Source organism: Enterobacter sp. Li2LvB3 (assembly GCF_056156645.1).
Genome location: NZ_JBSICG010000016.1, coordinates 1 through 115,343, shown reverse-complemented (window position 1 = coordinate 115,343; position 115,343 = coordinate 1). Strand labels below are relative to the sequence as shown.

Below are 115,343 nucleotides of genomic sequence, written 5' to 3'. Positions count from 1 at the left end.
AATATTATTTATTGATTTTTGATCATCATTGATTGGAGAAATGAATAGCAATACCTCCCGGGGAATTTCTCCCCCAGGAAATATCGCAATTAAGATGATTTAACTTAATCTAAACTTCCACGAAAAATATATTCAAGTGTCGCTAATAATACAAGCGATAAACGTTACGCGAACGTTTTACTTGCCAGGCGATCCAGTAACTTCTGATGGATCCCACCAAAACCGCCGTTACTCATCACCAGGATATGATCACCGGGCTGGGCCACTTTCACTACCATCTCTGCCAGAGTATCCACATCGGCATGCCAGTGGGCTGGCTGAATGCAGGCATCCGCAACTTCCGCCACCTGCCATGGAATATGCTGAGGTTGCAGCAGGAACACTTCATCCGCACGTCCTAAAGACGGCGCCAGATCGTCTTTACAGACGCCCATCTTCATGGTGTTTGAACGGGGTTCCAGCACAGCCAGGATACGTGCCGTTCCGCCGACTTTACCGCGCAGGGCAGCAAGCGTCGCCAGAATGGCGGTTGGGTGGTGTGCGAAGTCGTCATATACCGTGACGCCGTGGGCTTCACCGCGCAGCTCCAGGCGACGACGGGCATTCACGAATGAACCCAGCGCATTGGCCGCGTCCACAGGCAGAACGCCCACATGACGTGCCGCAGCAATCGCCATCAGACCGTTGTGCATGTTGTGCTCGCCCACCAGGCCCCACTTCACCTCACCCACTTTTTCGCCATCGAGCAACACTTCCCACTCAGAGGCATCGGCATTGAGTTTTTTCGCCTGCCAGTGGCCTTGCTCGCCCACCAGCTCTTGCTCGCTCCAGCAGCCCATTGCCATCGTCTGTTTCAGGTTGACGTCGTTTTCCGGCAGGATGATACGACCCTGGCCCGGGACGATACGCACCAGATGGTGGAACTGTTTCTGGATAGCTTTCAGATCGTCAAAGATGTCCGCGTGATCGAACTCAAGGTTATTGAGGATCAGCGTGCGCGGGCAGTAGTGTACGAACTTGGAACGTTTATCGAAGAACGCACAGTCGTACTCATCGGCCTCAATCACAAAGAACGGGCTTTCACCCAGACGCGCAGAGACGTCGAAGTTGCCCGGCACGCCGCCGATCACAAAACCTGGCTTGTAACCACAGGCTTCGAGGATCCAGGTCGCCATCCCGGCAGTCGTGGTTTTACCGTGCGTACCGGCAACGGCCACAACCCAGCGATCGCGCAGAACGAAATCGTGCAGCCACTGCGGGCCAGACATGTATGGAATATTGCGTTCCAGCACCGCTTCAACACACGGATTGCCACGGGTCATGGCATTGCCAATGATGACCAGATCCGGCTGCGGGTCTAGCTGGCTGGCATCGTAACCCTGAATGAGGTCGATGCCCTGATTCTCCAGAAGCGTGCTCATCGGCGGATACACATTGGCGTCCGAACCTGTTACTTCATGGCCCAGCGAGCGCGCCAGCATTGCCAGCCCGCCCATGAAAGTGCCACAAATCCCCAATATATGAATGCGCATACGTCACTATCCTTCTTCAATGTGGAGCACATTTTACTCACATGTCAGCGGCTGTGAAATGCATTTCAGGAAAATCCGTATCCTGCTGGCGCGATTCACCTCTGCGCTAATATTTGAATGTTTGTTAAGATTGTTGGGCTTTAGTCGTTTTAGTGAACATACAATCGCTCTACTCACATAAGATGCAGGGAAAGTGTTATGAAAACGTTAGGTGAATTTATTGTCGAAAAGCAGCACGAGTTTTCTCATGCTACGGGTGAACTCACTGCTTTGCTGTCGGCGATAAAGCTTGGCGCTAAGATCATCCACCGTGATATCAACAAGGCCGGTCTGGTCGATATCCTGGGTGCCAGCGGTGCCGAAAACGTGCAGGGCGAGGTTCAGCAGAAACTCGACCTGTTCGCGAATGAAAAACTGAAAGCTGCACTGCGCGCGCGCGACATCGTTGCGGGTATCGCCTCTGAAGAAGAAGATGAAATTGTCGTTTTTGAAGGGTGCGAGCACGCAAAATACGTTGTACTGATGGATCCGCTGGACGGCTCATCCAACATCGACGTTAACGTTTCTGTCGGCACTATTTTCTCCATTTATCGCCGCGTCACGCCTGTTGGCACGCCGGTGACTGAAGAAGACTTCCTGCAACCGGGCAGCAACCAGGTTGCGGCGGGGTACGTTGTCTACGGTTCATCCACCATGCTGGTGTACACCACCGGCTGCGGTGTTCACGCCTTCACCTACGATCCGTCGCTGGGGGTGTTCTGCCTGAGCCAGGAGCGTATGCGCTTCCCGGAGAAAGGCAACACCTACTCCATTAACGAAGGCAACTACATCCGATTCCCGACTGGCGTGAAGAAGTACATCAAATTCTGCCAGGAAGAGGATCAGAACACCCAGCGCCCATATACCTCTCGTTATATCGGCTCACTGGTGGCGGACTTCCACCGCAACCTGCTGAAAGGCGGCATTTATCTTTACCCAAGCACCGCCAGCCACCCGGACGGGAAACTGCGTCTGCTGTACGAATGCAACCCAATGGCGTTCCTGGCCGAACAGGCCGGCGGCAAAGCGAGCGATGGTAAAGAGCGTATTCTGGATATCGTGCCAGAAAGCCTGCACCAGCGCCGTTCGTTCTTCGTCGGCAACAACCACATGGTGGAAGACGTAGAACGCTTCATCCGCGAATTCCCGGACGCGTAACACCTCTCTCCAGGGGAGCCAGTCAGGCTCCCCTCCTCATTTATATATTTTACCGTATAAATGAATATAAAAATGACGCTTTAATATTCAGCGCTGCTCCTGCATTATTTCCATAACAGTTTGACAAATATTCCCTGGAGCATAATTAAGATGAAAAACTTTTCTCGTGCCAATACCGGCATTGATTTAAATCTTATTCCTGTTTTTATTGAAATTGTTCGTTGTGGCAGCATGGCGAAAGCATCCATACGCCTTGATATGTCTCGCCCGGCGGTGAGCCTGGCATTGAAGCGTTTTAATCAACTGTTTAATGAGCCATTATTTTTCCGTAAAGGTTTATATCTGGAACCCACCGAAAAAGCATTAGCCTTAACCAGCTCACTGGAAATATTAATGGGTGATATTCACGATAATATTGCCGCGATAAATGTATCAAATAAAACCCTGGCACAGAATGCACCAGGGCAGGATATTATTATGCCGCAGGCTGAGTCGTCAGTTTGAATGATGACATCGCTTCCATCAGTTCGCGCGACTGCTCTTCCAGCGAGCGTGTCGCCGCGGATGATTGCTGTACCAGCGCCGCATTTTGCTGCGCGGTTTCGTCCATCTGATTCACCGCGATATTAACCTGCTCAATGCCATGGCTCTGCTCCAGGGAGGCATTGGCAATCTCGCGCATCAGTTTGGTCATGCGCAGCACTTCTGTTGCGATCTCATCCATGGTTTCGCCTGCCTGCTGCGCCAGTTCGCTTCCCTCGTGCACATGCGTCTGCGAATCGCTGATAAGCGTGCGGATCTCTTTCGCTGCGTCGGCGCTGCGGCTGGCGAGGTTGCGTACTTCACCAGCCACTACCGCAAAGCCACGTCCCTGTTCGCCAGCGCGTGCCGCTTCAACGGAAGCGTTCAGCGCCAGGATATTGGTCTGGAACGCAATGCCATCGATCACACTCAGAATATCCGCAATTCGGGCTGAACTGCCTGAGATATCGCGCATTTTCTCAATCACATAGCAAACCATTTCGCTGCCATGATCGGCGGTATCAGACACCGACTTCGCCATCTGATGCGCCTGTTCGGCGTTATCGGCGTTTTGTTTCACCGTGGCGGTGATCTCTTCCATACTGGCGGCCGTCTGCTCAAGCGACGTTGCAGTAGATTCGGTGCGCTGGGCAAGGTTCATGTTCCCCGCCGTTAACTCGCGGCTGCCGGTGTCAATTTGCGAGCTGGCGTCACGCACGCGCAGAACCGAGCCCATCAGCGACTGGCGCATCTCTTCAATGGCGGCGTTCAGGCGGTTAAACTCCTGGCTCGCGGATGTATTCAGGTTGTGCGTTAAATCGCCCGATGCCACGTTTTCAAGCTGGGCAATAGAGGCTGAGAGCGGCTTGAGCAACATATGGCGCAGCGCCAGCCACGCCAGCACAATAATGCCCGCCGTCAGCAGCGCCGCGACGATAATCAGGACCAGCACCCGGTTTTTGCTCGACTGCACAGTGCCGACTTCCGCCCTGCCGCGCGATTCGCTCCATACCTGGAACGCCTGCATGTCGTTATCAAACTGCTTCGCCACCGGGATGAGCTTGTTCTCCAGCAAATCATAATAGCTGTCGGCGCTTTGTTCGTTCAGGGCTTTCAGCATCGGGGTGATCCCCTGCTGGTTATAGGCGTCAAGGCTGGCTGCGACCTTATCCAGAAGCTGCTGCCCCTGTTTATCCGCCACGCCACCGTCAATCACGCCTTTCAGCGTTTTTTGCGCCTGGGCGACTTCCTGGTTAATGGTTTTCACCGATTTCGCCGCATCGTCCAGCATCCCGATCTCCATCATGCGGACGGCCTGACCGGCTTCGTTGCGCGCACGTAAAATCAGCGTATAGCCAGAATTAAGCTGCACCATCTGCTCACCCTGAAGGTGGTTGATGCGCTGGAGAGATGTCGAACTCTGTGTGAGGGCATAAATGCCAATACCGCTGACAATCAGCAGCAGAAGGGTCATAACGGCCAGTAACGAAAGCAAGCCGGTACGAATCGATAGCGTTTTAAGCATGATGTTATTTCCGGTAGCGAGATATTTCTGGGCATAAAAGAAGAGTATCGGCCTCTACCGGAAAATGTTTATACACATCATCCTTCAAGTTGTCTCTGCGTTGGCTGCGTCTGCTCACCCCAGTCACTTACTTGAGTAAGCTCCTGGGGATTCTCAGGCTTGCCACCTTGATGCAACGTGAATAATTTTGTGTATAGACTTTAAGCAAATTCAGTGTGTTATCACTTTGTTGCTGATGGACTCACTCGGGTAACAGGCGAGCTCTGGCGGTTTTCCCACAGCACCGTCAGACCGCGCTGGAGCGCAATAAAGATGAACAACAGAATACCGATGGCGATTTTCGTCCACCAGGAGCTGAGTGTGCCGTCGAAGTTAATATACGTCTGAATGAGCCCCTGAATGGCCACACCAAACAGCGTGCCGAGCACCGTTCCGACGCCCCCGCTAAGCAGTGTGCCGCCAATCACCACCGACGCGATCGCATCCAGTTCCACCCCGACACCCGCCAGCGCGTAGCCCGCCTGGGTATAAATCGAGAACACAATGCCCGCAAGTGTGGCAAGCCCGGTAGAGAGCATATAAATGCGAACTGTGGTGCTGCGGGTCGAGATCCCCATCAGGTTTGCCGAGGTCGCGCTGCCGCCAATAGCGTACACCTGATTCCCAAACCGGGTACGGTGGGCCAGGAAGATACCTATCACCACCACGCCGAGCATCAGCAAGCCCATCGCGCTCAGACGCCCCCCGCCGGGGATTTTCCACGCCAGGCTTGAGAGCGTGTCATACACCGGGTGGTGAATCGGAATTGACTCTTCCGAAACCAGATAACTCACGCCGCGCAGGAAAAACATCCCCGCGAGGGTAATGATAAACGCCGGGATTTTCAGCGCGTCGATAAGCAGCCCCATAAAGGCGCCAAACGCACAACCCATCACCAGCACCAGCGGGAAGGCCAGCAGCGGTGAAATGCCCCAGAAGCCGATTGCTTTCGCCAGGAAGACCCCGGTAAAGGCGATCACTGAGCCCACAGAGAGGTCGATCCCGCCGGAAAGGATCACAAAGGTCATCCCCACGGCGATAATGCCTAAAAAGGCGTTATCCGTCAGAATGTTGCAAATCACGCGCGTAGAGGCGAAGCCAGGGAACTGCGTCAGGCAGTAGAGGTAGCCCAGCACGAATACCCCTAGCGTGATCATTAATGGCAAATTACGTTTTATCATGACCGCGGATCCCCTTAATGAGACTGATAAAGCGCGGTGACTGAACGACGAGCACACAGAGCACCACCACCGCTTTAACCACCTGATTCAGCTCCGGCTGGAAGCCCGACAGCAAAATGCCGGTATTCATCCCCTGAATAATAAGCGCACCAATCACCGACAGCAGCAGGTTAAAGCGCCCGCCCATCAGCGAGCCGCCGCCAATCACCACGGCCAGAATGGCATCCAGCTCCAGCCACAGTCCGGCGTTGTTGGCATCTGCTCCACGGATATCCGCTGTGACAATCACCCCCGCAATGGCGGCACACACGCCGCTCAGCACATAGGTCAGCATCACCATCAGCCGGGTGTTCACCCCGGCATTTCTCGCCGCGCGAATGTTAATCCCCACTGCTTCAATAAACATACCGAGCGCTGTTTTACGGGTGAAAAGCCAGAACACGATTAATGTCACCAGCGCAATGATGACCGGCGTCGGGAAGAACAGCAGCTTGCCGCTGCCGATCCACGCCAGGCTCGGCGAATCGAAGGTCACTATCTGCCCGGAGGTGATAAGCTGCGCCACGCCACGCCCGGCGACCATTAAAATCAGGGTGGCAACAAATGGCTGGATTTTGAGTATCGCCACCAGAATGCCGTTCCACAGCCCGGCGAGGACGCCTGTGCCTAAGGCGGCAAGCAGCACCACGGGCAGGCTGTGCCCGGCGACAGTCATGGAGGCGGCCGTGGCACCGGCAATCGCCATCACCGCGCCGACGGAAAGATCTATCCCACCCGTGGCAATGACCAGCGTCATACCAATCGCCAGCAGCGCCACCGGTGCGGCGCGGTTCAAAATATCAATCGGGCTGCCAAACAGGCGGCCATCCTGAACGATAATCTGGAAGAAGTGCGGAGCGACCAGGCTATCAACCACCAGCACCAGCAACAACGCGATGATTTGCGGCGTGCCAGTTGGCCAGTTGAAGCGGCGCTTCGACTCCCCGGTTTGCGAAAGAGAACGAGGCATCACGGTTAACTCCTTATGCCGCAATGGCATTCATGATCGCCGGAACAGACAGTTTATCCAGCGGGATTTCTGCCACCTGCTTGCGATCGCGCATGATGATGACGCGATCGGCATACCCCACCAGTTCCTCCAGTTCAGATGAAATAACCAACAGCGCTAGTCCGTCTGCACAGAGGGTTTCGATAAGCCGGATAATTTCGGCGTGCGCCCCCACGTCAATACCGCGTGTCGGCTCATCGAGGATCAGGAACTGGGGTTTGGTCAGTAGCCAGCGCGAAAGCAGCACCTTCTGCTGGTTCCCCCCGGAAAGAAATTCAATGGGCTGTTCCGCGCTCGGGGTACGGATACCCAACTGGCGGATAAAACGTTCGGCAATGGCATTCTGTTCCTTACGCGGGATCGGGCGTAACCACCCACGCTGCGCCTGCAACGCCAGAATGATGTTTTCCCGCACCGATGCCGCGGCAATAATTCCGTCCGTTTTCCGGTCTTCCGGGCAGAACCCCACGCCCAGGCAGGATGCCTGATGCGGCGATCGCAACGTCTGTGGTTTACCTTTGATAAGCGCAGTACCGCTGTCGGCCGGTTTGATCCCGAAGATCACTTCGGCGGTTTCTGTACGCCCGGATCCTAACAACCCCGCCAGCCCGACAATTTCACCGGGGCGAACCTCAAGATTGAAAGGCGAAATCGTGCCTTTTTTGCCGAAATCACTGAAAGCGGCGACCGGCTTATCACTCAGCAACGTGCGCCCGGCACGCTGTAGCGCGTGCGTGTCCAGCTCGCGCCCGAGCATCATTTTGACCAGCTCAATCTGCGGGAGCTCGCGGGTTTCGCGGCAGCCAACAAAACTGCCGTTGCGCAGCACCGTAATGCGATCGCTCACCTCATACACCTGATCGAGGAAGTGGGTCACGAAGATAAGGCTCACCCCCTGATCGCGCAACTGGCGCATCAGAGTAAAGAGCATTTCAACTTCCTGGGTGTCGAGACTGGCGGTGGGCTCATCGAGGATCAACACTTTCGCCGAGAGATCGATTGCCCGACAGATAGCCACAATTTGCTGCATCGCCACGGAAAAGCGGTTCAGCGGTTCACGCACATCGAGGGAGAAGCCGTAAGACTCCATCAGCTTTGTCGCCCGCGCTTCCATCTCCTTGCGGCGCAACAGACCAAAGCGTTTTGGCTCACGACCAATAAACAGGTTGTCGGCCACCGACATATTCGGCAGCAGGTTCACTTCCTGATAGACCGTCCCGATCCCCAGTTGTTGGGCATGGGCGGTGTTTTTTGGCGAAATGGCATTGCCTTCCAGCCAGATGGTGCCGCGATCGGCATGATATACACCGGTCAGGGCTTTGATCAGCGTCGATTTTCCTGCGCCGTTTTCCCCCAGTAACGCCATTATCTCGCCGCGACGCAGGCTGAAGTCGACGTTATCCAGCGCTTTTACGCCAGGGAAGAATTTGCTTAATCCTTCTGTGCGGAGGATTTCCTGGTGTTGTTCAGTGGTCATGATTCCCCCTGCATCAAGCCGGATGACGCTACGCTTACCCGGCCTACAAAAGAGCGTATCGTAGGCCGGGCAAGCGCAGCGCCACCCGGCAATTTCACTGGATCAGTAGCCCATATTTTTCTTCTTCTCTAACTCTTCCTTCGCGGTGTCAGGCAGGTAGAGAGTGGATTTGGTGATGGTCAGCTTCTCAGGCATGGTGCCGTCTTTCTTGAATTTCTCCAGCGCGTCAAACGCCGGGCCAGCCATGTTTGGCGTCAGCTCAACACTGGCGTTGGCCTCGCCGTCCATCATCGCTTTGTAGATATCAGGTACGCCGTCGATAGAGCCGGTGAGGATATCTTTGCCCGGTTTCAGGCCCGCTTCTTTAATGGCCTGGATGGCACCGATCACCATGTCATCGTTATGGGCGTAAACCATGCAGATGTTCTTGCCGTTGTTTTCAGCCTTGATAAAGCTTTCCATAACTTCTTTCCCCTTGCTGCGGGTAAAGTCGCCGGACTGAGAACGGATAATCTTGATGTTTGGCGCTTTGGCAATGGCTTCAGCAAAACCTTTCTTACGGTCGATTGCCACGCTCGCACCCACTGTGCCCTGCAGTTCAACCACGTTACACGGCTTGCCATCTACCTGTTTAACCAGCCAGTCACCGATCAGCTGACCTTCAAGAATGTTGTTGGCGGTAACGGTAGTCATATAGAGAGATTTGTCTTTTACATCAATGGAACGGTCGAGCAGGAAGACCGGAATATTCGCGTCTTTCGCTTCTTTCAGAACCGGCTCCCAACCCGTTGCAACCACAGGGGCAATGAAGATGGCGTCAACGCCCTGCGCAATAAAAGAACGAACGGCTTTGATCTGGTTCTCTTGCTTTTGCTGACCATCGGCGATTTTCAACGTGATACCGCGTTTTTGGGCTTCGCTTTTCGCAACGTTGGTTTCTGCCGCACGCCAGCCAGATTCAGAGCCGACTTGCGAAAATCCTACGGTTAAGGGTGCAGCCATCGCCATAGACGACATGGCTGCCGAAACTGCTGTGACCAGGAGTAAGCGCTTCCACATATGAACGTCCTCGTAGGGTGAGTTATTGTTGGTTAAAAGATGTTCTGCGGAATGACTATAGCCCATGAAATATGTAACGAATTGCGTTACATCACACTTCAGAAAAGTGAATAAAACGTTAATCACAAGTTTGTAATCGCTTTCATTTCGTCATGAAAAATGCGGCTGAGTTTATGGATTTTTCTGTCATGGAAGAGGTCTGAAAATGGCAAACAACAGCGGGAGATGGCGAAAACAAGCGAAGACATTCAGCGCCAGTTGGCTATAATACTCGCCACTTGTTTACCATACATTTTAAAGGATACAGACATGAGCTTACTCAACGTCCCTGCGGGTAAAGAACTGCCAGAAGACATCTACGTTGTTATCGAAATCCCGGCTAACGCAGATCCTATCAAATACGAAGTGGACAAAGAGAGCGGCGCACTGTTCGTTGACCGTTTCATGTCTACCGCAATGTTCTACCCATGCAACTACGGTTACATCAACCACACCCTGTCTCTGGACGGTGACCCGGTTGACGTGCTGGTCCCAACGCCATACCCACTGGAGCCAGGCTCAGTCATCCGCTGCCGTCCAGTTGGCGTGCTGAAAATGACCGACGAATCTGGTGAAGATGCGAAACTGGTTGCAGTACCGCACACCAAACTGAGCAAAGAGTACGATCACATTAAAGATGTGAACGACCTGCCAGAACTGCTGAAAGCGCAGATCACTCACTTCTTCGAGCACTACAAAGACCTCGAAAAAGGCAAGTGGGTTAAAGTTGACGGCTGGGACAACGCAGAAGCGGCAAAAGCTGAAATCATCGCGTCCTTCGAGCGTGCAGCTAAGAAGTAATTCTTATCGCTGATGCTAAGCCCCGCAATGTCGGGGCTTTTTTGTGCCTGTCTCTCGGAGGTTAACTCACGACCGCCTGTAGCCGGAGCAGCGCATCCTCAACGGTTTCATCCGACGCCACGCCAATTCGCGTTGCCTGGCGTGCGCCTAAATCCATCATACGGACCTGGTTCACCAGAATAACACCCTGAATATCCCCTTCTTCGCACAACAGTGGCACGCTAAAACCGGCGTAACGGGCAAAATTCCCACCCTGTGTCACAGGTGCAACAAGCGTCATTCCCAGTTGGTTAAAGACGCTAACGGAAAGCACCAGGGCTGGTCTGCCAGCGCCCTTTTGTTCATGCCCGCTGGCAGGATCGAAACCAACCAGAACAATGTCGCCTCGTTCAAAACAAGGCCGCTTTACCATACTTCATCGCCCGCCGGTTTAGATGAACCCCAGACCTCCTGCTCGCTGATTTCAGGTGCAGACATATCGCACTGAGCCAGCAACGCTTCAAGAGAATACTGTTTACTCACAGGTGTGAGCACTAACTGATTATTCGTCACATGAGCCTCCATACTCTGACCCGGTTTCAGGCCGAGCTCTTTCATTACCACACCAGGAATGACCATACCGGCACTGTTTCCCCATTTCTTAATGGTTATACGCATCGACACCTCCAGAGTTATACATAGTATAACTCATGCAGTGTGATGTTGTTGTACACCTCGACACATGCAAATGCGAGCGGGATATGGGCACGATGAACAAATCAGGAAAAAGGCTCGAAGGAAAAAGTCATGAAGGGAGAAATTGCATACCAGACTGCGAGCAACCGCACAAAAAACAACGCCACCTTACGGTGGCGTTGTTGTTTATCAGTACTGGTCTCTGTCTAACCAGTTACCGCTTTCAATCCGCGTTAACCCTTCGACCGAACGCTGGTACACATACATCCATGCACTCCCGTATGGCGTCTGGATCAACTGGCGAGCGTACTCACCGCCCCTGGTGCGCAAGGCATCCAGTTCGGCAAGCGTGGCATTATCAATACGATAAACCTCACCCTGTACCGTTCCTTCACCAGGAACCGCGCCTGGATAGTGGCCCAGGCTGTACAGCTGGTAGTTCTCAATATTGTAATTACCCATCAACTGGGCGTTCGTCATCCAGTGACTGTTGCCCTGCTTAGTTCGTAAACTACCGTAGACAAATATTCGCATTGCTAGAACTCAAACTGATAGAGCAAATCCAGTGCCTGATCTACGCCGGACACTGCTTCCAGATATAGCTTTGGCATCAGACGATAGCGTAACGTGAGTGTAGCGAGTGAGTCAAAGATCCCGACACCATATTTTACCTGTAGACCCGGCAGTACATAGCCGCTAACCACCACCTGCGAAGAGTCACCAACGCCCTGGGTGTCCAGTGCCAGATTGCTTACGCCGAACGTCTCGCCGATTTTACCCACAACCTGCCCACTTTGTGCAACCCCCAGGCCCACTAACATTGACGTCATTGCTGCACTATCGCTTTGGCCGCTTTCCAGACCCTGCCCGCGCAGCAGATAAGAGAGCGCTTCTTGCTGCGACATTGCCGGGTCCGAGAAGATTTCCGCTTTTGGCTCATCGGCCGTACCCGTTACGCGCACGCCAGCAATCACGTCATTTTCGGTGGCTTCCGGGTTACGAATGGCTTCGATATTCAGAAGCGGCTGATCAGGTGGCCCCGAGAACAACAGCTCACCTTTACGCACAATCAGATCCTGGCCATAAGCATGGAAACGCCCGTCAGGAATGTTGATTTGCCCGTTCAGCCCAAGCCCTTGCTTATCCTGGGCCACTTTCAGGTCGCCCGTCAGCCTCGCTTTCAGACCAAACGCTTCGAGGCGCACGTTGTTCCCGACGTGAACAATAAGATTACTGTTGATCGGGATGCCAGCGCTCTTCTGTTCCACCGGTTTCAGATTTTTATCGAGCATCACTTCATCACTGGATACCCCGACCGCGCTTTCCGGCACGTCGTGAACCACGATACGCGCCCACGGCACGTCCACGCGGCCATCCAGAGTAAAGAGGCTCGGCGTGGCTTCAAACACTACATCCGGCGACACATCCAGACGTACCATCGGCGGTACGGTAATGCGCACTTTGCTGCCTTTTGCCGCAATGCGCGCACGCCAGTTATCAAGCTGGCTCCAGTCTGCATCACCGCTCAGGTTGATTTGCCCTTGTTGAGTGCGAACCACCCCGGCAAGCGTGGAGCTCATGCCGTTAAAGTTCATCGCAATCTGGCTTGGCTGCATATCAAACGGCATAAAGTTACCGTCGATATCCACACCGTTCAGCTGCATCTGCCCGAACAGCTGCGGGCTTTGCGCCGTCCCCGCCAGCCGCAGATTGGCATTCAGCATCCCAGCGGCTTTTTCACCGCGCGAGAAAATAGCGTTCGCCATTGCCAGGTTGAAGTTGCGGATATTGACGTTACCGCCCAGATTACGCCGCCCTTGCGGATCGGTTATCTGCACTTGCCCGTCGAACTGGCCGTTGTTGGTCAGGCGGATAAGCCACCCCAGCTCAGCACGGTTGTTATGCAGATCGGCGCTCAGGTTGAGGGTGTCGAATGCTACCGGCAGCGGCGCATCGTTCACTTCCTGCGTTACCTTCACGTTGCGCCCGGAGAGGGTCACACTTCCCTGCGGCAGCCCCTCTTTGGTGGTGTCCCACGCCACATCCGCTTTGCCGCTAAAGACACCGCTCGCCTGGGTGGTGTCGGGCATAAAGGGTTTCAGCATCGCCAGATCAAACCGGTTAAGGTTTATTTGCGCGCGCCCTTCCGCGCCTGCATCAATGGTCTGTGGCACACAGAGTTCAGCATTCGGGTTGATCCAGCAGTGCGGCCCAATACTGATTTTTTGTTCGGCATTGCGGTAATCCAGCGCGATGGAGCGTGACAGCGCCAGAGGGCCAACCGGCGTGTTGAAACGGGTGTTATCAAGCGTTCCCTTCCAGCGTTCTTCCTTGCGGTCGAAACTGCCCGTCAGGTGCAGTTGCCCGGAAACCGGCTCACCCTGCACGTTCAGCTGGAGGTCATGCTGTTTCTCGTTGCCTTTCGCGGCCAGCGTCACCAGATTGATGTTCACATCCGGCTGGGTAATACGCTCGACGCGCAGGCTCAGGTTCCCGCCAATCTGGTCGGTGGATTTTACATCCCCTTCCACACGTACCCGGGCAATGGTCAGCTCCTGCCAGCGCAGGGCGTTCGCGGTGATATCGGCCAGCAGCTGCGGTGCATCCACCGTACCGCGAACCTTAACGAGACCTTTCGCCGTACCGCCAAGACCCGGCAGGGCGTTATCCAGATTCGGCGCATCGATGGTGGCATCCAGATTGAGATCTTTAACGCCAAGTTCACCTTTGATGTCCGCCGTATTACGCCCCAGCGCCACATGCAACCCCGGGATCACCCATTGCAGATAGCTGTTGCCCTTCACCGAACCGTCAACGTTAACCTTGTTTTGCTTCACATTGCCGGTGAGTTTGATTTCCGGCACGTCCATCTGCCAGCTGCCGCCATAAAGGCTGCCACGCGTTTTGATTAAGCCATCCAGTTTTGACGGCCAGTCCGGCACTTCTTTGGCCGTATTGATGCCCGTCAGCTTGAGTTCACCGCGCCAGCTGATCGCCTGCTGCCAGTCGAGCAGCGCCGTCAGCTCCGTTTTCCCTTCCAGCGCCGCGACGGTCAGCTTGTCGAGATTAACCTGCCGTTCGTTACCTTTCGCATCAAGCGTAATGGCGGCTGGCGGTACACCCTGCCCCTTCACATCGGTGCGGAACGACAGCGTGTAATCAGTCATTTTGCCGCTGAGCTTGAGCTTCAGATCATCGGCCTGGAACTGTTTTTCGCCGGTAAACGGCCAGTAAAGCTGCTGGCTGACAATCTCCAGATTCAGCGGTAAACCCGCTTCTGCCAGCTGTGTTTGCCCGCGCAGAACCATATCCACCGGGCCAGACAGGTTAACGCCAAACTCCAGTTTCTCGCGTAGCGCCCCACCTATTTTCAGCTTCACCTTCTCGCCTTTGAGCGGATCAATGTTCAGCGCGCTATTAAGCGTGATATCCACCGGCCAGTTGTCGCGCAGCAGCGCATTCCCGCTTGCATTTACCGATCCCTGATTCGTGTCGATATCCATCGTATCGAGCTTCATAGTGCCGTCGATACTGCTGACTTTAAGCAACATGTTGTAGACCGTCAGGTCGGTGTCACCCGTCAGACGCAGCTGTGCGCCTTTGAACTCTTCAATATTGAGGTTCAACGGCAAGTGCACGTCGGTCATTTCCGGCAGCACCGGTTTTGCGAAGAGCGCGGTCAGCGTTTCACCAAGCGGTTTCTCTTCCGGCTGCGGGTTCTGGATCTTCGGTTCAACTATCTCTTCCTGCGCCACTTTTGCCACTTTCGGCAGGGCAATCAGCAGCCCTTGCAGTGAGGTTGGCGTCAGGGTGAGATTTTTTTCCTGCCAGCGCAGGCCAGAAGTGAAGTCCATCACCGACACGGTGGTGTCGTCGATTTTGATATTGACGTTATTCAGCGCCACCCGGTAGAGCGCAATGGGATACGGCGTGGAGAGATTAAGCGGGCCGGTATCCTGTTCTTCTACCGGCGCAGACTTCGGCATTTTTTTCGAATCTATCGCCACGTTCACATCTTTTAGCGACAGATCGTTCACGCACAGTTTGCTGTCGCGTAAACAACCGAGCTTGACCGCCAGATGGAACTCGCCCGCGTTAACCGCGACGCCGGGCTGTTGATAGCGAATATTCTTCAGACGCAGATCGCGCCAGCCGCCCGTCACCTGGCCAATCTCCAGCCCCGGGACCCAGCGGTTAGCGGCGTTAAACAGCAGATGCAGGCCGGTGGTGGTCCCCACCAGGAACGCAACCGTACCGAGCAACAGCACGATAAAAATCAGCACCCCGAGGCTTATCTTCTTCCATAAACTCATAATTCAGGCCCCAGACCGATGTAAAACTGTAAACCGTGTTCGTCTTTGTCACCCACAGGCACGGCAAAATCGAGCTTGATAGGCCCAACGGGAGACTGCCAGCGCACGCCCACGCCCGCGCCGGTTTTGAAATCGCTGCGGCGAATATCACTCACGGCTTCACCGCTATCCACAAACATGGCACCCCACCATTTTCCGCTGACGTTGTACTGGTATTCCAGCGAGCCCGTCGCCAGCTTGGACGCACCAATCAGCTTGCCGCTGTCATCTTTTGGCGCGATGGATTTGTACTTATACCCACGAATACTGCGATCGCCACCGGCGAAGAAACGCAGGTCGGGCGGGACTTTGTCGAAGTCGCCGGTTTCAATCCAGCCAAGATTGCCGCGCATCACGAAGCGGTGTTTGTCGTACAGGGTGCGGATCCAGACGTTTTGCGCCTGCACCACGGTGAAGTCGACGTCAGAGCCCCACAGCGTATTGGAGTAATCGATGGAGTAACGCTGGGAATCGCCCCAGTCAGGCATCAGGCCACCACGGGAACGGGTACGGCTTATCATCACGCCGGGATAAAGCAGCATGGTGGTGTTCGTCACATTCGCCTGGGTAAAGTGGTCGAGGCTCCAGCGCAGGTTAATGGCGCGCTGCCAGCCGCTCGAAAGATCCCAGAAGCGCGACAGCGCAAGCGTGGTGGAATCTGATTCGGTATCGTTCAGGTCGGTTCGCTTAAAACCGCCCTGCACCAGGTAGTACTGTTCAAGCGGGTTTTTCAGCAGCGGCATTTTATAGCTGAAATCCAGCTGTTGCTCTGGCGAAGAGATACTGGCGCTGGTCGTCAGGCTGTGGCCGTAGGAGTTCATCCACGGTTTTTTCCACGTGGCTTTCACGCGCGGGCCCACGTCCGTCGAATAGCCTAACCCCGTCTCAATGGTGTTCTCGGTGCGCGGCGACACAACGCCATGCAGCGGCAACACCTTGGTCTTGCGGGATTTATCAAACTCAGGGGCGACAACAACCGAGTTAAACCATCCAGTCGCCGACAAACGACGGTTTAACTCCGCCAAATCCTTCGACTGATAGTAATCACCCTTCTTAAACGGGATCAGGTTTTGCAGATACTCTTCGCGGATTTGCGAGCCTTCAAAGGTCACATCGCCGAAGCGGTAGCGTTCGCCGCTGTCAAAGTCGATATCCCAGAAAGCCTGGCGTCTTTCCAGCGAGATCCCCAACTGGCTTTTATTGAACTGGCTGTCGAAATAGCCCTTACGCAGCGAAACCGAGGTGAGTTCTTTTTTGAAATGGTCGTAATCGCTATGATCCAGCACCGTACCGATTTTCGGACGCGTGCTGAGCAGATCCAGATAATCCCTGTCGGTACGCGCACCGCCGCGCAGTACCACATCAGTGCCACCAATCAGTACCGGCTCGCCCGGCGATACGCGGGCGATCAATACCTGCCGGCCTTTGGCTGGTGGCGGACGTAAATCGAAATCGATGGTCGGCTCGTAATAGCCGAGCGCTTTTAATCCTTCGCGGATCGCGTCATCAACACGTGCGCGAAAACGCCGGTCCGGCGTCACTTCGTCTCCCTGAATCGTAGACAACTGTGCACGCACGTTCTTTTCCAGCGCCCCGGACAACCCCTCAACCTGCAAACGGACATTCGCCGCGCTGGCGACTCCGCTTGTCAGCAATACACTGACCAAACATAACTGGCGGATCTTTGGCACGTTCTCTCCTGAATATCCTTGTTTCCACCCTGGAAGCAAATGAAGTGCCGCTCCGCGGCTCCATACGGCTTTACAGCCCAAAACCCAATTCTCGGGTTGAAAAAGGGTTAAACACCCAAATATTTCTTATGATTAAATCTAGACTCATTCAGCGTATTTATTGTGTTCAATTAAACGCTTCATGACAACCTTAACCGAAACATCGCTGCCCGGGAGGCCCAACCGTGAGTTTATTCGACAAAAAGCATCTTGTTTCTCAATCAGATGCATTACCGGGACGGAACACCCCAATGCCTGTAGCGACTTTACACGCCGTAAACGATCATTCAATGACTCACGTCCCGGAAGGCATGGAAATCGCCCTGTTCGCCATGGGCTGCTTCTGGGGTGTGGAACGCTTGTTCTGGCAACTGCCTGGTGTTTACAGTACCGCAGCCGGTTATACCGGCGGTTACACACCGAACCCAACCTACCGCGAAGTGTGCTCAGGCGAAACCGGACACGCCGAAGCGGTTCGTGTGGTCTATGACCCGGCCGTTATTAGCTACGAGCAACTGCTCCAGGTGTTCTGGGAAAACCATGATCCGGCCCAGGGGATGCGTCAGGGCAATGACCACGGCACTCAGTACCGTTCAGCCATCTACCCGCTGACCCCTGAGCAGGATACCGCCGCGCACGCCAGCCTGGAACGCTTCCAGAGCGCCATGCGTGATGCCGGGGATGACCGCCAGGTCACGACGGAAATCGCTTCCGCAAAACCGTTCTACTATGCCGAAGACGATCACCAGCAGTACCTGCATAAAAATCCGTATGGCTACTGCGGCATTGGTGGCATCGGCGTGTGCCTGCCGCCACAGCTGGCCTGATCACTTGTATAGCGCCACGCGAGCCGCGTGGCGCGTTGCATTACTTACCGAGCCGTAATCCACCACCTTCCCCTGCAACAGCAGGTTATACACCGGTGCCTGCGGTCTGTTCAGCCGCGTTTGCAACAAATGTACTGCCTCAATGCCAAGATCGCGACAGGGCACGGTGATCCCTGTGACCGGTTTTTCCAGTCGATTTGCTAAATTCCAGGCAAAATCGGTGGTGATGATGGAGATATCCTCAGGAACACGCAGCCCGTGTCGTCGCAGCGCCCTGAACACCCCTTCCGTCATGCTGGTGCTGTTAGGGAAAATAACCTCGGGCCACTGCGGCCTGTCGTGGCTTAACAGCCACTCATCAAGGGCACGCTCGGCTTCATCAGCGGTAAACCACTCCGTCACCAGCAAATCCCGCTGAGGCTCAAAAGCGACATGAAAATGCCGGTACGCCTCTTTAATGCCATCCAGGCGCGCATAGAGCGTCTCCCGCCGCAGGCAGGTGAGCGTCAGCACCCGGCGATGCCCCTGCTCAAAGAGGTAACGCATCGTAGTAAATCCAATGGCGCGATGATCGGGCGAAACAGAATCGAGAACGTTATCCCTGTCGACTGAATTGATTAATACACAGGGCTTATTGAGGGTGCTGGCAAGCTTAAATATGGTGGCATCATCCGTGCCGATAATAATGATCGCATTGATGTTCTTATGGCTGGCTTTTTCGAGGAATAATTTTACATCGGCATGTTGTTCTTCTAATCCACTGTAAGTGATCCACACATTATGCGGGGCGCTGGCTTCTGCGATACCTTTGGTCACTTCCAGATAAAAAATGTCACCACGTCCCTGAAAGGTTCTTTCAGGCGCAAATACCGCAATGCCATTAATCAGCAGCCGACCACTCGCCATGGACTCAAGCACACCCAATTCCCGCGCGGTCCGTACAATGGCATCCCGGGCCTTGTCGCTGGTATAGGATTTGCCGCTTAAGACCCTGGACACCGTGCTGACGGAATAGCCTGTCAGGGATGCGATCTCCTCCATTTTTAACCTGCCCGGCATAGTGTGACCTCGCTCTCAATCAGTTTTTGCAAATATTTGCAGAAACAGCTTGTTGATTTTAAAACCAAATTTCAAAAACGTTGGGGTTTACTTAAACACCTTGCGAGTATTCTCACAAAATAACGTTGTCGCCGCGGTTCGCCTTTCCTATTTTCCGGTCATCACTCTTTTCGACTGAAATTAAGGTGCGACATGGAGAAGGTACGTTTTGGCATTATTGGTATAGGTAATATCGGTACGGTTCACGCGCGCTATTTACTGGCCGGGACCGTTAAAGACGCTTGTCTGGCGGCTGTTTGCGACAATGCGGCGGAAAAACATCCTGCCATCCGCCAGCTGGTGGGTGATGGCGTCCCACTGTTCAGTGACGCACAAGAAATGCTCCAGAGTGGCCTTATCGACGCCGTGATTGTGGCGACACCGCACTACGATCACCCTCGCCTGTCCATTCTGGCCATGCGTAACGGCATCCACACCTTGTGTGAGAAACCGGCGGGTGTGTATACCGCACAAGTGCAGGAGATGAACGACTGCGCACGTGAGTGTGATGTGGTGTTCGGCATCATGTATAACCAACGCCCCAACCCGCTCTATCAGAAAGTGAAAGATCTCATCGACAGCGGCGAGCTGGGCGAGATCCGCCGCTCCAACTGGATTATCACCAACTGGTATCGCTCTCAGAGCTATTACAACTCTGGCGGCTGGCGCGCCACCTGGAAAGGCGAAGGCGGTGGCGTCCTGCTCAATCAGGACCCGCATCAGCTCGACCTCTGGCAGTGGCTGGCGGGAATGCCGGTGCGCCTGCGCGCGTTTTGCCAGTTTGGCAAACATCGTGACATCGAGGTTGAAGATGAGGTGACCGCCTATGCGGAATACGCCAATGGCGCGACCGGCGTCTTCATCACCACCGTGGCGGAAACGCCTGGTACCAACCGCCTGGAAATTACCGGCGATCGCGGCAAAGTGGTGGTTGAGGACGGCACACTGCGCTACTGGCGACTGCGCGAATCAGAAACCGCATTTAATGCCCGCTGGCAGAACGGCTTTGGTGAGCCTGAATGCTGGGAAGTCACACTCCCGGTTGCGCCTGAGTGCAGCGAGCATCATGTCATCACCGCCAACTTCTGTGCGGCCGTCCTGCGCGGCGAGCCGCTGATTGCCCCGGGTCTTGAAGGTATTCGCGGGCTGACGCTCTCCAACGCCATGCACCTCTCCACCTGGACTGATGACTGGGTCGATCTGCCGCTGAACGAAAAACAGTATCTGCGCCTGCTTCAGCAGCGCATCACCACCTCAGTAGAAAAAGAGAACGTCAGCCGAACGCTGGACGCATCAGGAAGCTGGTAACACCGGAGAAAAAACGATGTTAAATGTCGCCATCGTGGGAACAGGGAATATCTCGCATAACCATATTCAGGGCTATTTGCAGTTTGGTCAGCGCTGCCGGATTGTCGCGCTGGTGGATATCTACCCGGAAAAAGCACAAGAGAAAAAAACACGCTACGGCCTGACGGATGCCCGCGTGTACGAAAGCCACGAGCAGATGCTGGCGTGCGAGCCCCATCTCGATATCGTCGATGTCTGTACGCCACCTTACGTTCATGCGCAAATCAGTATTGATGCGCTCAATGCCGGTTGCCACGTGCTGTGCGAAAAGCCGATGGCCGCGTCGCTTGAAGAGTGCGATGCAATGATCGCCGCCCAGCAGGCGAGCGGGAAAACCCTCTCTGTGATTGCGCAAAACCGTTTTACCGATGCCTTCTGGCGCTTAAAGGCGGCGATTGATTCTGGCCTCGCGGGTAAGATTTGCCACGCGCAGGTGGACTCCTTCTGGTGGCGTGGACACTGCTACTACGACCTGTGGTGGCGCGGTACATGGGAAAAAGAGGGCGGGGGCTGTACGCTCAACCACGCAGTACATCACATCGACGCTATTCAATGGATGCTCGGCTTCCCGTCGGACGTGGTGGCGATGATGACCAACGTGGCACATGACAACGCCGAAGTGGAAGACCTGAGTGCCGCTATCTTCAAATACCCCAACGGCGCGCTTACCCAGCTTACCGCTTCGGTAGTGCATCACGGTGAGGATCAGAAAATCATCATCCAGGGGGAAAAAGCCCGCATCTCTGCACCCTGGCAGGCCATAGCCAGCGTGAGTGCTGATAACGGCTTCCCCCAGGATACCCCTGACACGCAGCGCGAAGCACAGCTCAACGCCGTTTTTCAGGACACTCCGCCGCTCAGGTGGACGCTGCACACCGGGCAGATCCACGACCTGCTCCAGAGCATCGAAAAAGGTGCTACCCCGCTCGTCGATGGCCAGCAGGGTAAGCGCTCGCTGGAGCTGATTACCGCAATTTATAAATCCGCGATCACCCGGGCAGTGGTGTCGCTGCCCATTCACCAGGATGACCCGTTTTACCGTACTGGCGGGACAAACACCCTCGCCCCCCGTTTTTATGAAAAATCCGCAAGCGTTGCCAACTTCACCGAAGTGGGCGCGATCCCTCTGGGCAAAGATCTGGATCGAGGAGTCTGAACATGAATAAGAATGACGGAATGAATTACGCACCGGTTGGCAAACCTCAACCTGTTGTCCGGCAAGGCGAATTCGTCTTTGCCGCTGCCGCGCTCGACCATGGTCATATTTATGGGATGTGCAACGGGCTCATTGAAGCGGGCGCAACGCTGAAATGGGTTTACGACCCGGACCCGGCGAAAGTGGATAAATTTGTGCAGCAGTACCCGCAGGCCCGGGTCGCGGATTCGCTGGAGGTGATCCTTGCCGATAGCGCAGTGCATCTTGTTGCTGGTGCCGCCATCCCCTCTGAGCGCTGCGCGCTGGGGCTGAAAACGATGGCTGCGGGTAAGGACTACTTCACCGACAAAGCACCGCTCACCACGCTTGAACAACTGGCTGATGCCAAAGAAATGGTCGGGAAGACTGGCAAGAAATACGCGGTTTACTACAGCGAGCGCCTGCACGTTGAAAGCGCGGTATTTGCCGGGCAACTGGTGCAACAGGGTGCGATTGGCCGCGTTATCCACACGCTCGGCACCGGCCCGCACCGGGAAGGACAAGGCAGGCCAGACTGGTTTTACGATCGTCGTTACTTCGGCGGAATTCTGTGTGACATCAGCAGCCACCAGATTGAACAATTCCTGTTTTACACCGGAAACCACAATGCGACCGTGATCGCCAGCCAGGCACGTAACACCAGCCATCCGCAATATCCCGCGTTTGAAGATTTCGGCGACGCGATGCTCAAAGGGGAAAACGGGGCCAGTGGCTACTTCCGCTGCGACTGGTTCACGCCAGATGGGCTTTCCACCTGGGGTGATGGCCGCCTCACGCTACTGGGTACTGAGGGATACATTGAGATCCGCAAGTATGTCGATTTAACCCACGGCGAGCAGGATGTGGTGTACCTCGTCAATAAAGAGGGCGAGTTCCGCTACCCGGTGGCAGGCCTGGTCGGCTTCCCGTTCTTTGGTGAACTGATCCTCGACTGCCTGCATCGCACTGAAAACGCCATGAGCCAGGCCCACGCCTTTAAAGCGGCCGAGCTGTGCGTGAAGGCGCAAATGCTGGCTAACGCGGCGGGATAACGGGAGACGCAGATGAAAGTCCTGAACTCGGCCATTATCGGCGGCGGCGCTATCCACGGTTGCCATGTGAACGCGCTGCGCCAAATCCCCGACGTGACGCTGCGGGCGTTAGTCGACACTGACAGTGTAAAAGGACTGAAACTGGCAAAGGATTATCAGTGCCGCTTTTATCAGGATCACCGGGAAATGCTGCTGGATGAACACATCGACGTGGTGCACATCTGCACGCCCCACTTCGAACATAAGGAGATGATTCTGGCGGCGCTTGCCGCCGGAAAACATGTGTTCTGCGAAAAACCGGTCGCCATGAACGGCAGAGAAATCCGCGAGATAACGCAGGCAGTTAACCATGCGCCGGGGTTGCTCGGCGTCTGCTACCAGAACCGGCTAAACCCCACCAGCCAGTCCATTATGGAGACGCTGACAGAAGGCTCGCTCGGCAGGATGCTCAGCATTAAAGCGGTGCTCACCTGGTCGCGTTCAGGACGTTACTACACCGAAAGCCCGTGGCGCGGCCGGCTGGCAACGGAAGGGGGTAGCCTGCTGATCAATCAGGCGATCCATACGCTCGATTTGATGCAGTGGTTCGGAGGCGGAGTCACGCGGCTGAAAGGGGTAGTAGACAGAGGCGAACTGGCCGACGTCACGGAAGGTGAAGACAGCGCCATGGCGACGCTGCATTTTGCCAATGGCGCTCGCGGCTTGTTTTATGCCAGCAATTGCCATACCACTGATTCCCCGTTGCTGCTGGAGATCCACTGCGAACATGGCACGCTACAGCTTAACGACAATACGCTCTGGCGCTTAAGCCAGGGGGAACGGATAGCGCTGGCGAACGATGCCTCGCCGGATGGCTCCAGCAAAAGTTACTGGGGAGTGGGCCACCAGCAGGCTATCCGCCGCTTTTATCATGCCATTCATCACCCGGAAAATGCGGATTACATTGATATCCGCACCGCCGGAAAATCACTCAACCTTGTGGAGGCTATTTATCGTTCATCTCAGATACGGCAATGGATTGATATAAGTAATTAGAACGTAATTTGTATTCCAGCAGTAAATAAAAAACGACCCGAAAACGGGTTAATAGCTACCCTACACCTGGAAGAAAATATTATGGTCAAACCAACTGAACGTAGAGTTGGCTATGGCGTGGCGCTTGGCTACGGCATAACCGACCTGTTTGGCGGTGGCGCATTTGCGATTATCGGCACCTGGCTTTTATTTTTTTACACCACCTACTGCGGGCTAACCGTGCTGGAAGCCGGTTCTATCTTTGCGGTGGCGCGTATTATTGATGCGTTATTAAGCCCAATAATGGGGTATATCACCGACAACTTTGGCAATACCTGGCTTGGGCGTAAATTTGGTCGCCGCCGCTTCTTCTTATTAATCAGCTCACCGCTAATGTTCCTGTATGCCCTGTTGTGGCTGACCGATATGGGCTACTGGTATTACCTGGGTACTTACCTCTCTATTGAGCTGTTGTCAGCGATGGTACTGGTGCCGTGGGAAACACTGGCGGCAGAGATGACCAACCGTTATGAGGAGCGCAGCCGCCTGTCGGGCGTGCGCATGATTTGCTCCCAGCTGGGCGGATTTCTTGCGGTCTCTGTTCCTGGTGTCATTATGCAATTCACCGGAAAAGATAATCCGTTTACCTACACCCTGACCGGATTACTTTTTTCTTGTGTCTTTTGCATCGCCGTTTTTATTACCTGGCGTTGCACCTGGGAAGCCAAAGATGTTCATCAGGAATCGGATTTCAAACTGGAGAATCAACGCAGCGGCGGAATACTCAATCATCTGAAATATCTGGTGCTGGATCTGTTCTCTTCATTTCGGATCCGGGCTTTCCGCTTACACATTATTATTTATATCTTCTCGTTTACGGCGATGGATGTTTTCGGCTCGGTCTTTACCTACTACGTTGTCTATTGTCTGAGCCAGGATGCTGCGGCCGTTTCCGGCTGGCTGAGTCTTGCCGCTTTTGCTTCGGTGCCAGGCACTTACGGATTTATGCTGTTGTTAAATCGCTTAAATGTCACACCGTCTGCCGCGCTGCGTCTCTCTTACGGCTGTATTTTCTGCGTACTCGCCTTCCTGTTCAGCATCTATATCACCCGGACGCAGGTTCCCGCGGTGCTGTTCTCTGCGGTCTTCATTTTGCTTGGGGCGGCGCGCTCTGGCCTGTATTACATTCCCTGGAATATCTACAGCTTTATTCCTGATATTGATGAAATCGTCACCCGGCAGCGCCGCGAAGGCATCTTTGCCGGTGTCATGGTGTTAACCCGTAAAAGCACAGTGGCGATTGCCATCATGATTATCGGCCTCGTTCTGCAAGGATCTGGCTTTGTGAAAGGCAGTGGCGCGCAGCCTGAAAACGCCCTTCATGCCATTATCGGCCTGATGGTGTTCGCCACGGCGGCGCTGCTGGCGGTGAGTTTCTTTACCACTTACAAATTCAAACTCACCCGCGAGACACACAAACTGCTGCTGAAAGAGATAGCCCGCCGCAAGCTGGGTGGGGACTATCGCGACTGTGACGAAAGCACCCGCATCGTCATCAAGCAGCTGACAGGCTACGAGTACGACCAGGTCTGGGGCGGCAATGCAACGCCGCACTCCGGGGCTAACGTCAGCCTGTCGGGTGCTGAATAAGGAGCGCATATGTATCAACAATGGACACCCGAGCGCGCGCAAAGCTGGTGGATGCAGCAGAAATGGGGCTGCGGATTTAACTACCTGCCCCGAACGGCAGTCAACTGGCTGGAGATGTGGCAGGAAGAGACATTCGATAGCACCACCCTTCAGCAAGAGCTGAAATGGGCGCAAGAATATGGCTACAACGCCCTGCGTACCAACCTGCCGTTTACGGTCTGGGAACACGATCGAGACGGCCTGATAAGCCGTATCGACCATTTCCTGTCGATTGCCAGCAGCAATGGGCTGGCGGTGATGCTCACCCTGCTTGATGACTGCGCATTTTCGGGCGACGAGCCGTTTATCGGCCAGCAGAAGCCCCCCGTACCGGGCGTGCATAACAGCCAGGGCGCTGGAAGCCCGGGTCGGGCGAAAGTGCTCAGCCCTGAATGCTGGCCGCAAATTGCAGCTTATGTGAAAGATATCGTTGGCCATTTTCGTCACGACCCGCGGATCCAGATATGGGATTTGTACAACGAACCGGGTAACAGCGGCGTGTTTATCGGAGCCCCAAAAGGGATGGCGTACGACACCCGGCTTGAGTTTTATGCGTTGTCGTTGATGGTGAACGTATTTACATGGGCACGGGAAGTCTCACCCGAGCAGCCGCTGACAGTGGCCGCATGGCATGTTCCCGACCGCAGTGACTGCCGGGGAGCTTTCACACACCCGGTTGATGTCGCCGCATTGCATTTGTCGGATGTAACAAGTTTTCACGCCTATGTGGATGCCCAGGAACAGCGGCAAATTTTATCCCGGCTGGCGGCCTTCCAGCGCCCGCTGCTTTGTACCGAGTGGCTGGCGCGCCATATCGGGAGCAACATGGCCGATACGCTCCCTCTTTTTAAAGAACAGAATGTTTCTTGCTACCACTGGGGACTGGTGCAGGGAAAAACCCAGACCTGGCTGCCGTGGCCGGACATTCCGCATCACACGAAAAGTGCCGGGCTGTGGTTTCACGATGTGCTAATGGCTGATGGGCGGGCTTATCACCAGGAGGAGATGGCACTGGTGCAAACGCTCAGCAAAGAGTAAGCCTTTCACACCGGGTAAGCGGTCTGTTTACCCGGGCATTTCCTGCATAAAACTACTCAAAATGTGACCTCTGGCAGGTTTACACTCCTTTACGCTATACTACCCGCTGAAATAATCGGCTCAACGCTACGAGCTGGTGTTCAATAGTGTTTTCACACAAACGTGACTAACTTCCCTTCCGAGGATCTGGCGAGAAGCCGGATAAACTATGTTAAACAGTATTTTAGTGATACTTTGTCTTATTGCCGTCAGTGCGTTTTTCTCAATCTCTGAGATCTCGCTGGCTGCGTCCCGAAAAATAAAACTTAAGCTGCTTGCCGACGAAGGCAACATCAACGCAGCACGCATCCTGAAAATGCAGGAAAACCCGGGAATGTTTTTCACCGTGGTGCAAATTGGCCTGAACGCGGTCGCCATTCTGGGCGGTATCGTGGGCGATGCGGCGTTTTCTCCGGCGTTCCACAGCCTCTTTATTCAGTACATGTCCGCAGAGCTTGCCGAGCAACTGAGCTTTATTCTCTCTTTCTCGCTGGTGACAGGTCTGTTCATTCTGATCGCCGACCTGACCCCGAAACGCATCGGTATGATTGCGCCAGAAGCTGTGGCTTTGCGTATCATCAACCCGATGCGCTTCTGCCTGTTCGTGTTCCGCCCGCTGGTGTGGTTCTTCAATGGCCTGGCGAACATGATTTTCCGCGTCTTTAAGCTGCCAATGGTGCGTAAAGATGACATCACCTCCGACGATATTTATGCGGTGGTGGAAGCCGGCGCGCTGGCCGGTGTTCTGCGTAAACAAGAGCATGAGTTAATCGAGAACGTTTTTGAACTGGAATCCCGTACCGTGCCGTCGTCAATGACGGGCCGTGAAAGTGTTATCTGGTTCGATTTGCGCGAAGACGAACAGAGCCTGAAGAACAAAGTTGCGGAACATCCGCACTCTAAGTTCCTGGTCTGTAACGAAGATATCGACCACATCATCGGTTATGTGGACTCCAAAGACCTGCTGAACCGCGTGCTGGCAAATCAGAGCCTGGCGCTGAACAGCGGCGTACAGATCCGTAACACGCTGATTGTGCCAGACACCCTGACACTCTCTGAAGCGCTGGAAAGTTTCAAAACCGCCGGTGAAGACTTCGCAGTTATCATGAACGAATACGCGCTGGTGGTGGGTATTATCACACTGAATGACGTGATGACCACGCTGATGGGCGACCTGGTTGGCCAGGGCATGGAAGAGCAAATTGTTCAGCGTGATGAGAACTCATGGCTGATTGATGGCGGCACGCCGATTGAAGACGTGATGCGCGTGCTGGATATCGACGAATTCCCGCAGTCCGGCAACTATGAGACGATCGGCGGCTTTATGATGTTTATGCTGCGTAAAATCCCGAAACGTACCGACTCGGTGAAGTTCTCTGGCTATAAGTTTGAAGTGGTGGATATTGATAACTACCGCATCGATCAGCTGCTGGTGACGCGTATCGACAACAAACCAACCGTGCTGGTGCCGAAGCTGCCAGACGCGGAGGAGCAGGTTTCTGCTTAAGGTTACTTAGGGTAAAAACATCAACGGCTCCCGCGGGAGCCGTTTTTTTAATTACTGCATAGCACGTTGATTAAGCCATCTCAGTTTGCAGACGCATAACCTGACGGTTGACTTCGGACATCACAGACCAGTGCTGCTTATCCTTCACTTTCGGGATAAGGATCTTGCCCTTATCGAACTCGAAAGCGCCAACATCCTTGATATACAACCGTCCACGGAACAGGATCTTCACGTACTTCGCCACCTGAAGCGGGTTGTAGCGTTGGAAAATTTTCATTCTTGTATCTCCTGCGAATCATACGCTCTTGCGGTGCCACAATCGGCCCGACTGTCCTGAGCGCAAATTTATTGCCCAATGACTATAGACCAGAACTACCGTTGATACCCAGTGTGCATAAGTTTATTTACCGTTTGATTACAATTAATCAGAATATTCTTTGCAAACCGTGACTAAGGGCAGTATAAGCCGTCGTTTTTTCGCGGATATGTGCGTTCGCCCGCAATCTGGCATTGGGATTGCGGGAAAACCCTCTTGATCGCACTTATGCTTAAAAGCGTATGACCAAGTGGTCGGATCACCTGCTAAAAATAAGGAAACACCATGACCCTACGTAACATCCTGGCAGCAGCATTTCTGCTTCTGCCGCTGTGGGCCTACGCACACAACTTTGAAAACGGACAACGTGTGCCGCCAGTCGGTATTGCTGACCGGGGAGAATTGATTCTCGACAATGATAAGTTTAGCTACAAACCCTGGAATAGCGCGCAGCTCGCGGGCAAAGTGAGAGTTGTACAACATATTGCCGGTCGTACATCTGCAAAAGAAAAAAACGCCGCCCTGGTAGAAGCGATCAAGGCCGCAAAATTCCCTCATGACCGCTACCAGACTTCCACTATTGTTAACACCGACGATGCCATCCCGGGCTCCGGGATGTTCGTGCGTTCAAGCCTGGAGAGCAATAAAAAGCTCTACCCGTGGTCGCAGTTTATTGTCGACAGTAACGGTGTGACGCGTAAAGCCTGGCAGCTGGAAGAAGAGAGTTCTGCGATTGTGGTGCTGGATAAAGAGGGCCGCGTACAGTGGGCCAAAGACGGCGCTCTGACGCAGGAAGAGGTGCAGCAGGTGGTTGCCCTGCTGCACAAACTGCTGGCTCAGTAGATAGATACCCGGAAGCCTGGGTTTAAAAACGACTCGCGCGGGGTGTAGTCAAGCGGCTTACCCTGCCAGTCATGAACATGCGCGCCGGCTGCGACGGCCACGGCATGTCCTGCGGCCGTATCCCAGACGTTGGTTGGCCCGAAACGAGGATAAAGCTGCGCATGACCCTCTGCCACCAGGCAGAATTTTAGCGATGAGCCAATCGACGTTGTCTGGTGCTCACCCAGCTGTTGCAGGTACTCTTTCAGTTCGTTGTCGCTGTGCGAACGGCTGATCACCACCAGCGGCGGACGCGCATCGCGCACCAGAATCTGCTTACGCACACCGCACTCTTCTTTCCAGGCTTTACCTTCCGCAGCGCTGTACATCACCTTCATGACCGGCGCGTACACTACGCCAAGTATCGCTTTCCCCTTTTCAATCAACGCGATATTGACGGTGAACTCACCGTTACGCTTAATGAATTCTTTGGTGCCATCCAGTGGGTCGACCAGCCAGTAGCGCTGCCAGTGCTTGCGTTCCTCCCAGCCTTGCGGCGCTTCTTCTGAGAGTACGGGAATATCTGGCGTCAGCGCCTGTAACCCTTTCAGGATCACGTCGTGCGCCGCGATATCTGCCGCGGTGACCGGGGAATCATCCGCTTTACTCACAACGTCCATCGGTTTTGCACCATCATACACTTGCATAATGGCATCACCCGCATCCCGTGCGAGCTGACAAATCTTATCTAACATTCTCCACCTCTTCGTTAACGCAGTAGGCTTAACTCGTTGTTTTATTTATATCGTAATGTGAACAATTCCGCTATCTGTGAGGCAATACTGATTTCAAAATGCTTTTTTCTGGCAGGATTCACAATTCTGTAAGCAACAAAATATACATACATATTCTTTTGTGGCCTGGATCGAAAAAAGGACTCCTCTGATGATTAAGTTTAGCGCAACGCTCCTGGCAACGCTGATCGCAGCAAGTGTACAGGCGGCAACGGTGGATCTCCGCATTCTGGAAACCACCGATCTGCACAGCAACATGATGGACTTCGATTACTACAAAGACACGCCAACGGAAAAATTCGGGCTGGTACGCACGGCAAGTTTGATCAACGCTGCCCGCAGTGAAGTGAAAAACAGCGTGCTGGTCGATAACGGGGATCTTATTCAGGGTAGTCCACTGGGCGACTATATGGCCGCGAAGGGACTGAAAAAAGGCGAGATCCATCCGGTGTATAAGGCGTTGAACACCCTGGATTATACCGTTGGCAACCTGGGCAACCACGAGTTTAACTACGGCCTGAAGTACCTTCACGATGCGCTGGCTGGCGCAAAGTTCCCGTACGTTAACGCCAATATCATCGACGTTAAGACCCAAAAACCCTTATTTACCCCTTACCTGATTAAAGAGACTGAGGTCGTCGATAAAGACGGTAAAAAGCAGTCGCTGAAAATCGGTTATATCGGCTTTGTACCGCCACAGATAATGACGTGGGATAAAGCCAACCTCAGCGGCAAAGTCACCGTTAACGACATCACCGAAACCGCCCGCAAATATGTGCCGGAGATGCGTGAGAAAGGGGCAGACCTGGTAGTGGTGGTCGCCCATTCGGGGCTTTCAGCCGACCCATATCAGGTGATGGCGGAAAACTCGGTTTACTATCTGAGTGAAGTGCCGGGGGTGGATGCCATTCTGTTTGGCCACGCTCATGCCGTCTTCCCGGGTAAAGATTTCGCCAGCATCAAAGGTGCAGATGTTGAAAAAGGGACGCTGAACGGCGTGCCGTCAGTGATGCCTGGCATGTGGGGCGATCATCTTGGGGTGGTGGATCTGGTGCTGAATAACGACAGCGGCAGCTGGAAGGTTACCCAGTCGAAAGCCGAAGCGCGCCCGATTTATGATGCCGCCGCCAAAAAATCACTGGCCGCTGAAGATAAAAAACTGGTCGACGTGCTGAAGCACGACCATGACGCCACGCGTGAATTCGTCAGCAAACCGATCGGTAAATCCGCCGACAACATGTACAGCTACCTGGCACTTGTACAGGATGATCCAACGGTACAGGTGGTCAACATGGCGCAGAAAGCCTACGCGGAACACTTTATTCAGGGCGACCCGGACCTGGCAAAACTGCCGGTGCTTTCTGCCGCTGCACCGTTCAAAGTGGGCGGGCGTAAGAATGATCCGGCAAGCTATGTTGAAGTTGAAAAGGGCCAGCTTACCTTCCGTAATGCCGCCGATCTCTATCTCTACCCAAACACGCTGGTGGTAGTAAAAGCAACGGGTAAAGAGGTGAAAGACTGGCTTGAGTGCTCTGCCGGGCAGTTTAATCGGATCGATCCGAACAGCAGTAAACCGCAGTCGCTGATTAACTGGGACGGGTTCCGTACCTATAATTTCGACGTGATCGACGGTGTGGATTATCAGATTGATGTTACCCAACCTGCGAAATATGACGGTGAGTGTCAGACAATCAATCCGCAGGCAGAACGTATCAAACACCTGACCTTCAACGGCAAACCACTTGATCCGGGTGCGACCTTCCTGGTCGTGACCAATAACTACCGGGCCTACGGCGGTAAGTTTGCCGGAACGGGTGATAGCCACATCGCCTTTGCCTCACCAGACGAGAATCGCTCCGTGCTGGCGGCCTGGATCAGCGCAGAGTCGAAAAAGGCGGGTGAAATTCATCCGGCGGTGGATAACAACTGGCGTCTGGCACCTGTTCACAGTGACACGAAACTGGATATCCGCATTGAAACGTCACCATCTGATAAGGCGGCGACATTCATTAAGGATAAGGCGCAGTACCCGATGAATAAGGTCGGGACAGACGATATCGGGTTTGCGGTTTATCAGGTAGATTTGAGCAAGTAAAAGCCAAACGGCAACGCTGCATCTGTTCCCTCTCCCACAGGGAGAGGGCCAGGGTGAGGGCATCAGGCCGCACGATCGTCCCGGTTTGCCAGTACCTGAGGCGTATTCACTTCAATCCAGTCCGCCAGTGCGGCCACTTTCTCGCTTACCTCACCCCCTAACGGCGTCAGGCTATACTCTACATGCGGCGGCACGACCGGATACGAAACGCGATCGATAAACCCGTCCTGCTCTAGCGCCTGAAGCGACTGGGCCAGCATCTTCTCGCTCACGCCGCCCATTTTGCGGCGCAGATCGCTAAAGCGATGCGTGCCATCACGTAACGCTACCAGGATCAGTACGCCCCAGCGGCTGGTGACATGCTTTAACACTTCACGCGATGGGCACTGTTCGGCAAACAGGTTTCCGTCTCGTAATTGTTCACTGAGCGTTGGCGTCGTTTTCATACTTACCTTTTTGTGCGTACTTACTAAAAGTTAGTGTTGGTGATAGTGTGCCACAACACAAGACAAACACGAAGGAGTTCCCTCATGATTGCAATTACCGGTGCTACCGGCCAGCTTGGCCAGCTGGTTATTGAACACCTGCTGAAAACCGTTCCGGCCAACCAGATTGTAGCTATTGTGCGTAATCCGGTAAAAGCCGGGGCGCTGAGCCAGCAAGGTATCGTTGTGCGTCAGGCGGATTATACCGACCAGGCAGCGTTCACCACGGCGTTGAACGGCGTGGATAAACTCCTGCTGATCTCTTCCAGTGAAGTGGGTCAACGCGCAACACAACACCAGAACGTCATTAACGCCGCTAAAGCTGCGGGCGTGAAATTCATCGCTTATACCAGCCTGCTGCATGCCGATACATCCCCGCTGGGGCTGCACGTTGAGCATGTTGCCACCGAGAAAGCACTGGCGGAGTCTGGCGTGCCTTACGCCCTGCTGCGCAACGGTTGGTACACCGAAAACTATCTGGCGAGTGCGCCGCCTGCGCTGGAACACGGCGTATTCATTGGTGCCGCCGGTGAGGGCAAAATTGCCTCCGCGACCCGCGCAGACTATGCCGCTGCCGCCGCAACGGTTATCTCCCAGGATGGTCATGCGGGTAAGGTGTATGAACTGGCGGGCGACAACGCATGGACGCTGAGCGAACTGGCTGCGGAGCTGAGCAAACAGAGCGGTAAAAACGTGGCGTATCAGAACCTGAGCGAAGATGATTTTGCTGCCGCGCTGAAAAGCGTTGGTTTGCCCGCCGGGCTGGCCGATATGCTTGCCGACTCCGACACCGGCGCGTCTAAAGGTGGTCTGTTCGACGACAGCCATACTCTGAGCAAGCTGATTGGCCGCCCGACGACGCCACTGGCTGAAAGCGTCAAAGCCATCCTGTAATTGTTACAAACTGGTTATTTTTTGTGGTATCCCCTCGGGTCATCTCTGATAATGGAGAGATGACCCACGAGGAGGTTCACCGTGCAAGGCGTCCCAGAACAGTTCATTTATGAGAGAGACAGCGCGCGTTTTCGCCATCTGCCGCAGGTGCCGGGCATCGAACTGTATCATGCACATATTTCAGACTACGCTTTTGAGCCTCACACCCACGAAGCCTTTGGTATCGGCACAATAGAAACCGGTGCCGAGCGCTTTCGTTATCGCGGGACTCAGTATCTTGCCCCTGCGCAATCTGTTGTCACCATGAACCCGGACGAGATCCACACCGGCGAGTCCGCCACGGACGATGGCTGGCGCTACCGGATGGTCTATCTTGACCCCCAGCTTCTCGAAGAGGTAACCGGCATTCGCCACTGGTGGTTTAGCGATGTGACACGCCACGATCCCCTTCGCTCGCAGCAAATCGTGCAGCTGATATACGGCCTGTGGCACACGGACGATCCGCTGGCGCAAAAAGGGATGTTGCTGGAGCTGATTGACACATTCCAGCCGCTCGCCCGCCACGCGCCCGTAATTCAGGAAGGCGCACTCCGGTTCGAACGCGTGCGTGACTATCTGCACGACAACTATATGCACCCGCTCACATTAGATGAGCTGGCGAACGTGATATCGCTAAGCCCGTACCATTTTCAGCGCCAGTTCAAAGCCCATTTCCATGTCACCCCGCATCAGATGCTGATGGCTATCCGTCTCTGGCGCGCCAAAGCGTTTCTGACTCACGGAATGCCCGCCGCTGAAGTGGCAGCCGCTACCGGCCTGACCGATCAGTCCCATTTAACCCGCGCGTTTACCCGTCGCTACGGCATTACGCCGGTACGCTACCAGAAGCAGGTCGTTAAGCGCTAAAGCGCAATCTCATACAATACGGCGGTAATTTCCCTTTCTACACTGATGACAGAATGAATGAATGTGGATGGAAAAATGATTAGCGGCGTGTTGTATGCCCTGCTTGCAGGTTTAATGTGGGGGCTGATTTTTGTAGGCCCGGCGATCGTGCCGGAATACCCGGCAATTTTGCAGTCCACCGGACGCTATCTGGCGCTTGGGCTGATTGCCCTTCCTCTGGCCTGGTTCGGTCGCGGGCGGTTACGCCAGCTTAGCCGCAAGGACTGGGGAACCGCGCTGGCATTAACCATGATGGGGAATCTCATCTATTACGTGTGTCTCGCCAGTGCCATTCAGCGCACGGGCGCGCCGGTTTCCACCATGATTATCGGCACGCTGCCGGTGGTGATCCCGGTTTTTGCCAACCTGCTATACAGCCATCGCGATGGCAAGCTGGCGTGGTCAAAAATGGTGCCTGCACTGGTCTGCATCGCCGCCGGGTTAGTGTGTGTGAACGTTGCCGAGCTGAGCCACGGGCTGGATGACGTCGACCTGTGGCGTTACGGTTCCGGCATCATGCTGGCCTTTATTTCCGTGGTGTGTTGGGCGTGGTATGCCCTGCGCAACGCGCGCTGGCTGCGGGAGAACCCGGACAAACATCCGATGATGTGGGCCACGGCGCAGGCGCTGGTTACGCTGCCCGTCTCGCTGGTGGGCTACGTGGGAGCCTGCGCGTGGTTAGGTGTGCAACAGCCTGAATTCGCCCTGCCCTTCGGGCCACGTCCGTGGGTGTTTGTCGGGTTAATGGTCGCTATCGCAGTGCTCTGCTCCTGGGTCGGCGCGCTTTGCTGGAACATCGCCAGCCAGAAGTTACCAACGGTGATCTTAGGGCCGCTGATTGTCTTTGAAACCCTTGCCGGGCTGCTTTACACCTTCCTGATGCGCCAGAGCATGCCGCCGCTGCTGACAGCCTGTGGAATAGCACTGCTGGTGGTTGGCGTGGTGATTGCGGTGAGGGCAAAGCCGGAAAAACCCATGGTGGTTCCGGCTTCAGAGATGTGATTTTGCCGGGTGGCGCTGACGCTTACCCGGCCTACGAGGCGTGGTTTTAGAAGGTTTCCCAGTTAGCTTCCGTCGCCGCCGCTACTGGCTGCGCTTTTGGCACATAGGTTTTTACAGGAGCCGCTTTCACTGCCTGGCCGTGCGCAATTTTAAACACCGCAACCGCTTCGTTCAGACGTGCAGCCTGATCTTCCAGCGCCGCCGCCGCCGCCGCAGACTCTTCCACCAGCGAGGCGTTTTGCTGAGTCACGCGATCCATCTCTGCAACAGCCTGACCGACCTGGTCGATACCACGGCTCTGCTCGTCAGACGCAGAGGCGATCTCACCCATAATGTCCGTTACACGGGTCACGGCATTAACGATTTCCGCCATCGTGGCACCCGCTTCGTTCACCAGCTGAGAACCTGCGTTAACACGTTCGCCGGAATCATCGATCAGCGCTTTGATCTCTTTCGCTGCCTGGGCGCTGCGTTGTGCCAGGGTACGGACTTCACCCGCAACCACCGCAAATCCACGCCCCTGCTCACCTGCACGCGCCGCTTCAACCGCTGCGTTCAGCGCCAGGATGTTGGTCTGGAAAGCAATACCGTCGATAACGTTTGTGATCTGGGCAATTTTGCTGGAGCTGGTGGCGATTTCGTCCATGGTACGTACCACGCCTTCCACTACGCTGCCGCCTTTCTTCGCGGTTGAAGAGGCATCCAGCGCCAGGCGAGAAGCCTGACGTGCATTGTCGGCGTTTTGCTTAACGGTCGCCGTCAACTGTTCCATACTGGCTGCGGTTTCTTCCAGAGAAGCGGCCTGCTGTTCGGTACGGGAAGAAAGATCATTGCTGCCCGCGGAAATTTCACCCGCCCCGGTGTAGATGGTATCTGCGCCCTGGCGCACCACACCGACCGTGTTGGCCAGCGCTTTTTGCATCTGCTGGACGTTGTGCGCCAGCAGGGCCATCTCATTTTTACCACTGGCTTCGACTAGCTGAGTCAAATCACCGGCGGCAATGGCACGGATATGGCCGATGACATCCTGCAACGGCAACAGCAGAACACGACGCATTGCAATCCAGCTGGCGATAATCACACCCACAACGATCAACATAATGACCGAGAGCGCCCACATGATGCGCTTATAGTCACTTTCATTATCCTTGATCCCTTTGCTGGTGAGCTTTGCCTGGACAGTACGCCACTCGTGATAGACTTTCTGCATCGCATTCTGCTTCTGCTCGGCATTCTGCTTGAACATGTCGTCCAGATTGCCCTGCGCCAGCAGTACGTTCATTTGCGTCAACGTAGAAGAGTAAATACGGTACTGCTCTTCCAGCTGCTTGGGTAACTCTTCACCCAGCCCAGGGGTATTTGGCAGTGCGTAGTATTTATCGAAATGCGCCTGTGCATCAGCCAGCAGATTTTTTGCCGTCTCTACCAGCTCATTCAACTGACCGCCGTTAATCTGGGTCGCCACGCTGCTTTGCAGGCGCAACATCCCGCGGTTCAGGGTGACACGCGCCTGGTTAAGGCTGATCCACGCATCGGTGAACTCCGCGACGTTTTGGCTCGCCACCTGAGAGACGGTGAAGTTATCTTTGTCGTTATTTAGCGCATTAATAAAAATGCCAGCGGAGATCAGTTGCATAATGCCGAGCACAAGCAGCACCGAGACCAGGAGGGTAATCACTTTTATACGTTTAAACATTCGTCGCCTTTTTTATATGCAGGATATTGTCTGACGTGTAACTATCGGCAGGCGGGCCGCGTTGTTTAATGTTTCTTCAGTTTCAAAACCCCCTTACCTGGAGTTTTTTTAATTCATTCAGAAGCTTAAAACATAAGAAATTTTTGTGACCCTTCTCACATTTTCGCGCGTGCCACTAAAGGGTTATAGCATCACCATAAAGATGCATTTAAAATACATCTTATATTATTGATGATGAGGTAACTGCTATGGCCTTCCGCGACCAACCACTCGGCGAGCTAGCGCTCTCCATCCCTCGCGCTTCTGCGCTGTTTCGTAAATACGACATGGATTACTGCTGCGGCGGTAAGCAAACGCTGGCGCGCGCGGCTTCGCGCAAAGAGCTGGATGTAGAAACCATCGAAGCGGAGCTGGCAAAACTGGCCGAGCAGCCTGTCGAGAAAGACTGGCGCACGGTTGAGCTTGCAGAAATCATCGACCACATCATCGTGCGTTACCACGACCGTCACCGTGAACAGCTGCCTGAACTGATTTTACAGGCAACCAAAGTTGAACGTGTTCATGCCGACAAACCTTCTGTTCCACGCGGCCTGGCGAAATACCTGACCCTGCTGCATGAAGAACTTTCCAGCCACATGATGAAAGAAGAACAAATCCTCTTCCCGATGATTAAACAGGGAATGGGCAGCCAGGCGATGGGGCCAATCAGCGTGATGGAAAGCGAGCACGACGATGCAGGCGAACTGCTGGAAGTGATCAAACACACCACCAACAACGTCACACCGCCGCCAGAAGCCTGTACTACCTGGAAAGCGATGTACAACGGCATTAACGAAATGATCGACGACCTGATGGAGCACATCAGTCTTGAAAATAACGTTCTGTTCCCGCGTGCATTAGCGGGTGAATAAAAAAGGCCGCTGAGGCCTGATGCCCTCACCTCAACCCTCTCCCACAGGGAGAGGGTGCAAAAACCAAAAACGGCAACCGAAGTTGCCGTTTTGCTTTTACCTTACACCAGCCATTCGTTTCTTACCGATAAACAGCCAGCCCAGCCCCAGCGCGATGAACCACAGCGGCGTAACAATCAGTGCCTGACGGGTATCATCTTCCAGCGTCAGCAGCACGATAACGAACGCGAAGAACGCCATGCACACCCAGCACATCACCTTGCCCAGCGGCATCTTGTAGATCGATTTTTCATGCAGGTGCGGACGCTGTTTGCGGTACACCAGGTATGAACACAGGATGATGGTCCAGACAAACATGAACAGGATCGCAGACACCGTGGTGATCATGGTGAACGCGCCAATCACGCTTGGGTTAATGTAGAGCATAACCACACCACCCAGCAGACACATACAGGAGAAGGTCAGCCCTTTCGCCGGTACCGCACGCTTAGACAATTTCGCGAACGCGCTCGGCGCAACGCCTTCCTGCGCCAGGCCAAACAGCATACGGCTGGTAGAGAACACGCCGCTGTTTGCCGAAGAAGCCGCAGAAGTCAGCACCACGAAGTTAATCAGGCTTGCCGCAGCCGGCAGCCCCACCAGCACAAACAGCTCCACGAATGGGCTCTTGGTTGGCACAACAGAGCTCCACGGCGTGACCGACATGATGATGACCAGTGCAAACACGTAGAACATAATGATACGCACCGGAATGGAGTTGATGGCACGTGGCAGGGATTTCTCCGGATCTTTGGTTTCTGCGGCGGTGGTGCCCACCAGCTCAATACCCACAAACGCAAACACCGCAATCTGGAAGCCGGCAAAGAACCCGCTCAGCCCTTTCGGGAACCAGCCACCGTCATTCCACAGGTGGGTAAAGGAAGCCTGAACACCCGTTGGCGACTGGAAGTGCGTGAGAACCATGACCAGCCCGACAATAATCAGTCCCACGATGGCGACGATTTTGATCATCGCAAACCAGAACTCCATTTCACCGAACATTTTCACGGTAGCCAGGTTGAGGCTCAGCAGCAGGACAATAACCGCCAGCGATGCCACCCAGTCAGAAAGGCCGGGGAACCAGAACTGGGCGTATGCGGTAATGGCAACTACGTCGGCCATCCCTGTGACAACCCAGCAGAACCAGTACGTCCAGCCTGTAAAATAACCTGCCCACGGCCCTAACAGGTCGGATGCGAAGTCGCTAAAGGATTTGTATTCGAGATTCGAGAGCAGCAATTCACCCATTGCGCGCATCACGAAAAAGAGCATAAAACCGATGATCATATAAACGAAGATGATCGACGGCCCGGCAAGACTGATGGTTTTGCCCGACCCCATAAACAGCCCGGTACCGATGGCACCCCCGATGGCAATAAGCTGAATATGACGGTTTGTGAGATTGCGCCGTAGCGACTGTTCAGACGGCGCTTCTTCTTCAGCGACGACTTTGACCTGATCTACCATGTGATATTTTCCTGTTTATGCCTGTCTGTGTTGTTAAGGCTCTTCTGGCCTTTAAATGCGTCAAAAAAATGACGTTCCCTATGTAAGGGCTAATCGATATTAGGTAAGAATCGGCGGGATGAATACTATGAATTGGATATTATGTTAATAATATGTTGAAAGTGAGTGTCATATCACTCATACAGCGCGAAACAGCTCACAAAAATACACGCAACAGTTTCATTTGCAAGATAAAATGTTGATTCCGTCGTAACTATAGGTTTTATCACTATTTTCCTCTCCCCGGGCGGAGAGAGGAAATAAGCAAAGCCGATTACAGGATTTCCAGCAGCTCGACTTCAAACACCAGGGTGCTGAATGGTGGGATGGACGCGCCAGCGCCGCGCTCGCCGTAGGCCAGGTTTTGCGGGATAGTCAGTTCCCATTTGGAACCGACTGGCATCAGGGTCAGAGCTTCAATCCAGCCAGCGATTACGCCATTTACCGGGAACTCAGCCGGTTCACCGCGCGCAACAGAGCTGTCAAACACAGTACCGTCGATAAGCTTACCGGTGTAATGTACACGGACGTGGTCAGTGCGAGCCGGGATTACGCCATCGCCCTGGTTGATCACACGGAACTGGAGGCCAGATTCGGTGCTGTTCACGCCTTCACGCTCGCGGTTCTCTTCCAGGAATTTAACACCTTCTGCTGCCATCTCTTCGAAACGCGAGCGACGTACGGCGTCAGCACGTTCGTGGATTTCGCGCAGCGCACGGTGCACAACATCTACAGGAACAGCAGGATGTTTGCCTTCCAGCGCGTCAGCGATACCCGCCACCAGCGCTTCCGGTAACAGTCCTTCCAGGCCGGATTCGCTCAGTTGCTGTCCTACCTGCAAGCCGATACCGTAGCTTGCCTGCGCTTCGATAGTGTCAAAAGTCGGGGTGGTCATGGGTTTTCCTTCCATCACATTTAAAGTAGCGGGCAGCATAACAGTCACACCCCATCGGGTAAAACTTTGTCTTAAGTTAAGATGACAAATTGCGGGGAAACAGAAACAATAGAGCCCGTCAGGATATTTCCTAAATATGTGTCACGGAAGCCGACTTTGTTACGCCCGTCAGGCAGTTAGCAAACTACACTTCTCAGGACAGGATAAAAAAGACGCGGAGCAGGAGGAAAGCCATGCCCGGGCGATTTGAACTGAAACCTACCCTGGCGAAAATCTGGCAAGCACCAGATAATTTTCGCATCATGGACCCGCTGCCGTCTTTGCATCGCAAAGGCATCATCATTGGGGCGCTGCTGGTCATTCTGGGCTTCCTGCTACCTTCTGGTGGCGATAACAGCGATACCGCGCCAGCCGCCCGCAATGCTCAGCTGGATATCCAGTCTCAGGCGCGGCCGCAGCCCGATCCTCAGCCAATGCAGACTCAGCTGGTCACCCCCTCTAACGATCCGGGCCAGGTTGCTCCCGTTGAGCCAGAGCCAGTACAGGACGAACAACCGCAGGATCAGGCATCTGCTCCTGAGCAACCCCAAGCCCAGACTCAGCAGCCGACAGGTATTGAGCAACAATGGCGTTCGTATCGTGTAGAGCCGGGTAAAACGCTTGCACAGCTGTTCCGTGACCATAACCTGCCGCCAACAGATGTCTATGCCATGGCACAGGTTGAAGGGGCGGGTAAACCGCTCAGCAATTTGCAGAATGGCCAGATGGTGCAGATCCGCCAGAATGCCAGCGGGGTCGTGACCGGGTTAACGATTGATACCGGGAATGGTCAGCAGGTGCTGTTTACGCGCCAGCCCGATGGCAGTTTTATCAGAGCACGTTAATTCACAGGCCGGGTAAGGCGAAACCGTACCCGGCCATGTTCGTCTCAGGCACAGCGCTTATTCACCCACCAAATCCCTGAGCAAACCAGCACCAGCGCCACCGCGTATTTGATATCCAGGATATTCTCACCCAGGAAAATCGCGGAAAGCACCGTCCCTGCCACCGGCACAACAAAGTTGAACGGTGCGATCATACTGACGCGGTTCACCTTCAATAACACGCTCCACAGCGCGAAGGCCACCGAGGAAAGCAACGTCAGATAGCCGAGCACCGCCAACGCCTTCAGGCTATGCACTTCCAGCGTACCGCCCGTTGCGTAGCCGCCAGCCACCAGTACAGCGCCACCGATAGCAAGCTGCCAGCCCGTCATTACCGTAGGATCGACCGTCTGGGAGATGCGTTTCCCGTATAGCGTAGCGGCAGAGAGAATAAAGGCCGCCAGCACCACGAAGCCGTCGCCATTCCAGACAAAGCGGAATTCACTTAACCCACTGTGGAAGTTCACGAGCATGACCCCGGCAAACCCCAAAATACAGCCCAGTGTCTTGTTATAGCTGAGCTTGTCGTTGTGATAGATGAAATGCGCCAGCAACACGCTAAAGAAAGTGCCAGTGGCATTCATGATCGAGCCGTTGGCGCCAGTCGTGTAGGCCAGCCCTATATAGAAGAAGGTGTACTGAATCGATGTCTGGGTCAGCCCAAGGAGGGTGAGCTGGCCGAACTGTTTTGTTGTCAGCCGGGCGATAGGCTTGCGCTGAGCCAGTGCGAACAGCAACAGGATCAGCCCCGCGAAAAGAAAACGGTATCCGGCAAAGACGACTTTTGACGGAACATCATCAGTCGCGATACTAAAGAGTTCATAACCACTTTTTATTGCCGGGTAAGAGCTTCCCCAGAGCAAACAGCACAGGGTGGCACAGGCATAAGCGACATTTTTACGGGCGAAAATCGGTACCGATAAGGGGGTGTCCATAGCAAATCTCAAAGATAAAATTGCGTTTCATTTTATTATCTGAGAATGCGACAGGAATAGCTACCATACAAGAAGAAAAGAAGATTTCTGGAAGTCTAAAACGCAAAACGCCGGCACAAGGCCGGCGCTTCAACGTGAGCAGAGTAAAAAATTACTCAGCTACAACGCTAACAACCAGTTTAGCGAACACTTCGCTATGAACCTGGAAGTCAACTTCGTGCTCACCAGTGGTACGCAGAACGCCGTTCGGCAGACGAACTTCGCTCTTAGCCACTTTAACGCCAGCAGCAGTTACTGCATCAGCGATATCGCGGGTACCGATGGAACCGAACAGTTTACCTTCGTCGCCAGATTTGGAAGCGATGGTAACGGTGCCCAGTGCGTTGATTGACTCAGCGCGAGCGTTAGCAGCCGCCAGAACGTCAGCCAGTTTGGCTTCCAGTTCAGCGCGACGTGCTTCGAAAAACTCTACGTTTTTCTTGGTAGCTGGAACAGCTTTACCCTGTGGAACCAGGAAGTTACGAGCGTAGCCCGCTTTAACGTTTACCTGATCACCCAGGCTGCCCAGGTTTGCTACTTTATCAAGCAGAATAACTTGCATTACCTTATCCTCTTAAAGTCGTATTAATGGACCGTGCCCGATTACTGATGACGATCAGTGTACGGCAGCAGGGACAGGTAGCGAGCGCGTTTGATTGCGCGAGCCAGCTGGCGCTGGTATTTTGCACGAGTACCGGTGATACGGCTTGGGACAATCTTACCGCTTTCGGTGATGTAGTTTTTCAGCGTTGCGATATCTTTATAGTCGATCTCTTGAACGCCTTCCGCGGTGAAACGGCAGAACTTGCGACGACGGAAATAACGTGCCATATGGCTAGTCTCCAGAATCTATCAAATCAATCTGCTCGGCATGCAGAACCATTTTGCTCAGACCGTTCTTTGCCTTGTGGCAAGAAATGAACCCCTGAACGATTACTGCACTACCGACCGTTATACTGTGAGTAATGGCCTGGTTTTCGTGTCCGCTAATAATAACGGGCATTTGGCACCACGCCTGCCGGTGAAACCCGGCTTCCTCTTGCACAGAACGATGCTCAAGCACGAACTGGCAATGCGGAATTCCTGATGGACTGACCTTTCGAAGGGGGGTCCTGCACACAGTGCCTGACAACACCAGACGGTTGGTCATCAGAAATTACTCTTCAGAATCCCCAGCATCAGAATCATCTGCGGTTTCGTTTGCGAAATCATCGCGACGCTCACGGCGCTCGTCTTTCGCTTTAACCATCGGAGATGCTTCGGTAACTGCGTTTTTGGTACGCATAACCATGCTGCGGATAACGGCATCGTTGAAGCGGAAGGTAGTTTCCAGCTCATCGATCACTTCCTGCGGAGCTTCAACGTTCAGCAGAACGTAGTGTGCTTTGTGCAGTTTGTTGATCGGGTAAGCCAGCTGACGGCGGCCCCAGTCTTCCAGACGGTGGATCGTACCTTCTGCACCAGTGATGGCAGCAGAGTAACGCTCGATCATACCCGGAACCTGTTCGCTCTGGTCAGGATGGACCATAAAAACGATTTCGTAATGACGCATCGAATTGCTCCTTACGGATTATTCAGCCTCCTGTCTGGGTCAGCCGAGGCCCGGGGAGGCAAGGAACGTGTTAAAGGTCGGCTGAAAAATTGACGCGTCATAATACTTGCGAGCTCCCAAAAACTCAAGCTGATTGCGCAAAAAATTCGCACAAAGCGCAAAGTCAGACTAAGTGGATGATTTAAAATTAATCACATCTGGAAGCGTTGTTTTTTTGAACAACAGCATCAGAAATGGTCACCAATCCCCTCCAGAGAAGCGATTACACTTTAATCAGAGTTCATCCAAAGGCAGAAGGAGATGTTTAAACCGTCACACAGCACGCAGTCGTGGAGCGCATATCATGAAAAAAATCGCAATCGCCGTACTGGCTGCGCTTTTGCTTAGTGCAAACGCGATGGCAGCCATCAAGATAGACGGCCGGCAGGCCAGAAACATGGATGATGTGCAAAGCTTAGGCGTAATCTACATCAATCATAATTTCGCCACTGAAAGTGAAGCAGATCAGGCAATTAATGAAGAAACCGATGCCCAGGGCGCAAAATACTATCACGTCATTCTGATGCGTGAGCCCGGCAGCAACGGCAACATGCACGCAAGTGCAGATATTTACCGATAACGCTTTAACGCTAGCACCAGGAAAGCCAACAAAGACAACATAGCCATAGTTTGACTTGCCCCCTGCCCGGGGGCTTTTTTTTGCAGATGGCTCTGAAATACCACCGGTTACAACGATTTCGGTATTCCAGAGCACGTGTTTACTTCTGCCCGTAATAGGCATCCGGGCCATGCTTGCGCATGAAGTGCTTGTTCATCAGATAATTATCAATAGCCTGAAGCTGTGGGTTAATACCGCGGGCAATCCAGGCCATTCTGGCCACTTCTTCCATCACCACCGCGTTATGAACAGCGTCATGGGCATCTTTTCCCCATGCAAATGGGCCGTGCTGAAAGACCACTATGCCAGGCGTATGCAACGGCTCGCGCTCACCGAGTGTTTCAATGATCACCTGCCCGGTGTTGAGCTCATACTGCCCTTCCACCTCCGCCTGAGTAAGCGCTCGCGTGCAAGGAATATCGCCGAAGAAATAGTCTGCATGGGTGGTGCCCAGCGCCGGAATGGCCAACCCTGCTTGTGCCCAGGCGGTAGCATGTGTTGAGTGGGTATGCACGATACCACCCAGCGACGGATATCGCTGATAAAGCGCCAGATGGGTAGCGGTATCCGATGACGGTCGCCATCTGCCCTCGACGACATTCCCTTCGAGATCAACGACCACCATATCGTCAGCTTTCATGGTGTCATACGCCACACCGCTTGGCTTAATCACCACAAGCCCCTGCTCACGATCGATAGCGCTGACGTTACCCCAGGTGAACGTCACCAGGCCATAACGCGGGAGATCCATATTGGCGTCAAAGACCTGCTGTTTAAGCTGCTTCATGCCCGGCCTCCAGTAACCCTGCCCGCACCATACGCTCGCGCACCCAGTCTCGGGCTTTTGCCACTTCACCAGCCGGATCGTCCGATGTTTCACTCCACATCTCAATCAGATAGGGCCCGCAATAGCCAGTCTGCTTGAGGGTCTGGAAGCACCGTTCGAAATCCACCACCCCGGTGCCGAACGGAACATTTTTGAACACACCCGGACGTGTATCTTTGACATGTACCGCCACGATATGCCCCATCCCCGCCTGCAACTCCATCTGTACATCGTTATCCCACGCCGACAAGTTGCCGATATCGGGATAAAGCTGGAACCAGGGGTTATTCAGGTAGTGTGCGTAGCCCAGAGCCTTGCTGATGGAGTTCATCAGCGGATAATCCATGATTTCCATCGCCAGCGTCACCTGCGCACGGCTGGCCATTTCGACGCTCTCTTTCAACCCGTCGCGGAAACGGCGGCGGGTTTCATCGTTGGCTTGCTGATAATAAACATCGTATCCGGCGAGCTGGATGACGCGGATCCCCACATCCTGGGCAAACTGAATAGCTTTACGCATGATGTCCAGCCCCTGAGCGCGCACCACGTCGTCTTCACTTCCCAGTGGAAAACGACGGTGAGCGCTCAGGCACATAGACGGTACACGCACGCCGGTTTCAGCCACTGCATTCACCAGCGCCAGACGCTGCTCGCGGCTCCAGTCCAGCCGGGAGAGACGCACGTCTGTTTCATCTACTGACATTTCGACAAAATCGAATCCCAGCTGCTTTGCAAGCTGCAATCGTTCTGACCAGCACTCCCCCGCGGGGAGCGCCTTTTCATAAATGCCAAGCGGGACCTGTTTTGACAACATACCCACTCCTTAGCCCCACAGCTGAGCAATTGAGCGCTTGAATTGGCGTGCGGCTTCCACCGGAGAGGCCGCATCGCGAATGCTACGACCGGCAATAAAGACATGGATCGGAATACCTTTAAACAGCGGCAAATCTTCCAGCGCCAGGCCGCCGGTCACAGTGACTTTGAAGCCCATATCCGCCAGGCGTTTGATGGCACTGATATCCGCTTCGCCCCAGGCCACACCCGCCGCCTGCGCATCGCGACTACGGTGATACACCACCTGCTGAATGCCCGCATCGCGCCACTCCTGCGCCTGCTCCCAGGTCCAGAAGCCGGTCAGTTCAATCTGCACGTCGCCGTTAAACTCTTTTGCGACGTCCAGCGCACCTTTGGCGGTGTTGATATCCGCACAGCAGATAACGGTGACCCAGTCTGCGTTGGCTTCAAAACACATGCGGGAGAGGATTTTTCCCGCATCGGCGATTTTCGCGTCCGCCAGTACGATTTTATGCGGATAGAGTGCTTTCAGGTCGCGAACCGCGCGAACGCCTTCACCCACGCACAGAATAGTGCCGACTTCGATGATATCCACCTCTTCCGCAATCAGGCGGGTGGTTTCATAAGCGTGAGACAACGTCTGGTTATCCAGCGCAACCTGCAACATTGGTAATGACATTTCAAATCCCTCTTAAACAGCCGCCGCAGTGGCGTTATCAATTAAATCCAGCACTTCCTGCCCGGTACGGCAGGCGCGTAAACGGTCAAAATTGGCTTCATCATCAAACAGATTGACGATCTGCATGATGCCGACTTCCTGATGGGTGTTGGCATCAACGGCCGCCATGGTGATCAGAATATCGACCGGATCGTTATCTTCATGGTTGAACACCAGCGGCTCTTTTAATGTCACCAGCGCGAAACCTGTTTTTTTGACGCCCTCTTCTGGGCGACCGTGCGGCATCGCCAGCCCTGGCGCAATGACGAAATACGGGCCGTGCTGCGCCACGCCATCAAGAATGGCCTGGTAATACCGCGGCTCGACAACGTCGGCCTTAACCAGCAGATCCACACTCAGCTTTACCGCTTCCTGCCAGGTACTGGCCTCAGCCTGTAAAAGGATGGAGTTATTGTCTGCCAGCGAATCACGTAGTTTCATGTGGCGTCCTTACTTCACGTCTTGCGGGAAGTGCGCGTTGATCACTTCCAGCAGCTTTGGACCAAAATCTGCGGGAGACAGCATATTGCGCACACCCACCACATGTTTATTGCCTGAAACAGTAATTTCCCCGGCAATATGGGTAGAGGCGATGATGATGTCCGCGCCGTTCAGTTCACTTTTGTATTCCCCCACCGCGCAGCTGTTTACCGTGTGGTCGATGTTTGACTGGGTTAAAAATTGGTCCACTTTCATCTTCATGATCATGGAGCTACCTTGCCCATTGCCACACACAGCCAGGATACGTACGGTCATAATCGAAACTCCTTAGTGAGCAGAAACTTCTGCTGTTTGTTTTTCCGCATCTTCTTCAGCCCGCAGCGAGCGGCCAGCGAAGAACATATAAGCAAGGGCGATCAGGATGATGACGGCCATAAATACCAGCCCGACAGAGGCGAAGCCTTGCATCATCGGCGGTGCCAGAATTGACCAGTCCGCCATGCCCATCCAGGCACTCATCCCCGTGAGTTTGACCGCCCACACGCAGCCGAAGATTTCGATCATGCCCATCACCAGACAAATCTTGAGCGCCGCGCGCCAGCCGCCAAAGTGGTTAGCAAAGACGCCGATAGTGGCGTTGGAGAAGAACATCGGGATAAAGCCAGGAATGATGAGAATAGAAGAACCGCAGCCCACCAGAATGCCGACGGCAATCAGCTGACCGATGGTGCCCCACATAAAGCCCCAGACGACGGCATTTGGCGCGAAGCTATAGATAGCGGCGCAGTCAATCGCCAGTACAGCACCAGGGATCAGGCGTTGGGAGATACCGTTGAAGGCTTCTGATAGTTCAGCCACGAACATACGCACGCCCTGGGTGATGATGAAAATCGCCACCGCGAACGAGAAACCGGTTTGCAGGATGTAGACCGTCCAGTGCGTTTTGCCCGCCATCGCCTGGACGACGTCGATGCCGAAAGAGAGCAGGATCGCGCCGAAGAAAATGGTCATCACAATCGCGGTAGAGACGATGTTGTCATGGAAAATATTCAGCCAACCAGGCAGCTTAAGGTCTTCAACGCTCTCTTCTTTTTTCCCCAGGAATGGCGCGACTTTGTAGGCAATCCACGACGCGAACTGCTGCTGGTGACCAATTGAGAAACCACACCCATCGGTCACTTCTTGCGTTGGCTTGTACATCATATTGGAGGTGATCCCCCAATACAGCGAAACCAGAACCGCTGTGCAGATGATCGTTGTCCACATCGGATAACCGAAGATATAAAGGGATACGGCAATCAGCCCGGCCTGCTGGAACATGATATGGCCGGTCAGCATGATGGTGCGGATACCCGTTATACGCCGCAGCAGAACGTAGATAATGTTCAGCGCCAGCGCGAGCAGGACGGCGTACCCTACCCAGCTATACGCATCGCCCATACGATCGATCGTTGCCATCATTGACGCGTAAGTGTCAGAGATGGCGCCATTGATGCCATACACTTCCGACATTTTGGCGACCACGGGCTTAAAAGTGCTCGTTAAAATGCCAGACCCCGCCTGTAACAACATAAAACCGATAATGGTTTTAATGGTGCCTTTGATAATGACGCTCACGCTTTTGCGTAACAGGATATAGCCCAGACACGTCACGATCCCCAGCAAGAGCGGAGCATTGGTCATTACCTGGTTAAAGAAAACGGTAAAGACGCTGTAGAGGATTTCCATAACACTCTCCAGAAAGTTGGAGCACGAGGTCACCCTCATGCGGTTGGTGCCAACACTCTATTAATCACAAATAATCACCACAAGATTGAATCTGATTATTTGTGAGCCATCACGCAAATTATTTCCATAAACTTAATAGTGATTTTCATTACGATATTAAAATCATTAATTAATCATTAAAATTCATGCAATTAATCACTTTAAGACATTCTATTTACCGTAACACCTTAAAACTTACCCGCCCCTTCCAGCGGCGTAAAAGTGAAAAAATGGCATTGCAATGCTGATTTAATGGTGACAACATAAATCACAACCAATCATAATGTGATTAAATTTGATTTAAATAGGGAGCATAACGATGAGTAAAGTGAACACCATCACCCGCGAATCATGGATTCTGAGCACCTTCCCGGAGTGGGGCAGTTGGCTGAACGAAGAGATTGAGCAAGAGCAGGTTGCACCGGGTACCTTTGCGATGTGGTGGCTTGGCTGTACCGGGATCTGGCTGAAATCAGAGGGTGGTGCGAATATTTGCGTGGATTTCTGGTGCGGAACAGGCAAACAGAGTCACGGCAATCCACTGATGAAAAAAGGCCATCAGATGCAGCGTATGGCAGGGGTAGAAAAGCTTCAGCCAAACCTGCGTACCACACCTTTTGTGCTCGATCCGTTCGCTATTCGTCAGATTGATGCGGTTCTGTCTACCCACGATCACAACGATCATATCGACGTCAACGTGGCGGCAGCGGTGATGCAAAACTGTGCCGATGATGTCCCGTTCATTGGCCCGCAAACCTGCGTTGATTTATGGGTGGGCTGGGGTGTGCCGAAAGAGCGCTGCATCGTGATGAAACCAGGCGATGTGGTAAAAATCAAAGACGTTGAAATTCATGCGCTGGATGCCTTTGATCGTACCGCGTTAATTACGCTGCCAGCCGATCAAAAAGCAGCGGGTGTGCTGCCGGATGGCATGGACGAACGCGCGGTGAACTACCTGTTTAAAACCCCTGGTGGCTCCCTCTATCACAGCGGTGATTCCCACTACTCCAACTACTACGCGAAGCACGGCAACGAGCACCACATCGATGTCGCGCTGGGTTCCTACGGTGAAAACCCGCGCGGTATCACCGACAAAATGACCAGCGCCGATATGCTGCGCATGGCGGAAGCGCTGAACACCAAAGTGGTGATCCCGTTCCACCACGATATCTGGTCAAACTTCCAGGCCGATCCCCAGGAAATCCGCGTACTGTGGGAGATGAAAAAAGACCGGCTGAAATACGGCTTCAAACCGTTCATCTGGCAGGTCGGTGGCAAGTTCACCTGGCCACTGGATAAAGACAATCTTGAATACCACTATCCGCGTGGCTTTGATGATTGCTTCACCATTGAGCCAGACCTGCCGTTTAAGTCGTTCCTGTAATTGTGGCGCCCAATCGCCAGACCCCTGTGTCTGGCGATGTTATATTTTGCTTAGTAATTTCAGGCTATTTCAAATATTATCTTTTAAAATCAATTCTTATCGGAATAGCTCATGACGGAAGCGCAACGGCATCAAATTTTACTGGAACTATTAGCGCAAACAGGTTTTGTCACCGTAGAACAAGTGATTGAACGCCTGGGCATTTCTCCGGCCACCGCACGCCGCGATATCAACAAGCTCGATGAAAACGGCAAGCTGAAAAAAGTCCGCAACGGTGCGGAAGCCATTAGTCAGCAGCGCCCGCGCTGGACGCCGATGAACATCCATCAGGCGCTGAACCACGATGAAAAAGTGCGCATCGCCAGAGCGGCTTCGCAGCTGGTGAATCCCGGCGAGAGCGTGGTGATCAACTGTGGCTCGACGGCGTTTCTGCTGGGGCGGGAGATGTGTGGAAAACCGGTACAGATCATTACTAATTATCTGCCTCTGGCCAACTATCTTATCGACCAGGAGCATGAGAGCGTGGTGATCATGGGTGGTCAGTACAACAAGAGCCAGTCCATTACGCTAAGCCCGCAGGACAGCGAAAACAGCCTCTACGCCGGACACTGGATGTTTACCAGCGGCAAGGGTCTTACCGCTGAAGGCCTGTACAAAACCGATATGCTGACGGCGATGGCCGAACAAAACATGCTTAACGTGGTGGGCAAGCTTGTTGTGCTGGTCGACAGCAGCAAAGTAGGTGAGCGCGCCGGAATGCTGTTCAGCCGGGCAGAGCAGATAGACATGGTGATCACCGGGAAAAATGCCGATCCCGTGATCCTCCAGAAGCTGGAAGATCAGGGCGTCACAATCCTGCGCGTTTAAAGGTGTTTACGGAAAAACGCGACCGTGGCATCCAGCGCGGCTGGTGTGATGCGGTGCCGCACACCGGCTTCCCACTGACAGGTTAAATTCCCGTCCAGCCCTTCACTGTTGAGTGCCTGCTGTAAGCGGAAGGTTTCGACGGCAGGCACAATGTCGTCTGCTTCGCCGTGCCACAAGAATAACGGCCTGTTAGCCAGTTGTGGCAATGCATGGGTTACCTCCCATTTCGCCAGTGGCGCCATCACAACCTCAACATCATCCTGCTCTCGGGGCGGAAACAGCGTCTGCGAGAGGGAAGTGAAATATCCTGATCCCATCAGGCAGGCCACAGATTTCACCTCTGGATGACGGGTCATGATCCCAAGAGCCGTCATCCCCCCCATTGATGCCCCTGCCACCGCCAGGCGGTTATCCGCCACCAGCCCCGCCTGGTGCAATGCATCGCGCAGCGCGGCGAACTCGGTAAGGCTGCCGTGAAGGATTTGCCAGAACTGCCCAAGACGGGCCTGTTCATCACCCGTATAACGTGCGCCGTGATCGGGGGCATCCGGCATTACCACACGAAAACCCGCCTGTGCCAACGCGACTGCAAAGTAGCTGTAAACCAGCTTCGATGAAGTAAACCCATGATAAAAAACCACAACGGGCAACGGTTGCTGACCTTTTCCAGCCGGAAAAGCATGTAGAATTTCGTGGTCACCGAGTCGTTGTGTTTCAAGTTCTATCATTGTCGATCCTTTGCAATTGAATGATTCATAATGTTGAGAACTGGGTTACGCTTTCACGACATTTTCATTCGAAATTTACGCCCCAGATAACACTTCGGGAACATTCCCCCAAAACTAAATTTACAGACAACTACACTATGGCTATCAGGAAACGAGATATGGTTATGCGCAGGTTAGCTGCTTTATTGCTGGTGTCACTGCTCAGTGGCTGTAGCGCGCTGCAAGGCACGCCACAACCCGCTCCCCCGGTTGCCGATCACCCGCAGGAAATTCGTCGTAATCAGACGGAAGGATTACAACGAATGGGTACTGTTTCCGCGCTTGTTCGCGGCTCCCCGGATGATGCGCAAGCCGCAATAAAAGCACAGGCCGTCGCTGCAAAAGCAGATTATTACGTCATCATCATGGTTGATGAAACCATCATTACGGGACAGTGGTACTCACAGGCGATTTTGTACCGTAAATAATGGGCTTCATTTGAACGACATTTACACTGCTTTTCGTCCATAGACATTTTCCTGTCCACAATAAACTCCATGCCCGCAACAATGGAAGTGAGTTTATTCGCGAAGGATTGCCCGGCGGATACCGGAGACATGTGAAATGGAGCTGACGATGAAACGAACTCTTGCTTTGACCTCTCTGTTGCTCTCAGCAGGCCTTGTGAGCACGACTGCGCAGTCAGCTGAATTCGCCAGTGCTGATTGTGTTACTGGCCTCAATGAAATTGGCCAGATCTCCGTGAATAACATTTCGGGGAGCCCGCAAGACGTTGAACGTGTAGTTGCATTAAAAGCAGATGAACAGGGTGCTTCCTGGTATCGCATCATCCAGATGCAGGAAGATAACCATGTCGATCAGTGGCGGGTACAGGCCATTCTCTACGTGTAATACCTCCAGATAAAAGCCACTTATTTTTAGTGGCTTTTCGTTTTTGCAAATCTTTTATCCTTTAATAAACCATTCAAAAACAATTAAATAACATTTTGTTACATTAAGAAGATAAATGTTATCTCTACCCTGCCGTTGAAGAGCCATACCTTTTCAATAATGAGCAATTTATGATCAGTTTTTTCCGCCGTGCGGGTCTGGGCACTAAGCTATCGCTGCTTACGGGCGTGAGTGTCGCTATTCTTTTCCTGTTTTTCACTTTTCTGCTTAGCCATAAAACCAGCCAGCAGCTTGAAGCCCTTGCAGTCGAAGACCTGCACAACCAGTCCACCGGCATGGTTGATATGGTTCAGATGTTTAACACCAGCCTGAGCGAAGAGGTCGAAAACTATACCCGACTGTTCAGCACCTTTTTACCTCAGCCCCTCAATATTGATAACAGCCAGAGTCGCACAATCAATGGGATGAACGTCCCCCTGCTGAAAGGTGGCGAAACAGAGCTTCATGAAAATAATAGCCTTTCTGACGACTTCCTGAGCCGTACAGGCGCTATCTCAACCCTGTTTGTACGCAGCGGTAACGACTTTGTCCGCGTAGCCACCTCACTGCGCAAGGAGAACGGCGATCGGGCCATTGGCACCGTACTGGATACGGCAAGCCCGGCCTTTGCCGCCGTCAGCAAGGGGGAAGTGTATCGCGGCCTGGCATTGTTGTTTGGCAAACGTTACATCACCCAATATCAGCCCGTTAAAAACAGCGATGGCCAGGTGATTGCCATCATGTTCGTCGGCGTGGATATCACCCACTCCTGGAACGCGATGCGCGAGAAAATCCTCAACCGCCGTCTGGGTGAGAGCGGCCATTTCTTTGTTCTGGATCGCAGCAGCGGAAAAACGCACGGGCAATTCCTGTTCCATTCCAGCGAGGAGGGCCAGTTACCTAAGTGGAGCAACGCAATCCAGCAGCAGTTGCTGAGCGATAAATCCGGCACGCTGGAGCGCGAAAGCGATGATGGCCGCACCTTAAAAATGGCCTGGACGCCGATGCCTGGCTGGAACTGGACTATTGTAGGTGAAGTGGATAAATCGGTACTTCTCGCAAGCGTTACCACGTTACGTGACCGCTTCCTGGTGGCGGGCGTGGTGCTATCCGCGCTCTTCGCGGGTCTGTTTGTACTTATCATTCGCAGGTTGCTGACGAGGCCTCTGCGTGACGTTATCCACCTGGCGCGTCAATATGCCGCCGGTGACCTCCGCGCCAATCTGCCCGTCACCCGTCGTGATGAAGTGGGCCAGTTGATCACCGCCATTAACGGGATCGGCGCTGGATTACAAAAAATCGTCCTTCAGGTTCGTGAAGCCGCTGGCGAGATCCACGTGGGTACTAACGCACTGGCATCTGATAGCGGGGAGATCTCAGAGCAGATCAACAAACAGGCCAGCAGCGTGGAAGAGACTTCTGCCAGCATGGAGCAACTGGCCGCTACCGTGCAGCAAAATGCCGCCAACATGGAGCAAACACAGCAACTGGTGGGCGAAACCTCACAGGCCGTGCATCAGGGCGGCAAGACGGTCACCCACGCGGTAGCCACCATGGATGATATTCGCGACGCATCGAAACGTATCGAAGACATCACGCGTGTGATTGAGTCAATTGCATTTCAGACCAATATTCTGGCACTCAATGCGGCTGTTGAGGCGGCTCGCGCTGGGGAACATGGCAAAGGTTTCGCCGTGGTGGCGCAAGAAGTTCGCGCCCTGGCGGCACGTAGCGCCAATGCGGTGAAAGAGATTGAGCAGCTGATTGGCGACACGCTGAATAAAGTGAGCGAAGGCCATGCGCTGTCTGAACAGACGCGTCTGGCGATGGATGCCATCATCGTTCATATCGATAACATCAGCCAGCTGGTCACGGAGATTAACCACGCTTCCCACGAGCAATCGGCGGGGATACGTCAGGTTAACCTTGCCATGACGCACATTGGCGAGGCCTCGCATATCAACGCCGACCGCGTTTCACGCAGCGAGCAAACCGCACAAACTCTGCGTGAGAAAGGCTCACACCTCACCCAACTGGTCAGCCTGTTCCAGTTAAAAGATTAACCTACCCTGCCCGTGGCGCGCAGCAGCAGGTCATTTTGTACCTGTTCGCTCAGAAGTGACCCGCCACGGGTATCGAGCATCATGCGGCACCACGCCTGCGCGACCGGCGGCGATGCGTGCCGCAACATCTGACTTCCGGCCCCCAGCCAAAAGAGCTGTTGCGTGATCTCCCTGCCCTGCGCCTCCTGAGGTTTACGCAGTTTTTGCTGGAGCTGACGCCAGCTACGATCAAAATGCCGATCCTGCCCTTTTACCTGAGCAAAATCATCGGTGAGCAGCTCGAGTATGCCGGGCTGCTTTGTCAGTACGCGCAGAACATCCAGGCACATGATATTGCCCGAGCCTTCCCAGATGCTGTTCACCGGCATTTCCCGGTACAGGCGTGGGAGTTCACTCTCTTCGCAATAGCCAATACCGCCCAGCGCTTCCATCGCCTCTGCGACAAACGGGATACCGGCTTTGCACACGCCATATTTTGCCGCTGGGGTGAAAAGCCGTGCCCAGGCGGCCTCCTGTACGTCTTCCCGCAAATCCCAGGCACGTGCAAGGCGAAGAAGCAACGCGGTTTGCCCCTCAAGCACCAGCGCCATCCGGCTCAGTACATCGCGCATTAAAGGCTGATCGATAAGATTCTTACCAAATGTCTGTCGCTGATGGGCATGGTATAGCGCCACAGATAACGCCCGACGCATCAGGCCATGGCTACCAAGCGCACAGTCGAGGCGCGTCATACCGCCCATTCTGAGGATTTGTCGAATTCCTTCGCCCTCCTCACCCAAAAGCCAGCCAGCGGCGTCAAGAAACTCTACTTCGCAGCTGGCGTTGGAACGGTTTCCCAGCTTATCTTTCAGCCGCTCCAGACGTACGGCGTTGCGCTGCCCGTCAGGTAAAAAGCGCGGAACAAAAAAGCAGGATAGTCCCCCTTTCGCCTGAGCCAGCACCAGGTGCGCGTCACTTTGTGGCACCGAGAAAAACCATTTGTGGCCCACCAACCGGTAACTCCCGTCACTGCTTTTCTCCGCTTTGGTGGTATTGCTGAGAACATCCGATCCACCCTGTTTTTCGGTCATCCCCATACCAATCAACACCCCACGCTTTTGTCCACCTGGTGCGAGATGCGGATCATAGCGATCGCTGTGCAAAGGCGTGAGCCAGTCACGAAAAATTTTGGGCAGCGCCTGCTGAAGCAACGGCGTGGCGGCAAAGGTCATGGTGACGGGGCAAAGTGTACCCGCTTCTACCTGAGCATGGAGGATAAAGCGCGCCGCCCTGGCGACGAACGAACCTTTGCGCGCGTCCTCTTCCCACGCCAGGTTGTGAACCCGGTTGGCGCATAACCCCTGCATCAGTAAATGCCAGGCCGGGTGAAAACGCACATCATCCAGCCGTTCGCCCGTGGCGTCATAGCGCAGAAGTTCCGGCGGATTGACGTTCGCCAGCCTGCCAAGTTCCAGGGATTCCGCCGTACCCAACTGTTGGCCGATGCTGGCGAGGAGGTCTATGTCCCACTCAGCCCCTTCGCGGTTTACCGCTTCACGCAATGCGCAATCCGAGAGGAAAAGATTGCTGTTGGAAAGCGGCGCAGGCTGATTAAAAACCGTGTGCGTTTGCCAGGTCATGTTGTGTCCCTCCTTCAGTGGCAATGAAGGTAAGTATGGACACCCTGGGCTAACGCTGCATGGGAGTGGGGTCACAGGCTGGCAATCCCACTGAAATCATTCGTGAAATAGCTCACATAACATAAGAATAAACTATTTCATGACCGATTATTTGTTGAATAATTTATTCCTATCTTTCCAGTGAGGCTCCTTATGCAACCTTCACACTTTGCGCCGGATGCGCACAAGCGCGCGTTAATTGCCGGCTCTATTGGTAATTTTATCGAATGGTATGAATTTGCGGTCTACGGTTTTCTGGCGACCGTGATTGCGAAGAACTTCTTCCAGCTGGAAGGGGATGCGGGGCTGACTAGCCTGATCCTCACCTACGCCTCGTTTGCTATCGCCTTCTTCTTTCGCCCGCTGGGGGCGGTTGTGTTTGGCCGGATGGGTGACCGGATTGGCCGCAAACCCACGCTGATTATTGTCCTGGTGCTGATGACGCTCGCCACCGCCGCGATTGGCATTGTGCCGGTGTATGCAAGCATCGGGATTGCCGCACCGCTGATGATTACGTTGCTTCGCATATTGCAGGGGTTGTTCGCCGGAGGTGAATACGGTGGCGCTGTCTCTCTAATGACCGAGTTTGCGCCACGCGGCAAGCGTGGCCTGTACGGCGCATGGCAATCTTTCACCGTGGCGCTGGGGCTGCTGGCGGGCGCGGGTATTGTCGCCCTCCTCTCTGCGCTGCTTACCCCGGAAGCACTACACGACTGGGGCTGGCGCATTCCGTTCTTCCTGGCCCTGCCAATGGGCGTGGTTGCCCTCTGGCTGCGCGTCAGCATGGAAGAGACGCCAAGCTTCGTCCAGCAGCAAGAAAAGCCGGTTGTCGCTCAGGCTCACACGGCGGCGACGCTGAAAGCCATCGTGATGGGGATTGGCCGGGTAATGGTGTGGTCGGCGGCGGGATATACCTACCTGGTGATTATGCCCACCTATTTACAATCGGCGCTGCATACCGGGTTTAATCAGGCACTGTTGATTGCGGTGATTTCCAATATCGGCTTTGCGCTGACCATCATTCCATCGGGGATCCTGAGCGACCGGATCGGCCGACGTACCGTGATGCTCATTGCCACCGGGTTGCTTCTTATCCTCGCCTTGCCGCTGCTTAAAATCCTCCAGGCGGAGTCCAGCACGCTGGCAACAAAAGCAATAGTGGTGCTGGTTGCGGGCGGCCTGGTAGGAATGCTGGCAGGGCCAGGGCCTGCCATGCTCTCAGAGATGTTCCCGACCCGTGTGCGTTATACCGGGCTTGGGCTGGCCTATTCACTGTCGAACGCAATTTTCTCTGGCTGCGCGGGTTTGATTATCACCGGGCTGATTAAAGAGACAGGTAACCTGGATATTCCGGCGTATTACGTTATGGCAACGGCAGTGGTGAGTATTGTGGCACTGATGACGCTCAGGAAGGATGACCATTTGCGGTCTTTAGAGGAGTAATTGTTTTGCCCGGTGGCGCTGCGCTTACCGGGCCTACGGTACCGTGCTTTTGTAGGCCGGGTAAGGCGAAGCCGCCACCCGGCACAACAGGCTACCCGCGCTGACGCACCGCTTCAAACAGGCAAATACCTGTTGCCACAGACACGTTCAGAGACGATACGCTCCCCGCCATCGGGATGCTGATCAGTTCATCACAGTGTTCGCGCGTCAGACGACGCATCCCTTCACCTTCTGCACCCATCACCAGTGCCAGACGACCGGTCATTTTGCTCTGATACAGAGTATGGTCGGCTTCACCCGCGGTACCCACGATCCAGATGTTCTCTTCCTGAAGCAGACGCATGGTGCGTGCCAGGTTGGTAACACGGATCAGCGGAACGTTCTCTGCCGCGCCGCAGGCCACTTTCTTGGCCGTGGCGTTCAGCTGTGCTGAGCGATCTTTTGGCACGATAACCGCGTGCACACCGGCAGCATCAGCACTACGCAGACACGCGCCCAGGTTGTGCGGATCGGTAACGCCGTCCAGGATCAGGAAGAAAGGGTTATCCAGTTCGGCAATCAGATCCGGCAGATCGTTTTCCTGGTACTGACGGCCCGGCTTCACGCGCGCAATAATACCCTGGTGAACCGCGCCTTCGCTTTTCTCATCCAGGAACTGACGGTTCGCCAGCTGGATCACCACGCCCTGAGCTTCAAGCGCGTGGATAAGCGGCATCAGACGTTTATCTTCACGCCCTTTCAGAATAAAAACTTCCTGAAAACGCTCCGGCGCGCGCTCCAGCAGGGCTTGCACCGCGTGGATGCCGTAAATCATTTCACTCATTGATGGTTCTCATTATGACGATACTTTTCCCTCTCCCCGTGGGGAGAGGGTCAGGGTGAGGGGCGGAATTACTCCGCCTGCTTTTTCTTCGCCGCGCGCTTCGCTTTGGCGGCGGCGGCAATTTTCTGGGTCTTAGCGGAAGGTTTTTTCGCTGAACGAGCTTCTTTCTTCGCTGCCTTCGGCTTCTGTTTCTTCTCGCCACGGAAGGCGCTGTCCGGCTCAAAGTTTACCTTTTTACCGGCCTGACGGCGCTTGCTGTTCGGGTTACCGTTTCCGCCTTTTTTTGCTTTCTCACGCGCGGTTTTGCCAACATTACGTGGGCCACGCTCGCTGGAAATCAGGCTGAAGTCGATTTTACGCTCGTCCATGTTAACGGCTTCGACTTTCACTTCCACGCGATCGCCCAGGCGATAAGTCTGGCCACCAGACTCGCCAATCAGACGCTGGCCGACCTGGTCAAAGCGGTAGTAGTCGTTATCCAGACTGGACACATGCACCAGACCATCGATAAACAGATCGTCGAGACGAACAAAGAAACCAAAGCCTGTCACGCTGGCAATCACGCCTTTGAAGACATTACCGACCTGATCCAGCATAAAGTCGCACTTCAGCCAGTCTGAAACTTCACGCGTGGCTTCATCAGCGCGGCGTTCGGTCATGGAGCAGTGCTGACCCAGTTGCAACATCTCTTCCATCGAGTAGTGATAACCACCCGTTTCCGTGGTGTTGCCCTTATGTCCTTGCTCTTGCGCCAGCAGATACTTAATCGCACGGTGCAAGGAGAGATCCGGGTAACGACGGATAGGCGACGTGAAGTGCGCATAAGACTGCAACGCCAGACCAAAGTGACCCCGGTTTTCTGGATCGTAAATTGCCTGCTTCATGGAACGCAGCAGCATGGTTTGCAGCATTTCATGGTCCGGGCGATCGCCGATGGACTCCAGCAGTTCAGCGTAATCACGCGGCTCCGGTTTGTTGCCGCCCGGCAGTTCAAGACCTAACTCGGCCAGAACAGTACGGAATGCGGTAATCGCTTCGGTGCTTGGTTTATCGTGGATACGGAACAGTGCCGGCTCTTTGGCTTTTTCAACGAAACGCGCCGCAGAGATGTTCGCCAGAATCATGCACTCTTCAATCAGCTTGTGTGCATCGTTACGCTGCGTCTGCTCAATACGCTCGATACGGCGTTCGGCGTTGAAGATAAACTTCGCCTCTTCGCTTTCGAACGAGATCCCGCCGCGCTCTTCACGCGCCTGATCCAGTGTTTTATACAGGTTGTGCAGCTCTTCGATATGTTTAACCAGCGGCGCGTATTGTTCACGCAGATCCTGATCGCCCTGAAGCATATGCCAGACCTTGGTATAGGTCAGACGCGCATGAGAGCTCATCACCGCTTCGTAGAACTTATAACCCGTTAAGCGGCCTTTGGTGGAGATGGTCATCTCACACACCATACACAGACGATCAACCTGCGGGTTCAGGGAGCACAGACCGTTAGACAGCACTTCCGGCAGCATCGGAACAACCTGAGACGGGAAGTAAACCGATGTACCACGGCTGCGGGCTTCATTATCCAGCGGGGTATGCGGGCGAACGTAATAGCTTACGTCGGCGATAGCCACCCACAAGCGCCAGCCGCCACCGCGTTTTTTCTCGCAGTACACGGCATCATCGAAGTCACGCGCATCTTCGCCATCAATCGTGACCAGCGGCAGGGAGCGCAGGTCCACTCGGCCTGCTTTTGACTCTTCCGGCACAACTTCTTTCAGGCCGACAATCTGCTCTTCAACGGCTTTTGGCCAAACGTACGGGATTTCATGAGTGCGCAGCGCCATATCGACCGCCATGCCCGTACCCATGTTATCGCCAAGTACTTCAACAATTTTACCGACCGCTTTGGTGCGACGAGTCGGGCGCTGGGTCAGTTCGACCACCACCACAAAGCCCATCCGCGCGCCCATGACCTCTTCCGGTGGGATCAGGATATCGAAACTGAGGCGGCTATCATCCGGCACCACAAAACCCACGCCCGCATCGGTAAAATAGCGGCCAACAATCTGGCTGGTCTTCGGCACAAGAATGCGCACAACGCGCGCTTCGCGACGGCCTTTACGGTCGGCACCCAGCGGCTGAGCAAGGATTTGATCGCCATGAATACACATTTTCATCTGTTCGGATGACAGGTACAGGTCATCTTTACGTCCTTCCACGCGCAGGAAGCCGTAGCCATCACGGTGACCAATGACGATCCCTTTCAGCAGATCAAGGCGTTCCGGCAGGGCGTAGCACTGGCGGCGGGTAAAGACCAACTGCCCATCGCGCTCCATGGCGCGCAGGCGGCGGCGAAGGGCTTCAATTTGCTCTTCACCTTCAATGTTTAATTCAGCGGCAAGTTCTTCACGATTGGCGGGTTTTTCGCGTTTTGTTAAGTGTTCAATGATGAACTCGCGGCTTGGGATTGGATTCGCGTATTTTTCGGCTTCGCGTTCCTGGAAAGGATCATGTGACATATCGGTTCCTCCGTTGTCAGCTCCGGTGGACATTTTCTTCATTCCACCAGCAATAATTTATAAAGCGGTTGATTCTCTTCAACCAAATCGGCCAGCGTGTAGTCATCCAGTTCCTTGAGAAAACTTTGCACGGCCTTAGAAAGTGCCTGTTTCAGACGGCAAGCGGGCGTAATGTGGCAGAACTCGCTGCTGCAATTCACCAGAGACAATGGCTCCAGTTCACGTACCACATCCCCAACCCGGATACTCTGCGCCGGTTTCCCAAGGCGGATCCCGCCATTCTTCCCGCGGACGGCAGCAACATATCCGGCACGACTAAGTTGATTGATTATTTTGACCATATGATTACGGGACACACCGTAGACCTCTGTCACTTCAGAGATACTGGTCATTTTCCCATCGGGTAACGACGCCATGTAAATCAGCGCGCGTAAGCCGTAATCGGTGAAACTTGTTAACTGCACATCAACCTCAGGAAAAAGGGAAAACGCGGTCAAACCGCAGAGATATTCATTAATGATGATAAACCAGCCAGATAGTTGGCGGCTAATTTATTTGACAGACGGGGCGAAAAAGCGGGGATCTAAGAGCGTTAGCCGGATGGCGCTACGCTTTATCTGACCTACGGGTTTCCCCGCAGGCCAGCAGCAACAAAGATTATGCGTCGAACGGGTCGCGCAGAATCATCGTTTCAGTACGATCCGGGCCGGTAGAAATAATATCAATCGGCACTTCGGTCAGTTCTTCAATACGCTTGATGTAATCCAGCGCTGCCTGTGGCAGGCCACTACGCTCTTTCACACCGAAGGTGGTTTCAGACCAGCCCGGCATGGTTTCGTAGATTGGCTCGATGCCTTCCCAGTCGTCAGCTGCCAGCGGAGTGGTAGTCACTTCGCGGCCATCTGGCATCCGGTAGCCCACACAGATTTTCACTTCTTTCAGGCCGTCCAGAACGTCCAGCTTAGTCAGGCAGAAGCCAGACAGGGAGTTGATCTGTACTGCGCGGCGCACTGCAACCGCATCCAGCCAGCCGGTACGACGACGACGACCAGTAGTGGCGCCAAACTCGTTACCCTGCTTGCACAGGAACTCGCCGATATCATCAAACAGCTCAGTCGGGAATGGACCTGCACCCACGCGAGTGGAGTAAGCTTTGATGATGCCCAGAACGTAATCCACATAACGTGGACCCAGGCCAGAACCCGTCGCCACGCCACCCGCAGTGGTGTTAGAGGAGGTTACGTACGGATAGGTACCGTGGTCGATATCCAGCAGCGTACCCTGCGCACCTTCGAACATGACGAAATCGCCACGCTTGCGCGCCTGGTCCAGCAGATCGGACACATCAACAACCATACCGGTCAGGATGTCAGCAATCGCCATGACGTCATCCAGCACTTTCTGGTAGTCAACAGCGTCAGTTTTGTAGAAGTTCACCAGCTGGAAGTTGTGATATTCCATCACTTCTTTCAGTTTGTCAGCGAAGGTTGCTTTGTCGAAGAGGTCGCCTACGCGCAGACCGCGACGTGCAACTTTGTCTTCGTAAGCCGGCCCGATACCACGGCCAGTAGTGCCGATAGCTTTCGCGCCACGCGCTTTTTCACGCGCTACGTCCAGCGCCACATGATAATCCAGGATCAGCGGGCACGCTTCAGAGAGCAGCAGACGCTCACGAACAGGGATACCACGGTCTTCCAGACCTTTCATCTCTTTCATCAGCGCAGCTGGAGACAGCACAACGCCGTTACCGATGATGCTGGTGACGTTTTCGCGAAGAATACCTGATGGAATAAGATGGAGGACGGTTTTTTCACCGTTGATTACGAGAGTATGGCCTGCGTTGTGACCGCCCTGGTAGCGTACAACATATTTAGCCCGTTCAGTCAGAAGATCAACAATCTTCCCTTTACCTTCGTCACCCCATTGGGTGCCCAGTACGACGACGTTGTTACCCATTTTTTCAAAATCACCGTTTGCTTAAAAATGGATTCTACCATCGCTTTTTCAGATATACAGCACTTTTTGACCCCCAACCATGCCAAATCCGACCACTTTTTGATCAGCCAATCGTTTTCCTCAACATGTAGTAGATAACGATGCCAGCAACCACAAGACCACCGCCAAATCGGCGCAAAATATTATCCGGAAGCTGGCTCATTGTGGCGATCATACGACGCCAGGCACGCGGATAAAGCATTGGACCCAATCCTTCCAGGACTAAAACAAGCGCCAGCGCCAGCCAGATCGTTGAATTCATTTTGGTTCCTTATAAAAGAAAACCACCGCTCCATTAAGAGCGGTGGTTTGAAAACTCAAACGAGCCTGAGTTTATCGCGTCGCGTTAGCTGGCGTCTTCATATAACGGAAGAAATCGCTGTCCGGGCTGAGCACCATCACATCCTGGTTACTCTGGAAGCTATTCTCGTAAGCACGCAAGCTACGGATAAAGGCATAGAAGTCTGGATCCTGGCTGAATGCATCAGCGAACAGTTTCGCCGCTTCGGCATCACCTTCACCACGCAAGATACGACCCTGACGTTCAGACTCAGCAAGCGTCTTGGTCACTTCGTAGTCCGCGGCTGCACGCAGCTTCTCAGCCTCTTCCTGACCCTGTGAACGGTGACGACGGGCTACCGCTTCACGCTCGGCGCGCATACGGTTGTAGATCGCATCGGACACTTCCGCAGGCAGGTTGATCTGCTTGATTCGCACGTCAACCACTTCGATACCCAGTGCAGCCATACTGTTCGGGTTGATCACCGGCACTTTGCCATTGGTTTCAGCCTGAACGCGCTCAGCCGCTTTGGCAATCGCGTCATCCGCGGCCGGGGTAGAGACTTCGTCTTCTGTACCCGCAGAACCGGAGTTCAGCGCATCGCGTACTTCCAGCGTCAGACGACCACGGGAATCGGTCACGATGTCTTTCACATCCAGACGGCCAATTTCAGAACGCAGACGGTCAGAGAACTTACGTTTCAGCAGCACTTCTGCCTGAGAAACGTCACCACCGCCTGTTGCCAGGTAGTAGCGGCTGAAATCACTGATACGCCATTTGATGTACGAATCAACGATCAGGTCTTTCTTCTCTTTGGTCACGAAACGATCGGCCTGGTTATCCATAGTCTGGATACGGGCGTCGAGCGTTTTCACCGATTCAATCATTGGAATTTTAAAATGCAGGCCTGGTGCGTAAACCAGAGGTTTGTTCTCGCTATCACGCAGAACTTTACCAAAACGCAGGGTGATCCCACGTTCGCCCTCTTTCACAACGAAAATAGAGGTATAAAGCACGACCAGTACGATGATGATGATCGCAATAACTGACTTACGCATCCTTATTCCCCCTGACGCTGGTAGTCGTTACGCTGCGCATTAGCACGGCGTTGGTCCATGATGTCACCATCGTTCGAAGAAGGCGTTGTGGTCGCACTGGAGCTGCCTGATGAGGCTGGCGGCAGACGCAGCAGGTTGTTAGCACCGCTGTTGTCTGACGACTTCGCCGCAGGTGCAGAACCGCCTTTCAGCATCTGATCCAACGGCAGCACCATCAGGTTTCCACCTTTGCTGTCGTTAACCAGCACTTTACGCGTATGGCTCAGCACTTTTTCCATGGTCTCGATATACAGACGTTCACGGGTAATTTCCGGAGCCGCTTTATATTCAGGCAGGATCTTCGCGAAACGAGCCACTTCACCCTGAGCTTCCAGGATGGTCTGAGTCTTGTACGCACGCGCTTCTTCAAGAATACGCTGCGCCTGACCGTTAGCACGCGGCTGAACTTCGTTGGTGTAGGCTTCCGCTTCACGGATGTACTGCTGTTCGTTTTCACGTGCAGCAATTGCATCGTCAAACGCCGCTTTCACCTCTTCCGGCGGACGAGCAGCCTGGAAGTTAACGTCCAGCAGGGTGATACCCATGTTGTACGGGCGAATGGTCTCTTCCAGCTCACGCTGGGTATCGCTACGAATAACGGTACGACCTTCGGTCAGGATGCGATCCATGGTGTATTTACCGATAACACCACGCAGGGCGCTGTCAGTTGCCTGACGCAGGCTGTCATCAGCACTGGTCACGCTAAACAGATAACGTTCAGGATCGGTCACGCGGTACTGCACGTTCATCTCAACGCGCACTACGTTTTCGTCAGACGTCAGCATCACGCCAGATGCAGCCAGTTCACGCACGGACTCCACGTTTACCGCGGTCACGTCGTCAATGAACGTTGGCTTCCAGTTCAGGCCCGGTTCAACCAGATGGCTGAACTTACCGAAACGGGTGACTACGCCGCGTTCTGCTTCTTTAATGGTGTAGAATCCGCTGGCAGCCCAGATGATCACCACAGCAGCGGCAGCAATGCCCACTATGCGGCCACCCATTTGCGGGCGCGGCCCCTGTGGAGCATTTCCACCCGAGCCAGAACCTTTACCTCCGCCAAGGCCACCAAGCTTCTTGCTTAGTTTGCGGAAGATATCATCCAGATCCGGCGGCCCCTGCTCGCGACCACCTTTGTTGCCATTTCCCCCAGAGTTGCCGCCTTGATTATTGCTGCTTCCCCACGGGTCGCGGTCTTGTCCGTTATTACCGGGCTGATTCCACGCCATGTATATGCTCCATATTTGTTATGCAAGGGCGAATTATTCAGGCATCCCCTTTCTGGTCAGACGATATAGTCGACCAGCGCAGGTTCTTGTTTACAGAGGCGACGCCAGTCAACGATCGGCATACGCACCTGCATCCCCACGCTGCCGTCATCCTCCATCCACTCTTTTTCTATCGCCTGAAGCTGATAAAACCGGCTGCGCAGCCTGCCTTCCTGTGGCGGCAATCGCAGCGTGTGCTGTGCTACCTCACCGGAAAGACGTTCTGTCAAAGCCTGGAAAAGCAGTGGCACACCAATACCGGTCTGAGCGGAAAGCCAGACCCGAATCGGTTTGTTCTCTTCATCTCGATCAATACGCGGTTCAAAATCGTCCAGCATATCGATCTTGTTCATCACCAACAGCGTTGGGATTTCGTGGGCGTCAATTTCTTCCAGCACCACGTTAACTGCATCAATATTTTCCTGCACACGAACGTCTGCTGCGTCAATGACGTGCAACAGCAGAGTCGCCTGTCGCGTTTCCTGCAATGTGGCCTTAAATGCCGCCACCAGGTCATGCGGCAGATGGCGGATAAACCCAACGGTATCCGCCAGAACTGTTTCACCTACGTCTGCCACGTCAATACGGCGCAGCGTAGGGTCCAGGGTCGCAAACAGTTGGTCTGCGGCATAAACCTGGGCCTCAGTAATCTGGTTAAACAGGGTGGATTTACCGGCGTTGGTATACCCCACCAGCGACACCGTCGGGATGTCGGCTTTTGTTCGCGCCCGACGCCCCTGCTCACGCTGCTTCTCAACTCTTTCCAGCCGCGAGAGGATCTGGGTAATACGGCCACGCAACAGACGGCGGTCGGTTTCGAGCTGGGTTTCCCCCGGACCGCGCAAACCAATCCCGCCTTTTTGTCTTTCAAGGTGGGTCCAGCCACGCACAAGTCGCGTCGCCAGATGGCGCAGCTGCGCCAGCTCAACCTGCAACTTACCTTCGTGGGTACGCGCACGCTGAGCAAAAATATCTAAAATCAAACCCGTGCGATCGATAACACGGCATTCGCAAAGGGCTTCCAGGTTGCGTTCCTGGGCTGGAGACAGCGCATGATCAAACAACACGACTGAGGCGCCGGTTGCTTTTACGGCATCCGCAATTTCAACTGCTTTACCTTCACCAACAAAATACTTTGGGTGCGGCGCTTTACGGCTACCGGTAATCACCTGCATTGCTTCGACACCGGCGGAAGAGACCAGAGATTCAAACTCCTGGAGGTCTTCCATATCTTTGTCTTGCGAAAAATAGATGTGTACCAGCACCGCCTGCTCACCGGCATCATAACGGTCAAACAAGCGTATAACCCTCTAAAAAGATCAGCGGGGAACGCAGGATCGCTGGCTCCCCGTGTGGATAACAGCAGAAACCTTACTCGGTCTCTTCGCTGTCCTGCGCAGGCGTTGAAGAACCCTGCGCGTTGCTGCCATGATGGTAGTTACTGCCTGTGCCGCCGCCAGCGTTATTGCTGTGATGGGAGACCGGACGGGACGGAACAACAGTAGAGATAGCGTGCTTGTAGACCATCTGACTGACCGTGTTTTTCAACAGGATCACGAACTGATCGAAAGACTCAATCTGACCTTGCAGCTTAATACCATTCACCAAATAAATAGAAACTGGAACACGTTCCCGACGCAATGCGTTCAGGAACGGATCTTGTAAAGATTGCCCCTTAGCCATTCTATCTTTTCCTTATATGCTTGTTTTGTACTTAGAACCTTGCGATTCTGAAAAATTGCGCACGATACGTCTCAATTGTACACATTCAGTGAGCGATATCACCAACAACCTCAATCACCTTGTTTAGCGCTTGTTGTGGTTTTTCACTGTCTAACCAGTGAACACCCTCCCAACCGCGTAACCAGGTTATCTGGCGCTTCGCTAACTGTCTCGTGGCGCAAACACCTCTATAAACCATTTCATCGTATGAAATCTCACCTTCAAGATACGACCACATCTGGCGGTATCCCACACAACGAATGGAAGGCATGTCCGTATGCAAATCTCCACGGGCAAAGAGCGCCCGCACTTCTGCTTCAAAATCTGAAGCTAACATCTGATGAAAACGCTGCTCAATTCGCTGATGGAGCAGTTCACGGCTCGCCGGGGCGATGGCGAACTGATGCACCTGATACGGCAGAGCTTCTCCTGACGTTTGCGTCAGTTCCGTTAAAGTTTTACCCGAAATGAAAAAAACTTCCAGTGCCCGGGAAAGCCTTTGCGGATCATTTGGATGAATCCGTGCTGCGGCAACCGGGTCAATCTCCTCCAGTTGCTTATGCAAAACGTCCCATCCTTGCTCTGCCGCCTGCTGCTCAATCTTCGCTCTTACGTCAGGATCCGCTGATGGCAAAGGAGATAACCCTTCCAGCAGCGCCTTAAAGTAGAGCATAGTCCCGCCAACCAGCAGCGGGATTCGTCCCGCAGCGGTTATCTCGGCCATCTGCTCCAGCGCATCCCGGCGAAAATCTGCTGCAGAATACGCTTGCGACGGGTCGAGAATATCCAGTAACCGGTGCGGTGCCGCGCGCAGTTCTTCTGCGTTCGGCTTTGCCGTGCCGATATCCATCCCTCGATAGATGAGGGCAGAATCGACGCTAATCAACTCTACGGGCAAAACTTTACGTAACTCAATAGCTAATGCCGTTTTGCCGGAGGCCGTTGGCCCCATCAAAAATAGTGCCTTAGGCAGGCTCGCCTTGCTTACATCAATCATGTTTCAGGGCGGTCATCGCCGTTTTTAAATCAACAGGTTGCAATAAACCACCCGGCGGCGTTTTCACTAGCTGCGGACAAAGGCGCTCAACCTCTGCCAGCACGGTAATCGCCTGCGCCATACTCCACGGATTGTGTTCACTCGCCAGATGGCGGGCTATCCACTGCGCGGTATTGGCGGCAACAAACGTTGTTTGCTGCGCCAGGTAGCCTATCAGTTCAGGAATCAAGTTTTGTAAATTTTGTTGGCGTAAGGGTAAAGGCACTGCACGAATTGTCACATGCTGTGCTTCTAACACAAATTCAATGCCCATCTCTGCAAGTTGCTCTGTCGCACGCTGTAATACCGCCAGCTCTTGTGGGGATATCTTTAAACGCACCGGGATCAACAGTGGTTGAGCGCACGCTGCGTTCGCCCCAGGCGTCAGTTGCGCTTGCTTAAGCCAACGCTCAGCAACCGGCAGCGCCAGTAGCGCCAGCTTGCCCTCACGCTCAAGCAACGCCATATCCGGGGTGATAATCGTCAGTACCCGGCCAAAGCTCTGGCTATGCCCTTCCAGTGAAGGCGCCGGTACCTCAATGTGCTCTTTACGTTCCACGGCTGGGGTGTCGAGCAATTTACGGTACAACGCCCCCTGCTGCTTTTGGTAGCCGGGCTGGGCGTTTGGATAGTTAGCGCCGGTCGGGCGCGAAGTGTTCCCCGCTGACGAGAAACGCGGCGCCGCTGGTTCACGCGCAACCGCAGGTTCTGCAAAATGGTTGCGCCCCGCGGCCACACGGTTTTCCGGCAGAGAGCGCGGTACAGGTTCTTCATTTTGCAGCGGTAGCGCGGGTTCGGCCTGTTGCTGCAACACGCTCAGCACGCCCTGGTAGATAAAATCATGTACCAGACGCGACTGGTGGAAACGCACTTCATGCTTAGCAGGATGCACGTTCACGTCGACCTGATGCGGGTCAATCTCCAGATACAGCACAAACGCGGGCTGCTGATCGGCCCCGAGTTTGTCTTCACACGCCTGGCGAATGGCGTGGTTAATCAGGCGGTCGCGCATCATACGGCCATTCACATAGCAATACTGAATCTCCGCGAATGCCGCGCTGGATGTCTTAGGATCAGCCACCCAACCGTGCAGGGCCAGATCGCCATGCTGCCATTCGATCGCCAGCGCCTGCTCCAGAAAAGGCGTCCCGCAAATGGCACCCAGGCGGCGCTCTTTCTGTCCCCCTTCCGCCACGGCACGGTACTGGCGCATCACCTTGCCGTTATGGCTGAGGTTAATGGTGACGTCAAATCGTGCCAGCGCGATACGACGGATAATTTCGTCAATATGGCCAAATTCGGTCTTTTCGGTGCGCATGAATTTGCGCCGGGCAGGCGTGTTGTAGAACAGATCTAACACTTCCAGCGTGGTCCCGACAGGATGAGCAGCAGGCTTGACCGTCACATCCATGTCGCGCCCTTCGGCGTAGGCTTGCCAGGCTTCTTGCTGTTCGGCCGTGCGGGAGGTGAGTGTCAGACGGGAAACGGAGCTGATACTGGCCAGCGCCTCGCCGCGAAAGCCGAGGCTAATGATGGCTTCCAGATCGTCAAGCGAGGCAATTTTACTGGTGGCATGACGCGCCAGCGCCAGCGCCAGCTCGTCTTTTTTGATGCCACAGCCGTTGTCACGAATGCGGATAAGCTTTGCACCGCCGCGCTCGATATCAATATCAATGCGGGTTGCCCCCGCATCAAGGCTGTTTTCCACCAGCTCTTTCACTACCGACGCAGGTCGTTCCACCACCTCACCGGCGGCGATTTGGTTCGCAAGCTGCGGCGGTAGAACCTGAATCGGCATGAATGCTCCTTAATTTGTAGCGGTCATCTCACCTGGCAAAGCCGCACTGGCCGTCTGCCCTGCACCACCCTGTGGCGCGGACTGCAACGGATGCGCATCAAAGTACTTACGCAGACCATTATAAATCGCATCCGCGATCTGCTGCTGATAGCTATCGCTCCCCAGCAAGCGCTCTTCACCGTTATTGCTGATGAACCCCGTCTCGACGAGGATGGATGGAATATCTGGCGAACGTAACACGCCCAGGCTTGCATGTTCCGGGCGACGTTTATGCAACACACCCACACTTTGCAACTGGCTCAATACGTTAGTCGCCACATCATACCCGACGCGCTGCGAATGGCCGAATTGTAAATCCAGGACCGCCTGGCTGAGGTACGGATCAGACTGGCTGTTTGCCAGCACATCTCCCGCGCCGCCTAACAGTTCGGACTGCTTCTCATGTTGTTCCAGCCAGCCTGCCATTTCGCTGTTAGCACGACGGTTGGAAAGCACCCAGACAGACGCCCCGGTAGCATCACGATTTGGCGCGGCGTCCGCATGAATCGACACCAGGAAGTTCGCATTCTGCTTACGCGCCACATCCGAACGCCCCATCACGGAGATAAAGTAATCGCCGTCACGGGTCAGCACGCCTTTAAACATCGGGTCATCATTGAGCAACGCACGTAACTTACGGGCAATCGCGATAGTGACATTTTTTTCCTGCGTGCCGCCAGGCCCGATGGCGCCAGGGTCTTGCCCGCCATGCCCGGCGTCGATAGCGATAATCACTTTATCGCCGCTCACCGCGCGCGCGCGGGCCGCAGGGCGTGTCACCGTATTGCTGCTGGTCACGCTAGTGATACGGTCATTGTCAGTTTTAAACGGATTACGCGCCGGCGTGGATGTCCGCGGCGTATATACCGGTTCTTCCACGCGTTTTACGACCACTGGCGGTGGCGGTGGTGGCGCGTCAGCATTGATGGTAAAGACCACCGTATAGGTCGCGCCATTTTGCTGCTTCACTGCCTGCGTTTTGCCCTTTTCGGTCAAATCGACCACCAGCCGTAACGACTGATCGTCTTTTGGCGTACCAGAACGAATACGTTTTACCAGGTTATTTCCGCTAAATTGCAGCGGCAACCCCTGGACCACACCCGTTTGCTTGATATCCAGCGCCACGCTGTGACTATCGATTTGGGAAAACGCATACTCAGGATCGCCCATAAAGCTGAACGTAATCCGAGCCTGGCTTTCACCATTCGATACCTGAATATCCGAGAGACTGGCCGCCCCGGCGTGTGCGCACAGCAGCACCGCTGCAGCCAACAACCAACCTTTAACGCGATTAATCATCCCGTTATCCCTAAGCTCAACCGGCTAAACGAGCCAGTAAGGAATTACCTGATGAGGAAACAGCACTGATGCGTGCCTCACGCCCTTGTGCCTGGTAATCTAAGTGAATTTCGACATCCGGGTCAGGTAACACACCCGCACCTTGTTGCGGCCACTCCACCAGGCAGATGGCATCGTTGGCAAAGTAATCGCGGATCCCCATAAACTCCAGCTCCTCTGGGTCCGCAAGACGGTATAAGTCGAAGTGATACACCATCAGGTTTTCAAGCGTATAAGGCTCGACCAGCGTATACGTTGGGCTTTTCACATTTCCGTTATGGCCTAACGCCTGTAAAAAGCCACGGCTGAAGGTTGTTTTACCCGCGCCTAAATCACCATACAGATAAATGACGGTTGCACCCTGACAGGCCTGCGCCACACGCTTGCCGAGATCTAAAGTTGCCTGTTCGTCAGGTAAAGGAATCGCTCGATTAGTCATTTTCTACGTCAATCACATCCGGGTTAACAACACGCCTTAGCGTGCAAAAAAGATCGGTGGCCAGCATTCCGCGTGTACCATATTGCGCCGCAAGCTTGTCTGCGGCTGCACCGTGTGCCACGCAGCCCGCACAGGCTGCATCATATAGGGGAAGTTTCTGTCCGAGCAACGCACCTATGATGCCAGAGAGCACATCGCCCATACCGCCGCTCGCCATTCCCGCGTTACCGGCATCGATAATGCCCCGCGCATTGTCACAGGCGACAACGGTCCCCGCCCCTTTTAAAACGGCAACACCCCCGTAACGTTTTACCAGACGCTGTGCAGAAAGTAAGCGATCGTTTTCAATTTCTGCAACGCTGCAATTGAGTAATCGCGCGGCTTCACCGGGGTGTGGTGTCAGGATGCGATTGTGACGCTTATCAGGATTGATTGCCAGAAGGTTCAGCGCGTCGGCATCCCACAGCATCGGTTTACGAAAATTCTCGGTTTTTTGTAGCGCCTGCTTACCCCACGCCTGCTGTCCAAGCCCAGGGCCAATGACCACGACATCCGCCCATTCCAGGGTCTCTTCCAGCGTCTGAGGCGTAAGCTCATGCACCATCAGTTCCGGGCGTGCGGTTATAATGGGGGCGATATTTTCGATGCGAGTAAGTACTCGCACTAATCCCGCACCACTGCGCACTGCGGCCTCACCTGCCATGCGAATGGCACCTGCGGTTCCATAATCCCCGCCAATAATCACCAGCCTGCCATGATCGCCCTTATGGGATGTCGGGCGTCGCGGTGGCAACCACTGCGCAAGCTTTGAGGCATCAAAGCGGGCGATAGGTGTTTCCTGCCCGGCAAGCCAATTATCCAGCCCCAGCGCGTTATGGTGCAGTACACCCACCACATCACGCGCTTTGCCTGTCAGCAAACCGGGTTTGAGGGCGATAAACGTCACCGTGTGGCAAGCCTTGATAACCGCGCCGGGTGTGGCCCCGGTTTGCGCGATTAACCCGGATGGAATGTCCAGCGCAACCACTGGTGCAGAGTGGGCATTAGCTTGCTCTATCAATGCCGCGGCACCTTCGCGCGGCGCACTGCGCAACCCGGTGCCCAGCAGACCATCAATTATCACATCGATATCATCCGGCCAGACGATATCAGACGCATGAATAACACCACCCGCGTTTAGCCAGGCTTCACGCGCCGCGCTGGCTTCTTCCGGCAGCGGTTTATTGCTCTCCAGCGCCAGTAATGTCACACGAATGCCCGCTGCCACGGCCAGCCGGGCAACCACATAGCCATCCCCGCCGTTATTGCCGTGTCCGCATAAAATGAGCCAGTGTGTCGACTGAGGATAAAGGGTGCGGGAAACGGTAAATGCCGCCTCGCCTGCGCGTTGCATAAGTTCATAAAGGGTAAGGCCGAGACTGTCTGCCGCCTCTTTTTCAGCGCGGCGCAGGGCATCCGCATCCCAGATGGAATGTGGTATACTTGCGGGGTTTTTCTTCACCGTATGGTCCGTCATGTCACAGCCCCTCGATCTCAATCAGTTAGCGCAAAAAATTAAACAGTGGGGCGCTGAGCTTGGCTTCCAGAAGGTCGGTATTACGGATACAGACCTTTCCGCCAGCGAGCCTAAACTTCAGGCCTGGCTGGACAAACAATACCACGGCGAGATGGAGTGGATGGCGCGTCATGGCATGATGCGTGCGCGTCCACACGAGCTTTTGCCGGGCACGTTACGTGTCATTAGCGTGCGTATGAACTATCTGCCGGCCAACGCGGCGTTTGCCCGCACGCTAAAAAATCCCTCATTGGGTTACGTCAGCCGTTACGCCCTGGGGCGTGATTACCATAAGCTTCTGCGTAACCGCTTAAAAAAACTCGGGGAAACTATTCAGCAACACTGTGTTTCGCTGAATTTTAGACCCTTTGTCGATTCTGCGCCTATTCTTGAGCGTCCAATTGCCGAAAAAGCCGGGCTTGGCTGGACAGGTAAGCACTCACTTATCCTTAGCCGTGATGCCGGGTCATTCTTCTTTCTGGGCGAGCTACTCATCGATTTGCCGCTGCCGGTAGACGGGCCGGTGGAAGAAGGTTGCGGGCGGTGTGTGGCCTGTATGACCATCTGCCCGACGGGTGCTATCGTTGAGCCCTACACCGTTGACGCTCGCCGCTGCATATCTTATCTCACTATCGAGCTGGAAGGCGCCATCCCGGAAGAGTTCCGTCCGCTCATTGGCAACCGGATTTACGGTTGCGACGACTGCCAGCTAATTTGCCCGTGGAACCGCTATTCACAGCTTACCGATGAAGAAGACTTTAGCCCGCGCAAGGCACTGCACGCTCCGCCGCTTATTGAACTGTTCGCCTGGACCGAGGCCTGGTTCCTGAAAGTCACTGAAGGTTCAGCTATCCGCCGTATCGGGCATTTACGCTGGCTACGAAATGTGGCTGTTGCCTTGGGCAATGCTCCCTGGGATGAAGCCAACATTCAGGCACTGGAAAGTCGTAGAGGTGAGCACCCACTTCTCGACGAGCACATAGAGTGGGCGATTGCGCAGCAAATCGAGAAGCGAAATGCCTGCGTGGTCGAAGTGCAGTTACCGCAAAAACAGCGTCTGGTGAGGGTGATTGAAAAAGGGCTTACACGGGACGCCTGAACTATTCACAGCCTGTGTATAAAAATAAGAACTCAGGCGCCATCGGGCTTTGCAAACAGGTCAAGTGATCTCTTTAACATTTTGAAATCAAATTTTATTAATAAAATTCAACACGTTAAAACGATACTATTCACCCTGCGAAGTTTTTACCCCAGTGAGGTAAACGACAGGTTCTGTGGATAACTCTGTTTATAGTAGTATTTCAGATGCAATAGAAAACGTCCCCAACGAACTATTCCGCTGTGGATTTTTTAGAAAAGAAGAAGAATTTGGAGCGGGAAACGAGACTCGAACTCGCGACCCCGACCTTGGCAAGGTCGTGCTCTACCAACTGAGCTATTCCCGCTTGGGTGTTCTGGTGCTGTGCGTATCTTGCGATACTTTCAAATTTTGGAGCGGGAAACGAGACTCGAACTCGCGACCCCGACCTTGGCAAGGTCGTGCTCTACCAACTGAGCTATTCCCGCTTGGGTGTTCTGGTGCTGGCGTATCTTGCGATACTTTCAAATTTTGGAGCGGGAAACGAGACTCGAACTCGCGACCCCGACCTTGGCAAGGTCGTGCTCTACCAACTGAGCTATTCCCGCAAATCTGTACTGCTTTTGTTGCTGTCGTAACGTGTAATTCTCTGTCGTTACGGGAGGCGCATTATACGAGAAATCCTTTTAGCTGCAACCCCCCTGAACGCGATTTTTTCGAAATCTTGTTCAAATGATTAATTAATCAGCAAGCTGCACAATTTAGCGACAAAAACCCGGCAGCGCAAGGGTGCCGGGCCTCAAAAATCACAGCTTAATGAAATTCTCGCGGTAGTAAGCCAGTTCCGCTACAGACTCACGGATATCGTCCATCGCCTGATGGGTGCCCTGTTTTTTAAAGCCGTCCAGAATTTCAGGTTTCCAGCGACGCGCCAGCTCTTTCAGGGTGCTGACATCCAGATAACGGTAGTGGAAGTAAGCTTCCAGTTCCGGCATGTACTTAAACAGGAAACGGCGATCCTGGCCAATGCTGTTACCGCAGATAGGTGATTTCCCTGCCGGAACCCACTGTTTCAGAAACTCAATGGTCGCAAGCTCCGCCTCACGATCGCCCTGCGTACTGGCTTTCACACGTTCCACCAGCCCGCTGCCGGTGTGGGTACGCACGTTCCAGTCATCCATCAGCGCAAGTTGTTCATCAGACTGGTGAACGGCAATGGTTGGCCCTTCGGCCAGAATATTGAGGTTTGCATCGGTGACCAGCGTGGCAATCTCAATAATGCGATCGCGCTCGGGATCCAGCCCTGTCATTTCAAGATCAATCCAAATCAGGTTGTTTTCATCTGCGCTCATGTTATTTTCCACCCTTCTCGCATAACCGGCAGTAGCAGGTTAACTAGTATTAATTAGAGTGTATCATAGAGGTTTTGCCCATCACGGGCGACCAGGAGCCAGTGCGATTGAGTAAAAATAAACTCTCCAAAGGGCAGCAGCGCCGCGTCAACGCCAATCACCAGCGCCGTCTTAAAACCACTTCGGAGAAGCCGGATTACGACGACAACCTGTTTGGCGAAGCGACAGAAGGTGTCGTGATTAGCCGTTTTGGTATGCATGCCGATGTCGAATCCGCCGGCGGGGATATCCACCGTTGTAATATCCGTCGCACCATCCGCTCACTGGTTACCGGTGACCGCGTGGTCTGGCGTCCAGGCAAAGAAGCCGCGGAAGGCGTGACGGTGAAAGGTATCGTTGAAGCCGTGCATGAACGCACGTCGGTACTGACCCGCCCTGATTTCTATGATGGCGTAAAACCGATTGCTGCCAACATTGACCAGATCGTAATCGTTTCGGCGATTTTGCCGGAGCTTTCGCTCAATATCATCGACCGCTACCTCGTTGCTTGCGAAACGCTTCAGGTTGAACCGATCATCGTGTTGAACAAAATCGATCTGCTGGATGACGACGGCATGGCCTTTGTTAACGAGCAGATGGATATCTACCGCAAGATTGGTTATCGCGTGCTGATGGTCTCCAGCCACACCAAAGATGGGCTGAAACCGTTAGAAGATGCGCTGACCGATCGGATCAGCATCTTTGCAGGTCAATCCGGCGTGGGTAAATCCAGCCTGCTGAATAACCTGCTTGGCCTCCAGCAAGAGATCCTGACTAACGATGTGTCCAATGTCTCGGGTCTGGGCCAGCACACCACCACCGCTTCGCGGCTGTATCACTTCCCCCATGGCGGCGACGTGATCGACTCCCCGGGCGTGCGTGAATTCGGCTTGTGGCACCTCGAGCCGGAACAAATCTTCAACGGTTTTGTCGAATTCCATGATTATTTAGGCGCTTGCAAATATCGCGACTGCAAACACGATAACGATCCGGGTTGCGCTATCCGCGAAGCGGTAGAGAACGGTGAAATTGCGGAAACCCGCTTTGAAAACTATCACCGCATTCTTGAGAGCATGGAAGACGTAAAAACGCGTAAAAACTTTTCTGATTCTGATAACTGACAACTAAGCTAAGCATCGCTAAAATCGTCCCCTTTTTTCAGGTTCCGGCAGCGTAATGCCGGATCAGGAACGACAAAACAATGGCCTGGAGGCTACCTTGTTAAACTCATTTAAACTTTCGCTTCAATACATTCTGCCAAAACTGTGGCTCACTCGCCTGGCGGGCTGGGGCGCGAGCAAACGAGCTGGCTGGCTGACCAAACTGGTCATCGACCTGTTCGTGAAATACTACAAGGTCGATATGAAAGAGGCGCAGAAGCCGGACACAGCCAGCTACCGCACTTTCAACGAGTTCTTCGTCCGTCCCCTGCGCGAAGACGTTCGCCCGGTAAACACCGATCCTAACGTGCTGGTCATGCCTGCTGACGGCGTCATCAGCCAGCTCGGTAAAATCGAAGACGACAAAATTTTGCAGGCGAAAGGCCACAACTACAGCCTGGAAGCGCTGCTGGCGGGTAATTACCTGATGGCTGACCTGTTCCGCAATGGGTCATTCGCCACCACCTATCTTTCGCCGCGCGACTATCACCGCGTGCATATGCCATGCAACGGCATCCTGCGTGAAATGATCTATGTGCCAGGTGACCTGTTCTCTGTGAACCACCTGACCGCGCAGAACGTCCCGAACCTGTTCGCCCGTAACGAACGCGTCATCTGCCTGTTTGATACTGAATTTGGCCCAATGGCGCAGATTCTGGTGGGTGCTACCATTGTAGGCAGCATTGAAACCGTATGGGCGGGCACCATCACCCCGCCACGTGAAGGTGTTATCAAGCGCTGGACATGGCCTGCGGGCGAAGCAGAAGGCTCCGTGGCACTGCTGAAAGGCCAGGAAATGGGCCGCTTCAAGCTGGGCTCTACGGTTATCAACCTGTTTGCACCGGGTAAAGTTAACCTTGCAGAGCAGCTGGAAAGCCTGTCAGTAACGAAACTGGGTCAGCCGCTGGCCGTTTCTACTGAAACCTTCGCCACGCCGGACGCAGAGCCTGCTCCGCTGGCAGAAGAACAGGTAACAGCAGAGCACGACGCCAGCCCACTGGTTGACGACAAAAAAGACGAAGGCTAACAACAGAAGGACCGCTGACGTGCGCCCGATTATCGTACTACTGATGGCCTGGTGCCTCAGCATGGGGGCGTACGCAGCGACAGCCCCCGACGCCAAACAGATAACCCAGGAGCTGGAGCAGGCAAAAGCGGCAAAACCCGCACAGCCTGAAACCGTCGAAGCCCTCCAGGCCGCGCTGAACGCGCTTGAGGAACGCAAAGGTTCCCTTGAGCGCGCTCAGCAATATCAGCAGGTTATCGATAACTTTCCCAAACTTTCGCAAACGCTGCGCTCGCAGCTTAATAATCTGCGCGATGAACCACGCGTGGTGCCTGAGGGCATGACCTCCGACGCGCTTAACCAGGAGATCCTGCAAGTCAGCAGCCAGCTTCTGGAAAAGAGTCGCATGGCTCAGCAGGAGCAGGAGCGTGCACGTGAAATTGCCGACTCGCTCAACCAGCTTCCACAACAGCAAACCGATGCCCGCCGCCAGCTCAGTGAAGTCGAGCGACGTGTCGGGACACAGACCGGTAATACCCCGCTAAACCAGGCGCAGAATCTGGGGATTCAGGCTGAATCCGCCAGACTCAAAGCCCTGGTGGATGAGCTGGAGCTGGCGCAGCTTTCTGCCAACAACCGCCAGGAGCTGTCGCGGATGCGTTCTGAGCTGGCGCAAAAACAGAGCCAGCAGCTGGATGCCTGGTTACAGGCCTTGCGTAACCAGTTAAACAGCCAGCGCCAGCGCGAAGCCGAACGGGCGCTGGAAAGCACTGAATTACTTGCCGAAAACAGCGATAACCTGCCCGTCGGGATTGTCGATCAGTTTAAGGTCAACCGCGAGCTTTCGGCCGCCCTGAACCAGCAAGCACAGCGTATGGATCTGGTGGCATCGCAACAGCGTCAGGCCACTAACCAAACCTTGCAGGTACGCCAGGCGCTGAATACCCTGCGCGAGCAATCCCAGTGGCTCGGCTCCTCAAACCTGCTGGGCGAAGCGCTACGTGCGCAGGTTGCCCGCTTGCCGGAAATGCCAAAGCCACAACAGCTTGATACTGAAATGGCGCAACTGCGCGTCCAGCGCCTGCATTTTGAAGATCTCCTTAACAAACAGCCGCAAATCCGCCAGATCCGTCAGGCCGACGGGCAGCCGCTGACCAGTGAGCAAAACCGAATTCTGGACGCGCAAATGCGCACCCAGCGCGAGCTGCTGAATTCACTGCTTCAGGGTGGCGATACGCTTATCCTCGAACTCACCAAGCTGAAAGTCTCTAACAGCCAGCTTGAAGATGCGCTGAAAGAAGTGAACGAGGCAACGCACCGCTACCTGTTCTGGACCTCTGACGTCCGCCCAATGACCTTCTCCTGGCCGATTGAAATCGTGCAGGATCTGCGCCGCCTCATCTCGATGGATACCTTCAGCCAACTGGGCCAGGCCAGCGTGATGATGCTCACCAGCAAAGAGACTATCTTCCCGCTGCTGGGAGCATTGATTCTGGTGGGTTGCAGTATTTACTCGCGCAGGCACTTCACTCGCTTCCTGGAACGCTCCAGTGCGCGCGTCGGTAAGGTGACGCAGGATCACTTCTGGCTAACGCTACGCACGGTATTCTGGTCGATTCTCGTTGCCTCGCCGCTGCCTGTGCTGTGGATGACGCTCGGTTACGGCCTGCGGGAAGCCTGGCCTTATCCGCTGGCGGTGGCCATTGGTGATGGTGTGACCGCCACTGTTCCGCTGCTGTGGGTAGTGATGATTTGCGCCACGTTCGCCCGTCCGAACGGTCTGTTCATTGCCCACTTTGGCTGGCCGCGTAATCGCGTGGCGCGAGCCATGCGTTACTACCTGATGAGCATCGGGCTTATCGTGCCACTGATCATGGCGCTTATCATGTTCGATAATCTCAACGACCGCGAATTCTCCGGCTCGTTGGGCCGCCTGTGCTTCATGTTGATTTGTGGCGCGCTGGCGATGGTGACGTTAAGCCTTAAGCGCGCTGGTATTCCGCTGTATCTCGACAAAACCGGCAGCGGCGAAAACATGTTTAACCGCCTGCTGTGGAACCTGCTGCTCAGCGCCCCGCTGGCGGCGATCCTGGCGGCAGCTGTCGGGTATCTGGCCACGGCGCAGGCGCTGCTGGCGCGACTGGAAACATCGGTCGCCATCTGGTTCCTGCTCCTGGTGGTCTACCACGTCATCCGCCGATGGATGCTTATCCAGCGCCGCAGGCTGGCGTTCGATCGTGCCAAGCACCGCCGCGCGGAGATCCTCGCGCAGCGTGCGCGGGGTGAAGAGGAATCGCACCATACCAACAGCACGGAAGGAAACACCGACGCGGATGATGTTGAACTGGATCTTGATGCTATCAGTACCCAGTCCCTGCGACTGGTACGCTCGATCCTGATGCTGATTGCCCTGCTCTCGGTGATTTTCCTGTGGTCTGAGATCCACTCTGCGTTTGGTTTCCTCGAAAACATTTCGCTGTGGGATGTCACCTCGACGGTACAGGGCGTCGAAAGCCTCGAACCTATCACCCTGGGCGCGGTGCTGATTGCGATTCTGGTGTTGATCATCACCACACAGCTTATCCGTAACTTCCCTGCTCTGCTGGAGCTGGCGCTGCTGCAACACCTGGATTTAGCGCCAGGTACGGGATATGCCATTACCACCATCACCAAATATCTGATCATGCTGTTTGGTGGGCTGGTTGGCTTCTCGATGATTGGTATTGAGTGGTCGAAGCTACAGTGGCTGGTTGCCGCACTGACCGTTGGCCTGGGCTTTGGCTTGCAGGAGATTTTTGCCAACTTTGTTTCCGGCCTGATCATCCTGTTTGAAAAACCGATCCGCATTGGCGATACGGTGACGATCCGCGATTTAACCGGCAGCGTCACCAGGATCAACACCCGTGCGACAACGATCAGCGACTGGGACCGTAAAGAGATCATCGTGCCAAATAAGGCGTTTATCACCGAGCAGTTTATCAACTGGTCGCTGTCAGACTCCGTTACGCGTGTGGTGCTGACTGTGCCTGCGCCATCCGATGCGAACAGCGAAGAGGTGACGCAGATCCTGTACACCGCTGCAGAGCGCTGCTCGCTGGTGATAGACAACCCGGCACCGGAAGTTTTCCTGGTCGATTTACAGCAGGGGATCCAGATTTTCGAGCTGCGAATTTATGCGGCTGAAATGGGCCACCGAATGCCGCTGCGCCATGAGATCCACCAGCTGATTCTGGCTGGCTTCCGCGAACACGGTATCGATATGCCGTTCCCTCCATTCCAGATGCGTCTGGAAAGTCTGGATGGTCGTAAGACGGCAAGAACGGTGACATCAGCGGCGCGTAAGCGCCCGGCGGGAAGTTTGTAGTGTAAGCGGTGTGCGGCCTGTTGGCCGCACACCGTGAAGTGCTATCAGGCGCGATCAACCGTAAAGGCAATCACATCACCCAACTGCTCGGCCCCCAGCGCCAGCATCACCAGGCGGTCAACACCCAGCGCCACGCCGGAGCAATCTGGCAGACCGGCTTTCAGGGCCTCCAGCAGATTGGTATCAATCGGCTGCTGCGGCAGGCCACGCGCATTACGCTTGCGGTTGTCCTGCTCAAAGCGCTGCTGCTGTTCGCGAGCATCGGTCAGTTCGTGGAACCCGTTCGCCAGCTCAATGCCTTTGTAGTAAACCTCAAAGCGTTCCGCCACGCGGTGATCTTCGGTGCTGATCTGCGCCAGAGAAGCCTGGCTTGCCGGGAAGTGGTAAACAAAAGCAGGCCGGTCTTTGCCAATCTGCGGCTCAACGCCAAAGGTGAACAGCAGTTGCAGCAGCGTATCGCGGTCTTCTTCAGTATCCGCCACGTTGCTTAAATCAAGCTTAGCCGCCACTTCACGCAACTGCGTTTTGTCGGCTGACAGCGGATCAATTTCCAGATAGCGCTGGAACGCCTGTTGATAGGAGAGCGTTTCGGCTTCCGCGCAATCCAGTACCTGTTGCAGCAGATCGTCCACCTCATTCATCAGGCGGTACATATCATAATGCGGGCGATACCACTCCAGCATGGTGAATTCCGGGTTATGGTGACGTCCCATCTCTTCATTGCGGAAGCTGCGGCACAGCTGATACACCGGGCCACAGCCCGCAGCCAGCAGGCGCTTCATGTGGTATTCCGGGCTGGTCATCAGATACAGATTCATGCCCTGTGAATGGCCAGGACCAACAAAACGGGTTTCGAACGGGACCAAATGAATATCGGTAACCGTTGCCTGACTCATGCACGGCGTTTCCACCTCAAGTACACCGCGATCGGCAAAGAAACGGCGGATCTCCGCCATAATTGCTGCGCGTTTTAACAAATTAGGGATGGACGCGCTCGGCTGCCAGGTGGCCGTTTCGCTCATGAGTTCTTCTCCGATTTCACACAAGGGCACGAAGTCTACTCGTTAGCGGAGACAGAGACAAATTTTGCGCAGTAAATTAGCGGATTTCATTGAAGGCTGTTATTTCGTGACGTAATTCATCAATCACAATGATAAATCATTGCACATAACAGCAAAAAAATCGAACACGTCAAATTTCCCTCACATCCACACGGTTATACTGTTTTACCCATAAAGGAGCAGTGGAAACGCTTTCGCGATAGCCCGCCCGGGCAGGTGAGCTACCTTTAGTTCATCGCATTGCGAAATAACAAAAACCTGGAGGAATGTCGTGCAAACTTTTCAAGCCGATCTTGCCGTTATAGGCGCTGGCGGTGCTGGATTACGTGCTGCAATTGCAGCAGCTCAGGCTAATCCAAACGCTAAAATCGCACTGATTTCAAAAGTCTACCCTATGCGCAGCCACACGGTTGCCGCTGAAGGGGGATCCGCCGCCGTCGCGCAGGATCATGATAGCTTCGAATACCATTTCCACGACACGGTTGCAGGGGGCGACTGGCTTTGCGAACAGGATGTCGTCGACTACTTCGTGCACCATTGTCCAACGGAAATGACCCAGCTCGAACAGTGGGGATGCCCGTGGAGTCGCCGCCCGGATGGCAGCGTGAACGTTCGCCGCTTCGGCGGGATGAAAATCGAACGCACCTGGTTCGCCGCCGATAAAACCGGCTTCCACATGCTACATACCCTGTTCCAGACCTCCCTTCAGTTCCCACAAATTCAGCGCTTTGATGAACATTTCGTTCTCGATATCCTCGTGGATGACGGCGAAGCGCGCGGTCTGGTGGCGATGAACATGATGGAAGGCACACTGGTACAAATCCGCGCGAAAGCCGTGGTGATGGCAACCGGTGGCGCTGGCCGTGTTTACCGCTACAACACCAACGGCGGGATCGTCACCGGCGACGGGATGGGTATGGCGCTCAGCCACGGCGTACCACTGCGTGATATGGAGTTTGTCCAGTATCACCCAACTGGCCTGCCGGGTTCTGGCATTCTGATGACGGAAGGTTGCCGTGGTGAAGGCGGGATTCTGGTCAACAAAAACGGCTACCGCTATTTGCAGGATTACGGCATGGGCCCGGAAACCCCGCTCGGCGAGCCGAAGAACAAATATATGGAGCTTGGCCCACGCGACAAAGTGTCCCAGGCTTTCTGGCACGAGTGGCGTAAAGGCAACACCATCCCTACCCCGCGCGGCGATGTGGTCTACCTCGACCTGCGTCACCTGGGCGAGAAGAAATTACTGGAACGTCTGCCGTTCATCTGTGAACTGTCAAAAGCCTATGTGGGCGTCGATCCGGTGAAAGAGCCGATTCCGGTGCGTCCAACCGCGCACTACACCATGGGCGGCATCGAAACCGATCAGCAGTGTGAAACCCGTATCAAAGGCCTGTTCGCCGTGGGCGAGTGCTCCTCCGTGGGCCTGCATGGCGCCAACCGTCTGGGATCGAACTCACTCGCAGAGCTGGTCGTCTTTGGTCGCATGGCGGGCGAGCGCGCGATGGAGCGTGCCGCCACAGCGGGCGAAGCCAACAGCGCCGCACTGGATGCACAGGTTGCAGACGTTGAAAAACGCCTGAAAGACCTCGTCAACCAGGAAGGTAACGAAAACTGGTCGAAAATCCGCGATGAAATGGGCCTGTCGATGGAAGAAGGCTGCGGTATTTACCGTACGCCAGAGCTGATGCAAAAAACCGTCGATAAGCTGGCGGAGTTGCAGGAGCGCTTCAAGCGTGTGCGTATCACCGATACCTCCAGCGTGTTCAACACCGACCTGCTGTACACCATTGAACTGGGACACGGCCTGAACGTGGCCGAATGTATGGCGCACTCTGCGCTGGCCCGTAAAGAGTCACGCGGCGCCCATCAGCGTCTGGATGAAGGCTGCACCGAACGTGACGATGTCAACTTCCTGAAACACACCCTCGCCTGGCGCGATGCGGATGGGACCACGCGTCTGGACTACAGCGACGTGAAGATCACCACATTGCCGCCGGCGAAACGCGTTTACGGTGCAGAAGCAGAAGCCGCCGAGAAGAAGGAGAAGGCGAATGGCTGAGATGCAAAAACTGAAAGTTGAAGTGGTGCGCTACAACCCGGAAGTGGACTCCGCCCCGCACAGCGCTTTCTACGAAGTGCCTTACGACGAGCAAACCTCCCTGCTGGATGCGCTCGGCTACATTAAAGACAACCTGGCACCAGACCTGAGCTACCGCTGGTCCTGCCGTATGGCAATTTGCGGCTCCTGCGGCATGATGGTCAACAAGGTGCCAAAGCTGGCTTGTAAGACCTTCCTGCGCGAATACACCAAAGGTATCAAGGTTGAAGCGCTGGGCAACTTCCCGATCGAGCGCGATCTGGTGGTCGATATGACCCACTTTATCGAAAGCCTGGAAGCAATTAAGCCGTACATCATCGGCAACCCGCGCACACCGGATCAGGGGCCAAACACCCAGACCCCGGCGCAGATGGCGAAATACCATCAGTTCTCCGGCTGCATCAACTGCGGCCTGTGCTATGCCGCCTGTCCGCAGTTCGGTCTGAATAAAGAGTTCATCGGCCCGGCGGCCATTACCCTGGCGCATCGCTATAACGAAGACAGCCGCGACCACGGTAAAAAAGAACGTATGGCGCAGCTTAACAGCCAGAACGGCGTCTGGAGCTGTACTTTTGTCGGTTACTGCTCCGAAGTCTGTCCGAAGCATGTCGATCCGGCCGCCGCCATTCAGCAGGGTAAAGTTGAAAGCTCGAAAGACTTTCTTATCGCTACCCTGAAACCACGCTAAGGAGTGCATGATGACGACTAAACGCAAAGCCTACGTGCGGCCAATGCCGTCCACCTGGTGGAAAAATCTGCCGTTTTATCGCTTCTATATGCTGCGTGAAGGCACGGCTGTACCGGCGGTCTGGTTTAGCATTGAACTGATGTACGGAGTGTTTGCCCTCAAACATGGCCCGGAAACCTGGGCGAATTTTGTGGGCTTCCTGCAAAACCCGATTGTGGTGATCCTGAACCTTCTCGTGCTTGCAGCGGCGCTGCTTCATACTAAAACCTGGTTTGAACTGGCACCAAAAGCGGCGAATATCATCGTAAAAGGCGAGAAAATGGGGCCAGAGCCGGTCATTAAAGGGCTGTGGGCAGTGACGGCGATAGTCACTGTGGTCATTCTGTTTGTCGCACTGTTCTGGTAAGGAGACTACTGTGATCAATCCAAATCCAAAACGTTCAGACGAGCCGGTCTTCTGGGGTCTGTTTGGCGCAGGCGGCATGTGGAGCGCCATCATCGCGCCGGTTATCATCCTGCTGGTTGGCATTATGCTGCCGCTGGGGCTGTTCCCGGGCGATGCGCTTGGCTACGATCGCGTGCTGGCGTTTGCGGGCAGCTTTATTGGCCGCGTATTCATCTTCCTGATGATTGTCCTGCCGCTGTGGTGTGGTCTGCATCGTATTCACCATGCGATGCACGACCTGAAAATCCATGTCCCGAGCGGCAAATGGGTCTTCTACGGTCTGGCAACCATTCTGACCGTGGTCACGCTGATTGCCGTGGTCACCATCTGAATAAAAAGGCCCGCCATCCGGCGGTAATGCTTGTCAGTTAAGCACGGTGCAGGGTTCCGTTCACCTTAATACTCGCAGAAAATAATTCGTTCAGAACACGTGAACGGGATAAGGGGGCCGCCGCGGCCCCCTTATCAATCCCCGCGGCCCGCAAAGAAATCGGTGCTTCGCACTGCGCTCACCTCACGACCGTCTGCCTGCGGTCGGCTCGACTCGACATCCTGTCTCATTTCGCCTCTGGCCGCCATCCATGGCGTCCAGCCCTTGTCATCCGTTCTCCGGTTCGCCGATTTCTGCGGGACTCAACATCCGTGCCATTTTCAGGCCGCAGAGAAGGTTGAAGGTTCGTGAGTCCGGCTGAAAATCGCCGAAGCGTTTCCTGAAGGCCGGGGCGACGCGCAGGGATGCGCGGCGAGGGCGGATTTACAGGGACGTTACCTCCGCCCGTCCCCGATAAGCCGGAAGGAATAAGCTGAGGGTACCGCGAAGCGGCGAGTTTCTTTGCCGGGAGCCGGGATTGCTAAGGGGGCGGCGGCAGCCCCCTTAGCACGTTCACCGCAGCGGATTATGCAGGTAGCAGGAAAGCCTAAGTGAACGGAACGATGCCACTCAAATAGCAGAGTGGTTTAATATCGCTTAACTGACTGGCATTACCGCCATCCGGCGGGCCTTTTTATTTCTGCATCTTCCCCACCAGCCACTGCGCAAACTCGTGCATTGCAGGGGTTTCAGTCCGTGACTGCAATCGCGTTAGCCAGTAACTGCCAAGATCGATCTGCGTGGCAAACGGCTGCACGATACGCTCGCTATTCAGCAGATGGGCAAACATGTCGACCGGTGCGATGGCAATCCCCACGCCCGCCTGCGCGGCTTCCAGCATGGTAACGGATGAATCAAACACCATAACCCGATGTGTCGGTGAAGGTGGTGGTTCACCTGCGGCCTGCATCCATGCCGACCATTCATCACGTCGATAGGAACGCAGAAGGGTAAATTTCAGAATATCAGCGGGCGCGTGCAGCCTGTCGGCGAACTCCGGCGAGCAAAGAGGAGCCAGCGGCGCTGCGCAAAGAAAAATGGCCTCAGTGCCATGCCATGCACCTCCACCGTAGCGGATCGTGTAATCCAGCCCTTCGGCGGCCGGATCGACCCGGTTGTTATGCGTGGAAAGCTGGAGGTCAATATGCGGGTAACTGCGGCGAAAATCCTCAAGCAGCGGAAATAAACAGCCGGTAGCGAAGGTCCCGACAACGCCAATTTTGAGTTTTTCCTGCGCCCGATGACGGCTAAAGCGGTCCAGCATTCCGGCAATACGATCAAAAGAGTCGTTCAGCACCGGCAATAAATTCTCACCTTCCGTAGTCAGCATCAGGCCACGAGAGACGCGCACGAACAACTGGCAGTTAAGGTGCTGCTCCAGTGCTTTCACCTGCTGGCTAATGGCGGAATGGGTGACATTCAGCTCAATCGCCGCATGAGTAAAGCTGAGGTGCCTGGCGGCGGCTTCGAATGCACGAAGCGAATTAAGGGGAATATAGCTGCGCGTCATGGTCTTGTCCGTTAGAAAAATTAACAGCTCCTGCTAAATTTAACCGTTTGTCATGCACAGTCAAATCCAACAGACTACGCTCGTCTGATGGGCCCGGACATTCCCTTGACTCGCTATTACGGAAGATATCTCATGAAAAAATCACTTTGCTGCGCTCTGCTGCTCACCGCCTCCTGTTCAGCCCTTGCCGGGACGATGTCAGAAAAACAGTTGGCTAATGTGGTTGAACGCGCCGTGACTCCCCTGATGAAAGCGCAGGCCATCCCCGGTATGGCGGTAGCGGTTATTTATCAGGGCAAACCGCACTATTTCACCTTCGGGGAAGCCGATGTCGCGGCTCGCGTGCCCGTCACACAACAGACATTATTCGAGCTGGGCTCCATCAGTAAAACCTTCACCGGCGTGCTGGGAGGCGATGCCGTTGCCCGCCATGAAATTTCACTGAGCGACCCGGCAACGCAATACTGGCCTGAACTGACAGGCAAACAGTGGCAGGGGATCCGTCTGCTGGATCTGGCAACCTACACCGCCGGTGGCCTGCCGTTACAAGTTCCGGATAAGGTCACTGACAACGCTTCGCTGCTGAATTTCTACCAGCACTGGCAGCCACAGTGGAAACCCGGGACAACGCGCCTTTATGCGAACGCCAGTATTGGCCTTTTCGGCGTGCTGGCGGTTAAACCTTCCGGTATGAGTTTTGAGCAGGCCATGACCACGCGTGTGTTTCAGCCGCTGAAGCTGACACATACCTGGATTACGGTCCCAAAATCGGAAGAGAAACATTACGCATGGGGCTATCGTGACGGCAAACCGGTTCATGTTTCGCCTGGAATGCTGGATGCGCAAGCCTATGGCGTGAAGACGAATATCCAGGATATGTCCCGCTGGGTGATGGCCAACATGGCGCCAGATACCGTCGCTGATGCGTCTCTTAAGCAAGGTATTGCCCTTGCTCAGTCTCGCTACTGGCGGGTTGGCTCAATGTATCAGGGGCTGGGCTGGGAAATGCTGAACTGGCCCGTGGACGCTAAAACGGTAGTGGATGGCAGTGATAACAAGATTGCACTGGCACCCTTACCTGCGGCAGAAGTCACTCCGCCAGCGCCACCGGTAAAAGCCTCCTGGGTGCATAAAACGGGGTCAACCGGTGGTTTTGGCGGTTACGTTGCGTTTATTCCTGAACAGCAACTCGGCATCGTGATGCTGGCGAACAAAAGCTATCCGAATCCTGCAAGGGTAGAGACAGCGTACCGTATTTTGAGCGCGCTACAGTAAAACCGTGCCGGGTAGCGTTAGCGCTACCCGGCAAAACACACCACGGTAAACCCACATTTTCCTTGCCCTCATCTACACTTAACAAAAAACCGGTAAGGAAACACCTATGCGCATTCTGCCTGTTATCGCCGCAGTGACAGCCGCGTTTTTAGTGGTTGCCTGTAGCTCTCCGACCCCACCAGCGGGTGTCACCGTCGTCAACAATTTCGATGCACAGCGCTTCCTCGGAACGTGGTATGAAATTGCCCGTTTTGATCACCGTTTTGAGCGGGGTTTGCAGAAAGTCACCGCGAACTACAGCTCGATGGATGATGGCGGGATTCAGGTGATTAATCGCGGCTATAACCCTGACCGCGGCATGTGGCAACAGGCGATTGGACAAGCCTACTTTACCGGCAGCCCAAATCGGGCGGCGCTTAAAGTCTCTTTCTTTGGTCCCTTCTATGGCGGGTATAACGTGATAGCCCTGGACAGAGAATACCGTCATGCGCTGGTCTGCGGGCCGGATCGCGACTACCTCTGGATACTCTCCCGCACGCCAACCATCTCCAGTGAAATGAAACAGCAGATGCTGGACGTCGCGACCCGGCAGGGGTTTGATGTGACGAAATTAATCTGGGTGGAACAACCCCATTAATGTGCGCTGAGTTTTAAACCAATAATTCCGGCGACAATCAAGGCGAGGCTGGCGATACGTGCCAGACTCGCCGATTCACCCAGCAGCAAAATCCCCGTAATTGCCGCCCCGACAGCGCCAATCCCCGTCCAGACGGCATAAGCCGTGCCTACCGGCAGCGTGCGCATCGCCCACGACAGCAGCGCAATACTGACAACCATCGCAGTAACGGTAATCAGACTGGGCATCAGACGGGTAAAGCCGTGGGTGTACTTCAGACCGATTGCCCAAACAACCTCAAGCAAACCGGCAATGACAAGAATAATCCAGGACATATCTGGCTCCTTAACTTAAATGCAAGTTGGGGCCGTCCCCGATGAACAGATGCGCTTACGGGTCGTCCCGCAAGGCAGAGATTAGGCGGTATATTTTGGTTAACGACCGATTTTTTTTCAATCCATTTATGCTGAACTTGTTAAGGCAAGAAATAGCCGCAGTATGGCGCGTAGTTCAGGCATTTATCACTCATCCGACTTCTCTATGATGATGTGCTTTCTGATGGCAGGAAGCCAAACCACTAGCCGACTGCGAAAAAAATATGTTCAAAATTCTTTTGATTGACCGTTGTCACTTCACCCGCGCTGGGTTTGAAGCATGGCTCAATCATTCTGGCCTGTTCCCGGGCAACTATGTTGTGACCGGTTTGAATAATCTTTTCCTGGCCCGGGAGCACATCCTACAGTGGAAGCCAACGTTGGTGATTGCTGATTTACACGGCTTCAAACAGGATATTCACCATTTCCAGCAGCTCTCTTCTTTGCTGAAATCCTGCGAAACGCTGCCCTTTATTTTGTTGCAGTCGGGCGAAGAACAAGAGATGGCAAATTACCTGGAGCAGTTCCCGGTCTGGTCCTGTCTGTTGAAAAATGCCGGACTCGAACAACTGGCCACGGTGATTAACGATGCACTGACATCCTGCGCCAGCATTGAAATACCGCAAATCGCAGCACCGTTGTTAACCCGCCAGGAAGAGAAAGTGCTTACGCTGTGGATGGATGGCGCAAGCAATCAGAAGATTGCCAGCCATTTGAGTATCAACGGGAAAACGGTTTATACCTACAAACGCAACATCCGTATGAAACTGCATATGGATACACGTTTTTCGCCGTTTTTATCCCTGCAAGAAGTGGAGAATTGACGGTACGAGGAGATCTACACGACGTACCGTCTTAATATCATTAGTTCTGCGCTTTTGTTGCTGCACCAGAAATTGCGCTACCACCTTCAGAAATATCCTGACCGACGCCACGCGTGGTATTACAGGCGGTTAAAACTGAAGAAAGTACCAGGACAGAAAAGATCGCTGCAATTGTCTTCTTAACCATAATATCTTCCTTTTATAGCCAAAGTTATTTTGTTGATAGCAACTTAAGGATAGACAAGATCCCGTCATTTGACGGCCCGGGAAGCGATTTTAGGAGAATTAGACGAAATTAGCTGGCTGCGTGAGAAATCACATGGCCAAGATCTTTGATATCTTCGCCGACACCGCGTGCAGTATTACACCCGGAAAGGAACGCGCCGGACAGCGCCAACAGAAGCAGAATTTTAACGGTACGTTTCATCATCCCTGCCTGCAAAAACAGGCGCAGCGGGCGCTGCGCCATTAATCATTTACATGAATTACTTCACGCGGGATACGTATTCGCCGGAGCGGGTATCCACTTTGATCACTTCGCCAGTCTGTACGAACAGTGGAACTTTAACCACTGCACCAGTAGACAGTTTAGCTGGCTTGCCGCCAGTACCTGCGGTGTCACCCTTCAGACCTGGATCGGTTTCAACGATTTCCAGCTCTACGAAGTTTGGTGGGGTCACAGAGATAGGCTGGCCGTTCCACAGGGTCACGATGCACTCAGCCTGATCCAGCAGCCATTTAGCGCTGTCACCTACTGCTTTCTCGTCAGCAGACAGCTGTTCGAAAGTAGAGTTGTTCATGAAGTGATAGAACTCACCGTCGTTGTAGAGGTAAGTCAGGTTCATATCGACAACATCGGCACCTTCAGCAGAGTCAGTAGACTTGAAGGTTTTTTCTACACGGGTACCGGTCAGCAGGCGGCGCAGCTTAACACGCGCAAATGCCTGGCCTTTACCTGGTTTAACGAATTCGCTGGCTTCAACCGCATACGGTTCGCCGTCCATCATGATTTTAAGACCAGCACGAAAATCGTTGCTATAGTACGTTGCCATAAGGCCCTCTAAATTTGTTAACTGGTAGCTAAGCCACAAAATGGCGCATATTGTAACCCTAAACACCCCGTCCAGAGAAGATTGGTTATCGCAACTTGCCGATGTAATCACCAGTCCTGATGAATTACTGCGTCTTTTAGACCTGGAAACCCATGAGAACTTGCTCGCCGGCCGTGAGGCCAAACGCCTCTTTCCCCTGCGAGTGCCTCGCGCATTTGTGGCGCGCATGGAGAAAGGCAACCCTGATGATCCATTGCTAAAACAGACGCTTACTGTTCAGGATGAGTTTGTGACTGCGCCAGGCTTTAGCACCGATCCACTGGAGGAACAGAACAGCGTTGTGCCCGGTTTGCTGCATAAGTATTTGAACCGCGCATTACTGCTGGTAAAAGGCGGCTGCGCCGTAAATTGTCGCTATTGCTTCCGCCGACACTTCCCGTATGCCGAAAATCAAGGGAACAAGCGTAACTGGCAGGTCGCGCTGGACTACATTGCCGCGCATCCTGAGCTGGATGAGATTATCTTTTCCGGTGGCGATCCGCTGATGGCAAAAGATCATGAGCTGGACTGGCTGATAACCCAACTCGAGAGTATTCCTCATATCAAACGTCTGCGGATCCATAGCCGTTTGCCGATTGTTATCCCGACCCGCATTACGGACGAACTGGCCGCCCGGTTTGAGCGCTCTTCCCTGCAAATTCTGCTGGTGAATCACATTAACCATGCCAACGAAATAGATCAGGATTTTCGTATGGTGATGGCGAGATTGCGCAAGGCTGGCGTCACACTGCTGAACCAGAGCGTGCTACTGCGTGGAGTAAACGATAATGCCCGCGCGCTGGCGAATCTGAGCAATGCGCTATTTGATGCAGGGGTAATGCCCTACTACATTCACGTGCTGGATAAAGTCCAGGGCGCTGCACATTTCATGGTGTCAGATGAGGAAGCAAGAGCGATTATGCGTGAATTGCTGACACTGGTATCAGGCTATATGGTACCTAAACTGGCGCGTGAGATTGGCGGCGAACCAAGCAAGACGCCACTGGATTTGCAGCTACGGCAGAGCTAGTTTCCCCTCACCCTAACCCTCTCCCTCAAGGGAGAGGGAAAAAGGCAATCAGTTCGGGCACTTATAAACCTGGCCATTCATCTGGCTGGCTGTCGGCACAAAGCTCGACAACATCCCCTGCGACGGGCTGCTCACGCCATAAATCACGTTACCGCCCATCGCCGCAGCCTGGTTACGCAGGGCATTCGCCGCACCACGCATAGAGCCGCCTTCTTCACCGTGCTGGCCCGACATCCAGTTGCTTTGCTCACCGCTTGCCGTACCTAATAACTGGCACTCGCTACCCGGCTTATCTTCCACAAAGCGAACACCCTGGCCCGCTGCTGACAGCTCATTGCTGGAACTACAACCTGCCAGCAGCAATGCTGCTCCCACGATCCCTGCACAGACTTTTACGCGCATGTTATTCCTCGTTTTCAATAAGCTGGACAGTAGTTGTCCGTGTCTAAACCTTATACTAAAAAGATGACCAAAAGAAAAACCCCCGAGCATTTCTGCCCGGGGGTTTTTCACAATCTAAGCTGTATAGCGCACGATTACATCATGCCGCCCATACCGCCCATGCCGCCCATACCAGCAGCACCTAAGTCAGGTGCATCGCCTTTAGGCATATCGGTCACCATGCACTCGGTGGTGATCATCAGGCCAGCAACAGATGCCGCGTACTGCAATGCAGAACGGGTCACTTTAGTTGGGTCGAGGATACCGAAGTCGATCATGTTGCCGTATTCTTCAGTGGCTGCGTTGTAACCGTAGTTACCTTCGCCCGCTTTCACGTTGTTTGCCACAACAGAGGGTTCTTCACCGGCGTTGGACACGATCTGACGCAGTGGTGCTTCCATTGCGCGCAGCGCAACTTTGATACCCACGTTCTGATCTTCGTTCTGCGCAGTCAGGTTAACCAGTTTAGCGGCAACGCGCACCAGCGCAACACCACCACCCGCAACCACGCCTTCTTCTACTGCTGCACGGGTCGCGTGCAGAGCGTCGTCAACGCGTGCTTTTTTCTCTTTCATTTCAACTTCAGTTGCAGCACCAACTTTGATAACTGCCACGCCGCCTGCCAGTTTCGCTACGCGCTCCTGCAGTTTTTCACGGTCGTAATCAGAAGTTGCTTCTTCAATTTGCTTACGGATCTGACCAACGCGGCCCTGAATAGCAGCTTCGTCGCCCACGCCATCGATGATGGTGGTGGTGTCTTTGTTGATCACAACGCGTTTAGCCTGGCCCAGGTCTTCCAGGGTCGCTTTTTCCAGCTCCATACCGATCTCTTCAGAGATAACAGTACCGCCAGTCAGGGTTGCGATGTCCTGCAACATAGCTTTACGACGATCGCCGAAGCCAGGTGCTTTAACCGCGGCCACTTTCACGATGCCACGCATGGTGTTAACCACCAGAGTCGCCAGCGCTTCGCCTTCAACATCTTCAGCGATGATAACCAGTGGTTTGCCTGCTTTCGCAACGGCTTCCAGAACTGGCAGCATTTCGCGGATGTTGGAGATTTTTTTGTCAGCCAGCAGAATGAATGGGCTTTCCAGCTCAACAGCACCCGTTTCTGGTTTGTTGATGAAGTATGGGGACAGGTAACCGCGGTCGAACTGCATACCTTCAACCACGTCCAGTTCGTCTTCCAGACCGGTACCGTCTTCAACGGTGATCACGCCTTCTTTACCGACTTTATCCATCGCTTCAGCGATCAGTTTACCTACGGTTTCGTCGGAGTTAGCGGAGATAGTACCAACCTGAGCAATGGCTTTAGAGTCAGAGCACGGTACGGACAGCGCTTTCAGCTCTTCAACGGCAGCAGCGACAGCTTTGTCGATACCACGTTTCAGATCCATTGGGTTCATGCCCGCAGCAACGGCTTTCAGGCCTTCTGCGATGATTGCCTGTGCCAGTACGGTTGCAGTGGTAGTACCGTCGCCTGCTGCGTCGTTCGCTTTAGAGGCAACTTCTTTCACCATCTGCGCGCCCATGTTTTCGAACTTGTCTTCCAGCTCGATTTCACGTGCTACAGAAACACCATCTTTAGTGATGGTTGGCGCGCCGAAGGATTTGTCCAGCACTACGTTACGGCCTTTCGGGCCCAGGGTCACTTTAACTGCATCTGCCAGTACGTTCACGCCGCGCAGCATTTTTACACGAGCGTCATTACCGAATTTTACGTCTTTAGCTGCCATGTTCTTAGTTCCTCAAATTCTCGTGCGTAATTACGCTTCAACAATTGCCAGAATGTCGCTTTCGGACATGATCAACACTTCTTCATTGTCGATCTTCTCGGATTTCACGCCGTAGCCATCGTTGAAAATTACGATGTCACCAACTTTAACGTCCAGTGGCTGCACAGTTCCGTTTTCCAGGATGCGGCCCTTACCGACAGCGATGATTTCGCCACGCGTTGATTTTGCCGCTGCAGAACCGGTCAGAACGATGCCGCCAGCAGATTTGGTTTCAACTTCTTTACGTTTGACGATCACACGATCATGTAACGGACGAATACTCATTGATAGCTCTCCTTTGAGAAAGTCATTATCAGTTATGGATGACGCCGGTCCGTACACGGTTTTCCGGCTAGTGCCCTGAGAGATGGGGATAGCTTTTTACCCCTTCAAGGGGTAGTCGAAAAAAAATTTGCGAAAGTGTTACCATCGCCTCTCTTTGGATGGTGGCAGGACGATGTAAATGAGTGGACTGAAACAGGAGTTGGGACTCGCGCAGGGCGTGGGCTTACTCTCAACTTCCTTGTTAGGCACGGGGGTTTTCGCTGTTCCCGCACTCGCGGCGCTGGTCGCCGGGAATAACAGCCTGTGGGCGTGGCCGGTATTGATTGTGCTGGTTTTTCCGGTAGCGATTGTCTTTGCCGTGCTTGGGCGGCACTTTCCCAGTGCAGGCGGTGTCGCCCACTTTGTCGGCATGGCCTTTGGCCCGCGCCTGGAGCGCGTGACTGGCTGGCTTTTCCTTTCGGTTATTCCTGTTGGGCTACCTGCCGCACTGCATATCGCAACGGGCTTCGGGCAGGCGCTGTTTGGCTGGCATGACGAACAACTGCTGTTTGCCGAGCTGGGAACGCTGGCGATTGTCTGGTGGGTCGGCTCGCGTGGGGCCAGCTCCAGCGCCAATCTGCAAACGCTGGTCGCGGTGCTTATTGTCGCCCTGATTGCCGCTATCTGGTGGGCAGGCAACATCACCGTGGCGGAAATCCCCTTCCCGGCGGTGAGCGATGTCGACCATTCACAGCTTTTCGCTGCACTTTCGGTAATGTTCTGGTGTTTCGTGGGTCTTGAGGCGTTCGCGCATCTGGCATCGGAATTTAAACAACCCGAGCGCGATTTCCCGCGCGCGCTGATGATTGGTCTGCTGCTGGCAGGCACTGTCTACTGGGCCTGTACCGTGCTGGTACTGCACTTTAATGCCTTTGGCGAAGATAAAGCCGCAGCGGCATCGCTGCCGGGTATTGTGGTGACACTTTTCGGCGTCAAAGCCCTGTGGGTGGCCTGCGTGATTGGTTATCTCGCCTGCTTCGCTAGCCTCAATATTTACATACAGAGCTTCGCCCGTCTGGTGTGGTCGCAAGCGCTGTACAAGCCGGAAAGCCGCCTCGCGCAGCTGTCAAAACGCCAGCTTCCACTGAATGCGCTGAACACGGTACTGGGTTGCTGCGTGCTGAGTACCCTGGGTATTTACTGGCTGAATATCAATCTTGATGCGTTGATCGTCTATGCCAACGGCATTTTCATCATGATTTATCTGCTGTGTATGCTGGCGGGTTGTCGACTGCTGAAAGGTCGCTTTAAAGCGCTGGCCATTATCGGTGGGGTGCTCTGTTTGCTGCTGCTGGCGATGGTGGGCTGGAAGAGTTTGTACGCCATTGTGATGCTGGCGGGGCTTTGGCTGTTTTTGCCGACGCGAAGTTCCCTCTGAATAACGCCCGGTGGCGCTAAACCACCGGGCATGACATCAACGATCGTCTTTATTATCTAACCGGTCGTGCTGCTCGTCTTTACGCTGGTATTCGCCATCAAACGTATTGCCAGGTCCGGCACTGAAACCACCGCCCGGCATTCGGCCAAAGCTCAGGTGGGGCATTAACTTCATGGTCAGGTGCTTTTGCACCGGCGGTAACAGCAACAACAGCCCCAGGAAGTCGGTAAAGAACCCCGGCAGGATCAGCATCAAGCCCGCAATAATCAGCGACACGCTTTTGATCATCTCAGCGGCCGGGCTTTCACCTGCGGCCATCTTCTGCTGCATTAACAGGAAATTTTTGAAACCCTGATTACGCACCAGCGACATCCCAATCACCGACGTGAAGATAACCAGGATCAGCGTCAGCAGGACGCCAAGCACATGGGCGACCTGGATAAAAATCGAAATCTCAATGTAAACATAGAGAAAAAAAGCAATAAACGGTATCCAGCGCACTGGCATCTCCTGTGTGGCAGAGGCGCCTGGCCTCTGTCTGAATGTGTTCGCAACTCGCGTGTAGAACAGATGGAGGCGGTTAGCCAAAATTCAATCAGTTTGCACGGATATTTTTTTTGGAAATATTAAAGCGGTGACTCATTTCACAGATTAATAATTATCATGTTATCGGGTCGATAATAAGTGATCCAGATTACGGCAATTCGCTATTATCAGCATATGATCTCGAGCATGTGGCCGATTGAGGGAATAATCGTCGGTCATAAAATATTCAAAACCACATAAATACTGTGTGTTTAGTACAATCCATCGGCAGCTTGAAAAGAAGGTTCACATGTTAAACAACATTCGTATCGAAGAAGATTTGTTGGGTACCAGGGAAGTTCCAGCGGATGCCTACTACGGTGTTCACACTCTGAGAGCGATTGAAAACTTCTACATCAGCAACAGCAAAATCAGCGACATCCCTGAGTTTGTGCGTGGCATGGTGATGGTAAAGAAAGCCGCAGCACTGGCAAACAAAGAGCTGCAAACCATTCCGAAAAGCGCTGCAAATGCGATAATCGCCGCGTGCGATGAAGTGCTGAACAACGGCAAATGCATGGATCAGTTCCCGGTTGACGTCTATCAGGGCGGCGCGGGTACCTCCGTCAACATGAATACCAACGAAGTGCTGGCAAACATCGCCCTGGAGCTGATGGGTCATCAAAAAGGTGAATACCAGTACCTCAACCCTAACGACCACGTGAATAAATGCCAGTCCACCAACGATGCCTACCCTACCGGTTTCCGCATCGCAGTGTATGCCTCCGTGGTGAAACTGGTCGACGCTATCAACCAGTTGGGAGATGGCTTCCAGCGTAAAGCCGTTGAGTTCCAGGACATCCTGAAAATGGGGCGTACCCAGTTGCAGGACGCGGTTCCAATGACCCTCGGTCAGGAATTCCACGCGTTTAACGTGCTGCTGAATGAAGAAACCAAAAACCTGCTGCGCACCTCTGAACTGCTGCTGGAAGTGAACCTGGGCGCAACCGCCATCGGTACACGTCTGAACACCCCGGACGGCTATCAGCAGCTGGCGGTGCAGAAACTGGCAGAAGTTTCTAACCTGCCGGTTGTTCCGGCTGAAGACCTGATTGAAGCCACCTCCGACTGCGGCGCATATGTGATGGTACACAGCGCGCTGAAACGTCTGGCAGTGAAACTGTCCAAAATCTGTAACGACCTGCGCCTGCTCTCTTCCGGCCCGCGCGCTGGCCTGAATGAAATCAACCTGCCGGAACTCCAGGCGGGTTCCTCTATCATGCCAGCCAAAGTCAACCCGGTGGTGCCAGAAGTGGTGAACCAGGTCTGCTTCAAAGTCATTGGTAACGACACCACCGTGACCATGGCCTCTGAAGCGGGTCAGTTGCAGCTGAACGTGATGGAGCCGGTGATTGGCCAGGCGATGTTTGAATCCATCCACATCCTGACCAACGCATGCTACAACCTGCTGGAAAAATGCATTAACGGTATCACCGCGAATAAAGAAGTGTGTGAAGGCTATGTGTATAACTCCATCGGCATCGTCACCTACCTCAACCCGTTCATCGGCCACCATAACGGCGACATCGTCGGTAAGATTTGTGCTGAAACCGGTAAGAGCGTGCGTGAAGTTGTGCTGGAGCGCGGTCTGTTGACCGAAGCGGAGCTGGACGACATTTTCTCGGCGCAAAACCTGATGCACCCAGCGTATAAAGCGAAACGTTATACCGATGAAAGCGAACAGTAGCAGTTCAGGCTAAGCTTGCGAAAGGCACGTCACTTGTGACGTGCCTTTTTTCTTTTTAAGCGTTACCAATTACACAACAATTTAATATCAACTTGTTAATAAACAAGGAAGGCACTTATGTTTGGAGCAGAACTCGTTATCGTCTTGTTGGCGATTTATTTGGGCGCACGACTCGGGGGTATCGGCATCGGTTTTGCCGGTGGTCTCGGGGTGCTCGTTCTTACCCTTATCTTTCAGATCAAACCCGGCGCAATCCCTTTTGACGTTATCGAAATCATCATGGCCGTTATTGCCGCTATCGCTGCCATGCAGGTGGCGGGTGGTATGGACTACCTGGTGAGCCTGGCGGAGCGTATGCTGCGCCGCCATCCAAAATACATTACCTTCCTTGCACCACTGGTGACATGGTTTATGACCATTCTCGCCGGGACTGGCCACACGGCGTTCTCCACGCTGCCGGTCATTACTGAAGTGGCGAAAGAGCAAGGCATTCGCCCGTCTCGTCCGCTCTCCATCGCTGTGGTGGCGTCCCAGATTGCCATCACCGCTTCACCGATTTCCGCTGCCGTGGTCTTCTTTGCGGGCATCCTGGAGCCAATGGGCGTGAGCTACCTGACACTGCTGGGGATCTGTATTCCGGTCACGCTGATTGCGGTGATGATCACCGCCGTGCTGTGTAACTTCCTCGGTGCTGACCTGAAAGACGATCCGGTCTACCAGGAGCGTCTGGCAAAAGGAGAAGTGAAACTGCGCGGCAGCCAGGTCTTCGAGCTGAAACCCCACGCGAAACGCTCTGTGCTGCTGTTCCTGATCGGCATTGTGGCAGTCATGTTCTACGCTACCGCCATCAGCGATACCGTAGGGCTGATTCAAAACCCAGTTCTGCCACGTAACGAAGCGATTGTGGTGTTCATGTTGACCATCGCCGCACTGATTAGCATCACCTGTAAAATCGACACTAGCGAAGTGCTGAACGCCAGCACCTTTAAGTCCGGTATGAGCGCCTGTGTGTGCGTACTGGGCGTCGCCTGGCTTGGTGATACTTTCGTGAAAGCGCATATCTCGGATATCCAGACCGTTGCCGGTGATCTGCTGCACAACTACCCGTGGCTGCTGGCTGTGGTGCTGTTCTTCGCTGCAACGCTGCTGTACTCCCAGGCGGCGACTACCAAAGCGCTGATGCCGGCGGCACTGATGCTTGGCGTAACCCCGCTGACGGCAATTGCCTCTTTTGCGGCGGTGTCTGCGCTGTTCGTACTGCCGACTTACCCAACCCTGCTGGCGGCGGTTGAAATGGACGACACCGGCTCTACCCGTATCGGTAAATATGTGTTTAACCACGCGTTCCTGATCCCGGGCGTAGTCGCGATTTCGCTTTGCGTCATCCTCGGCTTTATCATCGGCGGCATCGTGCTGTAAACCCATTGTGGTTGTAAAAATAGTTAAAATCGGGTCGCTATGCGGCCCGATTCATTAATGAGCAGCGCCCTCGCATGGTATAGTGTTTTTTTTCGCGATAACGAGGTCGACCTGTGAATACACCAGACGCTGTTGTTGTGCTTTGTACCGCTCCAGATGAAGCTTCTGCCCAGGATCTTGCCGCCAAAGTGCTGGCAGAAAAACTGGCAGCCTGCGTCACCCTCCTCCCCGGCGCCACCTCCCTGTATTACTGGGAAGGTAAACTGGAACAGGAGTACGAAGTACAAATGCTGCTGAAAACCAACACGGTGAATCAGCAGGCGCTCCTCGATTGTCTCAAGTCTCATCATCCTTACCAAACCCCGGAACTGCTGGTACTCCCGGTGGTACACGGCGATAACGATTATCTCTCATGGCTCAACGCGTCCTTACGCTGATCCTGCTGCTGTGCAGCACATCAGCTTTTGCCGGGTTATTTGATGCACCCGGCCGCTCTAACTTTATTCCCGCCGATCAGGCGTTCGTCTTCGATTTCCAGCAAAACCAACACGACCTGAATCTGACCTGGCAGGTCAAGGACGGTTATTACCTCTATCGCAAGCAGGTCAGCATTACCCCTGCACAGGCGAACGTTGGCCCGCTTCAGTTACCCAAAGGCGAGTGGCACGAAGACGAGTTTTACGGCAAAAGCGAAATCTATCGCCAGCGCCTGAGTGTGCCGGTGACGGTGAACCAGGCCGATAAAGGCGCCACATTGACCGTCACTTATCAGGGCTGCGCGGACGCCGGTTTCTGCTATCCGCCGGAAACAAAAGTCGTTCCGCTGAGCGAAGTCAAAATGGCCGCAGACACTCCTCCTCAACCTTCCGGGAAGAGCGTCGGGAGTGAACCGGGGTCTGCGCTTCCGTTCTCCGCACTCTGGGCCTTACTGATTGGTATCGGCATTGCCTTCACGCCGTGTGTGCTGCCGATGTACCCGCTGATTTCCGGCATTGTACTGGGCGGTAAACAACGTCTGTCCACCGCCCGGGCGCTGCTGCTGGCCTTTATCTACGTGCAGGGAATGGCGCTCACCTACACTGCGCTCGGCCTTGTGGTCGCCGCCGCCGGGCTCCAGTTCCAGGCGGCGCTGCAACATCCATATGTGCTCATCGGCTTGTCGGTTGTCTTTACCCTGCTGGCACTGTCGATGTTTGGCCTGTTTACGCTGCAACTGCCGTCATCGCTGCAAACCCGCTTAACGCTGATGAGCAACCGTCAGCAGGGCGGCTCCGCAGGCGGCGTGTTTGCGATGGGGGCGATTGCCGGGCTGATTTGTTCTCCGTGTACCACGGCACCACTGAGCGCTATCCTGCTGTACATCGCGCAGAGCGGCAATTTGTGGCTGGGTGGCGGCACGCTTTACCTGTACGCACTCGGCATGGGTTTACCGCTGATCCTGGTGACGGTGTTCGGCAACCGACTGCTGCCGAAGAGCGGCCCGTGGATGGAAACCGTAAAAACAGCGTTTGGTTTTGTGATCCTGGCGCTGCCGGTGTTCCTGCTGGAACGCATCATCGGTGACATTTGGGGCCTGCGCCTGTGGGCAATGCTGGGCGTGGCTTTCTTTGGCTGGGCGTTTATTACCAGCCTGGGCGCGACAAAGCCCTGGATGCGCCTGGTGCAGATCCTGTTGCTGGCCGCCGCACTGATAAGCGTACGTCCATTGCAGGACTGGGCATTTGGCGCCCCCGGCGCGCAAACGCAGGCGCACCTGAACTTCACGCAGATTAAGAACGTTGATGAACTGAACACTGCCCTGGCTCAGGCGAATGGCCGGCCCGTTATGCTTGATCTGTATGCCGACTGGTGTGTAGCCTGCAAAGAGTTCGAGAAATACACCTTTAGCGACCCGCAGGTGCAAAGCGCGCTGAAAGAAACCGTGCTGCTTCAGGCGAATGTCACCGCGAACAACGCGCAGGATAAGGCGTTACTGAAACAGCTTAACGTGCTCGGCCTGCCCACCATCCTGTTTTTCAATAAACAGGGCGAGGAGCAGCCCGCGGCTCGCGTGACCGGGTTTATGAATGCCGCGGCATTTAGCGCACATTTGCGCGATCGCCAACCGTAAACGACACTTTAGACGGAACAAACCGTTGGGAAAAACGGAGGAGAAAACCGTGCAACGCGAAGACGTACTGGGACAAGCCCTGCAATTGCTTGAGATTCAAGGGATAGCCAGCACCACGCTTGAGATGGTAGCCGACCGTATCGATTACCCTCTGGATGAACTTAAGCGTTTCTGGCCCGACAAAGAGGCGCTGCATTATGACGCCCTGCGCTATCTGAGCCAGCAGGTCGATATCTGGCGTCGGCAGCTCATGTTAAATGAAGAGCTGACGGCCGAACAAAAATTGCTGGCGCGCTATACCGCACTGACCGAATGCGTGAGCAACAACCGTTACCCTGGCTGCCTGTTTATCGCTGCCTGTACGTTCTATCCCGACCCTGAACATCCGATTCACCAGTTGGCCAATCAGCAAAAACGGGCGGCGCATGACTTTACCCACGAGCTGCTCACCATGCTTGAAGTGGACGATCCTGCCATGGTCGCCAGGCAGATGGAGCTGGTACTCGAAGGGTGTCTGAGCCGAATGCTGGTGAACCGTAGCCAGGCCGACGTGGATACGGCGCACCGTCTTGCAGAAGATATTCTGCGTTTTGCGCAGTGCCGCTCAGGTGGTGCGTTAACCTAAGCCAGTATCCCGGCCCAGGCGGAAACAAACAGGCACACCGCCATCAGCCGCTGAAAACGCACCATCGCCACGGTGGTGCGAAAAATTCTGTTCACCGCCTTGCCAAGCCATGCCCAGCACAACAGACACGCAATCGAGATAATCAAAAACCACAGCGCCATCAGAGCAATATCCCGCAGTGCATTATCGCTTGCCGGGGAAAACAGGCTGACAACCGCCAGCGCCATCATCCAGGTTTTCGGGTTAACAACCTGCAACAGCGCCGCTGCCTGGGCGGTAAAGCGGTTAGGGCTTTTCGACGACAGATTCGCCGCGGGCGCGCTAAACAACTGCCAGCTCATCCAGCTTAACCACAGCACACCCGCCCAGCTCATTACCTGACGGATCAACGGATACTGACGCAACACTTCCCCTGCGCCCGCCCCTGAAATCAACACAATGGCACTCGCGGCAATACAGCCGCCCAGAATGGCAGGCACAGTATTTTTCACACCAAAATGCTGGCTGTTGGTCAGCACCAGAATATTGGTTGGCCCCGGCGTTATCGAGGCAACAAAAGCAAATAGCAGGAAGGGGATCAGACTCACAGGTGGCTCCTTATTATAAGAGCCATGAATGTGACGCTATTTTCTGGAAACGTCTGGAAGGTTTGTGCACAACCGACGGTAATGGGCTGGCGAAATACGGTATGCCCGCTGGAACCAGCGCCCCAGGTGGCTTTGGTCCGCGAAACCCAGAGCCGCGGCAACGTCGACTGGCTGTTCTCCGCGCGCCAGACACTGTCGTGCTTTTGCCAGCCGCAGCTGGATAAGCCAGGCGTGCGGAGCAAGGTGAAATTCGCGTTTAAAACAGCGCGTCAGGGTAAACCTGTCCGTCCCGGTTTCACGCGCAAGGTCGGACAGCCCGATGTTATCGCCAATATGGGCGTACAGGTAGTCGCGTGCACGATGGGCCACCGCCGCGCTCTGTAGCTGCGAGGGCAATCTTTTACGCCAGTGGCAGTGCGAGGTAATTTGCGCCAGCAAACCGTCCATCGTGCTCTGTTGAACAATTTTCATCTCATCGCTGTGAAGCGCGGTAAACGTCTCGCCAATCGAACGCACCAGCTGCGGCTCTCGCGTCCGCGTTTGAGCAAAGTGCAGCGAATAGCTGCCAGGTACGGTGTCATACAGCCCATGCAGCGTGTTCGTCAGCCACTGTTCGTCCAGATAAAACGTCAGATAGGTAAACCCGCCTTCTACCGGCGCATCCCCGTCGTGGATCTCACCAGGCTCCAGTAAAAATGCATCGCCGGGACGGCTACGATGGCGCTCTCGTCGGCAGTGAAACTGCTGAGTACCGGCAAGGGTAATTCCAACCAGGTAGCTATCGTGCCAGTGCGGATCAAACGCATGACCTTCAAAGTGCGCTTTAATCGTTTCAATGCCCGTGTCTGAATGCTGACGCAGCTCAAGCCAGTCGTTCGCCATACTGCCCTCCTCTTCTCATCAGCATTGTCACACTGCGCCAAACCTGTCTGGAAGATTTGTGCAATTTCGCCGCGCAAACCGACAGACTGCCGCAAAGTTAAGCAGTTGAACAGCTTTTCCCGAAATAGTGTTGACGACCGTGCGTGATTGCGGTTTAATGCGCCCCGTTGCCCGGATAGCTCAGTCGGTAGAGCAGGGGATTGAAAATCCCCGTGTCCTTGGTTCGATTCCGAGTCCGGGCACCACTATTTAGAAGAACCCGCCTATGGCGGGTTTTTTGCTTTCTGGGGTTCCGGTAGATTTCTGGTCGTGCTGGCCACAGATGCCGCTACTTTACCTCTTGAGTCCGACCTGAGCATCTCCCTTTAACGACGCCCTACCCTTCCGGTCACTGTGCCAACCTCTGCTGGTCTTCACGCTGCCAATAAACACTATTTCCATCCGGAATACCTGCTGGTGAATTGATCACACCAAGCCAGGATCCGGTCTTTGTCCGGTCAGGAGAAGCCAGGCAGCATCGCTTCTGATGTTTGCAAAACACTACCGCGCCGGTAGGCTTGCTCAATCCCTCACAACCCCTCACAACCCCTCGCAACCCCTCGCAACCCCTCACAACCCCTCACAACCCCTCACAACCCCTCACAACCCCAGAAAGTATTCCCGGCCTTGTTCAGGGTTCCCAATAAAATCTGTTATGAGCACTACCTCAACCAACTTTTCCCAGCCACTACTGAGCAGCAATTCAGGTCTGGCACTTTTGCTGTCCCTAACAATACTCATGTTGACTGTCGCTTAAGTGCCAAGAATAGACATTGCTAACTCAACACTGCATTAGTTATTGGGGAGCAGGTCAAAGTGTGTATGAAACAGAAGTTAGCCGGTTGAGTCCAATTTTCAGCCGTTACGATCTTCACTGTGCTCATATTGGTAGTACCGCAATTCCAGGGGTGGTGGCAAAGCCGATTGTTGATATTATGGTTGGTTTTAAGTCGTTTCCTGTTCCGAAAACGCTGATCAATGCGCTTGAATCGTCCGGTTATGAATTCAGCGAAATATCAGCACAGGGAAACCGATATTATTTAATCCAGCGAGCCCGTAATAATTTCAATATCCAAATAGTGAAATACAGAGATACTCTGTGGTGCAACAATCTCTTTTTTAGAGATTATCTGAGAACGCTCGAACAAAAGGTCAAAGAGTATGGCGAACTTAAACAGAGGATCATTAATAGCGGTACTCTTACGCTTGTTGAATACTCCCGATTAAAACATGATTTTATAGATTCTGTACTGCGCCTGAACGATCGCTAAGCACACAGGTCAGGAGAAATGGATCATATCTTTGATTTCCAGAGTCCTTTTTACCAGGAAATCTTTAAATTTAAGGCAGCGTGATGGCATGGTTTTTAGTGAACGAAACCAAAGGCTTATTTCAAATTTGCTTTTAATGTAATTATCCAGAATAGAGACCAGTTCGCCTTTTTGTAGCTCTTTACTGACTAACGGGAGCGGAAGATAAGCAATACCACCTCCGGCCAGGGCGACATCCTTGAGAAACTCACTATTCTCAATTTCCACCGTCTTGGCTATCTCAATGGTCGTAATATCTCCATCCACGTCAAACTGCCACCGGTTCCCCCCCACAAGCGTTGAGGTATAAATACAGTTATGGAATTTAAGCTCTTCGGGCGACTGCGGTTCACCGTATGAATCGATATAGCTGGGTGAACAGCATACAACTAGCGGGTAGCTAAAAAGGGCTTTCTTAATTAACTGACTGTCTGGCTCCATATGACCGCGATAGGTTGCTCCAGCGCGAATATAGAAATCAATATCGCTATTTTTTTCATCAACATAGGCAGTTTCTTCGATACGAAAACTCACTTCAGGACAAATAAAGAGATACTCGCCGATGATTTTAGACAGAAAGTTCCGTGAGAAAAGTGGTGTTGAGGCTATTGAGATCACCCCCCGATCGGTGTTGTTGGAGGTTTCAACTTCTTTATAAATATCCTGAATGCCTATATAAGCAGCATGAAAACGTTCATATAACAGCATCCCGGCTTCCGTCGGTTGGCTTTTGCGTGTCGTAGAAATAAGTAAAGGAACGTTTAGCTTTTCCTCTAACTCCTTCAGCCAACGGCTACCTGTTGCCGCGGTAATGTGAAATACTTTTGCCGCTTCAGATATCGAACCACAGCGCACGACATGCATAAAGAAAACAGTTTTATCCAGCATTCGCTCCCCCAGAGATTTAACAGGATGATTTGTTTCATAAAGGAATTAAATGTAAATTCGAATGTTATATTTACTGCTTTGTTTTATAGAGTATAGGGGGTGGGGAAGAACGAAGTCAATGTCAGAATGGCATTTGGAAAGTTATTATCTGAAAAATTGATCGGGTTAAAATAGACCGCCACTTTTTGCAAAACAGTTTTTATTTTTTTTAATGAACGGACGAGTATATTTGTTTGATATGTGAGTTTGATCGCTGTACCCCTCTGTATTCTAATGAGTTTTTATCGCGTATTTGATTGAAAATAATGGGTTATTTTCCATTGTTGGTTTTATGTGAAGAATGTTAATCAGTTTTTATCGTGCCACCTTGATAATCCTCTTCAGATTGTTTCGTGACTCTATAATTGTTATTACTGAATGCGAAGGTTACCTCAGGTAATTCTCGTAAATATACGGGATGATTTTCTATGGAGAACAACATGCATAATAAAATCTGTATTGTTACTGGTGCGGCACAAGGTATTGGTCGCAAAATTGTTGAGCTTTTCTCGCAGGCTGGCGTGGCTAAAATTTATGCTTGTGATATTCAGCATGGCAATAATGAAACACTTAAAAATGTTATTCCGGTTACGCTTAATGTCTGCGACCGGCAGGCCATTCAGGAGGTAGTATATAAAATACAGCAGCAGGATGGTCATATTGATGTTCTGGTGAATAATGCAGGCATCACCCGCGACAACCTTATTAATAAGATGACGGAACACGACTGGGATCTGGTTATCGATATTAACCTGAAGGGGGTTTTCAATATGACTCAGGCGGTAGCCCCCATCATGATGGAAAATAATGCCGGTTCCATTATCACCATGTCTTCTGTTGTAGGAACCGACGGTAATATTGGCCAGAGTAATTACGCGGCGACGAAAGGCGGTGTTATTGCGATGACGAAAGGCTGGGCTAAAGAGTTTGCCCGTAAAGGGGCTAAAGTACGTGCCAACTGTGTCGCTCCGGGGTTTGTGGTCACACCGATGACCAAAGATCTGCCGGAAAAAGTGATCGATCACATGGTCGGCAAAACCCCTCTCGGTCGCATGGCAACTGCGGAAGACATTGCCAACGGCGTCCTGTTCCTCGCCAGCGAAAAATCGAGTTTTATTACCGGCCAGACGCTGAAGATCGATGGCGGTCTGGTTATCTGAGGAACTGATGATGAAAAAAGTCTATATCGTTGGCGCGAAACGTACCGCGCTGGGGGCATTCGGCGGGAGCCTGATGAGTGTTCCTGCCAGTGATCTGGCTGCCACCGCCATTTTAGCCGCTATCGCCCAGAGTAAAATCAATCCTGAAAATATTGATGAGGTTATCGTCGGCAACGTTCTGGCAGCAGGACAGGGCATGGGGCCGGGGCGGCAGGCGGCTGTAAAAGCGGGGATCCCTTTTCAGGTTCCGGCACTGACGCTGAATATGATCTGTGGCAGCGGCATGAAAACCGTTATCGATGGCACGCTAAAGATCAAAAGTGGTGAAATGGATTTGGTTGTTGCTGCGGGTATGGAAAACATGTCCCAGGCACCGTATCTGGTTGATAGCCGCGCCCGTTTTGGTCTCAGAATGGGCAACCAACAGATCACCGATTCGCTGATAGCTGATGGGCTAACGGATGTGTTTAACCGCTATCACATGGGGGTGACGGCAGAAAATATAGCGCAGAAATATTCCATTAGCCGGGAAGAGCAGGACATTTTCGCCCTGAAGAGCCAGCAACGTGCATTGCTGGCGGTGGAGCAAGGTCGTTTCGATGATGAGATTGCTTCCGTTACCGTGACCAGCAGAAAAGGTGAAATGCAGTTTGCACGTGATGAATACCCGCGTAAAGACTCCTCTCTGGAGCAGCTTGCCAAATTAAAACCTGCATTTGACAAAGAAGGCACCGTGACCGCAGGTAACGCTTCCGGCATCAACGACGGCGGTGTTGCGCTGATTCTGGCATCTCAGGAGGCGGTAGAGAAGTGGCATCTGGAGCCTCTGGCTGAAATTGTTGCCTGCGGACAGGGTGGTGTTGACGCTACTGTTATGGGGTTGGGGCCGGTGCCAGCAATTGCCGATGCACTTACGCGTGGCAAATTGACCCTTCGCGATATTGAACTACTGGAAATCAACGAAGCCTTCGCCGCACAAGCCATTGGCGTAATGCGTGGATTGTGTACTGAACACGGTGTCGACGCCGCGTGGTTTGAAGGGCGGACTAATGTGAACGGCGGAGCCATTGCTCTGGGACATCCGTTAGGTGCATCCGGTGGACGCATTATTGTTTCACTGCTCTATGAAATGATTAAGCAGAATAAAAAAATAGGCCTGGCGTCACTCTGCATTGGTGGCGGTATGGGGACTGCAATCATTATCAAACGCGCACAATAAAATAACCTTTGTTCGCATTGTATCGCCAATGCGAACAGTACTCTTATTCTCAGAGGACATTATGACTGGATTAATCCTCTCTTTGGTTTTACTTATTTTTCTTATCTATCGCGGCGTACCCGTATTAATTGTTTCACCATTAATGGCCATGCTTGCGGTACTCCTGGGATCAGAAATACCCGTACTATACTCCTGGACAGGCCCGTTTATGCAGTCAGTGGTGGGGTTCGTTGCTGCTTATTTCCCAATATTCCTCGTAGGGGCGATATTCGGAACCTTAATGAACGCCAGCGGCGCAGCATTAACTATTGCACAGTTTATTTCCCAGGCAATGGGGCCACAAAAAGCAATACTTGCAGTTATTCTGGCCTCGTTTTTACTCACCTACGGTGGCGTATCTGTTTTTGTTGTTGTCTTTGCCGTCTTACCTATTGCCAGAACCATTTTTATTAACAGCGATTATCCTCGCCGTCTGCTACCCAGTGCAATATGTGCGGGGTGCTTGCCAGCCTATGTCGCACCAGGTTCAGCTCAGTTTATTAATACCATCCCAATTCCAATTTTTAAAACCACCATCTATTCCGGCATGGATATTGGCATCATTGGGACGCTGGTCTGGTTGGTAATTGGTGTGTGGTATATGACCCGTCTGGTTCGGCAGGCTAAAAGCCAGGGTGAGGGTTACGGAGAAGGACAGGACAGTGAGAAAACTATCGCGCAGGGAAATATCCTGGTTGCCATGACACCGATTGCAATCGTTATTTTCGGTAATATTTTGCTCACACAATATTTCGAACTTGACCATGTCATTCAGCATTACGCCAGTGTTGGCGGTATTCAGGGTATTTGGGCTATTACGGTTTCGCTGTGTATTGCCATTGTTGTTACGCTGGTGCTATATCGCAAAGAGATTGGAAACACAACCCGAACGCTGGCGCAGGGGGCGAACGACTCGCTGACCCCCATATTTAACACTGCAACTCAGGTAGGCTATGGCGGTGTGGTGAAAATGTTGCCGGTATTCGCGGTGATCAAGGCCGCGGTGTTTGCTATCCCAGGGTCTGCAATGATTGCGGCTTCTGTTGGAACGGCAGTGCTGGCCGGGATTGTGGGCTCCACTTCCGGTGGCGTTGGGCTGGCGATGCTGGCATTCGGTAAAGAACTGATGGCGTTATCGGTAGAACATAATATTCCTGCCGGGTTGATGCACCGGGTGATTGTTTTCAGTGCCTCGACCTTCGATACGCTACCTCATTCTGGCTTCATTATTACATTGTTGGGCGTCTGTGGCTTAACACATAAACAAAGCTATAAAGAGCTGTTTATCGTTACCTGTATTTTCCCTGTATTCGCAGTGGTCACCATGATCGCTTACGCCACATTCTTTCTAATTTAAAAAAAGGTTATTATCATGCAATCTGTCAAACAAATTACGGCACAGCAGGCAGCTGATTTAATTCAGGACGGCGATAACGTCATTTTGGGTGGTTTTATTGGCGCAGTCGTACCAGAGTCTATTGAAAAAGCAATTGAAGACAAATTCCTGGCGACGGGGCATCCTCGCCATCTGGGGCTTATTTTTGCTGCCGGGCAAGGCGATGCAAAAGAGAAAGCTAATAATCGCCTGGCGCATGAAGGACTAGTGAGTCACGCCATTGGCGGACACTGGGGTCTTATTCCACGTCTGCAAAAGCTCGCGAATGAAGGGAAAATAACAGGCTATAACTTACCACAGGGTGTTATTTGTCACCTGTTCCGTGACAGTGCGGCAGGCAAAATGGGTACCTTCACGCACGTGGGGTTAGGTACATTTGTCGATCCCCGCGTTGAAGGGGGAAAAATCAATGCCAAAACGACGCAAGATATTGTGACGTATACCGAAGTGAATGGTGTTGAAAACCTCTTCTATAAAAAAATTGACGCAAATATCGCGATTCTGCGGGGTACGACAGCAGATACCCGGGGCAATATTACGATGGAAGACGAATGCCTGATTCTGGAAAACCTGGCTGCTGCTCAGCTGGTGCATAACCAGGGGGGAAAGGTGATTGTCCAGGTGAAGCGCATTGTCCCGGATGGTTCGCTGGATCCGCAGCAAGTGAAGATCCCGGGGATTTTCGTTGATGCTATTGTGGTGGCTGAAGGTGAATTACACATGCAGACCTTTGCCGAGGCAATGAACGAAAATTATGTTGGTCGCGGTTCTCGCACCGGAGAGCAGCGTAAGTCTCGTCCGCTGGATGTCAAGAAAATCATCGCGCGGCGTGCGGCAATGGAGCTGAAAAAAAATGCGATTGTTAACTATGGCATTGGTGCCCCGGAAGTGATTGCACAAATAACGGATGAAGAACACGTGACGCAGGGGCTGATTGCTACCGTAGAGCCGGGTGCAATCGGGGGTTCCCCGGCCGGTGGCCTCTCTTTTGGGGCGTCAGCATTCCCTGAGGCCATCATTACTCAGGATCAAATGTTTGATTTCTATGACGGTGGTGGTCTGGATCAGGCTTTTCTGGGGCTGGCGGAGACAGATGCAAAAGGCGATCTTAATGTTTCAAAATTTGGTGTGAAAATTGCGGGCTGCGGTGGGTTTATTAATATCACCCAGAATGCAAAGCAGGTCTTCTTCTGCGGCTCGTTTACCGCTGGTGAAAGTGATATTGTCGTTGAAGACGGTCAACTCAAGATCCGCCGCGATGGCCATATACTGAAATTCATTAAGCAGGTGCAACAAATCACATTCTCTTCCGATACGGCACGTAAGAATAATAAGACGGTATATTACATTACCGAACGGGCAGTATTTAAATTGACCACCGGTACGATTGAGCTGGTAGAGATAGCACCTGGCATTGATTTGCATCGCGATATTCTTGATAAAATGGAGTTTATGCCGAAGATCAGCTCATCATTAAAAACGATGGATGCGCGTATCTTCAGTGAACAGCCAATGCAGCTAAGTTTGAAATAATTTTTAAACTGATTTCTCCGATTCTTTTTTAATATTTCGATTATCTATCGAGGGTATGACTGTGTCTTATACAATCAAAGATATGTTTATTGGTCAAAAAGCCAGTTTTGAAAAAACGATCACTGAAAGTGATGTGCTGCTGTTTTCAGGTATTTCCGGTGATATCAATCCGGTACATATCAATGACGTGGTGGCAAAAGAGAGCATCTTTGGCAAGCGCGTCGCGCATGGCGTGCTGGTGTCCGGGTTAACCTCTGCCGTACTGGGAATGCAATTACCCGGCGAGGGAACCATTTATCTGGGGCAGGATAATAAATTTTGCCGCCCGGTTTATATTGGTGACACCGTTAAAGCTACCTGTGAAGTGATAGAACTGAATACAGAGAAAAATATTGCCAAATTAGCCACCACCACCACCAACCAGAATAACGAAATTGTTATTGAAGGCATTGCCGTGGTGTTGGCTCCGAAAAAAAGAGCATAAGGATATAAAGATGATTATTGAACCTGTTATTAATGGTGTAGTGGCCAGAACAGCCCATCCTGAGGGCTGCAAGCAGGCGGTGAAAAAACAGATTCATTACAGCCAGCAGCATAAGCAAATTCAGCATGGTCCTAAACGTGTGTTAATTCTTGGGGCATCTTCCGGTTTTGGTCTCGCAGCCAGAGTCGCGCTGACATTTGGTGGCGCGAAGGCGGATACCATTGGCGTTTCATTTGAACGTGGACCGAGCGAAAAAGGGGTGGGTACGGCAGGCTGGTATAACAATGTTTATTTTCGCCAGCAGGCCGAAACAGGAGGGCGCATTGCCCATAATATCGTGGGAGATGCCTTTTCCGCCGAGGTAAAAGAACAGGTCATGGCGCTTATCAACCGTGATTTCGGTGGCCAAATTGACCTGGTTGTCTACAGCCTGGCAACCGGTATGCGCCCCGATCCTAAAACCGGTGAAATGTGGCGCTCCTGCCTGAAAACGGTGGGAAAACCTTTCAGCGGTAAGACCGTTAATCTGGAAAAAGATTGTCTGGATACCACCGTACTGGATGTGGCGAATGACGCCGAGATCCTGGCAACGGAAAAAGTGATGGGAGGCGAAGACTGGGAGGAGTGGATCCACTGGTTACAGCACCATAACGCGCTGGCGAAAGGGGCGAAAACGGTGGCCTTCTCCTATATTGGCCCTGAAATGACATACCCTATCTATCATGACGGGACATTAGGGCTGGCGAAGAAGCATCTGTCTCTGACGGCGGAGCGCCTGAATGCGCAACTGTCTGCCGATAATGGTGGAGCCTGGGTGTCGGTCTGTAAAGCACTGGTCACTAAAGCCAGTGTATTTATCCCTGCATTTTCTCCGTATGTGTTGTGCCTGTATCAGGTGATGAAACAAATGGGGCTGCATGAAACCTGTATTGAGCAGATGCAGCGTTTGTTCACAGATAAACTCTACGCGGGCGGGGAGGTACCTGTTGACGCTTGCCGGCTTATTCGCGTTGATGACTTGGAGTTACGCCCAGACGTGCAGCATGCGGTTAGTGAGTTGATGACCACGCTAAATGACGACAATTTCACACAGGTTGGCGATTACGAGGGGTACAGAAAAGAGTTCCTTCAGCTCAACGGTTTTGGTTTCGATAATGTTGACTACCAGAAGCACGTCGAGCTGTCTGACCTGATGGCGATGAAACCGTAAACGTCAAAAGCCTGTTGCCGATGGCGGCAGGCTTTTTCATGTCTGATGAGGAGACTCCATGTCACGTACCATCATGTTAATTCCTGCGGAACCCGGCATCGGTCTGACCAGCGTCAGTCTTGGGGTGATCCGCGCTATGGAGCGTAAAGGCGTCCGGCTGAGCGTGTATAAACCCATCGCCCAGTCCCGGGATGAGAACGCCGTACCCGATCGCACAACTGCGATCACTCGCGCAAGGACGGGTTTACATGCGGGTGAACCGCTGAAGATGAGCTACGTTGAAACTCTGCTATCCAGCAACCAGAAAGACGTGCTGATGGAAACCATTGTTGCCCGTTATCATGCCGTAAGACAGAACGCGGAAGTGGTGCTGGTGGAAGGGCTTATCCCGACACGTCAGCATCAGTTTGCGCACTCGCTGAATATCGAGATCGCGAAGACGCTGAATGCCGAAATTGTGCTGGTGATGTCCCACGGGCGACAAACTCCCGCGCAACTACATGAGCGTATGGAACTGGCACGCAGTGGTTTAGGTAGCGCTAAAAACATGCTCTCTGGTGTGATTGTCAACAAGATTAATGCTCCGCAAGAAAGGCGCGAAGCGATCCAGTGTGGGATATCTGTGCCGCAAGACGGGTTTTCACGACCGCTGGCGTGGCATAACTTTACGACCAGACTCTGTTCAAACAGTCCTGTTCTGGTGCTGGCTGTTGTACCCTGGAGTGCGGAATTAATTGCCGTACGGGCAATTGATATGGCCCGCCATCTGAATGCGCAGATACTGAATGAAGGGGACATCCGGCAGCGCCGTATCCGCTCCGTTTCATTCTGCGCTCA

110 protein-coding genes and 4 tRNA genes are annotated in these 115,343 nt (G+C 53.7%); 52 read left to right on the top strand and 62 right to left on the bottom strand.

The window, feature by feature from the left end; genetic code table 11:
* Positions 1-164: 164 nt before the first annotated feature.
* Positions 165-1,532 carry a UDP-N-acetylmuramate:L-alanyl-gamma-D-glutamyl-meso-diaminopimelate ligase gene (mpl, locus tag ACS603_RS14770; protein WP_315687688.1) on the bottom strand — a complete coding sequence of 456 codons (1,368 nt, stop codon included), beginning with the start codon at positions 1,530-1,532 and terminating at the stop codon, positions 165-167.
* 198 nt (positions 1,533-1,730) lie between these two features.
* Between mpl and fbp the strand changes: the two genes are divergently transcribed.
* Together fbp and ACS603_RS14760 are read left to right on the top strand one after the other, a co-directional pair.
* On the top strand, positions 1,731-2,729 hold the full coding sequence (gene fbp, locus ACS603_RS14765) for a class 1 fructose-bisphosphatase (RefSeq protein WP_182063427.1): 999 nt from the start codon (positions 1,731-1,733) through the stop codon (positions 2,727-2,729).
* A 150-nt stretch (positions 2,730-2,879) separates the two neighbouring features.
* Positions 2,880-3,233 (top strand): helix-turn-helix domain-containing protein, encoded by a 354-nt coding sequence (locus tag ACS603_RS14760; RefSeq protein WP_315687686.1) that lies wholly within the window; start codon positions 2,880-2,882, stop codon positions 3,231-3,233.
* Here the strand turns inward: ACS603_RS14760 and ACS603_RS14755 are convergent.
* From ACS603_RS14755 to ytfQ, 5 genes are all read right to left on the bottom strand, one after another.
* Entirely contained in the window at positions 3,205-4,776 is a 1,572-nt protein-coding gene (locus tag ACS603_RS14755; RefSeq protein WP_182063425.1) for a methyl-accepting chemotaxis protein, read from the bottom strand. The genes ACS603_RS14760 and ACS603_RS14755 overlap by 29 nt on opposite strands.
* 221 nt (positions 4,777-4,997) lie before the next feature.
* Positions 4,998-5,996, bottom strand: a complete 999-nt coding sequence (gene yjfF, locus ACS603_RS14750; protein ID WP_474944495.1) for a galactofuranose ABC transporter, permease protein YjfF — start codon at positions 5,994-5,996, stop codon at positions 4,998-5,000.
* On the bottom strand, positions 5,983-7,008 hold the full coding sequence (gene ytfT / locus ACS603_RS14745) for a galactofuranose ABC transporter, ATP-binding protein YtfT (protein WP_182063423.1): 1,026 nt from the start codon (positions 7,006-7,008) through the stop codon (positions 5,983-5,985). The genes yjfF and ytfT overlap by 14 nt, the downstream gene beginning before the upstream one ends.
* 10 nt (positions 7,009-7,018) lie before the next feature.
* Complete coding sequence (gene ytfR, locus ACS603_RS14740; protein ID WP_259834176.1) at positions 7,019-8,521, bottom strand: galactofuranose ABC transporter, ATP-binding protein YtfR; 1,503 nt, start codon at positions 8,519-8,521, stop codon at positions 7,019-7,021.
* 102 nt (positions 8,522-8,623) lie between these two features.
* Complete coding sequence (gene ytfQ / locus ACS603_RS14735) at positions 8,624-9,580, bottom strand: galactofuranose ABC transporter substrate-binding protein YtfQ (RefSeq protein ID WP_182063421.1); 957 nt, start codon at positions 9,578-9,580, stop codon at positions 8,624-8,626.
* Between the two features lie 309 nt (positions 9,581-9,889).
* Here ytfQ and ppa point away from each other — a divergent pair, with 309 nt between their 5' ends.
* On the top strand, positions 9,890-10,420 hold the full coding sequence (ppa, locus tag ACS603_RS14730) for an inorganic diphosphatase (protein WP_010427397.1): 531 nt from the start codon (positions 9,890-9,892) through the stop codon (positions 10,418-10,420).
* 61 nt (positions 10,421-10,481) lie between these two features.
* On the opposite strand, the gene ACS603_RS14725 is transcribed toward ppa, so the two are convergent.
* The 5 genes from ACS603_RS14725 to tamA form a co-directional block, all read right to left on the bottom strand.
* Positions 10,482-10,832: a type II toxin-antitoxin system ChpB family toxin gene (locus tag ACS603_RS14725; RefSeq protein ID WP_315687683.1), complete on the bottom strand. Its 351-nt coding sequence runs from the start codon at positions 10,830-10,832 to the stop codon at positions 10,482-10,484.
* Positions 10,826-11,077 carry an AbrB/MazE/SpoVT family DNA-binding domain-containing protein gene (locus ACS603_RS14720; protein WP_182063419.1) on the bottom strand — a complete coding sequence of 84 codons (252 nt, stop codon included), beginning with the start codon at positions 11,075-11,077 and terminating at the stop codon, positions 10,826-10,828. The genes ACS603_RS14725 and ACS603_RS14720 overlap by 7 nt, the downstream gene beginning before the upstream one ends.
* A 207-nt stretch (positions 11,078-11,284) precedes the next feature.
* The gene (locus tag ACS603_RS14715; RefSeq protein ID WP_119935791.1) at positions 11,285-11,629 is read right to left on the bottom strand and encodes a gamma-glutamylcyclotransferase family protein; all 345 of its coding nucleotides are present in this window, start codon (positions 11,627-11,629) and stop codon (positions 11,285-11,287) included.
* 2 nt (positions 11,630-11,631) lie between these two features.
* Complete coding sequence (gene tamB, locus ACS603_RS14710) at positions 11,632-15,408, bottom strand: autotransporter assembly complex protein TamB (protein ID WP_182063418.1); 3,777 nt, start codon at positions 15,406-15,408, stop codon at positions 11,632-11,634.
* Positions 15,405-17,138: an autotransporter assembly complex protein TamA gene (gene tamA / locus ACS603_RS14705; RefSeq protein ID WP_474944494.1), complete on the bottom strand. Its 1,734-nt coding sequence runs from the start codon at positions 17,136-17,138 to the stop codon at positions 15,405-15,407. The genes tamB and tamA overlap by 4 nt, the downstream gene beginning before the upstream one ends.
* A gap of 224 nt (positions 17,139-17,362) precedes the next feature.
* Here tamA and msrA point away from each other — a divergent pair, with 224 nt between their 5' ends.
* Positions 17,363-18,004, top strand: a complete 642-nt coding sequence (gene msrA, locus ACS603_RS14700; protein ID WP_315687679.1) for a peptide-methionine (S)-S-oxide reductase MsrA — start codon at positions 17,363-17,365, stop codon at positions 18,002-18,004.
* Here the strand turns inward: msrA and ACS603_RS14695 are convergent, their stop codons facing one another.
* Positions 18,005-19,063, bottom strand: a complete 1,059-nt coding sequence (locus ACS603_RS14695) for a LacI family DNA-binding transcriptional regulator (protein ID WP_474944493.1) — start codon at positions 19,061-19,063, stop codon at positions 18,005-18,007.
* Between the two features lie 192 nt (positions 19,064-19,255).
* Here ACS603_RS14695 and ACS603_RS14690 point away from each other — a divergent pair, with 192 nt between their 5' ends.
* The 7 genes from ACS603_RS14690 to paeA all read left to right on the top strand — a co-directional run bounded on the left by ACS603_RS14690 (position 19,256) and on the right by paeA (position 27,962).
* Complete coding sequence (locus ACS603_RS14690) at positions 19,256-20,410, top strand: Gfo/Idh/MocA family protein (RefSeq protein WP_182063414.1); 1,155 nt, start codon at positions 19,256-19,258, stop codon at positions 20,408-20,410.
* Between the two features lie 16 nt (positions 20,411-20,426).
* On the top strand, positions 20,427-21,605 hold the full coding sequence (locus tag ACS603_RS14685; protein WP_474944492.1) for a Gfo/Idh/MocA family protein: 1,179 nt from the start codon (positions 20,427-20,429) through the stop codon (positions 21,603-21,605).
* 2 nt (positions 21,606-21,607) lie between these two features.
* Positions 21,608-22,675, top strand: coding sequence for a Gfo/Idh/MocA family protein (locus tag ACS603_RS14680; protein ID WP_474944491.1), 1,068 nt, complete (start codon positions 21,608-21,610; stop codon positions 22,673-22,675).
* Positions 22,676-22,687: 12 nt separating this feature from the next.
* A complete protein-coding gene (locus ACS603_RS14675; protein ID WP_182063411.1) occupies positions 22,688-23,710 on the top strand; it encodes a Gfo/Idh/MocA family protein in 1,023 nt (340 codons plus the stop codon).
* 81 nt (positions 23,711-23,791) lie between these two features.
* The gene (locus ACS603_RS14670; RefSeq protein WP_315687675.1) at positions 23,792-25,339 is read left to right on the top strand and encodes an MFS transporter; all 1,548 of its coding nucleotides are present in this window, start codon (positions 23,792-23,794) and stop codon (positions 25,337-25,339) included.
* A gap of 9 nt (positions 25,340-25,348) precedes the next feature.
* Positions 25,349-26,416 (top strand): glycoside hydrolase 5 family protein, encoded by a 1,068-nt coding sequence (locus ACS603_RS14665; protein WP_474944490.1) that lies wholly within the window; start codon positions 25,349-25,351, stop codon positions 26,414-26,416.
* A 208-nt stretch (positions 26,417-26,624) separates the two neighbouring features.
* Entirely contained in the window at positions 26,625-27,962 is a 1,338-nt protein-coding gene (paeA, locus tag ACS603_RS14660) for a polyamine export protein PaeA (RefSeq protein WP_182063408.1), read from the top strand.
* Positions 27,963-28,032: 70 nt separating this feature from the next.
* Here paeA and ACS603_RS14655 read toward each other — a convergent pair whose 3' ends face one another.
* Entirely contained in the window at positions 28,033-28,239 is a 207-nt protein-coding gene (locus ACS603_RS14655; protein WP_182063407.1) for a DUF1107 domain-containing protein, read from the bottom strand.
* 324 nt (positions 28,240-28,563) lie between these two features.
* Here ACS603_RS14655 and ACS603_RS14650 point away from each other — a divergent pair, with 324 nt between their 5' ends.
* Positions 28,564-29,121, top strand: coding sequence for a YtfJ family protein (locus tag ACS603_RS14650; RefSeq protein ID WP_474944489.1), 558 nt, complete (start codon positions 28,564-28,566; stop codon positions 29,119-29,121).
* Here ACS603_RS14650 and cysQ read toward each other — a convergent pair.
* Positions 29,115-29,855 carry a 3'(2'),5'-bisphosphate nucleotidase CysQ gene (gene cysQ, locus ACS603_RS14645; protein ID WP_474944488.1) on the bottom strand — a complete coding sequence of 247 codons (741 nt, stop codon included), beginning with the start codon at positions 29,853-29,855 and terminating at the stop codon, positions 29,115-29,117. The two genes, ACS603_RS14650 and cysQ, sit on opposite strands and share 7 nt — an antisense overlap.
* Before the next feature lie 190 nt (positions 29,856-30,045).
* On the opposite strand from cysQ, the gene ACS603_RS14640 reads away from it, so the two are divergent.
* Positions 30,046-31,989 carry a bifunctional 2',3'-cyclic-nucleotide 2'-phosphodiesterase/3'-nucleotidase gene (locus ACS603_RS14640; protein WP_474944487.1) on the top strand — a complete coding sequence of 648 codons (1,944 nt, stop codon included), beginning with the start codon at positions 30,046-30,048 and terminating at the stop codon, positions 31,987-31,989.
* 62 nt (positions 31,990-32,051) lie between these two features.
* Here ACS603_RS14640 and ACS603_RS14635 read toward each other — a convergent pair whose 3' ends face one another.
* Positions 32,052-32,435, bottom strand: a complete 384-nt coding sequence (locus tag ACS603_RS14635) for a winged helix-turn-helix transcriptional regulator (protein ID WP_182063403.1) — start codon at positions 32,433-32,435, stop codon at positions 32,052-32,054.
* A gap of 84 nt (positions 32,436-32,519) precedes the next feature.
* Between ACS603_RS14635 and ACS603_RS14630 the strand changes: the two genes are divergently transcribed.
* The 3 genes from ACS603_RS14630 (at position 32,520) to ACS603_RS14620 (ending at position 35,315) form a co-directional block, all read left to right on the top strand.
* Positions 32,520-33,368 carry an SDR family oxidoreductase gene (locus ACS603_RS14630; protein WP_474944486.1) on the top strand — a complete coding sequence of 283 codons (849 nt, stop codon included), beginning with the start codon at positions 32,520-32,522 and terminating at the stop codon, positions 33,366-33,368.
* An 81-nt stretch (positions 33,369-33,449) separates the two neighbouring features.
* Positions 33,450-34,274 (top strand): AraC family ligand binding domain-containing protein, encoded by an 825-nt coding sequence (locus ACS603_RS14625; RefSeq protein ID WP_474944485.1) that lies wholly within the window; start codon positions 33,450-33,452, stop codon positions 34,272-34,274.
* 75 nt (positions 34,275-34,349) lie between these two features.
* Positions 34,350-35,315 carry a DMT family transporter gene (locus ACS603_RS14620; protein WP_474944499.1) on the top strand — a complete coding sequence of 322 codons (966 nt, stop codon included), beginning with the start codon at positions 34,350-34,352 and terminating at the stop codon, positions 35,313-35,315.
* A gap of 46 nt (positions 35,316-35,361) precedes the next feature.
* Here the strand turns inward: ACS603_RS14620 and ACS603_RS14615 are convergent, their stop codons facing one another.
* Positions 35,362-37,011 carry a methyl-accepting chemotaxis protein gene (locus tag ACS603_RS14615; RefSeq protein ID WP_474944484.1) on the bottom strand — a complete coding sequence of 550 codons (1,650 nt, stop codon included), beginning with the start codon at positions 37,009-37,011 and terminating at the stop codon, positions 35,362-35,364.
* Positions 37,012-37,259: 248 nt separating this feature from the next.
* On the opposite strand from ACS603_RS14615, the gene ytfE reads away from it, so the two are divergent.
* Positions 37,260-37,922, top strand: a complete 663-nt coding sequence (gene ytfE, locus ACS603_RS14610) for an iron-sulfur cluster repair protein YtfE (protein WP_474944483.1) — start codon at positions 37,260-37,262, stop codon at positions 37,920-37,922.
* 96 nt (positions 37,923-38,018) lie between these two features.
* Here the strand turns inward: ytfE and cycA are convergent, their stop codons facing one another.
* Complete coding sequence (gene cycA / locus ACS603_RS14605; protein ID WP_182063398.1) at positions 38,019-39,428, bottom strand: D-serine/D-alanine/glycine transporter; 1,410 nt, start codon at positions 39,426-39,428, stop codon at positions 38,019-38,021.
* A 313-nt stretch (positions 39,429-39,741) separates the two neighbouring features.
* Positions 39,742-40,362, bottom strand: coding sequence for a BamJ family beta-barrel-assembly machinery protein (gene fklB, locus ACS603_RS14600; RefSeq protein WP_182063397.1), 621 nt, complete (start codon positions 40,360-40,362; stop codon positions 39,742-39,744).
* A 233-nt stretch (positions 40,363-40,595) separates the two neighbouring features.
* Between fklB and ACS603_RS14595 the strand changes: the two genes are divergently transcribed.
* On the top strand, positions 40,596-41,246 hold the full coding sequence (locus ACS603_RS14595; RefSeq protein WP_182063396.1) for an OapA family protein: 651 nt from the start codon (positions 40,596-40,598) through the stop codon (positions 41,244-41,246).
* A gap of 44 nt (positions 41,247-41,290) precedes the next feature.
* On the opposite strand, the gene ACS603_RS14590 is transcribed toward ACS603_RS14595, so the two are convergent.
* From ACS603_RS14590 to rpsF, 5 genes are all read right to left on the bottom strand, one after another.
* Positions 41,291-42,220 carry a DMT family transporter gene (locus ACS603_RS14590; protein ID WP_474944482.1) on the bottom strand — a complete coding sequence of 310 codons (930 nt, stop codon included), beginning with the start codon at positions 42,218-42,220 and terminating at the stop codon, positions 41,291-41,293.
* Positions 42,221-42,371: 151 nt separating this feature from the next.
* A complete protein-coding gene (gene rplI, locus ACS603_RS14585; RefSeq protein ID WP_182063394.1) occupies positions 42,372-42,821 on the bottom strand; it encodes a 50S ribosomal protein L9 in 450 nt (149 codons plus the stop codon).
* A 41-nt stretch (positions 42,822-42,862) separates the two neighbouring features.
* Entirely contained in the window at positions 42,863-43,090 is a 228-nt protein-coding gene (rpsR, locus tag ACS603_RS14580) for a 30S ribosomal protein S18 (RefSeq protein WP_000135199.1), read from the bottom strand.
* 4 nt (positions 43,091-43,094) lie between these two features.
* On the bottom strand, positions 43,095-43,409 hold the full coding sequence (gene priB / locus ACS603_RS14575; protein WP_014068638.1) for a primosomal replication protein N: 315 nt from the start codon (positions 43,407-43,409) through the stop codon (positions 43,095-43,097).
* A gap of 6 nt (positions 43,410-43,415) precedes the next feature.
* Positions 43,416-43,811: a 30S ribosomal protein S6 gene (rpsF, locus tag ACS603_RS14570; RefSeq protein WP_436354194.1), complete on the bottom strand. Its 396-nt coding sequence runs from the start codon at positions 43,809-43,811 to the stop codon at positions 43,416-43,418.
* Between the two features lie 343 nt (positions 43,812-44,154).
* Between rpsF and yjfY the strand changes: the two genes are divergently transcribed.
* Positions 44,155-44,430: a DUF1471 family protein YjfY gene (yjfY, locus tag ACS603_RS14565; protein WP_182063392.1), complete on the top strand. Its 276-nt coding sequence runs from the start codon at positions 44,155-44,157 to the stop codon at positions 44,428-44,430.
* A gap of 139 nt (positions 44,431-44,569) precedes the next feature.
* On the opposite strand, the gene ACS603_RS14560 is transcribed toward yjfY, so the two are convergent.
* From ACS603_RS14560 to ulaA, 6 genes are read right to left on the bottom strand one after another with little or no spacing between them, the layout of a single operon-like run.
* A complete protein-coding gene (locus tag ACS603_RS14560) occupies positions 44,570-45,256 on the bottom strand; it encodes an L-ribulose-5-phosphate 4-epimerase (protein WP_474944481.1) in 687 nt (228 codons plus the stop codon).
* Positions 45,243-46,109 carry an L-ribulose-5-phosphate 3-epimerase gene (locus ACS603_RS14555; RefSeq protein ID WP_315687660.1) on the bottom strand — a complete coding sequence of 289 codons (867 nt, stop codon included), beginning with the start codon at positions 46,107-46,109 and terminating at the stop codon, positions 45,243-45,245. The genes ACS603_RS14560 and ACS603_RS14555 overlap by 14 nt, the downstream gene beginning before the upstream one ends.
* 9 nt (positions 46,110-46,118) lie before the next feature.
* Positions 46,119-46,769, bottom strand: coding sequence for a 3-keto-L-gulonate-6-phosphate decarboxylase UlaD (gene ulaD / locus ACS603_RS14550; RefSeq protein WP_008502901.1), 651 nt, complete (start codon positions 46,767-46,769; stop codon positions 46,119-46,121).
* Between the two features lie 12 nt (positions 46,770-46,781).
* Complete coding sequence (gene ulaC, locus ACS603_RS14545; RefSeq protein ID WP_182063389.1) at positions 46,782-47,249, bottom strand: PTS ascorbate transporter subunit IIA; 468 nt, start codon at positions 47,247-47,249, stop codon at positions 46,782-46,784.
* Between the two features lie 9 nt (positions 47,250-47,258).
* A complete protein-coding gene (gene ulaB, locus ACS603_RS14540; protein ID WP_182063388.1) occupies positions 47,259-47,564 on the bottom strand; it encodes a PTS ascorbate transporter subunit IIB in 306 nt (101 codons plus the stop codon).
* A gap of 12 nt (positions 47,565-47,576) precedes the next feature.
* Positions 47,577-48,977, bottom strand: a complete 1,401-nt coding sequence (gene ulaA, locus ACS603_RS14535; RefSeq protein ID WP_474944480.1) for a PTS ascorbate transporter subunit IIC — start codon at positions 48,975-48,977, stop codon at positions 47,577-47,579.
* 358 nt (positions 48,978-49,335) lie between these two features.
* Here ulaA and ulaG point away from each other — a divergent pair, with 358 nt between their 5' ends.
* Together ulaG and ulaR are read left to right on the top strand one after the other, a co-directional pair.
* The gene (gene ulaG / locus ACS603_RS14530) at positions 49,336-50,400 is read left to right on the top strand and encodes an L-ascorbate 6-phosphate lactonase (protein WP_182063386.1); all 1,065 of its coding nucleotides are present in this window, start codon (positions 49,336-49,338) and stop codon (positions 50,398-50,400) included.
* A 111-nt stretch (positions 50,401-50,511) separates the two neighbouring features.
* Positions 50,512-51,267, top strand: a complete 756-nt coding sequence (gene ulaR, locus ACS603_RS14525) for an HTH-type transcriptional regulator UlaR (RefSeq protein ID WP_182063385.1) — start codon at positions 50,512-50,514, stop codon at positions 51,265-51,267.
* Here the strand turns inward: ulaR and yjfP are convergent.
* On the bottom strand, positions 51,264-51,995 hold the full coding sequence (yjfP, locus tag ACS603_RS14520) for an esterase (protein WP_474944479.1): 732 nt from the start codon (positions 51,993-51,995) through the stop codon (positions 51,264-51,266). The genes ulaR and yjfP overlap by 4 nt on opposite strands.
* A gap of 137 nt (positions 51,996-52,132) precedes the next feature.
* Between yjfP and bsmA the strand changes: the two genes are divergently transcribed.
* The 3 genes from bsmA to ACS603_RS14505 all read left to right on the top strand — a co-directional run bounded on the left by bsmA (position 52,133) and on the right by ACS603_RS14505 (position 54,988).
* The gene (gene bsmA / locus ACS603_RS14515) at positions 52,133-52,462 is read left to right on the top strand and encodes a biofilm peroxide resistance protein BsmA (protein ID WP_182063383.1); all 330 of its coding nucleotides are present in this window, start codon (positions 52,133-52,135) and stop codon (positions 52,460-52,462) included.
* Between the two features lie 136 nt (positions 52,463-52,598).
* A complete protein-coding gene (yjfN, locus tag ACS603_RS14510; RefSeq protein ID WP_014068625.1) occupies positions 52,599-52,886 on the top strand; it encodes a DUF1471 family protease activator YjfN in 288 nt (95 codons plus the stop codon).
* Between the two features lie 170 nt (positions 52,887-53,056).
* On the top strand, positions 53,057-54,988 hold the full coding sequence (locus tag ACS603_RS14505; protein ID WP_474944478.1) for a methyl-accepting chemotaxis protein: 1,932 nt from the start codon (positions 53,057-53,059) through the stop codon (positions 54,986-54,988).
* Here the strand turns inward: ACS603_RS14505 and ACS603_RS14500 are convergent.
* A complete protein-coding gene (locus tag ACS603_RS14500; protein ID WP_182063381.1) occupies positions 54,985-56,607 on the bottom strand; it encodes an isovaleryl-CoA dehydrogenase in 1,623 nt (540 codons plus the stop codon). The genes ACS603_RS14505 and ACS603_RS14500 overlap by 4 nt on opposite strands.
* 192 nt (positions 56,608-56,799) lie before the next feature.
* Between ACS603_RS14500 and ACS603_RS14495 the strand changes: the two genes are divergently transcribed.
* The gene (locus ACS603_RS14495; RefSeq protein WP_474944477.1) at positions 56,800-58,089 is read left to right on the top strand and encodes an MFS transporter; all 1,290 of its coding nucleotides are present in this window, start codon (positions 56,800-56,802) and stop codon (positions 58,087-58,089) included.
* Positions 58,090-58,180: 91 nt separating this feature from the next.
* On the opposite strand, the gene rlmB is transcribed toward ACS603_RS14495, so the two are convergent.
* From rlmB to nnr, 14 genes are all read right to left on the bottom strand, one after another.
* Positions 58,181-58,912, bottom strand: coding sequence for a 23S rRNA (guanosine(2251)-2'-O)-methyltransferase RlmB (gene rlmB, locus ACS603_RS14490; protein ID WP_023334255.1), 732 nt, complete (start codon positions 58,910-58,912; stop codon positions 58,181-58,183).
* Positions 58,913-58,980: 68 nt separating this feature from the next.
* Positions 58,981-61,422: a ribonuclease R gene (gene rnr / locus ACS603_RS14485; RefSeq protein WP_474944476.1), complete on the bottom strand. Its 2,442-nt coding sequence runs from the start codon at positions 61,420-61,422 to the stop codon at positions 58,981-58,983.
* Between the two features lie 38 nt (positions 61,423-61,460).
* Positions 61,461-61,886 carry a nitric oxide-sensing transcriptional repressor NsrR gene (gene nsrR, locus ACS603_RS14480; protein ID WP_182063378.1) on the bottom strand — a complete coding sequence of 142 codons (426 nt, stop codon included), beginning with the start codon at positions 61,884-61,886 and terminating at the stop codon, positions 61,461-61,463.
* Between the two features lie 193 nt (positions 61,887-62,079).
* Entirely contained in the window at positions 62,080-63,378 is a 1,299-nt protein-coding gene (locus ACS603_RS14475; RefSeq protein WP_182063377.1) for an adenylosuccinate synthase, read from the bottom strand.
* 103 nt (positions 63,379-63,481) lie between these two features.
* Complete coding sequence (locus ACS603_RS14470) at positions 63,482-63,679, bottom strand: DUF2065 domain-containing protein (RefSeq protein WP_003855996.1); 198 nt, start codon at positions 63,677-63,679, stop codon at positions 63,482-63,484.
* A gap of 71 nt (positions 63,680-63,750) precedes the next feature.
* Positions 63,751-64,755: a protease modulator HflC gene (gene hflC, locus ACS603_RS14465; RefSeq protein WP_182063376.1), complete on the bottom strand. Its 1,005-nt coding sequence runs from the start codon at positions 64,753-64,755 to the stop codon at positions 63,751-63,753.
* Positions 64,756-64,757: 2 nt separating this feature from the next.
* Positions 64,758-66,023 (bottom strand): FtsH protease activity modulator HflK, encoded by a 1,266-nt coding sequence (gene hflK / locus ACS603_RS14460; protein WP_014068617.1) that lies wholly within the window; start codon positions 66,021-66,023, stop codon positions 64,758-64,760.
* 56 nt (positions 66,024-66,079) lie between these two features.
* Positions 66,080-67,360 carry a ribosome rescue GTPase HflX gene (gene hflX / locus ACS603_RS14455; protein ID WP_023310136.1) on the bottom strand — a complete coding sequence of 427 codons (1,281 nt, stop codon included), beginning with the start codon at positions 67,358-67,360 and terminating at the stop codon, positions 66,080-66,082.
* A 73-nt stretch (positions 67,361-67,433) separates the two neighbouring features.
* Positions 67,434-67,745 (bottom strand): RNA chaperone Hfq, encoded by a 312-nt coding sequence (gene hfq / locus ACS603_RS14450; RefSeq protein WP_003855990.1) that lies wholly within the window; start codon positions 67,743-67,745, stop codon positions 67,434-67,436.
* Between the two features lie 85 nt (positions 67,746-67,830).
* Positions 67,831-68,781, bottom strand: a complete 951-nt coding sequence (gene miaA / locus ACS603_RS14445) for a tRNA (adenosine(37)-N6)-dimethylallyltransferase MiaA (protein ID WP_315687646.1) — start codon at positions 68,779-68,781, stop codon at positions 67,831-67,833.
* Positions 68,774-70,618, bottom strand: coding sequence for a DNA mismatch repair endonuclease MutL (gene mutL / locus ACS603_RS14440; RefSeq protein ID WP_182063374.1), 1,845 nt, complete (start codon positions 70,616-70,618; stop codon positions 68,774-68,776). Before mutL ends, miaA begins: the two co-directional genes overlap by 8 nt.
* 9 nt (positions 70,619-70,627) lie before the next feature.
* On the bottom strand, positions 70,628-71,956 hold the full coding sequence (gene amiB / locus ACS603_RS14435) for an N-acetylmuramoyl-L-alanine amidase AmiB (protein WP_474944475.1): 1,329 nt from the start codon (positions 71,954-71,956) through the stop codon (positions 70,628-70,630).
* A 16-nt stretch (positions 71,957-71,972) separates the two neighbouring features.
* A complete protein-coding gene (tsaE, locus tag ACS603_RS14430) occupies positions 71,973-72,434 on the bottom strand; it encodes a tRNA (adenosine(37)-N6)-threonylcarbamoyltransferase complex ATPase subunit type 1 TsaE (RefSeq protein WP_014068611.1) in 462 nt (153 codons plus the stop codon).
* A complete protein-coding gene (gene nnr / locus ACS603_RS14425; protein ID WP_182063372.1) occupies positions 72,427-73,950 on the bottom strand; it encodes a bifunctional ADP-dependent NAD(P)H-hydrate dehydratase/NAD(P)H-hydrate epimerase in 1,524 nt (507 codons plus the stop codon). Before nnr ends, tsaE begins: the two co-directional genes overlap by 8 nt.
* Here nnr and queG point away from each other — a divergent pair.
* On the top strand, positions 73,949-75,088 hold the full coding sequence (queG, locus tag ACS603_RS14420) for a tRNA epoxyqueuosine(34) reductase QueG (RefSeq protein WP_182063371.1): 1,140 nt from the start codon (positions 73,949-73,951) through the stop codon (positions 75,086-75,088). The genes nnr and queG overlap by 2 nt on opposite strands.
* A gap of 270 nt (positions 75,089-75,358) precedes the next feature.
* Here the strand turns inward: queG and ACS603_RS14415 are convergent.
* The 4 genes from ACS603_RS14415 to orn form a co-directional block, all read right to left on the bottom strand.
* Positions 75,359-75,434, bottom strand: a tRNA-Gly gene (locus tag ACS603_RS14415).
* Between the two features lie 45 nt (positions 75,435-75,479).
* Positions 75,480-75,555 (bottom strand) — tRNA-Gly (locus ACS603_RS14410).
* A gap of 44 nt (positions 75,556-75,599) precedes the next feature.
* Positions 75,600-75,675, bottom strand: a tRNA-Gly gene (locus ACS603_RS14405).
* Between the two features lie 198 nt (positions 75,676-75,873).
* A complete protein-coding gene (gene orn, locus ACS603_RS14400) occupies positions 75,874-76,419 on the bottom strand; it encodes an oligoribonuclease (RefSeq protein ID WP_474944474.1) in 546 nt (181 codons plus the stop codon).
* 107 nt (positions 76,420-76,526) lie between these two features.
* Between orn and rsgA the strand changes: the two genes are divergently transcribed.
* From rsgA to mscM, 3 genes are all read left to right on the top strand, one after another.
* Positions 76,527-77,579, top strand: coding sequence for a small ribosomal subunit biogenesis GTPase RsgA (gene rsgA, locus ACS603_RS14395; protein WP_315687643.1), 1,053 nt, complete (start codon positions 76,527-76,529; stop codon positions 77,577-77,579).
* A 97-nt stretch (positions 77,580-77,676) separates the two neighbouring features.
* Complete coding sequence (asd, locus tag ACS603_RS14390) at positions 77,677-78,645, top strand: archaetidylserine decarboxylase (protein ID WP_474944472.1); 969 nt, start codon at positions 77,677-77,679, stop codon at positions 78,643-78,645.
* 19 nt (positions 78,646-78,664) lie between these two features.
* On the top strand, positions 78,665-81,988 hold the full coding sequence (mscM, locus tag ACS603_RS14385; protein ID WP_315687641.1) for a miniconductance mechanosensitive channel MscM: 3,324 nt from the start codon (positions 78,665-78,667) through the stop codon (positions 81,986-81,988).
* 44 nt (positions 81,989-82,032) lie between these two features.
* Here the strand turns inward: mscM and epmA are convergent, their stop codons facing one another.
* Positions 82,033-83,010: an elongation factor P--(R)-beta-lysine ligase gene (gene epmA / locus ACS603_RS14380; RefSeq protein ID WP_182063366.1), complete on the bottom strand. Its 978-nt coding sequence runs from the start codon at positions 83,008-83,010 to the stop codon at positions 82,033-82,035.
* A gap of 310 nt (positions 83,011-83,320) precedes the next feature.
* On the opposite strand from epmA, the gene frdA reads away from it, so the two are divergent.
* The 4 genes from frdA to frdD are packed head-to-tail and all read left to right on the top strand — an operon-like array spanning position 83,321 to position 86,614.
* Positions 83,321-85,111 carry a fumarate reductase (quinol) flavoprotein subunit gene (gene frdA / locus ACS603_RS14375; RefSeq protein WP_182063365.1) on the top strand — a complete coding sequence of 597 codons (1,791 nt, stop codon included), beginning with the start codon at positions 83,321-83,323 and terminating at the stop codon, positions 85,109-85,111.
* Positions 85,104-85,838: a succinate dehydrogenase/fumarate reductase iron-sulfur subunit gene (locus ACS603_RS14370; RefSeq protein WP_182063364.1), complete on the top strand. Its 735-nt coding sequence runs from the start codon at positions 85,104-85,106 to the stop codon at positions 85,836-85,838. The genes frdA and ACS603_RS14370 overlap by 8 nt, the downstream gene beginning before the upstream one ends.
* Before the next feature lie 10 nt (positions 85,839-85,848).
* On the top strand, positions 85,849-86,244 hold the full coding sequence (frdC, locus tag ACS603_RS14365) for a fumarate reductase subunit FrdC (RefSeq protein ID WP_182063363.1): 396 nt from the start codon (positions 85,849-85,851) through the stop codon (positions 86,242-86,244).
* A gap of 10 nt (positions 86,245-86,254) precedes the next feature.
* Positions 86,255-86,614 (top strand): fumarate reductase subunit FrdD, encoded by a 360-nt coding sequence (gene frdD, locus ACS603_RS14360; RefSeq protein ID WP_182063362.1) that lies wholly within the window; start codon positions 86,255-86,257, stop codon positions 86,612-86,614.
* 673 nt (positions 86,615-87,287) lie between these two features.
* Here the strand turns inward: frdD and ampR are convergent.
* On the bottom strand, positions 87,288-88,163 hold the full coding sequence (gene ampR, locus ACS603_RS14355; protein WP_217188157.1) for a LysR family transcriptional regulator AmpR: 876 nt from the start codon (positions 88,161-88,163) through the stop codon (positions 87,288-87,290).
* A 132-nt stretch (positions 88,164-88,295) separates the two neighbouring features.
* Here ampR and ampC point away from each other — a divergent pair, with 132 nt between their 5' ends.
* Both ampC and ACS603_RS14345 read left to right on the top strand, forming a co-directional pair.
* Positions 88,296-89,438 (top strand): CMY2/MIR/ACT/EC family class C beta-lactamase, encoded by a 1,143-nt coding sequence (gene ampC / locus ACS603_RS14350; protein ID WP_315687636.1) that lies wholly within the window; start codon positions 88,296-88,298, stop codon positions 89,436-89,438.
* Positions 89,439-89,544: 106 nt separating this feature from the next.
* The gene (locus tag ACS603_RS14345; RefSeq protein WP_182063359.1) at positions 89,545-90,075 is read left to right on the top strand and encodes a lipocalin family protein; all 531 of its coding nucleotides are present in this window, start codon (positions 89,545-89,547) and stop codon (positions 90,073-90,075) included.
* Here the strand turns inward: ACS603_RS14345 and sugE are convergent.
* A complete protein-coding gene (gene sugE / locus ACS603_RS14340) occupies positions 90,072-90,389 on the bottom strand; it encodes a quaternary ammonium compound efflux SMR transporter SugE (protein WP_014068595.1) in 318 nt (105 codons plus the stop codon). The two genes, ACS603_RS14345 and sugE, sit on opposite strands and share 4 nt — an antisense overlap.
* Positions 90,390-90,652: 263 nt before the next feature.
* Here sugE and ACS603_RS14335 point away from each other — a divergent pair, with 263 nt between their 5' ends.
* Positions 90,653-91,252: a LuxR C-terminal-related transcriptional regulator gene (locus tag ACS603_RS14335; RefSeq protein WP_182063358.1), complete on the top strand. Its 600-nt coding sequence runs from the start codon at positions 90,653-90,655 to the stop codon at positions 91,250-91,252.
* 40 nt (positions 91,253-91,292) lie between these two features.
* Here ACS603_RS14335 and ecnB read toward each other — a convergent pair whose 3' ends face one another.
* From ecnB to efp, 3 genes are all read right to left on the bottom strand, one after another.
* Positions 91,293-91,439, bottom strand: coding sequence for a lipoprotein toxin entericidin B (gene ecnB, locus ACS603_RS14330; RefSeq protein WP_014068593.1), 147 nt, complete (start codon positions 91,437-91,439; stop codon positions 91,293-91,295).
* Between the two features lie 108 nt (positions 91,440-91,547).
* Positions 91,548-91,679, bottom strand: a complete 132-nt coding sequence (locus tag ACS603_RS14325) for an entericidin A/B family lipoprotein (protein ID WP_041161986.1) — start codon at positions 91,677-91,679, stop codon at positions 91,548-91,550.
* 58 nt (positions 91,680-91,737) lie between these two features.
* Positions 91,738-92,304: an elongation factor P gene (efp, locus tag ACS603_RS14320; protein ID WP_182063357.1), complete on the bottom strand. Its 567-nt coding sequence runs from the start codon at positions 92,302-92,304 to the stop codon at positions 91,738-91,740.
* A gap of 40 nt (positions 92,305-92,344) precedes the next feature.
* Here efp and epmB point away from each other — a divergent pair, with 40 nt between their 5' ends.
* Positions 92,345-93,373, top strand: a complete 1,029-nt coding sequence (epmB, locus tag ACS603_RS14315) for an EF-P beta-lysylation protein EpmB (protein WP_474944470.1) — start codon at positions 92,345-92,347, stop codon at positions 93,371-93,373.
* Positions 93,374-93,421: 48 nt separating this feature from the next.
* Here the strand turns inward: epmB and ACS603_RS14310 are convergent, their stop codons facing one another.
* The 3 genes from ACS603_RS14310 to ACS603_RS14300 form a co-directional block, all read right to left on the bottom strand.
* On the bottom strand, positions 93,422-93,775 hold the full coding sequence (locus tag ACS603_RS14310; protein ID WP_182063355.1) for a DUF4156 domain-containing protein: 354 nt from the start codon (positions 93,773-93,775) through the stop codon (positions 93,422-93,424).
* A 134-nt stretch (positions 93,776-93,909) separates the two neighbouring features.
* Positions 93,910-95,553, bottom strand: coding sequence for a chaperonin GroEL (groL, locus tag ACS603_RS14305; protein ID WP_315687629.1), 1,644 nt, complete (start codon positions 95,551-95,553; stop codon positions 93,910-93,912).
* A 30-nt stretch (positions 95,554-95,583) separates the two neighbouring features.
* Complete coding sequence (locus ACS603_RS14300) at positions 95,584-95,877, bottom strand: co-chaperone GroES (protein ID WP_003855929.1); 294 nt, start codon at positions 95,875-95,877, stop codon at positions 95,584-95,586.
* 178 nt (positions 95,878-96,055) lie between these two features.
* On the opposite strand from ACS603_RS14300, the gene yjeH reads away from it, so the two are divergent.
* A complete protein-coding gene (yjeH, locus tag ACS603_RS14295; protein WP_395675437.1) occupies positions 96,056-97,294 on the top strand; it encodes an L-methionine/branched-chain amino acid transporter in 1,239 nt (412 codons plus the stop codon).
* A 36-nt stretch (positions 97,295-97,330) separates the two neighbouring features.
* Here the strand turns inward: yjeH and ACS603_RS14290 are convergent, their stop codons facing one another.
* The gene (locus ACS603_RS14290; RefSeq protein ID WP_182063352.1) at positions 97,331-97,795 is read right to left on the bottom strand and encodes an FxsA family protein; all 465 of its coding nucleotides are present in this window, start codon (positions 97,793-97,795) and stop codon (positions 97,331-97,333) included.
* Positions 97,796-98,129: 334 nt separating this feature from the next.
* Here ACS603_RS14290 and aspA point away from each other — a divergent pair, with 334 nt between their 5' ends.
* The 5 genes from aspA to ACS603_RS14265 all read left to right on the top strand — a co-directional run bounded on the left by aspA (position 98,130) and on the right by ACS603_RS14265 (position 103,720).
* A complete protein-coding gene (gene aspA / locus ACS603_RS14285) occupies positions 98,130-99,566 on the top strand; it encodes an aspartate ammonia-lyase (RefSeq protein WP_182063351.1) in 1,437 nt (478 codons plus the stop codon).
* Positions 99,567-99,683: 117 nt separating this feature from the next.
* Complete coding sequence (locus tag ACS603_RS14280; protein WP_182063350.1) at positions 99,684-100,985, top strand: anaerobic C4-dicarboxylate transporter; 1,302 nt, start codon at positions 99,684-99,686, stop codon at positions 100,983-100,985.
* A 113-nt stretch (positions 100,986-101,098) separates the two neighbouring features.
* A complete protein-coding gene (gene cutA / locus ACS603_RS14275; RefSeq protein WP_014068585.1) occupies positions 101,099-101,422 on the top strand; it encodes a divalent cation tolerance protein CutA in 324 nt (107 codons plus the stop codon).
* The gene (locus ACS603_RS14270; protein WP_474944469.1) at positions 101,398-103,095 is read left to right on the top strand and encodes a protein-disulfide reductase DsbD; all 1,698 of its coding nucleotides are present in this window, start codon (positions 101,398-101,400) and stop codon (positions 103,093-103,095) included. Before cutA ends, ACS603_RS14270 begins: the two co-directional genes overlap by 25 nt.
* A 49-nt stretch (positions 103,096-103,144) precedes the next feature.
* A complete protein-coding gene (locus ACS603_RS14265; protein WP_474944468.1) occupies positions 103,145-103,720 on the top strand; it encodes a transcriptional regulator in 576 nt (191 codons plus the stop codon).
* On the opposite strand, the gene ACS603_RS14260 is transcribed toward ACS603_RS14265, so the two are convergent.
* A complete protein-coding gene (locus ACS603_RS14260) occupies positions 103,717-104,307 on the bottom strand; it encodes a LysE family translocator (RefSeq protein ID WP_182063347.1) in 591 nt (196 codons plus the stop codon). The two genes, ACS603_RS14265 and ACS603_RS14260, sit on opposite strands and share 4 nt — an antisense overlap.
* A gap of 36 nt (positions 104,308-104,343) precedes the next feature.
* Positions 104,344-105,189, bottom strand: coding sequence for an AraC family ligand binding domain-containing protein (locus ACS603_RS14255; protein WP_474944467.1), 846 nt, complete (start codon positions 105,187-105,189; stop codon positions 104,344-104,346).
* Positions 105,190-105,358: 169 nt separating this feature from the next.
* On the opposite strand from ACS603_RS14255, the gene ACS603_RS14250 reads away from it, so the two are divergent.
* Both ACS603_RS14250 and ACS603_RS14245 read left to right on the top strand, forming a co-directional pair.
* A tRNA-Phe gene (locus ACS603_RS14250) sits at positions 105,359-105,434 on the top strand.
* Positions 105,435-106,046: 612 nt separating this feature from the next.
* Positions 106,047-106,499, top strand: a complete 453-nt coding sequence (locus ACS603_RS14245) for a GrpB family protein (protein ID WP_474944466.1) — start codon at positions 106,047-106,049, stop codon at positions 106,497-106,499.
* A 9-nt stretch (positions 106,500-106,508) separates the two neighbouring features.
* Here the strand turns inward: ACS603_RS14245 and ACS603_RS14240 are convergent, their stop codons facing one another.
* Positions 106,509-107,426 carry a LysR family transcriptional regulator gene (locus ACS603_RS14240; protein ID WP_474944465.1) on the bottom strand — a complete coding sequence of 306 codons (918 nt, stop codon included), beginning with the start codon at positions 107,424-107,426 and terminating at the stop codon, positions 106,509-106,511.
* Between the two features lie 479 nt (positions 107,427-107,905).
* Between ACS603_RS14240 and ACS603_RS14235 the strand changes: the two genes are divergently transcribed.
* From ACS603_RS14235 to ACS603_RS14205, 7 genes are all read left to right on the top strand, one after another.
* Positions 107,906-108,625, top strand: coding sequence for an SDR family oxidoreductase (locus tag ACS603_RS14235; protein WP_474944464.1), 720 nt, complete (start codon positions 107,906-107,908; stop codon positions 108,623-108,625).
* 10 nt (positions 108,626-108,635) lie between these two features.
* Positions 108,636-109,844 carry an acetyl-CoA C-acetyltransferase gene (locus tag ACS603_RS14230; protein ID WP_474944498.1) on the top strand — a complete coding sequence of 403 codons (1,209 nt, stop codon included), beginning with the start codon at positions 108,636-108,638 and terminating at the stop codon, positions 109,842-109,844.
* Between the two features lie 61 nt (positions 109,845-109,905).
* Positions 109,906-111,240, top strand: a complete 1,335-nt coding sequence (locus tag ACS603_RS14225) for a GntP family permease (protein ID WP_474944463.1) — start codon at positions 109,906-109,908, stop codon at positions 111,238-111,240.
* A gap of 15 nt (positions 111,241-111,255) precedes the next feature.
* Positions 111,256-112,812 (top strand): acyl CoA:acetate/3-ketoacid CoA transferase, encoded by a 1,557-nt coding sequence (locus ACS603_RS14220; protein WP_474944462.1) that lies wholly within the window; start codon positions 111,256-111,258, stop codon positions 112,810-112,812.
* Positions 112,813-112,873: 61 nt separating this feature from the next.
* Positions 112,874-113,296 (top strand): MaoC family dehydratase, encoded by a 423-nt coding sequence (locus ACS603_RS14215; RefSeq protein WP_474944461.1) that lies wholly within the window; start codon positions 112,874-112,876, stop codon positions 113,294-113,296.
* Between the two features lie 10 nt (positions 113,297-113,306).
* Complete coding sequence (gene fabV / locus ACS603_RS14210) at positions 113,307-114,506, top strand: enoyl-ACP reductase FabV (RefSeq protein ID WP_474944460.1); 1,200 nt, start codon at positions 113,307-113,309, stop codon at positions 114,504-114,506.
* Between the two features lie 58 nt (positions 114,507-114,564).
* A partial coding sequence (locus ACS603_RS14205; protein ID WP_474944459.1) for an AAA family ATPase occupies positions 114,565-115,343 on the top strand: 779 nt, incomplete at its 3' end.

Excerpts from the sequence above, each read along its gene's own strand:
- mpl (WP_315687688.1), bottom strand. The coding sequence starts at position 1,532 with ATGCGCATTCATATATTGGGGATTTGTGGCACTTTCATGGGCGGGCTG.
- ACS603_RS14220 (WP_474944462.1), top strand. The coding sequence starts at position 111,256 with ATGCAATCTGTCAAACAAATTACGGCACAGCAGGCAGCTGATTTAATT.
- ACS603_RS14560 (WP_474944481.1), bottom strand. The coding sequence starts at position 45,256 with ATGAAGCAGCTTAAACAGCAGGTCTTTGACGCCAATATGGATCTCCCG.
- ACS603_RS14630 (WP_474944486.1), top strand. The coding sequence starts at position 32,520 with ATGATTGCAATTACCGGTGCTACCGGCCAGCTTGGCCAGCTGGTTATT.
- frdC (WP_182063363.1), top strand. The coding sequence starts at position 85,849 with ATGACGACTAAACGCAAAGCCTACGTGCGGCCAATGCCGTCCACCTGG.
- ACS603_RS14715 (WP_119935791.1), bottom strand. The coding sequence starts at position 11,629 with ATGCGAATATTTGTCTACGGTAGTTTACGAACTAAGCAGGGCAACAGT.
- ACS603_RS14675 (WP_182063411.1), top strand. The coding sequence starts at position 22,688 with ATGAAAGTCCTGAACTCGGCCATTATCGGCGGCGGCGCTATCCACGGT.
- ACS603_RS14680 (WP_474944491.1), top strand. The coding sequence starts at position 21,608 with ATGAATAAGAATGACGGAATGAATTACGCACCGGTTGGCAAACCTCAA.
- rplI (WP_182063394.1), bottom strand. The coding sequence starts at position 42,821 with ATGCAAGTTATTCTGCTTGATAAAGTAGCAAACCTGGGCAGCCTGGGT.
- ACS603_RS14470 (WP_003855996.1), bottom strand. The coding sequence starts at position 63,679 with ATGAATTCAACGATCTGGCTGGCGCTGGCGCTTGTTTTAGTCCTGGAA.
- rpsR (WP_000135199.1), bottom strand. The coding sequence starts at position 43,090 with ATGGCACGTTATTTCCGTCGTCGCAAGTTCTGCCGTTTCACCGCGGAA.
- ACS603_RS14310 (WP_182063355.1), bottom strand. The coding sequence starts at position 93,775 with ATGCGCGTAAAAGTCTGTGCAGGGATCGTGGGAGCAGCATTGCTGCTG.
- ytfR (WP_259834176.1), bottom strand. The coding sequence starts at position 8,521 with ATGACCACTGAACAACACCAGGAAATCCTCCGCACAGAAGGATTAAGC.
- ACS603_RS14620 (WP_474944499.1), top strand. The coding sequence starts at position 34,350 with ATGATTAGCGGCGTGTTGTATGCCCTGCTTGCAGGTTTAATGTGGGGG.
- ACS603_RS14640 (WP_474944487.1), top strand. The coding sequence starts at position 30,046 with ATGATTAAGTTTAGCGCAACGCTCCTGGCAACGCTGATCGCAGCAAGT.
- ACS603_RS14655 (WP_182063407.1), bottom strand. The coding sequence starts at position 28,239 with ATGAAAATTTTCCAACGCTACAACCCGCTTCAGGTGGCGAAGTACGTG.
- tamB (WP_182063418.1), bottom strand. The coding sequence starts at position 15,408 with ATGAGTTTATGGAAGAAGATAAGCCTCGGGGTGCTGATTTTTATCGTG.
- ACS603_RS14590 (WP_474944482.1), bottom strand. The coding sequence starts at position 42,220 with ATGGACACCCCCTTATCGGTACCGATTTTCGCCCGTAAAAATGTCGCT.
- tsaE (WP_014068611.1), bottom strand. The coding sequence starts at position 72,434 with ATGACTAATCGAGCGATTCCTTTACCTGACGAACAGGCAACTTTAGAT.
- ACS603_RS14720 (WP_182063419.1), bottom strand. The coding sequence starts at position 11,077 with ATGCGTATAACCATTAAGAAATGGGGAAACAGTGCCGGTATGGTCATT.
- ACS603_RS14240 (WP_474944465.1), bottom strand. The coding sequence starts at position 107,426 with ATGCTGGATAAAACTGTTTTCTTTATGCATGTCGTGCGCTGTGGTTCG.
- ACS603_RS14615 (WP_474944484.1), bottom strand. The coding sequence starts at position 37,011 with ATGTTTAAACGTATAAAAGTGATTACCCTCCTGGTCTCGGTGCTGCTT.
- ACS603_RS14760 (WP_315687686.1), top strand. The coding sequence starts at position 2,880 with ATGAAAAACTTTTCTCGTGCCAATACCGGCATTGATTTAAATCTTATT.
- ACS603_RS14555 (WP_315687660.1), bottom strand. The coding sequence starts at position 46,109 with ATGTTGTCAAAACAGGTCCCGCTTGGCATTTATGAAAAGGCGCTCCCC.
- yjfF (WP_474944495.1), bottom strand. The coding sequence starts at position 5,996 with ATGATAAAACGTAATTTGCCATTAATGATCACGCTAGGGGTATTCGTG.
- ACS603_RS14300 (WP_003855929.1), bottom strand. The coding sequence starts at position 95,877 with ATGAGTATTCGTCCGTTACATGATCGTGTGATCGTCAAACGTAAAGAA.
- ACS603_RS14665 (WP_474944490.1), top strand. The coding sequence starts at position 25,349 with ATGTATCAACAATGGACACCCGAGCGCGCGCAAAGCTGGTGGATGCAG.
- ACS603_RS14685 (WP_474944492.1), top strand. The coding sequence starts at position 20,427 with ATGTTAAATGTCGCCATCGTGGGAACAGGGAATATCTCGCATAACCAT.
- ulaB (WP_182063388.1), bottom strand. The coding sequence starts at position 47,564 with ATGACCGTACGTATCCTGGCTGTGTGTGGCAATGGGCAAGGTAGCTCC.
- ACS603_RS14255 (WP_474944467.1), bottom strand. The coding sequence starts at position 105,189 with ATGGCGAACGACTGGCTTGAGCTGCGTCAGCATTCAGACACGGGCATT.
- ulaG (WP_182063386.1), top strand. The coding sequence starts at position 49,336 with ATGAGTAAAGTGAACACCATCACCCGCGAATCATGGATTCTGAGCACC.
- ACS603_RS14235 (WP_474944464.1), top strand. The coding sequence starts at position 107,906 with ATGCATAATAAAATCTGTATTGTTACTGGTGCGGCACAAGGTATTGGT.
- ytfE (WP_474944483.1), top strand. The coding sequence starts at position 37,260 with ATGGCCTTCCGCGACCAACCACTCGGCGAGCTAGCGCTCTCCATCCCT.
- paeA (WP_182063408.1), top strand. The coding sequence starts at position 26,625 with ATGTTAAACAGTATTTTAGTGATACTTTGTCTTATTGCCGTCAGTGCG.
- ytfQ (WP_182063421.1), bottom strand. The coding sequence starts at position 9,580 with ATGTGGAAGCGCTTACTCCTGGTCACAGCAGTTTCGGCAGCCATGTCG.
- ACS603_RS14475 (WP_182063377.1), bottom strand. The coding sequence starts at position 63,378 with ATGGGTAACAACGTCGTCGTACTGGGCACCCAATGGGGTGACGAAGGT.
- ACS603_RS14500 (WP_182063381.1), bottom strand. The coding sequence starts at position 56,607 with ATGACCTGGCAAACGCACACGGTTTTTAATCAGCCTGCGCCGCTTTCC.
- ACS603_RS14230 (WP_474944498.1), top strand. The coding sequence starts at position 108,636 with ATGAAAAAAGTCTATATCGTTGGCGCGAAACGTACCGCGCTGGGGGCA.
- yjfP (WP_474944479.1), bottom strand. The coding sequence starts at position 51,995 with ATGATAGAACTTGAAACACAACGACTCGGTGACCACGAAATTCTACAT.
- rpsF (WP_436354194.1), bottom strand. The coding sequence starts at position 43,811 with ATGCGTCATTACGAAATCGTTTTTATGGTCCATCCTGACCAGAGCGAA.
- ACS603_RS14345 (WP_182063359.1), top strand. The coding sequence starts at position 89,545 with ATGCGCATTCTGCCTGTTATCGCCGCAGTGACAGCCGCGTTTTTAGTG.
- epmB (WP_474944470.1), top strand. The coding sequence starts at position 92,345 with ATGGCGCATATTGTAACCCTAAACACCCCGTCCAGAGAAGATTGGTTA.
- hfq (WP_003855990.1), bottom strand. The coding sequence starts at position 67,745 with ATGGCTAAGGGGCAATCTTTACAAGATCCGTTCCTGAACGCATTGCGT.
- ulaA (WP_474944480.1), bottom strand. The coding sequence starts at position 48,977 with ATGGAAATCCTCTACAGCGTCTTTACCGTTTTCTTTAACCAGGTAATG.
- fbp (WP_182063427.1), top strand. The coding sequence starts at position 1,731 with ATGAAAACGTTAGGTGAATTTATTGTCGAAAAGCAGCACGAGTTTTCT.
- rnr (WP_474944476.1), bottom strand. The coding sequence starts at position 61,422 with ATGTCACATGATCCTTTCCAGGAACGCGAAGCCGAAAAATACGCGAAT.
- amiB (WP_474944475.1), bottom strand. The coding sequence starts at position 71,956 with ATGATTAATCGCGTTAAAGGTTGGTTGTTGGCTGCAGCGGTGCTGCTG.
- ACS603_RS14335 (WP_182063358.1), top strand. The coding sequence starts at position 90,653 with ATGTTCAAAATTCTTTTGATTGACCGTTGTCACTTCACCCGCGCTGGG.
- ACS603_RS14690 (WP_182063414.1), top strand. The coding sequence starts at position 19,256 with ATGGAGAAGGTACGTTTTGGCATTATTGGTATAGGTAATATCGGTACG.
- ACS603_RS14225 (WP_474944463.1), top strand. The coding sequence starts at position 109,906 with ATGACTGGATTAATCCTCTCTTTGGTTTTACTTATTTTTCTTATCTAT.
- mutL (WP_182063374.1), bottom strand. The coding sequence starts at position 70,618 with ATGCCGATTCAGGTTCTACCGCCGCAGCTTGCGAACCAAATCGCCGCC.
- rlmB (WP_023334255.1), bottom strand. The coding sequence starts at position 58,912 with ATGAGTGAAATGATTTACGGCATCCACGCGGTGCAAGCCCTGCTGGAG.
- ppa (WP_010427397.1), top strand. The coding sequence starts at position 9,890 with ATGAGCTTACTCAACGTCCCTGCGGGTAAAGAACTGCCAGAAGACATC.
- priB (WP_014068638.1), bottom strand. The coding sequence starts at position 43,409 with ATGACCAACCGTCTGGTGTTGTCAGGCACTGTGTGCAGGACCCCCCTT.
- orn (WP_474944474.1), bottom strand. The coding sequence starts at position 76,419 with ATGAGCGCAGATGAAAACAACCTGATTTGGATTGATCTTGAAATGACA.
- cysQ (WP_474944488.1), bottom strand. The coding sequence starts at position 29,855 with ATGTTAGATAAGATTTGTCAGCTCGCACGGGATGCGGGTGATGCCATT.
- ACS603_RS14495 (WP_474944477.1), top strand. The coding sequence starts at position 56,800 with ATGCAACCTTCACACTTTGCGCCGGATGCGCACAAGCGCGCGTTAATT.
- fabV (WP_474944460.1), top strand. The coding sequence starts at position 113,307 with ATGATTATTGAACCTGTTATTAATGGTGTAGTGGCCAGAACAGCCCAT.
- ACS603_RS14505 (WP_474944478.1), top strand. The coding sequence starts at position 53,057 with ATGATCAGTTTTTTCCGCCGTGCGGGTCTGGGCACTAAGCTATCGCTG.
- bsmA (WP_182063383.1), top strand. The coding sequence starts at position 52,133 with ATGGCTATCAGGAAACGAGATATGGTTATGCGCAGGTTAGCTGCTTTA.
- ACS603_RS14650 (WP_474944489.1), top strand. The coding sequence starts at position 28,564 with ATGACCCTACGTAACATCCTGGCAGCAGCATTTCTGCTTCTGCCGCTG.
- yjfN (WP_014068625.1), top strand. The coding sequence starts at position 52,599 with ATGGAGCTGACGATGAAACGAACTCTTGCTTTGACCTCTCTGTTGCTC.
- fklB (WP_182063397.1), bottom strand. The coding sequence starts at position 40,362 with ATGACCACCCCGACTTTTGACACTATCGAAGCGCAGGCAAGCTACGGT.
- ACS603_RS14370 (WP_182063364.1), top strand. The coding sequence starts at position 85,104 with ATGGCTGAGATGCAAAAACTGAAAGTTGAAGTGGTGCGCTACAACCCG.
- ulaC (WP_182063389.1), bottom strand. The coding sequence starts at position 47,249 with ATGAAACTACGTGATTCGCTGGCAGACAATAACTCCATCCTTTTACAG.
- ulaR (WP_182063385.1), top strand. The coding sequence starts at position 50,512 with ATGACGGAAGCGCAACGGCATCAAATTTTACTGGAACTATTAGCGCAA.
- efp (WP_182063357.1), bottom strand. The coding sequence starts at position 92,304 with ATGGCAACGTACTATAGCAACGATTTTCGTGCTGGTCTTAAAATCATG.
- ulaD (WP_008502901.1), bottom strand. The coding sequence starts at position 46,769 with ATGTCATTACCAATGTTGCAGGTTGCGCTGGATAACCAGACGTTGTCT.
- groL (WP_315687629.1), bottom strand. The coding sequence starts at position 95,553 with ATGGCAGCTAAAGACGTAAAATTCGGTAATGACGCTCGTGTAAAAATG.
- ampR (WP_217188157.1), bottom strand. The coding sequence starts at position 88,163 with ATGACGCGCAGCTATATTCCCCTTAATTCGCTTCGTGCATTCGAAGCC.
- ACS603_RS14635 (WP_182063403.1), bottom strand. The coding sequence starts at position 32,435 with ATGAAAACGACGCCAACGCTCAGTGAACAATTACGAGACGGAAACCTG.
- hflK (WP_014068617.1), bottom strand. The coding sequence starts at position 66,023 with ATGGCGTGGAATCAGCCCGGTAATAACGGACAAGACCGCGACCCGTGG.
- ACS603_RS14270 (WP_474944469.1), top strand. The coding sequence starts at position 101,398 with ATGGCTCAACGCGTCCTTACGCTGATCCTGCTGCTGTGCAGCACATCA.
- ACS603_RS14280 (WP_182063350.1), top strand. The coding sequence starts at position 99,684 with ATGTTTGGAGCAGAACTCGTTATCGTCTTGTTGGCGATTTATTTGGGC.
- cycA (WP_182063398.1), bottom strand. The coding sequence starts at position 39,428 with ATGGTAGATCAGGTCAAAGTCGTCGCTGAAGAAGAAGCGCCGTCTGAA.
- yjeH (WP_395675437.1), top strand. The coding sequence starts at position 96,056 with ATGAGTGGACTGAAACAGGAGTTGGGACTCGCGCAGGGCGTGGGCTTA.
- yjfY (WP_182063392.1), top strand. The coding sequence starts at position 44,155 with ATGAAAAAAATCGCAATCGCCGTACTGGCTGCGCTTTTGCTTAGTGCA.
- nnr (WP_182063372.1), bottom strand. The coding sequence starts at position 73,950 with ATGACGGACCATACGGTGAAGAAAAACCCCGCAAGTATACCACATTCC.
- ACS603_RS14670 (WP_315687675.1), top strand. The coding sequence starts at position 23,792 with ATGGTCAAACCAACTGAACGTAGAGTTGGCTATGGCGTGGCGCTTGGC.
- ecnB (WP_014068593.1), bottom strand. The coding sequence starts at position 91,439 with ATGGTTAAGAAGACAATTGCAGCGATCTTTTCTGTCCTGGTACTTTCT.
- ACS603_RS14695 (WP_474944493.1), bottom strand. The coding sequence starts at position 19,063 with ATGCCGGGCAGGTTAAAAATGGAGGAGATCGCATCCCTGACAGGCTAT.
- miaA (WP_315687646.1), bottom strand. The coding sequence starts at position 68,781 with ATGATTGATGTAAGCAAGGCGAGCCTGCCTAAGGCACTATTTTTGATG.
- ACS603_RS14595 (WP_182063396.1), top strand. The coding sequence starts at position 40,596 with ATGCCCGGGCGATTTGAACTGAAACCTACCCTGGCGAAAATCTGGCAA.
- sugE (WP_014068595.1), bottom strand. The coding sequence starts at position 90,389 with ATGTCCTGGATTATTCTTGTCATTGCCGGTTTGCTTGAGGTTGTTTGG.
- epmA (WP_182063366.1), bottom strand. The coding sequence starts at position 83,010 with ATGAGCGAAACGGCCACCTGGCAGCCGAGCGCGTCCATCCCTAATTTG.
- ACS603_RS14325 (WP_041161986.1), bottom strand. The coding sequence starts at position 91,679 with ATGAAACGTACCGTTAAAATTCTGCTTCTGTTGGCGCTGTCCGGCGCG.
- hflC (WP_182063376.1), bottom strand. The coding sequence starts at position 64,755 with ATGCGTAAGTCAGTTATTGCGATCATCATCATCGTACTGGTCGTGCTT.
- ampC (WP_315687636.1), top strand. The coding sequence starts at position 88,296 with ATGAAAAAATCACTTTGCTGCGCTCTGCTGCTCACCGCCTCCTGTTCA.
- ACS603_RS14755 (WP_182063425.1), bottom strand. The coding sequence starts at position 4,776 with ATGCTTAAAACGCTATCGATTCGTACCGGCTTGCTTTCGTTACTGGCC.
- aspA (WP_182063351.1), top strand. The coding sequence starts at position 98,130 with ATGTTAAACAACATTCGTATCGAAGAAGATTTGTTGGGTACCAGGGAA.
- queG (WP_182063371.1), top strand. The coding sequence starts at position 73,949 with ATGTCACAGCCCCTCGATCTCAATCAGTTAGCGCAAAAAATTAAACAG.
- ACS603_RS14725 (WP_315687683.1), bottom strand. The coding sequence starts at position 10,832 with ATGGTAAAGCGGCCTTGTTTTGAACGAGGCGACATTGTTCTGGTTGGT.